Source organism: Acinetobacter sichuanensis (assembly GCF_003024515.2).
Classification (GTDB): domain Bacteria; phylum Pseudomonadota; class Gammaproteobacteria; order Pseudomonadales; family Moraxellaceae; genus Acinetobacter; species Acinetobacter sichuanensis.
Genome location: NZ_PYIX02000002.1, coordinates 1 through 115,343 on the forward strand (window position 1 = coordinate 1; position 115,343 = coordinate 115,343).

Below are 115,343 nucleotides of genomic sequence, written 5' to 3' on the forward strand. Positions count from 1 at the left end.
CAGACGCAACCCCTTTTTTTAAAGTTTTTTAATTTTATTTATCAAGTGATCTTTTTTTAGTCATTTTAAGTAAGTTTTTTACATTTTTTATCCAAATTTGATTTAATACATGTCAAGGAGCAACTGTTAGAATAAAATAAATGATGAAACTAGTTGTTGCCCCATAAACAATTTTGCTTTTATTGATTTCGTTAAGGACTTATATGCATCGTTTAAAATTTTTATGGCTAAGCATGCTAACCATAGGTTTGACCTCTCATGTATTTGCTGAACAAGATGTAGAGACTACGTCTACTAATGCTCTTGATCAAAATACTGAAGTCAGTCAAGTAGCTGCAATAAATGCTGAAGTTGAAGCTACAGGTGCTGAAAGTAAACACCCTCGTCTTGATGCTTTAAAAGAATTAAAAAATATTAAAGTTGAAAATTTGAAGGTAAATGCTAATGCTGCTCAAGCAGATGATGTAAAAGATCCTCTACAACCTTTGAATCGTGAAATTTTTGCATTTAATGATATGTTAGATCGTAACGTTGCTCGTCCTTTAGCTGTACAGTATGTAGCAAAAGTACCTGAAGATGTTCGAGGTTCTTATAGTTCATTTCGTAAAAATTTAAGTGAACCTTGGAATGCCGTAAATCAACTTGCACAAGGTCGTTTTAGTCGTGCAGCTAAAACTTTAGGGCGCTTTACCATTAATACAGTAACTTCTTTAGGTTTAGCAGATCCAGCAAAACGTTTAGGTCTACCTAATGAAGATGAAAGCTTAGGAACAACTTTGGGTTATTATGGTGTTCCAAGTGGTCCTTATTTAATGTTGCCACTTTTAGGACCTAGCACTTTACGTAATTCTTTAGATTATGTTGCTGAAAGTTATGCTAATCCTTTGACGTATCCAATGGATGATAATGATCAAACAAGTTTAATTTGGGGCAATCGTATGATGGGTGGTATTAATGCCCGTTCACGCTTGTTAGAGTTTGAAGGTGCTTTACAAGGTGATAGATATGCTGCGATTCGTGATATTTATTTACAACGTCAAGGTTATAACATCGCTCAGAAAAAAGGTTTAGGTGCTGAAGCAATTTCATTTGTAGATGATGAAAGTACTGAAGACCCTGATTCAACGCAATAATCGCAATATAATTGAAAATATTTTGTAAAACTTATTTTGTGTTGGCATTACTTTGTGGATGCCTACACTACTTGGCTATCTATTTTACATCGTCTAACATAGATTTAGCTTTATCATTTTAGTTTCAGGATCATTAATTAACTTTATGTATTTCATTCAGCCCACTCGCACAATACCGAATTTAGACCAAGTACTAAATAATCTTCCGAGTCTGCAAATGATCAACATTGAAGATATTAACCTGTATGATCCAACAATTATTGCAATTGCTGATGTACAAGACTATTTACAACATCAGTGGAATTTGCCTACTGTTGTGATAGCGTTTGAAAATGAAGGCACAGCATTATCACAAGCATGGGAATTAGGTGCTTTAGCGGGCTGGATCTGGACACGTCTACCTGCACATCCTGAACATTCATTATTAAAAATAGATGCACAATATAAACGTAATCAGGACAGTCGTGACTTACCTTCTGCTGCCGAATTACAAAAAAAATTACTTCCTAATCCTATTGAACTACAAAATTATAAAGTTGAAACATTATTTAAACCTTCAGCTTATTTATCTGGCGATTGGTATGATTATTGGAAAATAAGCGATAAAGAAATTATTTTTTATTTAGCTGATGTTTCAGGACATGGTGTGACAAGCTCTTTACTCACTTCATGGATGGCAGCATTTCATGGTCGCTCAAAAACCCCAAGAGAATTAATTAAAAAATTGAATGGGATGTTGGTTCAGGAAAATATTGAAAAACACATCACCATGATTGCAGGCGTTCTAAATTTAGAAACACATGTGCTGAAGTGGTCAAGTGCTGGGCATTATCCTCCTCCTATTATTTTTGAGCCGAACCAAGCACCTCGCGTTTTAAACACCAGTAGTTTTCCTTTAGGTTTAACAGAAGACCTCGAAGTTGAAGAGTTTCAATTTGTTCTCAATCGACATGCTCGGTTTATTATTTGTTCTGATGGTGCACTTGAACCTTATGATGGCGGATTAAACGAACAGTTCTCACAATTGGTCTATCATTTGCAAAATCAATCATTCCAAGCACCTAATCATGTTGCTGATGATATTGCCATTCTCAGTTTAAGAAGAATGAATTAATCTAATATTCATATACTTAGTTAAATATAGACTATTCTCTAACTCAAGAATACTTGAGTATAAAGTTGCGCTATGTGATAATTTTCCTATCCTTCTCTGCAAATGGCATTTATATGTCAACAGGTCATGTTGAATATGCAAGCTTGAATGGAACGCATATTTTCAAACTTATTGGTGAAGTACGCGCCCAGTCTTGCATAAGCTTAGACAAACTTTTGGCAAGGATCGAACAGCAAGAAAACGTCGTTGGCGCTATTGTTGATTTGACCCAAACCAGCTTTATAGACAGCACAGTTTTAGGTGTATTGGCGAAGTTGGGCTTAAAGCTCAAGCAAGTCCATCACATCCAAGCGGTCATGTTATCTACAAATCCTGATATCACCACTCTAGCCAATAGCATGGGCTTAGGGCAGGTTTTTGTCATCTTAAATTATTGTGGCGACCCAAATGTGTGCACACAAGCTTTGTTAGATGACAATATCAATCACAATACAATGCTACATACTGTTTTAGATGCACATAAAACATTAATGAAACTCAATGAAAATAATCAAAATATGTTTGAGCCATTAGTGAAGCAACTTGAGAAACAAAAAGACGATATGCAATGTGTGCTAAATTCTGAGCCTCAACATAACATCTAAGTTTTAAAATAAGTCTAATTAAGGAAAAACAATGACTTTACTTTCTGTTGTTCAAATGAATTCTCAAAATGACATTGAAGCAAATTTCAGTGTGATTGAGTCATTGATCCAACAAAGTAAAGCCAATGGTGCTTCTTTAATTGTATTTCCTGAAAACTTTGTTTGTTTTGCTGCGGGTAAACAGCGTGAAACAGCCGAACGCTTTGAAGAATTTCAACAGCGTTTAGAGCATCTTGCTGCTCAGTATCAAATCTGGATTGTTGCAGGCACATTGCCTTGCCCTTTCCGCCCTGACGGTTCGACGATTTCAGATGGTCGGGTTCGTACAGTAAGCCTGTGTATCAGCCCTGAACGGACTGAAGCACGTTATGACAAAATTCATTTGTTTGATGTGCAAGTCGGTGATTCGGTGGGGGGCTATCAAGAGTCAAAATTCTTTGAACCTGGTACAGATGTAGTTGTGGCGAAAACCCCTTTTGGCAATATCGGCTTGATGGTCTGTTATGACTTGCGTTTTCCTGAACTTGCTTTAAGCCTGAGATCTCAAGGTGCCAATATTTTGACTGCGCCTGCGGCTTTTACTTATACCACTGGCGAAATGCATTGGCAGTTATTGCTTCAAGCACGAGCAATGGACAGTCAATGTCAGGTTTTAGGTGCAGCGCAACAAGGTTGGCATGGTGAAAAACGTCAGACTTGGGGACATGCAGGTGCAAGCAATAGTCGTGGTCAAATTTTAGAAATCACCAATCAAGAAGGTGCACAGCTTTTGACTGTGCCTTTTGATTTAGCAGAACAGGAAGCCATTCGTGCGTCTATGCCTTTGATGCAACATCGTATTTTAGTGCAATACTAAACATCATTTTTGTATTGCATCTCACTTTTCAATCTCTGATAAATTTACAAAAATACTGCTTATTCTATCCTCACTTTCAGACAGGATAATGGTTCAAATAAAATACACAGGGATTTACCATGTCTTTAGAAAAAGTTGTTTATACCGCACATGCAAAAGCCACAGGCGGTCGTGATGGTCGTGCCACTTCCTCAGATAATATTTTAGATGTAAAACTTGCAGTACCTACAGAAATGGGCGGTGCAGGTGGTGGAACCAATCCTGAACAGCTTTTTGCTGCGGGTTATTCTGCATGTTTTTTAGGGGCAATGAAGTTTGTTGCCAACCGTGATCATTTAAAAATCACGCCTGATGCTTATATTGAGGGTGATGTTGGTATCGGTCCAATTCCAACAGGTTTTGGTATTCAGGTGACTTTAAATATTCATTTGAAAGGTTTGGAACAAGCAGAAGCGCAAAAACTGGTGGATGCTGCGCATATTGTTTGTCCTTATTCAAATGCAACACGTGGCAATATTGATGTGACGTTGAATGTGATTGTTTGATGGTTTGATGCCTATCTAGACATTTAATTTTAGATAGGTTTTATTTTAAATACTTATTTTTTATAGCATAATATCTTCAATAAAACTTTGAAAAATGTGCTTAGAATGAATCTTGAATCCAAAATCAACAATGAACTCATTGAAAGTGAATGTCTAGAAAATGATGAAACACTAGAATTACAAGAAAAAGATATAAGACAAATTATCTGGCAGCCCAAAGATTTCTCATTAAGAGAGTTTCTTTCAATGCAACAAGATAATGATTTAGATTTACAGCCAGAATATCAAAGAAAATTTGTTGCTTCGTTGAAAATTGCAAGTAGATTAATCGAATCTATATTAATGGATGTTCCTATTCCTGTTATTTATTTAGCAGAAGAAAAAGATGGAACATTTAGCGTCATTGATGGACAACAACGTCTGACATCTTTTTTAAGTTTTATTACAGGAAAATTTCCAAATGGTGATGTTTTCAAATTGACAGGATTAACTGTTTTTAAAGAACTCAATCGAAAAACTTTTGAGGATTTAGACAAAGCATTACAAACCAAAATTAAAACCACAACTATTCACACTATATTGATTAAAAAGGAATCAAATGAAGATGTGAAGTTTGAAATTTTTGAACGACTTAATACAGGATCAACCGCCTTAAATGAAGATGAAATTAGAAATAGTGTTTATCGTGGTGATTATATAAAACTACTAAGCGAACTTGAAAATAATAAAACTTTTGATCAACTCGTTAAAAAGGATAATTTTAAAAATCGTATGATCTATAGAGGTATGATTTTACGTTTTTTTGCGTTGACTGAAAAATCTTACTTAAACTATAAACCAAGTATGAAACAATTTTGCAATAAAGAACTTCGAGATAATCGCTTTATCACGCAAGAAAAACAAAAAGAGTATAAAGAGCGATTTAATCATTGTGTTGATTTAGTTAAAGTTGTGTTTGGTGAAACTGCTTTTAGAAGATACTTGGGAGCAGCTAATGAAACTCAACAAGGAACTTGGGCAACAACACGCATTAATATGGCATTATTTGATATCCAAATGTATGGCTTCAAAGACTATTCAAAAAATGATGTTTTAAGAAATGCTGACTATATTCGAGAAGCCATGATTGATTTGATGAATAACAACCATGAGTTCATTGATTCCATTTTAATACAAACCTCAAACAAGGAAATCCTTAGAAAAAGATTTAAAATTTGGACTGAAAAACTTGAAGAAATTATTTCAGATAAAAATTATGAATTAAGAATCTTTCCTTATGCCATCAAAAAACAATTGTTTGATCAAAATCCAGTGTGTTCAATATCAAAACAACGCATTTTAGCAATTGAAGACTCAGAAGTTGATCACATTATTCCATACTCAAAAGGTGGAAAAACTGATATTGAGAATGCACAATTAGTTTTACGATATTTTAATCGAGCAAAAAGCAATAAATAATAAATACCCCCATTTTTGACTGGTGAAGCAAACATTTTTCATGCTTGCTTTGCTACTCCTCTATCCATATCCTTTATACCACCACTAAAATATTAAATATATTCTTATACTTCAATACAATAAGAAAAAATACTTTCATCACTCTGCTGCTTCATTGGTGACACGTAAAACCTCTTCCATCGTGGTTTTACCTGCCAACACCTTACGCAAACCATCATCACGGATCGAACCTGCATCACGGCGCGCATATTCCTCAAGTTCATACTCAGCCGCATTGCCATGAATCAAACGACGCATTTGCTCATCGATAGGCACAATTTCATAAATTGCGGTACGACCTGTAAATCCTGTATGTGAACAATGATCACAGCCCTTTGGCACAGGCAGTTTTAAATCAATTGCATTAGAAACAGGCTTAAAAATGGCTTTCTCAAAATCATCTGCTTCACGCCATGTATGACATTGCGAACAGATTGTTCTCACTAAACGCTGCGCAATCACCCCAATCAAGGAACTCGATAATAAGAAAGGTTCAATCCCCATATCTTTTAAACGTGTCACTGCACCAATTGCGGTATTGGTATGCAGCGTAGATAAAACCAAGTGACCTGTTAATGAGGCTTGCACAGCAATTTCTGCGGTTTCAAGGTCACGAATCTCACCCACCATCACCACATCGGGGTCTTGACGAAGCATGGCTTTTAAAGCACGTGCAAACGTCATATCCACTTTGGTATTGACCTGCGTCTGTCCAATCCCTTCAAGCTGATACTCAATCGGATCTTCGGCAGTCAAAATATTTTTAGAACCATCATTTAAGTCAGAAAGCGCAGCATACAGCGTGGTGGTTTTACCCGAACCTGTTGGACCCGTGACCAAAATAATGCCATGTGGGCGATGTACCAAAGTCGTTAAACGCTCATAATCACTTGGCATTAAACCCAAATGCGTCATGTTTAAACGCCCTGCTTGCTTATCTAGCAAACGCATCACCACACGTTCACCATGTGAAGATGGTAAAGTTGAAACACGGACATCCACTTCACGTCCTGCAAGACGCAAAGAAATACGGCCATCCTGAGGAATACGCTTTTCGGCAATATCCAGTTTTGCCATGACTTTAATACGAGAAACCAAAAGTGGCGCAAGTTCACGCCGTGGTTGGACAATTTCACGTAACTGACCATCCACACGTAAACGCACAGAAAGTTTCTTTTCAAAGGCTTCAATATGAATATCAGATGCACCCACACGAATGGCTTCGGAGAGTAAGGCATTAATTAAACGAACAATCGGTGCATCATCTTCCTGATCCATTAAATCTTCTGTTTCAGGAACTTGATCTGCTAAACTAAGTAAATCAGGGTGATCTTCCAAACCTGCTGCAACTTGTTGTGACTCACCTGTTTCACCTGCATAACTTGAACTGAGTAAATGATTAAATTCTGTTTCATTACACAGTTGATGATGTGCAGAACGACCAAGGTAACGGCGTGCCTCTTGAATGGCAATCTGTGTAGTATTTTCACGACGGACAATAAAAACTTGATCGCCTTCGTAACGTAATAGCACTCCATGCCGTTTCGCAAAACTATAAGGTATTTGTAATTGTTTAAGGACTTGCATTACAACTTATATTAATGATTAAAATTGTTTTGAGTGTACTCTAAGCGCATGACAGCGTGAAGACTGTTTTTTAAAGAAATGATCAGAGGAATGAAGCCTTTTGTCCATAAAAAATGAACATCTAGAACCCGAACTTCCTGATCTGAAATGGTGGGGAGAGCAAAATTTTGAGCTAAATCAATCCAAAGCATGGCAATTTGGCTCAACAATGATGCGTTTAACACGCGGTCTACAAGAATGGCGTTTGGAATATTATCGTCCTCAATTTCAATATGACTATGAGCAACAATGGAGTTGTATCCACGATGTTCATTTTGCTTTTCCACAGCCTGTGCATGTTGAACGCTATATGTTTAGAGAAACGCATAATCACTTTCAACTGATGCCACGTTTAGCAGATCGTTCAGTGGTGATTCGCCCTGTAGATCCAATTTATATTCCTGCGGGACAACGTGGAACATTGTATATTAGTACACCGCTTTGGGTGGCAGGTTTTGTACAAGCACAAAAAGAACCGTTGTTTGATATTCCTGTAATTTTACCTAAAGACACATGGTTTGGTCCTGATCATCGCAATGGTGAAATGTGTTATGCAACGGCTGTAGATGGACGAACAGAGCTTAACCTTTTACGACCTCGTGCTTTTCGTGCCGTAACCCCGATTGTTTTTCATAATATTAGCAGTCATCAATTACGTTTTGATCGTATGAATGTACCTGTTCCTGCACTACCTTTATTTTATAGTGAAAGTACAGGACGACTTTGGACATCACAAATTAAAGTTATTTATGAAGGTGATGACCGCCCTGCTCGTGTCAAAATTGAAAGTCGTACGCCACCTTTAGCAGGTGAAGTGAGTTATGTTCATCCACCACGTTCGCCAGGTGGTGCGCTATTTAATATGTTTGATTCATTCTTCTAAGAGGTCAGCATGGCAGAAACCAATATCCCTAAAGACATTGCTGATAATCTAAAAGGTATTTTCACCAATATTAATACTGACCGACTCAGTGAAATTGTGGTTGCAATTGTGCTGTGTTTTGTGGGTTTTTTATTGGCACGAATCATTTCAAATACCTTTATTCGAACCATTGGTACCAAGTTTAATGCGCATCAACGCTTGGTATGGCGACGAGGGATTTTTTATTTTATTTTCATGATTTTTGTGATGGCGAGTTTAAAAGAAGCAGGCTTTAAACTCAGTGTCTTTTTAGGCGCAGCAGGGATTTTGACCGTTGCTTTGGGTTTTGCCTCACAAACTTCAGCCTCAAATTTAATTAGTGGTTTGTTCTTGATTGGTGAGGGTTCTTTTGAAATTGGCGATACCATTCAGATCACATTAATTCGTGGGCATACCATTGAAGGTGAAGTGATTTCCATTGATTTGCTTTCTGTCAAACTGCTGACTTGGGATAATGTTTATGTACGCTTACCCAATGAACAACTCATTCGTGCGCCTGTACATAATTTATCAAAGTTTCCGATACGACGAATTCTCATTACTTTAGCCATTAATTTTCATGAAGACATCAACAAAGTACGTGAAGTATTACTTGATCTTGCTGATGATTATCCTTTGATTTTAGCTGACCCTAAACCGCGTTTAAGCGTCACCTCTTTTGGTGAATCTTCAATTGAGTTGCATTATGCATTATGGTGTAAACAAAATAATTATATGCAAGTTAAAGATGAAATCCATGAACAAATTCGCAATCGTTTTGTTGAAAATCAGATTGAAATTCCTGTGCCTAAAATTGGTTTTGTAGATCGCCCATTTACCCAACATAGCGCATTAGCCAATGAAGATGTTGATGCCTATACAAATGCACAAGAATTAAAAATGCAAAAAAATCAAGATAAGTATTTATAAACACGCACAATTTTACTTAAAAAATGTAATCGGAAAAACCCTCTAAAATTTAGAGGGTTTTTATTTTTAATGATTTAATGCTTTTGTTTCAGGAATCGGTGCAATATAAGCAATGATAAGCATGACAAAACCTGCACCCAAGAAAGAAATAACACGTGTTAATGTACCAATATGTGAGAGGTCAAGTAAGACTAATTTTAAGGTCACAAGCATTAAAATACTTCCGCCTAAAATCCATAAAGAGCGCATATCTTTCTTTGTTGCATAGCTCATGGTAATAAAAGCCAAACTCACCCAAAGCAAAGTAAAACTCAATTGAATTGTCGAGTTTTGCCAAATCTCAAGCGTATTATATGGTGTAGACAAATAGACATGTAATGCTCGCAAAATCACATAACTACTCAACCAAAGTAAACTTAAAACCGATAACACAGCCACAATTCCACGATCCATCCCCTGTTTAAGTTGTAAGCTCAACATCCAAATAAAACCAAATAAAATCGCAATACTAATCAAGTCAAAAGGATTTAACACAGGAAGTAGATAAAACTGAAAAGGTTGTTGTGAAAATAATTGTGAACATACAATCCAGATGAGGATCAAAGCTAAACTACTTCGTGTTTGCCAAAACATCGTCCAATTCAAATTTTCTTTTTGGCTAAAACACCATGCACAGAATGCTAAAGGTAGGATCACCACACTGATATAAGGCAGAGCAGGCAAAATACTCAAACTCATCAAGCTTAAGCTCAACAAAGTTCCCAAACTCACCCATTCTTTTTCAAGTTTTAAACCAACAGAAGGACGCAGCCATAACCATGTCAACAATGCGCCACTAAAGAAAATGCCTGCTTGTTCAATCGTATTTAACCAAAGGATACTGCCGTTTTCACTACGATGAATGACGAAGAATAATGCAAAAATATAAAGTGGGATCACCCCAATCCATTTTGGAATCAGCCATGACCATGATGCTTTACGCCATAACATCACGCTATTTAAAATGACATATAAGCCACTCATCAATATTAAGGTGAAAATATACTGAGATGATCCTTCAAGATAATCCACCCATAAAAATAATTGCATAGCGGTTGCTGACAGCAACAACATACTCAAAAAAGTAATACTGCTATAGGTTAATTGTTGTTGAAACTTTTCATGTGCATTGGCAAGTAAAACTACAGCAAAATAGCTGATACTAAGCACCCAATACATCAAACTTGGAAAATGTGCAGATTCAAATAAATAATATAAGCTCGACAAGCCTGCAACCAGTAATAACGCACTTGCCAGATAACGACTCACTGTAGATTTTTGATATAAAGCAAATACAAAAATCAGTACACCTTCCACCGCCCACCCCATCACACTCCATTCATCTTGTAAAAGAAGTGGCGGAATTAATGTGATAAAAATCAACATTAAACTAAAATAACTTTGCGAAATAATTTTGACGGTTTGATTGCGCTTCGCCAATAGATACAGCACTGCAAATAACACCGCAAATGCTAGACTCAGACTGGCTTGCCATACTGTTTTTTCAAAATAAATCAAATATAAAAAAGTATAAGCAACCAATGGCGCACCAAAAATGAGGGCGATGTCTAAAGCAGGTTTTAACTGAAATTGTTGTACATCTTTTTGTGCGATCAGCTGACTAAAACGGAAACCTAACCAAATAAAAATGGCAGTATGTGCAAGCACCAAAAATGCCAAAGCATCATGTTGCTGCGTTTGCCCATGAATAAAGGCATAGCTTCCTGCAACAATGACAGTCATTAAAAATGCGATTTGATTGAGAATTTTCCACGGACGTAAAGTTGTTAAAATGGCAACACAGAAATTAATGACCCAATAATACGCAACAAATTCTACTGCTGTTGCCGCTCGTACAGGCAAAGTAAAAGGTGCTACAGCGGCAATGACCATTGCCATTAAAGCCAATTCAATACTCTGCTGTTTTAAACTTAAAGTCAGCGTGAGTGCCATGACCACAGCAAAACAGATACTCGCAACATAAATATTCGGAATGACATGATTGTAATAAGCAAAAAATAGCGTTAAAAATAGTCCTGCTAATCCAAGTCCTTCAAGTGCTAAAGCAAAACTTCTATTTTTATTCTGTAGAAAAACACCAATCCTTGTAAGCACGAAGCTTAGTATTGCAACAATTGCCAGTTTTAAAGATAAACTGACCTGCCAATGTTCCGTTGCAAAACGCAGTAATAAAATAATCCCAATGACCAATACAACAGTTGCGGCTTTTAAGACAGGATTGCCTTGAAAAATCCATTGTTTAATTTGCTGTATTAAACTCATTTCAGGATGAGTTTCAGATAACGGTTGGGTCGAATTTGAAATAACCGCAGTACTGTTTTCTGGTGTGATAGGTTGTTGCTGCACATGGTGCAGCTTTTCTTGTAATTGCTGTACAGAGCGCTCTAAACGTCTTAGCCACCTTAGAAAAAAGAAAATCCAACAGGTTAAACCCAAGCCTATCAGCCAACCCCATTGCAGGCTCATACCCACAACCGCAAGCAATGACGAAATATAAAGCGGTACTTTTGAGGTAAACTGTAAAGTCAGATGTTGTTGCGCTGAAATATCAATCAAAGGCTTTTGCAAAGCATCGACATAATGCATCACGCTCATCACAAATGCCAAACCGCAGACATAGGTCAATACTTCAATCTTTAAAAACCATGCTGAAACCGCAACAATCGTTAAGACCATTAACCAAATAATACGAATCTCACTCTGCCCTTTGAGCATATTTCTCTGTCTCTATCCTGAGTATTTGGATGATACAACAGTCAAACGCTGAGTTCTGATGAATTCATCAGATATTCGGTAACTATCGTTCTACATCATGATGCTATGCTCCTTTCCAAAATCACGTACAATACTGCTATTAATTGAATTAGGAATTTTGCAATGCCACCATTTGTTTTGGTCGATGGGTCATACTTTTTATTTCGTGCCTTTCATGCACTACCACCATTAACCACCTCAACAGGTTTACAAACCAATGCAATTCGTGGTGCTATTTCTGCAATTCAAAAGTTAATGCGCCGTGTTCAACCTACGCATATGGCAGTGATTTTCGATACACCTGAACCTACTTTTCGTCATCAACTTTCACCGATTTATAAAGGTGATCGTCCAAGTATGCCTGACGAACTTGCTCAACAAATTCCTTATTTACATGCTTTAATTCGTGCGCTAGGTATTCCACTTCACATGCTACCTGGTGCAGAAGCGGATGATATTATTGGTACTTTAGCCAAACGTGCTGAAGCTGCGGGTCATCAAGTCCTGATCTCAACAGGTGATAAAGACATGGCACAGTTGGTCACTGAAAAAGTGACGCTTGAAGACAGTTTTAAAGATAAACCTATGAATATTGAAGGGGTCATTGAAAAATTTGGTGTACGTCCAGATCAGATCATTGACTATTTAACCTTGATGGGCGATGCCTCAGACGGAATTAAAGGTGTCCCTGGTGTAGGTGCAAAAACAGCAGCCAAGCTTTTAAATGAATATGGCAATTTACAAAATATTATTGCCAATGCTGACAATATTAAAGGTAAAGTTGGTTTAAATATTAAAGAAAACCAAGACGGTATTAAGCTTGATCACCAACTTGCAAGTATTATTATCGACCTTGATATGGGCTTGACCTATGATGACTTGAAACTGACCGACCCAAATGTTGAAGAATTACGCAACCTTTATACTGAGTTAGAATTCCGTAATCAATTACAATCTTTAGATCATCCCAACAATCCAAACAGTACTGCGTATAAACAGACCTCAAAACAAATCGAAAAAACTGCACAAAATACTGAAAAAAATAATGATCAAGCCATTTCAAGTAGTGTTGATGATCAACTTGGACAAGCAACTTACCACACTATTTTAACTCAAGCGGATTGGGAGCAGTTTTTCAAGCGCTTAAGCACAGAAAAACGTTTTGCCATTGATACTGAAACCACCAGTTTAGATTATCGTGTTGCAGAAATAGTTGGTTTTTCAGTCGCTTTTGATGCGAAAGATGCCTATTACATTCCACTTGCACATGATTATGAAGGTGCGCCTGAACAACTAAATCGTGATGTAATTCTGCAACACATTAAACCTATTTTAGAAGATGTAACTGTTGAAAAAATTGGACATCATTTAAAATATGATGCGCATATTTTTGAAAATCATGGTATCCATTTGCAAGGTTGGTATTTTGATACCATGTTGGCATCTTATGTCCTAAACTCAGTGGCGACTCGTCACGGTATGGATGATGTTGCACGTGTTTATTTAAGCCACTTGACCACAAGCTTCGAACAAATTGCAGGCAAAGGCGTAAAGCAAAAAACCTTTAATCAAATTGAGCTTGAAACTGCGGCGCATTATGCTGCCGAAGATGCACATGTGACCTATCGTTTATACGAAGTACTCAATCGTAAGCTAAAAGAAATCCCTGAACTATCAGGTATTTTGCACAATATTGAAATGCCTGTTGCTCGCGTTCTCACGATAATGGAAGAAAATGGCATTGCATTAAATCTGGCATTTTTAGACCAACTCAGTGTAGATTTTGCTGAAACCATTCAAAACCTTGAAAACCAAATTATTGAAATCGCAGGCGAATCTTTTAATGTCGGCTCACCAAAGCAAGTGGGTGAAGTCTTATTTGAAAAATTAGGCTTAAAAGGTGGTAAGAAAACAGCTACAGGTCAATACAGTACGTCTGAAGCAATTTTAGAAAAAATTGATCATCCTATTACCTCATTAATTATTGAATATCGTGGTTTAACCAAACTCAAAAGTACTTATACCGAAGGTTTATCTAAACAAGCCAATAATGAAACGCATCGTGTACACACCAGTTATCATCAAGCATTAACGGCTACAGGTCGCTTATCTTCGACCGATCCAAACTTACAAAATATTCCTGTTCGTGAAGAGATTGGACGTCAAATTCGTAAAGCATTTATTGCGCCTCAAGGTCGCGTATTACTTGCAGCCGATTATTCACAAATTGAACTGCGTTTAATGGCACATTTTTCCCAAGATGAAGCTTTGGTTCATGCTTTTAATCATGGGCAAGATGTACACCGTCGTACGGCATCAGAAGTTTTGGGTGTTGCACTTGAAGATGTCACCAATGATCAACGTCGCCAAGCCAAAGCGGTTAACTTTGGTCTGCTTTATGGTATGTCTGAATTTGGTTTGATTCGTCAACTTGGCTTTACCCGTGAAGAATCACAAAACTATATCAAACAATATTTCCATCGCTATCCAGGCATTTATGAGTATATGCAACGTACTCGTCAAGTGGCTTCAGAACAAGGTTTTGTCGAAACCATTATGGGGCGTCGTCTTTACACACCTGATATTGATGCACGAAATATGATGGTGCGTAAAGCGGCTGAACGTGCAGCAATCAATGCGCCACTACAAGGTTCTGCCGCTGAAATCATTAAAATGGCAATGATTGAAGTTGATAAAATCTTACCGAAAGATCAAGCCAAACTTCTACTCCAAGTCCACGATGAATTGGTCTTTGAAGTCGATGAAGTGATTGCTGATGAATTAGCAAAACAGATTCAGGACGTCATGCAAAAAGTGTGTACCTTATCTGTGCCTTTGTTGGTTGAAGTCGGCAAAGGCAACAATTGGGATGAAGCGCATTAAACTTGAAATAAGTTCCCTCTCCTCTCAGGAGAGGGTTAGGGAGAGGTGAGCTGTAAAAATAAGAAGCTATGCCTAGTGAAGCCTCTTTTCCACTAGCCCCCAATGAAGTTCAATAGAACACCACATTTGAATACTTGAATAGTCATCATCCTCAATTCACTTCATAAATCTTCAGTAATAAAAAAGGACTCAATCGAGTCCTTTTTTATTTTCAATCAATAAATTACAAACCTGTTAATAAAACCTTTGCAACTTCATTCATTAAAATTTCAGCAATATACAACGCAAGAAATGCCAAAATCGGAGAAAGATCAATCATTCCCATATTTGGCATGATTTTACGAAATGGTGCTAATAATGGCTCAGCGAGTTCTTGGATCACTTCAATATAAGGTGAACGAGATTGGGTAAACATCACCACCCAACTTAAAATAATCGTTGCAAAAATTAAATAACGACAGAAGCGAATCAAATCCTGAATCATGGTGACAAAAGTCAAAATCAATAAATGTACTGGGCTATTTGGCATAGCACCTTGTAAATACATGATTCCAAAAATTTTCAATAAATACAGAACAATCAACAACGCTAAAGCTGCAGTATTGACTCGTCCTTTGGCAATTGTCGGGAAAATACGACTAAAAATATCAACAATTTTAGTCGCTTTTACTGTAGAAAGAACCACAGGATTATATGGACTCACCATTGCCAATTGCATTAAAAAACGAAAGAATACCAGCAAAATTGCGACGTTAATAATAATGCCAAAAATCTGCGCAGAATTTGCACCCATATTGGAATATTCCTAAATAAAATCAATAATTAAATCAATTATTTCGTACTATCACTTAATTCTTGTGCTAATTCTTGACTACGTTTTTGAGCAGCAGCAAGCGCAGTTTGAATATTTTGTGAAATTTGTGCACGATCAAAAACTTCTAATGCAGCCTGAGTTGTTCCATTCGGAGAAGTCACATTTTTGCGTAACTCCGAAGGACTATTTGCACTGGTAATTGCCATTTGTGCAGCACCCAAAGCTGTTTGTAATGTCAAAGCTGTTGCGACTTTTTCATCCAAGCCCATATTTTTTCCTGCACGAATCATACTTTCCATCATATAGAAAAAGTATGCAGGACCAGAGCCAGAAACAGCAGTAACAGCATCAATTTGTACTTCAGTATTGACCCAAATGGTTAAACCTGTCGCTGCTAAAACTTGACTGGCTAATTCACGATCTGCACGAGCAACATTGTCATTCGCAAACAAACCATGTGCGCCTGTTTGTACCAATGCAGGTGTATTTGGCATCACACGAACAATACGATCTGTTCCTGTTAAAAGCGCAATCGTCTCAATTTCAGCACCAGCGACAATTGAAACCACCAACTTATTGTCAAATAAACCATGCAATGGCTTTAATAAAGCACCTAAAACTTGAGGTTTTACAGCAAGAACAACGACATCTGCTGTTTCAATTGCTGCAACATTATCATCAGTTACATGTACATCTTTCTCTTGTAATAACTCACGGATTTTTTCTACGGGGTCAGAAACTGTAATCCGTGTTGCAGGCAGTCCACGGGTAATCAAGCCACCAATTAGGGCTTGAGCCATATTTCCACCACCAATGAAAGTAATATTACAATTTAAAGCTGCACTCATGAATTTCGCTCGACGTTTAACGCTTTCTCGCTAAGAAACTAAATTCGGTTGCCAACCATTGACTTCAACATAGTCAGATTGAGCCAACCAAAACCCATTCGGTGTAAAAACACCAAGCATAACATTATCTATGCTTAATATTTGAATTGTATGACGCATCCATGGAAAAATATGTGCATCTTGAATTGCTTTTTTTAATGCCCAAGTACCCACTCTGCCATAAAGATGGATTTTTTCTCCACCTCTACGATGATTCAGTTCTAATTTTTTTCTGAGTAAAGAATAGGATAACCCGACTTTTTGTACTTGAATCTGAAAATCTCCAGAAGCTACAGAAATTTTTTGCTCTAAATCACATTCTAAATTTTGTGCAACAAAAGGTTGTTCTTTTTTACTCTCTAAATATATTTCAGCATCTAAACGATATAAAAACTGTCGAAAGCGTACATAATAATATTCATTCCAATGTAAAGCAGCTTGAGCATCTGATTTAGATAAAATGACTTCTTGTTGTAAACGTTGCACCATTTCAAAGCTAGGACGATATGTATCTTGACCTTTCATCCACGCCGATAAAAGCTGCCTTTGTCGCGCAGAGGTTAATCCATTTAATTTTGCTAAATCGAGTCGATTTTCATGCGTACATACAGCCAAATCTTGCTGCAAAATATCGGTTAAAATTTCTTGTGCATCCTGCATCAAATAACTTGTACGTGCCAATGCTTGTTGCATTTTAGGATAGCGACTTTGCAAAATATTCCAAAGTTCATGTCTACACCATGCACGATCATAATGTGTATCCATATTCGTTGGGTCATCAACATAAGGTAAAGAGCTTTGCTCTGCCCATTGGCAAATTTGCTCACGAGAAATATCTAATAACGGGCGCCAAAGTGTTAAATTTTCTCGCTCATCAATCACTTTCATTGCACTTAAACCAGACACGCCAGCGCCTGACAACAAACGCAACATGACTGTTTCTGCCTGATCTTGCTGATGATGAGCAAGTACTAAAATATCATTTGGATGAAGATGTTTTTGATAAGCTTGATAACGTGCAGCACGAGCTTGATTTTCTAAGTTACCCTCAGCAACTTGTACATGTTCTACAATATAAGGAATATTTAACTGCTGACATTGTTCAGCAACAAAAATAGCCCAATCATCATTTGCAGCTTGTAATTGATGATTAATATAAATTGCTCGAATTTGCTGAGGACACAACACTGCCATTAAATAAAGCAACAGCATGGAATCCATGCCGCCGCTACACCCAATAAGAAATTGAGTATTTTTTGGAAATTGAAGGAGTTGTGTTAAGAAACGAGTCCTAAATTGTCGCTGCCAAACTTCATTAAACGCTGGTAACGTGCTTCGCATCGCTCTTCTGCACTCATTGCTTGTAATTCATCAAGCGATTGTTTTAACACATCTTTAAGCTTTTCCATAACATCTAATGGTTGTAAATGTGCCCCTTCGCCTTCGTCAACAACATATTCGACTATACCCATTTTTTGTAGCTTATCAGCAGTTAAGGCTAAAGCATCACTCGCCTGTTCTGCCTTTTCTGCTGTTTTCCATAAAATAGAAGCACAACCTTCTGGAGAAATAACCGAATAAATACTGTGAGAAAGCATAATCACACGATCAGCTACACCGATACCAAGTGCACCACCTGAACCACCTTCACCTAAAACAGTAGCAATAACAGGAACTTTCAAGCTGGAAAGCTGGGCTAAACTACTTGCAATCGCTTCTGCTTGACCACGTTCTTCTGCACCAACCCCAGGATATGCACCCATCGTATCGATAAAAGTAAAAACAGGTAAATTAAAACGTTCAGCCATATCAAGTAAACGTTGTGATTTACGGTAGCCCTCAGGATTACTCATCCCAAAATTGTGCTGTAACTTTTCACGGGTACTACGACCACGATGTTGACCTACGATCATGACAGCTTGACCGTTAAAACGCGCTAAGCCACCGACCATTGCACCATCATCACCATATAGACGATCACCATGCAAAGCATCAAATTCTGTAAAGATTTCGCCTACATAATCCAAAAATTGCGGACGCTCTGGATGACGTGCAATTTGAACCGTTTTCCAAGCTTTAGATTGAGCAGCTTTATTTTTCATAAGTCGAGTATTATCCCTAATTCGCCGATGACTCACACCGAGAAATTTGTGTTAATCGATAAACTGTTCCGACTGAATATTCAATTCAATGTCCCAATGCTTAAATTGCACTTGCTCATCATGCAAATCGGCAACGAGCAATGGCCATTGTTTGGCATCACCAGAAACGCAGAGTTGCCATTGTTGCTCATCTAGGACTGTTAATTCAATGGCAGGAAGCATCTCATCACTACGACTGTGATTCAGTAAAACTGCAAGACGAAGCAACAAACATAAGTAAATAAGTTTGTATCCACCTACTCTCATCACATCAATTTTACTGTCTGTACGCAATTTTCGACGATGATGAGCGACCAAATGTGACAAATGATTTTGATCGATTTGTGAAAAACCAGGAATATCTGAATGCTGTAACAAATACGCACTATGCTTATGATAACCGCTATGGCTAATTGCTAAACCAATTTCATGTAAATAAGCAGCTCGACGCAATAAATCACTATCATCATTATTTAAATTCAGTTTTGCAGCAACACTATCAAATAAATGCTGTGCAGTATCCACGACGCGTTGTGCTTGTTTTAAATCTGCATTATAACGACCAATCATCGCTTGTACGCTACGATCACGAATGTCTTCATGCTGAAAACGTCCGAGTAGGTCATACATTACACCTTCTCGTAATGCACCATCTGAATAGACTAATTTATCAATATTTAATATTTCAAAAATCGCATACAAAATAGCCAAACCTGCTGGCAATACTGCTCGGCGATCTTCTTTTAAGCCTTCAAACTCCATATCTGAAACATGTTTATATTTCAGCATTTTGTCTTTTAATTTTTCTAAACCTTCGCGTGTCAGATTTTCCTGATCATCACTCCAGCCCATATTTACTGTAATTTGGCGACACGCTTTAATCGTTCCACTTGAACCAACAACCGTATCCCAACCTTCTGCTTTATAAGTATTTGCAATAGAAGTCAGTTCTTTACGTGCAGCCACGACAGCTTTATCAAAATCTTTTGCACTAATTTCACCTTCTGGGAAATAAGCTTTGGTAAATGCAACACAACCCATTTGTAAAGACTCTGTATGGATTGGCTCAAACTCTTCACCAATAATAAGCTCTGTAGAACCACCACCAATATCAATGACTAGACGGCGTCCGCTATTTGCCATTGTGTGTGAAACACCTAGGTAAATTAAACGAGCCTCTTCACGACCTGCAATAATTTCAATCGGCTTAGGTAAAATTTCTGCCGCTTTTTGAATAAATTCTTGACCATTTTTTGCTTGACGCAAAGCATTGGTTGCGACAATACGCAAACGATTCGCCTGTACAGAGCTTAAACGCCCAACAAACCTTGCCAAACATGCCAAACCTCGTTGCTGTGCTGCCTCTGTTAAATTTTTATTTTCATCCAACCCTGCAGCAAGCTGAACTTTTTCTGACATTGATGCTACTTTTTTTACTTCACCATGATCAACACGGGCGATTGCCAAGTGAAAACTGTTCGACCCCATATCAATGGCAGCAAGTAATTCTTCATCAATTAAAAAATCAGACATTATTTATACAAACTCATTCAGAAGTGTGCCTAGATTAATTCACATACAAGCAATTTAAAAGCCATTTATGATGACAATTCACTGAGGCATTATTTTTTCTACATATGTGACAATTGTATGACAATTTAAAAACTCCGATTAGGCTTATCGTGAGCATCAATTAGACAAACTCACAATTAAGATCGAAAATTTAACCATTCCCCTACTTTGTTAAAGATGACTATGTAATACTTATAAATATAGGTTACATCTTTAAAATATTTCGGAGCATTATCCATGTCAGGCAATATCGTAAATACCACTGATGCCAACTTTGAGGCTGACGTTTTAAAATCTGAAACTCCTGTTCTTGTTGACTTCTGGGCAGGCTGGTGTGCGCCATGTAAAGCGATTGCACCTGTTTTAGAAGTACTTTCTGATGAATATGAAGGTAAAGTAAAAATCGTTAAAGTTGACGTAACTGCATGTGAAGCAACTGCGGTAAATTATAATATCCGTAATATTCCAGCATTATTGATGTTTAAAGATGGTGAAGTCGTAGCACAACAAATCGGTGCTGTGCCTAAATCTAAACTCACTGCCTTCATTGATGAAAATATCTAAACAGTATAGTTAATCGACAAAATACGCTATAAAAATATAGCGTATTTTTTCTCTTCTATTTGACAATTTTCACGTTCTCACTTATATTTCTACGACAAGAAACATTGGGGTTTTATTCCTGTTTCTTAAAACACAACACATAAGATCGCCGCTCGGCAAAAGAAATTGTTTTACACATTTCTCCTCGAAAGAACCAATTAGATTCTGAGTTTTGTTATTGTGCAAATACAATTACACTCACCTATTGTACCGCGGTCGACTTTTGCTTTCTTTCTTTTATCTCTGTGTACCACACATCCTTACATCAATCTGACCATCTATGAACTTAACTGAACTCAAGAAAAAACCGATTGGCGAACTCATTAAGATTGCTGAGTTTATGGGCCTTGAAGGAATGGCTCGTAACCGCAAACAAGACATTATTTTTGCCATCTTAAAACGCCATGCTATGAATGGCGAAGAAATTTTTGGTGATGGTGTTCTAGAAATTTTGTCTGATGGGTTTGGCTTCCTACGCTCGGCTGCTGGCTCTTATCTTGCAGGTCCTGACGATATTTATGTTAGCCCTTCTCAGATTCGTCGTTTTAACTTACGTACTGGTGATACCATCACAGGTACAATTCGCCCACCTAAAGAAGGTGAACGCTATTTTGCATTATTAAAAGTTAATCAAATTAACTACGACACACCTGAAAACTCACGTAACAAAATTCTTTTTGAAAACTTAACACCATTGTTCCCAACTGAACAACTTATAATGGAGTTAGGTAATGGTTCAACTGAAGATTTAACTGCTCGTGTTGTTGACCTTATTGCTCCAATTGGTAAAGGTCAACGTTCAATTATTGTGGCGCCACCTAAAGCAGGTAAAACCATGTTATTGCAAAACATCGCTCAGTCGATTGTTCGCAATAATCCTGAATGTTTCTTGATTGTACTTCTCATTGACGAACGTCCTGAGGAAGTAACCGAGATGGAACGAACTGTACGTGGTGAAGTCATTGCTTCTACTTTTGATGAATCACCAGCACGTCACGTACAAGTTGCTGAAATGGTCATTGAAAAAGCAAAACGTTTGGTTGAACACAAAAAAGATGTTGTTATCTTACTTGACTCAATTACACGTTTAGCACGTGCCTATAACACCGTAATTCCTTCATCAGGTAAAGTGTTAACAGGTGGTGTAGATGCACATGCTTTAGAACGCCCAAAACGTTTCTTTGGTGCTGCACGTAACATTGAAGAAGGTGGCTCACTCACGATTATTTCAACTGCACTAATCGAAACAGGCAGTAAAATGGATGAAGTGATCTACGAAGAATTCAAAGGTACAGGTAACCAAGAAATTACACTTGATCGCCGTATTGCTGAAAAACGCGTCTTCCCTGCAATGAATATCAAGAAATCAGGTACTCGTCGTGAAGAGCGCCTCATGAGTGAAGAAAATCTACGTAAAGTTTGGATTTTACGTAAATTGTTACATACTCAAGATGAGTTAGCTGCGATGGAATTCTTGCTAGATCGCATGAAAGAAACCAAAACCAATGATGACTTCTTTGACCAAATGAAACGTAAAGTAACGAATTAATTTTTAATTTTTCCTAAAAAGGCTATCTATAACGATAGCCTTTTTATTTGGTTGACTTTGCTTACATAAATTTACAGATGTGCTTATGCAATGTTAAATTAGATTGCAAATCATTGAATATTAATATTTTTAACAAAAAATCCTTATGTTTTTTAGACAGTTACCTAGCAACAAACCAATATAAAACTCAATATTAATTGTAAATATCTGTTAAAAAAGTGTCATTTTTTAACCTTTTTTCGCTTTTTTTTAATTTAGAGCAGTAGCAATTCTAAATGCGCAGTGATAGCATATTCGCATACCAGTTAGACTGCTTTCTGCATTGTTTACCTACACAATGGTTAGGCACAATAAAAGCATACAACAGGCTAATCTGGGTTTTTTTGTCTCAATTATTTTTATGAGAGTGATGCCATGTTATTCAAAAAAATCGCTATTGCTGCTGCAGTTGCTACTACTTTAGCTTTTGTTGGTTGTGCTAAAAAAACTGAAGAAGCTGCTGCTGATGCAAACGCTGCTGCATCTCAAGCTGTAGAAGCTGCTTCTGAAGCTACTGCTGCTGCTGACGCTGCTGCTGCTTCTGCTGCAACTGACGCTGCTTCTGCTGCAACTGACGCTGCTGCTACTGCTACTGCTGCTGCTTCTGAAGCTACTGCTGCTGCTTCAACTGCTGCTGCTCAATAATAATCAACTTAGATTATTATCAGAAAAAAGAGAACCTTGGGTTCTCTTTTTTTACATCTTAAATTTATGTAAAAATAAAAAAATCCCTAAAAATATAGATTTAGAAAAATATACTATTTAATTTATACAGACTGACTCGACTGACAACATGTCTTCACTATTAAGGAAAAATATAATTAAAACAAAGTGTATCCCAAATAATGAAGCCAGTTTAGAAAACCAACATTCAAAACTGTGCACTTAGCCGAAAAAACTTTCTGCACTACGTTGGTTCATTCCTATTTTTGATTCTACAGCTCAGTTGCTTTTGAAAAACAACATGAAGAATTTTGAAGCATTAAAAAATAACTTTGCTTATAGCATTCTGCCTACAGTACACCCATTCATCATTTCATCTAACAACTATAAATTTATGCAATAAAAAGCCCCGTAAAAATACAGGGCTTTTGCCGAAAATAGAGAAAATTAATCCTCTTGTTCTGTGCCTACACGTTGTCTAAATTTTTGTCCTGCACGGAATGTTACAACACGACGTGCTGAAATTGGAATCTCTTCCCCAGTTTTAGGATTACGTCCAGGACGTTGACGTTTGTCACGTAATTCAAAATTACCAAATCCTGAAAGTTTGACTTGTTCGCCAGCAATTAATGCTTGGCTAATTTCATCAAAGAATAACTCAACCATTTGTTTTGCTTCACGACGATTTAAACTCGTAAGCTCACTTAAATGATCAGCCATTTCTGCTTTTGTTAATGCTGTCATGAGGCCCTCAATGTCGCTTCATAAGTGTCTTGCAACACTTGTATAATATTGTCCATACCAGATTTAATTTCAGCATCTTCTAGTGTACGTGTTGGATGTTGCCATAATAATGCAAAAGCTAAAGAACGTTTGCCATCTTCAACACCTTGACCAGTATACACATCGAATAACCAAGATGAGTCTAAAAGCTCTCCACCTGTTTTTTCGATAAGTTGCTGAATTTCACTAACATTAATCTTATCATTAATTAAAAGCGCAATATCACGTCTAACCGATGGAAATCGTGATAATTCTGTAAAATTAGATACATAAGTTTGCAAAACAGCCAATTGATCGAGTTCTGCAACCCAAGTTGTGCTTAAATCCAACTCATTTTCCAATGAAGGATGTAAACGACCGAAATAACCGATTGATTTTCCATCGACTAAAATTTCAGCAGACTGACCAGGATGCAACCATTCACGCTCAGAACGTACATATTCAACCTGTACACGACCCGCAGCCAACAACTCTTCCACTTCACCTTTAAAGTCAAAGAAATCCATTGCCTGTGGTTTGGCATGCCATGATTCAACTTGTTTCGCACCTGTCGCAATCATCGCCAAGGTAGGAATCTGTTTAAGATCATCAATGCCTTGTGCATTTTGATAATCAAAACGTAAACCCAACTCAAAGAAGCGTACACGACTTTGTTGACGATTGACATTGTATTGTACACATGGAATCAAACTCGACAACAAAGTTGAACGCATCACCGCAAGATCGCTTGAAATTGGGTTCGCCAATGCCAATGGATTCACGTGTGAATTGAGTTGTTTTTCCAGTTTTAAATCTGCGAAACTAAAGCTGATCGCTTCCTGATAACCCAAAGTCACCAAGGTTTGACGTAATTGCGGTAATTCAAATTGGTCTTGATGTTTCGCTAATTTCACATCAATCACAGGTAGACTGATTTGGATATTGTCATATCCGTGGATACGCGCAACTTCTTCAATTAAGTCTTGGTAAATCGCCATATCATAACGATGTGATGGTGGCACAACAGTCCACTGTCCCTGAGCAACGACTGTCACTTCACAGCCTAAACGTTGTAAAGCATCGGTAATAAAGTCTGATTCAACTGCATAACCGAGCAATTGATCGACTTGCGCCTGATTCAACTCAATCGCATCACGTTTTGGCAATAATTCAGCTTGTTCAGCCACCGTAATTGGACCAAATTCACCGCCTGCAAGTTCTTGAATCAACTGTGATGCACGGTGCATGGCAATCATTGGCAATTCAAAGTCTACACCACGTTCATAACGTTGTGATGCATCGGTATGTAAACCGAAACTACGGGCACGACCTGCAATTGCAAGTGGTGCAAAGAATGCTGATTCTAAGAAAATTTCAGTAGTTTCATCCGTCACAGATGAAGATAAACCACCCATGATCCCTGCAATTGCCAATGCTTTGGCATCATCTGCAATGATCATTACATTTTCAGAAAGTTCAACTTCTTGTTCATTAAGTAAAATCAATTTTTCCTGAGCAGTTGCCTGACGTACATGCACAGAACCTTGTACTTTACCACCATCAAAAGCATGTAAAGGCTGACCAAGTTCCATCAAGACATAGTTGGTAATATCCACCAAAATACTGTGCTGACGAATACCTGAACGAGCCAGTGCTTGTTCCATCCATTCAGGTGTAAGCGCTTTGGTATTGACGTTTTTGATCACACGACCTAAATAACGTGGGCAACCTTCGGTTGTCACTACAACTTGTTTTTGATCTGCAATCGTTGCTGCAACTTCTTTAATTTCAGGTGCAGTCACAGGCAATTGATTGATTACACCAACTTCACGTGCGATCCCGCGGATACTGAAACAGTCACCACGGTTTGGCGTAATGCTGATATCAATGACATTGTCATCTAAATTTAAATATTCACGGATATTCACACCAACTGGTGCATCGTCTGGAAGCTCTAAAAGACCATCAATTTTATCTTCCAGATCAATTTCCGAAGCACCACACAACATCCCTTGTGACTCAATACCACGCAGTTTGCCTTTCTTAATTTTAAAATCGCCTGGAAGTACTGCGCCAATCGTTGCAACTGGTGCTTTCATGCCCGCACGTACATTGGGTGCGCCACATACGATTTGTAAAGGCTCACCTGAACCAATATTGACCGTAGTTACACGTAAACGGTCGGCATCAGGATGCTGCTCTACCGTTAAGACTTCGCCCACAACCACACCTGTAAATGCTTTTGCAGCAGGTGTTAAATCATCAATTTCAAGACCCAACATGGTGAGTTGGTCAGATAAAGCTTCGCTATCAATAGCAGGGTTTACCCACGTGCGTAGCCAATTTTCGCTAATTTTCATACATTCATTTCCTTAATCTCCCCTAGCCCCTCTTTACAAAGAGGGGAAATCACAAATCCACTTGCAGTGGAAAGTCCCCCTTTCTCAAAGGGGGATTTAGGGGGATTTCAATAATTTATAAATAACCGATTAAACCATTAAGCAAATTGGCGTAAGAAACGCACATCATTTTGGTAGAACATACGTAAGTCATTGATGCCATAACGTAACATCGCAAAACGCTCTACACCTAAACCAAAGGCAAATCCTTTATATTTTTCAGGGTCAATGCCAGCAGCTTGCAGTACATTTGGATGCACCATACCGCAACCCAATACTTCCAGCCATTTACCACGTTCATCCATAATATCCACTTCCGCACTTGGCTCTGTGAATGGGAAATAAGACGGACGGAAACGTACTTTCAAATCTTTTTCAAAGAATTCATTTAAAAGATTAATCAATAAACCTTTCAATTCAGCGAAACTGGTATTTTCAGCAACGTATAAACCTTCGATCTGATGGAACATAGGCGAATGCGTCTGGTCTGAGTCACAACGATAAACACGACCTGGACATACGATACGAATCGGCGGTTGGCTAGTTTCCATGGTACGAATTTGCACACCTGAAGTATGCGTACGCAGCAAATGATTAGCATCAAAATAGAAAGTATCGTGCATCGCACGTGCAGGATGGTGCCCTGGAATATTCAATGCTTCAAAGTTATGATAGTCATCTTCAACTTCTGGACCCGTTGCAACTGTAAAACCTGCTTTGGTAAAGAACTGGCAAATACGTTCTTGAACTTGGGTAACAGGGTGAATACTTCCTACTGTTTGTCCACAACCTGGCAAGGTAATATCAATCGTTTCACTTGCAAGCTTTTGTTCTAATGCAGCTTTTTGTAATTCCGCTTGACGTTCAGTCAAGGCAGCTGTAATGGCTTCACGTACAGCATGAATTTGCGCACCAAAGCTTTTACGCTCTTCGGGATCCATTTTACCAAGTGCCTTAGATTGTTCCGCGAGCTGGCTTTTTTTCCCTGTAAATTGCACCCGAACTTGATCGAGTGTAGCAAGGTCTTGAGCTGCTGCAATCGCAGCGAGCGCTTCAGTGGTCAGGGCTTCCAGTGACATAGTAACTCTCAAAGCAACAATTTAGAAAAATAATATAACTGGTTATTCTAACAGTTTTTATGCAGTTGAATGAAGTTCCTGCTAGACGAAAATTACGATTAGCATATGTTTCTCAACATTATTGTAATGCTTGATCATCGTAAATTTCAGTCAAAGGCTAGAACTCTGATTTATAATAAGTATAAAATGATCTTAATGTCACCGAGATTTATAAAAATGGCACTCGATCCAATCTGGAAACAACAACTCACTCTGGTTACTTATGGTAATGAATTTCTAAACCAAGAGCTCAGCTTTAATCGTTGGATCAGTCATGTCGTATTTAGTCAGCATACTTTTGCATTTCGAGATTTACTCAACCAACATTTACTCGCGCAACATTTTCAAATTTGGTTAGAAGGCTTAAAAAAACAAGGGGTTTATCGACTCAGCTTGCACAGTTCAAACCTACTCAATGATGAACAAAATCCCAATGCCAATGTAGAACTTCTGTCTATTCCTCATTTTATTGTCAGTCATGATAAGCAAAAGAAAACAGCATGGATTTTTGGGAAAGAATTGGCAGAATGGTATAGTGCAGATAATGACTATGAAGCTCCAACTTCACAACAAAGCCCTTTTCGCCATGAAACATTTTGGCTCTTTGAACTCAACTCAAAATATAACAAACGTCTTGAACAAGATCTTGCTCAGCCCAATTGGGATGATATTCAAATCTATACGGACAACGAGTTATTTGCGACCAAGTATGCTCAAGGCTTTCAAGAACCAAGCCATAAAGATCAGCCTTATTATGGTGGTATTCTCAGCAAAGACCCAAATCAATCAGGCTTACAACTTTCACTCATACCGACAGACTATCAAGCAGACTATGCGCATGAAACATTGCATCGTTTAGATGCTCTAGAAAAATTTATTGCTGCAAAAATTCAGCATCCTTATGATGAAAATCAACAAATTTTAAGTCCCGAAGAGCAAATGAATTTACGTCATTTCTCACAAAAGCTTGACGATTTGACTGCAAAATTTATCACCAAAGTTGCAAATCATTATCAATCTTCGCGCCTGACCCCAAAAGTGGTAGAGTCTCCTTTTGACCACAGCAAAACCGATGCTCAACATGTCTTACATAAAAAATCAAATGCTGAACAAAAATCTACTAAAACCAGTGTTTTCGCCTTGATCATCATTACCATTTTTATTTGTATTGCCGCTTATTATTTTGGTTTATAAATTTTGATGTACAAATCCAACTGATTTAAAGAAAGTAACCTTAGAATTGCTTTCTAACTTCCATCAAAGCGAAACCTAAAAGATTTAAACCTTTCCATTGCAATGGCTTTTCTGCTTTTTCATCCTCCGCAGACAAGCCAATTCCCCAGATTTTGTCTACAGGTGAAGCTTCAACCAATACACGCTCTCCTGTATTGAGTAAAAATTGTTTTAAATCTTCATTTTGAGAAAATTTAGCTAAATTTCCTTGTACGACAATATTAAAACGATGTTCTAGCCATACACTTTCTTGATAGCCTTTCACTAAGCGTCCTAAAACCTTAATCTCTTTAGGGTCAGCGGTTCGTAGTATCTTATTTAAAATTTCATCATCACCAAAGAGTTTAGCTTTTTGAGCCATCATATACTGTTCAGTATTTTTATATTGCACACCATCAACTTCAAATTTACTTGGAAACCACTGACTAAAACAACTCTTATCTATGACAGTTTTTTGCTTAGGTATATGCTCCCAAAAACATAAATATTTATGGCGTTGTCCTTTACGGACTTGCTCTTGCAATGCTGTTAAATATTGAAAATCACTCATCATTTCATCCTAGTTTCTTAACTTTTATCTCTTGATCAAAGTTGTTCTAAAAACTGTTTGATCTGTTTTTTCGACGTTAAATGAATAAATTGGAGATGTGCATAATCTGGATTTTGCATTCAATCTTGATATTTTTTTCGATTTTTTTGATGAGTTTTGATCATCCACAAAATAATTGAATCTTGACTGAGCATGCGTGAAAAGCTTTCCGTATTATTCGAATTTTTCCAAAAAGGCTGCTTTGAAATCGCACGACTCAAAGCACATTTTACAGACTGAAATAAATTCACAGCAAATGGTAGATCTAGCCAAATCACTGTATCAATTTTCTTCCAAGTCATCTGTGTCGTTCGACTATAATTACCATCAATCACATAACCTTGTTTATCTGGATTCTGTTCAGCTTGTGCAATCGCGTTTTCAATTTTTCGAAAAAACTCAGGATCAGGCGTTTCTTGCCAGTCATCCATCCACAATAAATCATCTAATTCAATGTATTCTAAACTTAATTTTTTCGCCAATTTTCTGGCAAATGTTGACTTTCCCGAAGCGGAAGTCCCTACTACATTAATTCTATTCATCATTATTTACAGATCTTATTTTCATAAAAAAAGTAGCAAAAAAGCTACTTTTAATGTTCTATTTTCAAAAATTAGTTAATTGGCTTCAATGCTATTGTAACTTTGTGCTCATCTGCATGTTGATTAATATAATGATTAATTGAAGCAACTTCGCCTTCAACTTCTGCATCTGCCCCATAAACTATTTTTAAATACTCACCTTCTCGTGGTAAGACATCTAATTTTACTTCTATTGCACCTTGATCTAAACCTTGAATTGTAACAAGCATGGGAAGCTCCTGATTTTATTATCTTTCTAATGTATGTAACTTGATGATAAACAACTAGGATATTCATGTTGATATTCTGTATATTTTCAGCAATTCAAATCGCTTTCGTCCTCATACTCAAGCTTATCTTCATCAATATTAACAAAGTCTGGTGAAGGCATTTCTTCAAACTGCACCGCTTGGATCGTTTTTTGATTCAATAATTGAGCTTTTGCCACTCGATGCATACCATCCATCACACATCCATCAGCACACAAAATAATGGGATAACTTAAATCTGCCTCTTGAATCAGTTGAATATGTTCAATAATTTGTTGTGTTGTTGGGTGTGTGTTTGGAAACCAATACGCTTCGTTGAGTTCTTGAATACGATTTAATTCAATATGTTGAACAGGAAAATTCTGACTCAGTCGAACCAAATGATGAACATCCCAAATCAGAGTATCTTCACCAACTTGACGAAAATGGTATTGTTTTCTCATTTTTTTTACGCATGCTATTTAATAAAGATGAAAAACAGATCATAACAGGAAAAGAAGAATGTATTTAGAAAGAGCTTATCGCCAAGTTGCTTTCGTCAGTTATGGAAATAAATACCTCAGTGGTTCAGTTGATTCAGAAATTTTAGATCGCCATCCCTTAATTTTCACGCACTTTCCAATATTACGTGATCTTGAATATGGCACATTATTAGCAGGTTCCGCCTCACATGTGCTTAATCACCTTAAAATACAAGGACTTGATAAAATAAGTTTGCATTTTTCTTGTGAGCTATTGCCACCACTGCTTGATTCTAAAATCTTTTATTTTAATGTAAGTGAATATAGTTTTTGTATCGTTTGCCATTTCCCAAATCAAATTTTTAAAGTGTTAATTCATGTTGACGAGAAACCACTTTGGCAAGAATATGATGAAAATAATTTTCCACTGCAATCAGACTATAACAATTATCATGAAAGTGTTGAAAATTATGTATTAATGGATATATCTCCTGAATTTACTGATAAAATTTTAGCTGATTTACACCCTATTTCATGGAAATCTTTTTATGATGATTATCAAAATAAAGTCTATAATTTTGAAATTTCCAAACGTTACGGAACCTTTCCTGTCCCACTAACAGAAAATAATTGTTATGAAGGTAATTTATACAAGAAAGAAGAACAGTTTCCATTATTACCATTTAGTTTAAAACGTAATTATGCCAGCAATTTAATCATCAATGCTGCCGCACTTACCCACGCTTTTAATGTTGAATCTCATAGTAAAAATGAATATGCAGCTTATTGGCATATGTCTGAAAATGAAAAAAAAGAGTTCTCAAAAGCAAATCAAACTCTAGATGAGTTATTTCCTATTTTGTTAAAGCATAGTGCTAACCATTATCAAGATTCTGCACTTCATACACAAAGACAACTACATACATCCTTTGCTACTCCATCAAAAATCATAGAAAATTCACTAGATGACTCAATTAATCATTCAAATATAAATGACACTGAGAATATACAATCTGATGAAAAAACGTCTGGTTTTAACTGGTTTGGACTGATCAAATTTTTATGGTTTATGCTGTGGTGTTACTGCGCTTTATGGGCATTGGCATATTTCACAGTACATTGGGGAAATATTTTTGTATTTGCAATCGCTTTTCTATATGCACTATATAAAATACTACCCAAATCAGATAAATCTATTTAATTTTCAATAAATCACAGAATGCGCTATTGGCTTAATTATAGAGTATTCTATTTTAAAACCACTCATTTAACTCTTACTTTCTGCTGCACACGTCCAAGTACCATTCGTTTTTTGCGTACATTGACAATCATTTTTTGCTTGTTTGCCTCTAATTTCTAAAATTTTTTTTGCGCTACTACACGCTTCTCCACGTGTATTTGCATCCCATGTCATGGTCTTTTTTGCAATAGCATCGTTTGATAAAAAAATCGTACAAAAGAGTAGCCCCCATACTTTCATTTTATTACTTCCTCTATAAATTTTTAGAATACATAAATGATTATAAAAATATTGATTTTGAATTTCTATTCCCTATTTAGGGATAACTTTTTCTTCAAAATCTATTTTAATCTTTTGATTTCATTATTTAAACATGAATGACCATTAATCTGAATCAAGTTTATAAATCATCATTTCTCTTTATTATAACAAAAAGCTAAAAATACTTTAATAAATCATAACAACAGAGAAACTTATGAAAGCAAGCTTCCCCCTTCCCTATCGTAAACCATTTTTCAATAAATACACTATTTTTGTGGTTTTCCTCTTATTTATCATTATTATCTTTGTTTTTCCATTTTCCTTATGGTTTGAAAAGCATGCTCAGCCATTCAATTTCTCTATTTTGGTTGAATATTTTAAATACAATCTAAATCATTTTCCAATTTCAGATAAACAACTGGATAGCTTCTTCTTCTTTTCTTTGTATATTGGGGTTTATATACTTATTGATCTGATTCATCAAGCCACTCGACTCATAATCAGCCCTGAGAAAATTTACTATTCATTTTTTAACATTCCTTTCAGAACAGCCATTGAACGTAAAAATATTGATTATTGTCAGTTTGGTCTTTTAAAAGTCACTCAAAATAAATTTACCTCTTTTCTACAACGTTCAATATTTAATACAAAAAAATTTCAGCCTGAAGAAAAATTGTATTTCTTTCCGCTTAAAACACTCCAACTTGATTTAGACATTTCTTCTTTACAAGAAGATAAAAAAATTGAGTTTATTCAATTACTCAAACAATATTATAACTTTCAAGAAGGGGTTCAAGAAATTAGCTTATCCGCAAAAGAAGCGAATGCCATCATACGTGAACAAATCAATATTAATATAAGTCCACGGATTGCCTATTTACTGATCGCGAGTGTTCCTATTGGTGGACTTGGCATATTTTTAGCAGCTCAAGCCCCTTTTTTATTTTTCACTGATTATCCTACTTTTCCTGTTTTTTGTAGTATTTTTCTACTGATCTTTATTCCAAGTTTTTTATGGATCCGTAAAGAGATTGAACAGCTTGCCTTTCTAGGTGCAATGATTTCAAGTTTCTTTATAACGATTGCCTTATATGCATTTTTATTGCCTATTGTGCATAGTTATTACACCACAAATTTTGGAACAGAAATAAACTATTCAGCAAAACTAATTGAAGTTTCAAGCAAGCAACAAGTGTGGCAAACGAGCAATGGTGATGATAAATTCTATATCAGTAAAAATTATCCTAAGTACAACCCTAATCTACAAGTTCAGCAAACTTATATGTTTCCAGCACGCTATCATTGGCATAATTACACACTGTCTGAAAATGTTTTTCTTGAAGCTCAAGCACAAAAAAAGACCGCAAAATAGCGGTCTTCTTTTAATCATCAATGATGATTATGCAGCTAATGCATCTTTAGCTTTTTCAGCTAAAGCAGCAAATGCAACTGAGTCATGCATAGCGATGTCAGCAAGTACGCGACGGTCGATGATCACTTGAGCTTTTTTCAAGCCATCGATCATACGGCTGTACGACAAACCATTTTGACGAGCACCAGCATTGATACGCGCAATCCATAAAGCACGGAATTGACGTTTCTTTTGACGACGGTCACGGTAAGCATATTGACCAGCTTTAATTACCGCTTGGAACGCTACACGATAAACACGTGAACGCGCACCATAGTAACCTTTAGCACGAGCAAGAATTTTTTTATGACGGCGATGAGCCTGTACACCACGTTTTACACGAGCCATTTATAATCTCCTTAGATGTATGGGCACATACGACGAACTGAATTCATGTCACTTACGTGAACCATGACACAACCGCGCAATTGACGAATACGTTTAGCAGATTTTTTGGTCAAAATGTGGCGTTTGAACGCTTGTTTACGCTTGAAACCGTTAGCAGTCGCTTTGAAACGCTTAGCTGCACCACGGCGAGTTTTTAACTTAGCCATAACAACCTCTTTAAACACCTGTTCGGTACGTTCGCACCATTGCGAGCACGACCTGCAGGTAAGGGAGGCAGTATTCTAAATCATCTGCGTACAAAACAAAAGCAATAACCTTTAAATTTTACATGAAAATATTTCTTTACTCATTTTCTTATTGAAAGTAATTTTTTAACTTATTGCTGTGGGTTGGATTAAAACCAAAGACTTATTTAAGGTAGATATTACTAAAGGACATAACGATTTAAATTAAATAATGTGTTTTTCAAATGAGTAAACCATCGAATATTTTACTCATTTGAATGTATATTTTTGATATATATTTTAAAAAAAGCCAATATAAAATAAGTAAATAAAAATATATCGTCCTGTTTTTGCTAAAGTAACGATAAATAAAAAGCGCCAAAACTGTTCTTTTAATAATCCCGCAATTAAAGTAATCGGGTCACCAATAATCGGCATCCAACTTAAAAATAATGACCAAAATCCATATTTTTGATAGATTTTTTCCGCTTTAATCATATTTGATTCAGATACAGGAAACCATTTTTTATGTTTAAACTGCTCTATTTTTAATCCCAAATACCAATTTATACATGAACCCAATATATTCCCTATAGATGCAATTATAATCAGTCCAAAAACTGAATATTTTTCTTGAGCTAATAGTCCAATCAAGACTGCTTCAGACTGTAAAGGAAGTAAAGTTGCTGCACCAAAAGCTGATAAAAATAGTAAAAAATATACCATATAACTAATTTAACAGGGTTTTAGTATGAATTTTTGCGTAAAAGAATGAAATAATAAAAGGAACTAAATAAGCTAGCCAAAAAGAATATGCTGAGTTTATTATTTTTTGCAAGAATGTAAACTTTAATTGCCATCCTAGAAATATATAATCATTTATTTGTACATGATAAAAATAATTTAATAACACCAAATAAATAGCAAGTATGCTCGTTAAAATAACAGTATTCTTTATATTCTGTTTTAATTTTTTCTGTAAAAATGCAAAAGTAATTGAAAATACCAAACCAACAATAGACATTAACGCAAAAACTAATATACCTACACGATCAACCGAATATTTATTTTGCAAATAAGCACAAATGATTGCAGTCAAAAACATACATAAACAACTTGTAAAAAAATGTTGTGCAATGGTGGCTTTCATACGATCTGCCTTAATCATGAGGGCTCTATTTTCGTTATAATTTAAGCTGTTTCTTAGTTTTAAAATATTGTAAGTTTGCCCAAATGACAGCCAAAATGATAACCGCCATACGTCCCCAATGATAACGCTGTGCAAGTGGATCAATGATTGCACGTACTACTGCTCGGTCTTGTGACTGAATACTTGAAAAAACAGTTTGAATATGAATAATTTCAGCAATATATAAAGCTAAACATAGCGCAACACCTATAATCACGCTCCAATAAATTTTTGGATTTTTTTCCAAAGCTAGAGTGAAATTTAAAAAAAATGCTTTCATTGTTGATATCCACAAATCCAAAACCACCGAAATCGGTGGTTTTGGATTTTAACATAACAATTTAGATTTTGATGGATAAAGCTTTTTGCACAGCAGGTCGAGCTGTCATGCGCTCCACATACTCTTTAACATATGGATAATCTTCAAGTTGAATTTGCTGCCATTCGTGACGTAATACCCAAGGCAAAATCGCCATATCAGCTATCGAATACTCTCCTGCAACAAATTTTTGCCCAATCAGTTGTTTGTTTAAAACTGAATATAAGCGTTTAGTTTCCGCCACAAAACGATCTGTGGCATAAGGGACTTTTTCTTTTGCAAACTGACTAAAATGATGGTTTTGCCCAAGCATAGGACCAAAGCCACCCATTTGCCACATTAACCATTGCTCTACATCTACACGATCTTGCTCATTGCTTGGATAATACAGACCCGTTTTTCGACCCAAATATTGTAAAATTGCGCCAGACTCAAATACTGAAATTGACTCACCATTTGGACCATTCTGGTCAACAATTGCAGGAATTTTATTGTTGGGAGAAATCCTTAAAAAATCAGGCTGAAACTGATCATTTTCTAAAATATTGATCGGAAATATTTGATATTCCAACCCCATTTCTTCAAGAGCAATGGTAATTTTATGTCCATTGGGTGTGCCCCAATAATACAAATCAATCATTTTCAATCCTTTCTATTTTCAGTTTTTTCAATGTTATAACAATCTTATTTAACTTTTATAGCACGTTTTTAAACATAAATGCACGTATGACCACTCAGCATCCTATGTAAATATTGATAAAAAGGATCACTATATTGCTACTGATAATGCATTGAGCAAAATTTTTTCAATAAAAAAGCACTGCATGAGCAGTGCTTTTTAGGATCAGGAGAATATTACTTTTTCTTTTTCGGTCCAAGTAACATACCCATTTGACGACCTTCCATTTTTGGTGCTTGTTCAACAACACCAAACTCAGCTACATCTGCTTCAATTTTTTGTAATTGAGCAAGACCAAGTTGTTGGTGAGCCATTTCACGACCACGGAAACGTAGAGTAATTTTGACTTTGTTGCCTTCTTCAAGAAACTTCAGAATAGCACGCAACTTAACGTTGTAATCACCAACATCTGTACCTGGGCGCAACTTGATTTCTTTGACTTGAACTTGATGCTGTTTCTTTTTAGCATCTTTTTGCTTTTGCTTCAGATCAAATAAATGTTTGTTGAAATCCATGATTTTACAAACAGGCGGTTCTGCATTTGCCACAATCTCAACAAGGTCAAGATCTGCGTCTTCAGCAGCACGTAACGCTTCTGCAAGCGTCACGATGCCTTTTTGTTCTCCATCTGCAGCGACGAGACGGACTTCTTTTGCCTTAATCTCATCGTTTAATGCAGGACGATTGCTTTTAGCACCTTGTTGTTGGTTACGGTCAGGCTGTTTAATCTTTCTTACTCCACAATATACCGGCCACGTTCGGCTACGGCTACTTTCACTAGGTCAACAAATGCATCGATTGACATAGTACCTAAATTTTTTCCTGAACGAGTACGGACATTGACTGTACCTTCCTCAACTTCTCGGTCCCCAAGTACCAATAGGTAAGGAATTCGTTCTAGAGTACGCTCACGAATCTTAAAGCCGATTTTCTCATTTCTCAAGTCTGAAATCGCGCGAATGCCATTTTCTTTGAGTTTTGCAACTACATTTTCACATGCTGCTGCTTGAGAATCGGTAATATTCATGACACATGCTTGGACGGGTGCCAACCATGGTGGCATAAAGCCTGCGTAATGTTCAATAAGTATACCAATAAAACGCTCAAAACTGCCAAGAATTGCACGGTGAAGCATCACAGGATGGTCACGATCGTTGTCTTCTGTGACATAAGAAGCGTCTAAACGTAATGGTAAGTTAAAGTCACACTGAATTGTACCGCACTGCCAGATACGACCTAAGCAGTCTTTCAATGAAAATTCAATCTTCGGACCATAGAATGCGCCTTCACCTGGTTGCTCTTCCCAGTCTAGACCCGCTTCATCTAAAGCATCTGCCAAAGATTTTTCTGCAACATCCCAAAGCTCATCTGCACCCACACGTTTTTCAGGGCGTGTAGACAGTTTCATTTGCACGTCTTCAAAGCCAAAGTCTTTATAAACATCCAAAGTCAGTTTAATAAAGTCTGCAACTTCTTTACCGATTTGTTCAGTAGTACAGAAAATGTGTGCATCATCTTGAGTAAAGCCACGTACACGCATGATTCCGTGCAGCGAACCCGATGGTTCGTTACGGTGACATGAACCAAACTCTGCCAAACGAATTGGCAAATCACGGTAAGATTTTAAACCTTGGTTAAAGACTTGCACGTGACATGGGCAGTTCATTGGTTTTACAGCATAGTTACGACTTTCTGAATGAGTCGTAAACATATTGTCTGCATAGTTCGCCGCATGACCTGATTTTTCCCACAATGTAAAATCTACAATTTGTGGTGTACGAATTTCTTCGTAGCCATTGTCCTGCTGAATTTTACGCATGTACTGTTCAAGTACTTGGTAAATCGTCCAGCCATTTGGATGCCAGAACACCATGCCTGGTGCTTCTTCTTGCATATGGAACAAGTCTAAAGCTTTACCAATTTTACGATGGTCACGCTTTTCTGCTTCTTCAATACGCTTGATGTATGCAGCAAGTTCTTTTTTATCAGCCCAAGCTGTACCGTAAATACGTTGTAGCTGTTCATTCTTCGCATCACCACGCCAGTAAGCACCAGAGATTTTAGTGAGTTTGAATGATTTTAAGAATTTAGTATTTGGTACGTGTGGACCACGGCACATATCTAAATAATCTTGATGATAGTACAAGCCCATTTGAGTTTCTTCAGGCATGTCTGCAATCAAGCGTAATTTATATTCTTCACCACGCGCAGTAAATTCAGCGATCACTTCGTCACGAGGCGTCATTTTTTTGATGACATCGTAGTCCTGATTGATGAGCTGTTTCATACGCTCTTCAATCGCAGCCATATCATCTAAAGTAAATGGGCGTGGCATCCAGATGTCATAGTAGAAACCTTCTTCAATGACAGGACCAATCACCATTTTTGCTTCTGGGAATAATTGTTTTACTGCATGACCCACCAAGTGCGCACATGAGTGACGAATGATTTCTACACCTTCTTGATTTTTAGGTGTAATAATTTCAAGCGTAGCATCTTCAGTAATTAAATCACTTGCATCAACTAAGCGACCATTCACTTTCCCTGCAACCGTATTTTTTGCAAGTCCAGGTCCAATACTCTGTGCAACTTCCATGACAGAAACAGCTTGGTCAAAACTTTTTTGATCGCCATTTGGCAATGTGATAATAGGCATATTTAAAAATCCTTAAGGAGTGATGCCCCGTACAATAGAGCATATCACCGCGAGATTATGATCGAGGAAGACCCTCAAGATAAAATCGGTGCAACATATTTAAAGTGTGAAAAATTTTACACCTTTCATGGTGATTAATAAACCTTTGTGAAGCATTTCATTCTGTTTTGACTCAATGAATTCAACATTTAAATTTTTTATCTATGATAAAAGTTACATAATATTTAAATTAAACTCAAACTGGCGCTATTTACCTTATTTTCAGTTGGATATAAAACAGCTTGAATATCTTAAAAATAGACTTCAGCGTTCACTTTACACCGATCTTCGTCATATTTTGTTATTGAAATAGAGATTAAAATTTGCTTATTCAACTTTCATTTTAATAAAAATCAGATATTTATAAAATATTTTTCAAAAATAAAAAAATTAAACTTTTCTCTACAATTCAAATTAGAATAAATACTCGACTAAAGCATAAATGCATTCAAGGCTTGATATGCATATCTTTTAAACATGGAAATTAAAACAAATACAGATGGAGCTAAACATGGTCAGTGCTTATGATGAATTACCGCGTACACCTGCCAACTTTGTAGCATTGTCACCGTTGCGTTATTTAGAGCGTGCTGCTTATATTTATCCACATCAGGATGCGATTGTACATGGTGCTCGTCATATCTCATGGCGTGAGACTTACACCCGTTGTCGTCAGTTTGCACATCAATTACAAAATCTAGGCATCAAAAAGAACGATACCGTTTCTGTATTGCTTCCAAATATTCCTGCGATGGTTGAAGCACATTTTGCAGTGCCTATGTCAGGTGCTGTACTCAACACCTTAAATACTCGTTTAGATGCAAAAACCATTGCTTTCATGCTTGAGCATGCCGAAACCAAAGTACTTTTGGTCGATCCTGAATTTGCTGCATTGGCGCAAGAAGCTATCGCGCTGATTGATCAGGAAATCTATATCATTGATGTGGCAGATGTAGAGTACGAAAATAACGAATCTACTCCACGCATTGGTCAGATCGAATATGAAGACTGGCTCAAAGGCGGAGATGAAAACTTTGAATGGCATTTACCGCAAGATGAATGGGATGCAATCAGTCTAAATTATACTTCAGGTACGACAGGTAACCCGAAAGGTGTGGTCTATCATCATCGTGGTGCCTATATCAATGCAGCAAGTAATATCATTGCCTGTGGCATGACCCCACGTTGTAAATATTTATGGACATTACCATTGTTTCACTGCAATGGTTGGTGTTTTGCGTGGACTGTGGCGGCAAATGGCGGTACCAATATTTGTTTACGTAAAATTGATCCTGAACTAATTTTTAAATTGATTGATCAATACAAAGTCGATTATTTCTGTGGTGCACCAATTGTCTTATCTATGCTGATCAATACACCAAAAGAGCAACAAATCAAATTTGACCATCATGTTGAAGTCATGGTGGCTGGTGCTGCACCACCTGCGGCAATTATTGAAGGCATGCATCATATTGGTGTACAGGTCAATCATGTTTATGGTTTAACTGAAACCTATGGTCCATCTGCACTGTGTGCCTCACAAGCAGGTTGGAGTGAACTTTCCATCAGCGAACAAGCACAGTTACATTCCCGTCAAGGCGTACCTTATCCATTACAAGATGGTATGCGTGTGCTTGATCCTGAAACTATGGAACCTGTGCCAAATGATGGAACCACCATGGGCGAAATCATGTTCCGTGGCAACATTGTCATGAAAGGTTATCTGAAAAATACTCAAGCGACCGAAGAAGCCTTTAAAGGTGGGTGGTTCCATACAGGTGACCTTGCGGTTTGCCAACCTGATGGTTATGCCAAAATTATGGATCGCTCGAAAGACATTATCATTTCTGGGGGAGAAAATATCTCTTCTCTTGAAGTTGAGGAAGTACTGTATACCCATCCAGCCATCATGACGGCGGCTGTGGTGGCAAAACCTGATCCACGTTGGCAGGAAGTACCTTGTGCCTTTATTGAGTTAAAACAAGGTGCGACAACCACACCTGAAGAGGTGATCGAGTTCTGCAAACAACACTTAGCGCGTTTTAAAGTCCCTAAAGATGTGGTTATTGGTGAAATTCCAAAAACCTCAACAGGTAAATTACAGAAGTTTATCTTAAGAGATTGGGCGAAAGAACGCTCCGTCGGTGAGTTCAGTTAATTCTTAAAACATTCCCTCTCCTTTTTTTAGGAGAGGACTTGGAAGAAGTGAAATAAACTCACAGACATGACAGATCAATTTATACAAAGATTTGCCTTATATATGGCATATTATTTGGTAAAAGTTATTAAACTCAAATTCTCGCTCATTTTAAGCAATAAATTTATATGATCATAAAAATGCATAAAATCACCCACACAATAAAAAACGACCCACAAAAGGTCGTTTTTACAATCAAATTCAAGTGAATAAAAATTACTTGGCTTTACCTTGCTCAGACAATAAAGCAACTTGCTGAACATAGTTTAAAAACTTCTGTTTAGACTCAGCCAACTCTTCTTCTGTCGCTTGCAATGAAATATCACGATGAATACGTAATACATGCTGACGCAAAGAATGACTTTCTGCTGCATTATAAGACTTACAAAACTCTTTAATCGCAGGATCTCGTTGTTCAATCATACGATCAACCCAACGATCTAATTGCGCTAGTTTTTTTATACCTTGCTTAGGTGTCAGATAAGACAAAATCACTGCCTCATCTTCATTGCGCAGTAATTTACCAATACGTTGAAACTGACGACGACGAGCCTCAAACGATGTAATCAACTGCACATCAAGCAATGCTTCAATCAAGCGCTCCTCAACAGGTAAAGCCTCAATTTGCTTTTTGGATAAGTCAGCAAGCTGCTCACCTAAAGCAGCCATACGTTGTACAGCTCTTTTCTGTTCTGATTTACTTGCACGTCCTTCTAAAGAATCAAAATCATCTTCAGTAAAACGTTGCGGACGACGTGCCACGATTATTCTGCCTCGTAAAATTTAGCTGCAAATAGTGCTTGAACTTCAGATAAAGCCTTTTCTTCATCTGCTCCGTCAATCACTAGGCGCAAAGTGGTTCCTTTACCTGCTCCAAGCATAAGTAAAGAAAGGATGTTCTTGGCATCGACTAATTTATCACCCTTACCAATTTGAATCGAAGAACGAAACTTGGTGGTGACTTCAATGAGTTTTCCAGATGCCCGCGCATGTAACCCTAATTTATTAATTACGTCAACAGTTGTGTCAATCATGACCAGTGCTTCATTTCTCTATGTAATACTTGAATCGTCCATTTCGACTGTAGTGCTGCTTTCAATCGATCTACGATATAAACTGAGCGATGTTGCCCACCCGTACAGCCAATCGACACGGTAATATAATGTCGATGACCTTCAGAAAATGCTGGCAACCATTTGTTTAAAAAATGATAAATATCATTGTACATATCATTGGCTTGTGGACTGTCTTCTAAGAATTTTTTTACAGGTGCATCTAAACCCGAAAATTTACGTAACTCTAAATCCCAATGTGGATTGGGTAGATGACGCACATCAAAGACAAAATCGGCATCTAAAGGAATACCATATTTATAGCCAAATGATTGTAAAATCAAGATGAGTTTATCTGACTGTCCGAGTTTGGACAATAAGATATCTTTTAAATCGTGTACACTTTTATCAGAAGTGTCGATATGTACTGTTGCACGTAATTGAATAGGTAGTAATAAGCTTTTTTCTGCCTGTATACACTCATTTAAACTTTTAAAACGCGCTGATAATGGATGTGGTCGGCGAGAAGCACTAAAACGAGAAATGAGCTCTTGGTCACGAGTTGTCAAATAAATAACATCAACTTCACCTTGCTTTTGCAAGAGCTGAAAGACGTGATCAAAACCTTGTAAATCTGCCTGTGTACTTCGTACATCTACGCCGAGTGCAAGTTGTTCTAAATTATTTTCTTTATCTAATTTTTCAACAATTTCGGGTAGCAATACCAAGGGTAAGTTATCAATACAGTAATAGCCCAAATCTTCTAAAACCTGCAAAGCAGATGATTTTCCTGACCCAGATTGTCCTGTCACGATAAGTATACGCTTCATGGCATGGCGACCCTAATTTTTATTTTTAAGTAGAATGTTTGACCTGTAAATTATCAATCAAACGTGTTTTTCCAAGTTTGGCTGCGATGAACAATACAACATCTTGATCAAATTGACTAATCTTTTGCAAAGAAGGACTACGCGCCTCAACATAATCCACAACAAAACCAGCATCAGTCAGTTGACTACGAATGTCAGCCAAGACTGAATTCAAGTCCTGTCCATTTTGCAATTGTTTTTCAGCTGCCTGTAAAGTTGCGTAAATCGTTGGTGCAGTTTGACGTTCTTGTTCAGACAAATAACCATTACGTGAACTTAATGCTAAACCATCTGTTGCACGTGCAATCGGCACACCAATCACTTCAATCGCCATATTCAGATCACGGACTAGCTGTTTAATGACTGCCAATTGTTGATAATCTTTTTGACCAAAAAAAGCAAAATTGGGTTGTACAATATTAAATAATTTCGTGACAACAACCGCAACGCCATCAAAATGCCCAGCACGTTGTAAGCCACATAAATCGTTGGTAATTTCACCTACACTAATATTGGTCAAGCGTGGTTGATTGCCATACATTTGCTCAACAGAGGGTGCAAAAACAATATCACATCCAACTTCTGCCAATAAATGACTGTCATGCTCCAATGTACGAGGATAATTATCAAAATCCTCATTTGGTCCAAACTGAATTGGATTTACAAAAATACTGACCACAACGACATCACACAATTTACGTGCTGCACGAACAAGGTTTAAATGCCCTTCATGAAGATTTCCCATCGTCGGGACAAAACCAATGATTTTTCGTGCCGATCGAGCAGGATTTAATGATGCCGATAATCCTTGAATAGTGGTTTCAGTTTTCATGTTTATAGCTCGACTTGAAAAGTATGTTCAATTGCAGGAAATGATTGATCTTGCACTGCGACATGATACGCCTTAAATGCATCCACAATAGCATTATCACCTGCCTGTTCTTTCATAAAGTTACGCACAAAGCGTGCCACTTTACCAAAAGTAAGTCCTAACATATCTTGTACGACCAGAACTTGACCATCCGTTTCTTTCCCTGCGCCAATACCAATAACAGGTACATCTGGGAATAATTCTGTAATTTCTTGACCTAATTGTGCTGGCACACATTCAAGTAATAAAACTGCTGCACCTGCTGCGACAACAGCTTTACAGTCATGAATAAGCTGATCTGCTGCTTCACGAGTTTTTGCTTGTAATTTATAACCGCCAAAGACATGCACAGATTGTGGTGTTAAACCTAAATGCACACAAACAGGAATACCATTACGAGTCAATGTTTGCACAGTTTCAGCTAGCCATTCTCCACCTTCGAGTTTGACCATTTGCGCACCTGCTTGCATGACTGTTTTAGCGTTTACTAAAGCGTCATTTAAGGTGGCATAACTCATAAATGGTAAATCACACAAAATAAATGAGTGCTGATTGCCACGGCGTACTGCGGTAGTATGATATGCCATATCAGCCACTGTGACAGGTAATGTTGAATCATGCCCTTGAATGGTCATTCCTAAGGAATCACCGATTAAGATACTATCAATTTCAGCAACTTGCATTGCTTTTGCCATACTTGCATCGTAACAAGTTAAGCATGAGAATTTACGTCCTTGCGTTTTAAACTTTCGTAAATCACTTAGACTAATCATGACGATTTTCCTCTATCATTGAGAGTTTCTTAGCCTTCAACAGGCTCAATATCTGCCCAGTGTGTATCAGCTAAAACTGTTAAAGTTGAATGTTGTACAAGTTCTAAGTTTTGTAAAGATTGACCATTAACTTCGAGTTTTGAGTCTAAGTCCAACAATGGAATCACTACAAAATCACGCTCTAAAATACCAATATGTGGCACATTGAGTCGCTCATTTATAATGTTTTTTTCAGCATAAAGCAAAAGATCTAAATCTAAAGTTCGCTCACCCCAACGACGCAAACGTACTCGACCTGACTCATTTTCAATACGTTGTAATTCATCTAATAAAGCCAATGGCGCTAAGTCTGTGACCAACTGCGCAACAGCATTATGATAATGAGGCTGATCTTGTGGTCCCATTGGAGGGCTATGATATAACTTTGAAACTTTTACAGCGCCTAATTGTCTAAGTTGATGCACAGCTTCTCGTAAAATCTGCTGTGAATCCCCTAAATTACTGCCTAAGCCGATATAAGTGATGACACTCATTGCGTTGGTCCAAAAACAACTTTGGCTAAGTCACGCTGCACACGTCTACGTTTTAAAATCGGATGATCAGGACTGATCTCTCCTGCTGTATGAGCAACGGTTTGTGGCACCGTTTTTTTCACTTCAGACTGTGTTTTACGTGAACGACGACTACGTGTTTCTGACTCTTTCACTAAAGGTTCAATTTGTGTAGAAACTTTAGCCTCTACACTTTCTTCAGTGGTTGTTTTACGACGGCTCTTCGCACGTTGACGATTATAGGTACTAATAGCACGCTCTTTTTCGTCTGTGGACATGTTTTGATAAGCATCCCACCATGCACCCATACCATTTGTTGAAGCATCACCAGACTTTTCTCTTAATAATAAAAAGTCAAAGCCTGCTCTAAAACGTGCATGCCCAGAAAGTGCTTCTATTTGCTGTGGTTTTGGGTTTAATAAACGATTTTGCATTTCCCAAACTTCACGAATAAACGTTTCTGCAAAACGTGGAATAATGGTTCGAGTCGCTTGACGTTTTAATACATCTAAACCTGCTTGTGCGCGTGCTTCAGCCGCAACCGTTCCTTTTGCATGGTAAAAACTACAACGTTGTAAATAATTTTCCCATAACAATACTGCGTAGAAAAATGCAGGATTGATGGTTTTACCGATTTGAATACGTTGATCTGTATTTGATGCAGCACGTTCAATAAATGGCGTGATTTCTGTTTTTAGATCAGCAAATAATTGTTGCCAAATTCCAAACTTAATCAACATTGGCATCACACGATGCAAATGCCCCATCGTAAATAACTTTTGTGATTCATCATATAAACGATGTGGTGAAACATCACGTAAAAGCTTCGTCATTTCAGGTGTAAAGATGTCTAAAATCGCAGCATCAATATTAAAATTCAGTTTTGCAGCAAAACGTAAAGTCCGTAACATACGTACAGGATCTTCTTCAAAACGTAATGCAGGATCACCTAATAAACGTAAAGTTTTTGTTTTGATATCATCAACTGCGTTACAAAAATCGAGCACAATACCTTTACGTGGTTGATAATACAAAGCATTAATAGAAAAGTCACGACGAGCAAAATCTTGCTCGATTGTTCCCCAATTATTATCACGTAAAATCATACCTGCAGATGAGGTAATGGCTTTTTTAGGAGGTGCTCGAAAAGTTGCAACCTCAATCAGTTCACGCCCCGAATAAACATGTGCTAATTCGAAACGACGACCAATAATTCGGCAACGACGACCAAAAACCTCTTTGATTTGAGAGGGTGTCGCATTGGTAACAGCATCGTAATCTTTAGGACTTTGTCCCAACATTAGGTCACGAACACCGCCACCCACGATATAAGCCTCATAGCCTGCTTTTGTTAAAGAATCAATAACATCTAAAATGGAAGAAGGTAATTGAGCGGTGGTTAACCCACACTTTGACGCGTGCAAAGTTTGCAAAAGACGCTGTCTCCTACGTCAGGACGTGAAAATTGTAATTATGCTAATGATATCTCTAACACAATCAAAGGGCAATTTGATTCTCTCGATCTTGTTTTAAATATTCAATCATCATGTACGGAATTTATCATTTTAACGATCTCAAAATCACCTAAAAACTCATCATTGCACGGTTTTTTTCCACCATTTTAGGACCAATTCCTTTCACATTTTGCAAATCATCTAAACTTTTAAACTTTCCATTTTGTTGACGATAATCTAAAATAGCTTGTGCTTTTTTCGCACCTATGCCATTCAACTGCTGCAATTGTTCCAAAGTTGCTGTATTAATATTGATTTTTGAACCCACCGACGTTGTGAGATTTTGGCTATTTCTGCTATTTGTCACATTTGGCTTTGCCAGATAATAATTTGCATCATTACCTTTCAAGCGTGTATCTTGCGCTTGTTGTTTTTCTTTCCATTTCACATAATTATCATCAAATTTTTCAGCATGACTCAGCATAGTTGAGAGCATACTGAAAAATAAAATCATCGAAAAACGTACTATTTTTTTTGAAAAATTAATCGATTGGTTTAGGTTGTTGTTCATATAAAGCCTGTTGTTTTAAATATTGTTTGGCTTGCTCCCATAGTTGATCTAATTCTTCTAAATTCATCTGTTCTAATTTTTTATCTTGTTGTAATACTTGATCTTCTATAAAAGCAAAGCGCTTTTTAAATTTGTGAATCGTACTGAGTAGTGCCATTTCACTTGAAATGCCTAGTTTACGCCCAACATTGATCAATGAGAATAAACAATCACCAAATTCATCTACCATTTCATCGGATTTCCCAGCATTTACAGCAATTTCAAACTCAGCTAACTCTTCTTTTACTTTGCTATAGGCTTGTTCTGCATCTGGAAAATCAAAACCAATTTTTGCAACATTTTTTTGAATATTTTCAGCTTGAACTAGTGCTGGTGCATGTTTCACTTCATCTAAGCGCGATTGAGCCTTGCCTTGCTTTTCTTGCTGCTTAATTTTTTGCCAAAGTTGTGAAACATCATCAGGTGTTAATTGATCAAATTTATCTTTTTCAAAAACATGAGGATGACGACGAATCAGTTTTTGACAAATCGCTTCAACCACATCATTAAAATCAAAAGCACCTTGCTCGCTATACATTTGTGACTGAAAAACAACCTGCAACAGTAAGTCTCCTAATTCATCACGAATATCAGTCACATTACCCATTCGTACGGCTGCCTCAACCTCATACGCTTCTTCAATCGCATAACGTGTTAAAGATTCTGGCGTTTGTTCACGATCCCAAGGACATTCCTGACGTAATTGCTGCATGATCGCTAATAACTTTTCCATAAAAATGTCCTGTATTTACAAAATATCGAAGAATGGTGCTAAAAACTTGTCACCGAAAAGTATTTTATGTTCAACTGGGACATGATTCATATATTTAAAATAAAAAGGATGTTGTGATGCGTCGAAGTATTTTTATTAGTGGAGCAGCACAAGGTATTGGTGCTGCAATCGCTCGAACTTTTTATCAGCAAGGCTATAAGGTAGGCATTTATGATATCAATGAAGCTTCAGCACAGCATCTTGCAGCACAACTCGGTAATCATGCCAAAGCAGGAAAGCTTGATGTCAGTGATTATGCACAATGGCAAAATGCCCTAGAAGAATTTAGTGCTTGGGCAGGTCAGCTCAATGTTTTGGTCAATAATGCAGGAATTTTATACTCTGGTGCTTTTGAAAAAACGGATATTCAAGCACATCAACGCACAATTAATGTCAACGTCAATGGCGTTTTAAATGGCTGTCATGCTGCACTGCCTTTTTTAAAACAGGCATCTTTTGCACGCGTCATTAATGTTTCTTCTGCTTCTGCGATTTATGGGCAACCCGATCTTATCTCATATTCTGCCAGTAAATTTGCAGTACGTGGTATCACAGAAGGCTTAGATGTAGAATGGCAAAAATATGGAATTCGTGTTTTAGATGTGATGCCGCTCTTTGTACAAACAGCAATGGTGACTAACATGGATGCAGCTTCAATTCAGAATATTGGTGTCGATTTAAAACCACAAGATATTGCTGAACAAGTCTTAAAACTCGTACAAAGTAAAGGAACGCTTTTTACCCAAACCCACCATCCTATCGGCTTAAAAACCAAAATCATGTATCAACTTTCAAGTATCAGCCCACAAATCATTAACCGTTTAGGCAATATATTTTTAAGTCGAAAATAAAAATTGATGCAATATCAGCAAATAAAAAAACCTGCATTACGCAGGTTTTTTTTATCAGCAATGGATTAATTGCCTTGTACTAATCGTCTTGCACTAATAATGCCTGGTTGTTGTTCTAAACGTGCCAACAAACGAGAAAGTTGCGCCAAGCCCTTCACTTCAATCAATAATTTCATATTGGCAATACCATCTGATTCAGAAATGGTATTGACCTGACGAATATTGATCTGATCTGAAAAAATCACTTGAGTTAAGTCTTTCAGTAAACCACGTCGATCATAAGCCTCAACAACGATTTGCACACTTTGCCCACGTGTAGGCTGCATTTCCCAATCTGCCTCTACAGCACGATCAGGTTCATTCTTGATCATACGAAGGTAATCTAAGCATGCAACCTTATGAATACTTACACCACGGTTTAACGTGATATATCCAGCAATCGACTCACCATGTACAGGCTGACAGCATTGTGCGACATGGAGTTCAACATTATCCAAGCCATCAATTAAAATACCATGTGCCGATAAAGTATGACTTGCGCGTGGATTAAGTGTTGGTTTAAGAACAAGTTCTGGTTCATCTTGATCTAAATGCATATGACGATTAACTTGGTTAATCAATGCATGTAAGCTAATATCACCACTCACCAATGAAACTAAAATGTCATCGCCAGATTTGACATTAAAGTGGTTACAATAATCACTTAAATCAATACTTTTTGGATGAATCGCTAAACGTGAAAGCTCCTTATTGAGAATTTCACGTCCAACTTCTAAATTCTTACTACGGTCTTGTTGTCTAAACCAGTGACGCAGCTTGTCACGCGCACGTGCTGTCTTGATATAACCTAAAGAATTTACTAACCAATCTCGGTTAGGCTCACGATCTTTTTTGGTTAAAATCTCAACTTGTTCACCTGTTTTCAAGGTATAAGTGAGTGGCACATAACGCTGATTCACACGTGCTGCATAACACTTATTACCCACTTCTGTATGCACATGATAAGCAAAGTCTAATACGGTTGAACCACGTGGTAACTCTTTGATATCACCATCACGACTGAAGACATAAATCTTTTCAAAACCTTCAAAGTCTTGAATATGTTCAAAATCTTCACTCTCATCTTCATTTGGATGCACATTGGTTTCATTACGTTCTTGATAATGCTCTAGCACAGAGCGCAATGAATGCAAACGATGATTAAATGAATAATCTGTGGTTTTAGAGCCTTCTTTATAATTAAAATGAGAACAAACACCTAACTCAGCTTCTTCATGCATTTCTACAGTACGAATCTGAATTTCAAGCGATTTATTTTCAGCAATCACCGCTGTATGCAATGAGCGATAACCGTTTGCTTTAGGGTTGGTAATATAATCATCAAATTGATGTGGAATATGACGCCAAATCTGATGAACGATTCCCAAAGCGTGATAACACTCAGGAACCGATTTGACCAATACACGTACTGCACGAATATCATAAAGCTGATCGAAGCTCAGATTTTTACTCTTCATCTTGCGATAAATTGAATAAATATGCTTCACTCGACCTGAAATTTCAGCATAAATTTCATGCGCTGCCAATTCACCTTTGAGTTTGTCCACTACAAATTGAATATAGTGTTCACGCTCAAGACGCTTTTCATTGAGTAATGATGCAATTTCTTTATAGCGTTCAGGTGCCAAATAACGAAAGGCTAAATCCTCTAGCTCCCATTTTAATTGAGCAATGCCTAAACGATGCGCTAAAGGTGAATAAATTGTTAAAATTTCTCGTGCAACACGTTCTTGACGCTCTCTTGGTGATTTTGCCAATTCACGCAATGCATAAGTACGTTCCGCCAATTTAATTAAAACAACACGCACATCCTCAGTCACAGAAATCAGCATTTTATAAATGCCTGACAAATGTTCACGTTGATTATTATTAAAGTGGTCTTCTAAACGTTTATTTTTTTCAATCAGTTCAGAGAGTTTTCCCATTGCCAAAGTGCCTTTGACAAGGTTAAAAACATGCTCTCCAAACTTTGTTTGAATTTCTTCAAGCGTGGTAATACCTTCACGTACACTACGATATAAAACAGCAGCAGATAAGGTATCTTCATCAACATGTAAATGCGCCAAAATATCTGCCATACCAATTCCTGTTGCAAAGGTATTGGTACGGTTATTCACCATGGTCGCTAATTCTTTTTGTAAAACTAATTGAGCTACTTCTTGAAGCTGATGCAGCTCTGCACCGTCTAAAATTCCACGTACACGATCTAGCCAAGTCGCTAAAGCCTGTTGCGCTTCTACGGCATGTTCTACAGTCGCTTCCTCAGACAACTCATTTAGCTGTTCTGGAAGTTGTTCACGTACTGTGACCATACCTTTCTCCTGTGAATCTACAGTTCATTATAAATCGTTTATCTCAACATTTTTTTCAAATAAGGCAATGGATTCAACATGACCTGTATGTGTAAACATATCCATCACACCTGCCTTTTTCAGCTGATACCCATGTTGCACTAAAATTCCTGCATCCCTTGCGAGTGTTGCAGGGTCACAGGATACATAAACGATTTTTTTTGCACCAAACTTAGGTACATAATGCATAATTTGCTCCGCCCCTGCACGAGGTGGGTCTATTAATAATGCATCAAATCCTTGATTTGCCCAAGAATTTTGAGAAAAATCTTTTGTTAAATCTTGTGAGTAAAACGTAACATTAGTTATGCAATTTTTCAGTGCGTTTTCTGTACCGCGTTTAACCATTTCTGCACTGCCTTCAACGGCAATAACACAGCCTGTTTGCCCTACTTTTTTAGCGAGTGGTAAAGAAAAATTACCCAGACCGCAAAAAAGATCAAGCACACGCTCACCTTGTTGTAAATCAAGCAAATCACATGCCAATTTTACCATTTGTGGATTTACAGTAGGATTAACCTGTGTAAAGTCAGTCGGTTTAAATGCAAAATTAATTGCAAAATCATTCAAACTATAATGTAAATGCATCGCAGCTTGAGGATCATCTACACGATGTAAACTCTCATTTCCCGCAGGTTGAAAATACAGTTGCCACTGTTTCTCTAACGCAAATTGTTTTAATAGGTTGACATCTTTTGTCGATAAATCTGCTGTATGGCGAATTAACAACGCAATTTCTTGATCGCCTTTTGCTAATTCTATATGACCAATGTCTGCTTTGCCTGTTAGACTTTCGAGTAATACACGCAGTTCAGGTAAAGCCTTATCTAATTGTTGATCTAAAATTTTACACGTTTGGATATTAATCAATTGATTACTTTGCGACTCACGAAAGCCCATCAGCAGTTTTTTCGTTTTTGCAATATAGCGCACACCAATGCGTGCTTTATGACGATAATCAACTTTTAATGAACGAATAGGCGTTAACCACGTTAAAGGTGTTAAACCTGCAAAATGATTCAAATGTGATTTTAATACATCTTGTTTAAAACGAATTTGTTCATCAGGATGTAAATGCTGCAAGTTACAACCACCACATCGACCAAAATGCGGACAGATTGGAGCAATACGTTGCGGATGTGGCTCACCCAATAACTCAATACAATCCGCTTCTTCAAGTTTAGAAACTTGACGTGTGATTTGCACTTTAACGGTTTCATTGGGTAATGCAAAACGGATAAAAACACTTTTACCCTGTTTCTCTAGTGGATGGTTTGGATCATTTCCATAACGCGCTATCCCTCGCCCCTCATGTGAAAGCCTCTCAACATTAAAAATATACTGTGGTTGTTGAGATGGTCGAGGTTTAGCTCTATGTTTCAAAGGAATAACCTAATCTGTAGTGGAAGGAAAATCTGATGCGCTAAATGCAGTTTTTTGTGAAGTTTCACGCCAAATCTGCACAAACTCATTTTGTTGCGGTTGACCTTGTAAATAATGAATGGTTGCCTGAATCCATAACTGATGATCTGATAAAGAAATTTGTCCTTTTAACAGATTCCAACGCAAGAAAATCAACCATGTATTTAATACATCACCCTCACAATAACTGGTCAACTTGAGCCATTGTTTGGTTTTGACATATTCAGGAATAAAATAACCTTTAATACCACGCTTACCAGGAAAACCAAGTAAATGTGCAATATCATCTAATTTTTGAAAATGCCGACCATTAAACATTGCCATCACATCCATCAAGTCGACATGACGATGATGATAACGATTTTGGTAGTTATTATAACGTTTTTGCGTATCAATCTCACCTTGATCAAATAAACTCGGTGCCGATAAACCATGATACATTGCACGGAATAAAATCACAGGTAAATCAAACTGTGAACCATTCCAACTCACTAAAGTTGGATGACGTTTATCAAAAATAGATAAAAATTTCTTTAAAATTTCAGCTTCAGAAAAATGTTCTTGGCTAAATGAAAAGAGTTTCATTGTACCATTTTCATCAAGCCAAAAACCTGAGATACACACAATTTCATGTAAGGGTAAACGTTGAAAATCCATACCTGATTCTTGGCGACGGATTTTCATCAAAGCCTGTTCAAGATCTTCTTCAGGCAAATCCAACCCGTACAAATGTGCACCTGAACGATGGTCAGTCAACGTTTCTATATCAAAAACTAGTACGGGTAAACGCATAACTAAAGCATTCTCATCATGACTTAAATTATTTTACACATTAACCCGAGTTTCAACAAAGAAACAATGCACCGCGATAAAATAACAGGTCAACTTGAGTCAAATATTGGTTTTAGTCTTCAACTGAAAATAAACCTGTAGACAAATAACGATCACCACGATCACACACAATACAGACAATCACAGCATTTGGATTTTCTTCAGCAATTTTCACTGATGCCCACACGGCTCCACCTGATGAAGTGCCTGCACTAATCCCTTCTTTACGTGCTAAAGCGCGTGCTGTTTTTTCAGCTTCGATTTGTGGAATATCCATAATGCGATCGACACGCTTTGGATCAAAAATAGTCGGCAAATATTCCTGAGGCCAACGACGAATACCCGCAATATTTGAACCTTCAGATGGCTGTAAACCCACAATTTGAATCTCTGGATTTTGCTCTTTCAAATATTTTGAAATCCCCATAATCGTGCCTGTTGTCCCCATAGAACTCACGAAATGGGTAATTTTACCTTCAGTTTGTTGCCAAATTTCTGGACCAGTCGTTAAGTAATGTGCTTCAACATTATCTGGATTACCAAACTGATTTAAAACCAGACCTTGTCCTTCTTGTTCCATTTGCAAAGCCAGATCACGCGCTTCTTCCATGCTTGCAGCTTCAATTAACTCTGCACCATAAGCACGCATTGCATCTTTACGCTCTTGACTTGAGGCAGCTGGCATAATCAAACGCATTTTGTAGCCACGCATTGCAGCAACCATTGCTAAAGCAATACCTGTATTTCCACTCGTCGCCTCAATCAAGGTATCACCTGGCTGAATTTGCCCACGTTTTTCAGCTTGCATAATCATGTTATATGCTGGACGGTCTTTCACTGAACCTGCTGGATTATTTCCTTCAAGTTTCGCCAACACCGTTGCTTGAGTATGATTTGCGAGACGTTGTAAACGCACCAATGGCGTCTTACCGACATAATGGTCTAATAAAAAATCGTCTGCTAAGAAATCAACTTGTGTATTACTCATGGTATGTACCTAGATCGAGGTGCGCGTATTGTATGAAAAAATAAAACACCCTGCACTGCTTTCCATTAAATTCTGATGAGAATGATCAAACTCAGCACATAAAACTTGGGTGTACTTCAATGACTTAAAAGTATTTTTTCAAATAAAATGAATAATATAAAATAATTTCAAAGCAACTTAGAATTAGAAATGATAAGTTTATCTTTAAAACAGCATAAACAATATTTAAGCAAGATGTTTTTTCATGATCTTTATCATAATTTCATGTAGGACGATTAAAGCATGTTAATATTCTCATTACGGGGAAGGTCTTGGCTTGATGCATGTCGAATTTCAATAAAAAATTATTTAAACGTCTCAAACTTAATCACGCATATGGACAGTTAATTGCGTTGATTTTTGTACCTATTATGGTCTTAGCCTGCGTCGGCGCACTTTTGGTCATGAAAGAAACGTCTAATGCTGCTAAAACCAATCAACGTTATGCCGCTATTGCAATTTTAAGTCGCTATCAAGCAACCGCAGAACAACTCGTTCGTCTAATACAAGCAAATCCCAAATATAGACCACAAGCTGAAAATATTCTCCAACATATTTTTAATGAAAAATATCTTATTCGTGCAGCGATTGTTTTACCTAATCAACAAACTTTACTCAATGTCGGTTATCAAAATAGAAAAGCATGGCCCAAACTTCCGCAACAAGGAAGCTTTGTAGGACCATTATCCAACCAACACAATAATATTTATGCGATTCGCCTTCAAACTGAAGACGCTCATGCACCCATTTGGTTAAGCATTGAACTGGATAATCAACCTTTAGAAATAGCGCATTATCGTGTGATGATCGTGCTCATTACCACAGCATTATTTACATTACTTTTATTATTACTCTGTCTAAATTTCTATTCTCGTCGTTGGATCGCACCAATGTACGAAATTCGCATGCAATTACAACGTTTAAATGCCGATACGCTTGACCAACATATGGTGATTAACAGTACAGGTGAGTTACGTTTATTACAGCGAGATATTGCTAACGTTGTGAAACGCTTACATTTTAGTTTTCTAGAGCTAAAAGAACATACTGAGCAAACCGAAGATGATTTAAGACGTACTTTAGACACCTTAGAAGTACAGAACATTACTTACAAACAAGCACGTGACCAAGCGATTTCATCAAACCAAGCCAAGTCAGTATTTTTAGCCAATATCAGCCATGAACTACGTACACCTCTGAACAGTATTGATGGTTTTATTCATCTGTTATTAAGACAAGATAATCTTAGTAATGATCAAAACTTGTACTTACAAACGATTCGAAAATCTTCTGCTCATTTATTGGCGCTGATTAACGATGTACTCGACTTTTCTAAAATTGATGCTGGAAAATTAGAACTCGAAACTGCACCTTTTGACCTTGAAGAAGCAATTTTCGATGTTATGGATATGTTGTCGCCGTTGGCTGCACAAAAACAAATAGAAATGGCATTTTACTATGATGATACCGTTCCTAAGCATGTCAATGGTGATGTTTTACGCTTTAAGCAAATTTTGACCAATCTTATTTCCAATGCCATTAAATTTACCCCTGATGGTGAAATCATTGTTCGTGTTCGTATGGAACATGATGATATTGGACAGTGTTTATTGCATTTTAGTGTGCAAGATAGCGGTATTGGTCTCAGTGGCACAGATCGTAAGAAATTATTTGAATCATTCTCTCAAGGCGATGCATCTGTAACCCGTCAATTTGGCGGAACAGGTTTAGGTTTAGCAATTTCAAAACAATTGGTTCACTTAATGCAAGGTCAAATTGGCTTTGAAGATAACCAAGAACGTGCACCTACAGAAAAAGGCTCAACATTCTGGTTTACCGCAATGTTCCAAGTGGATGAAAATGAAGAAATTATTCATCCAGTGTTTAAAGATATGCATGTATTGTCATTCTTAGCACATCCTGCAACAGCAAATGTTTTACGTCATTATTTAGAAGACTATCAAGTCGTTCATACTGAAGCACAGTCAATTTTAGATTTATTTAGCCGTTTAAATGGCTTATCTAAACTGCCTGAAAACACTTGGCTGATTGTAGATCATAGCGGCGATACTGAAGCTTTATTACGCGAAATTCGTGGGCGTTATCAAGGTAATTTAGCTGTTTATGGCTATCAAATGACCTTAGAGCCAAATATGTTACATGAATATCGTGCACGTCCACTTTATCAACCTTTAAGTCGTTCAGGAGTGATTCAACTTTTAAGCAATCAACCTATATTTAGTCCTGAAGAGCACAAAGATTTTAAAGAGCGTAATTTACATATTTTAGCAGTGGATGATCATTTACCGAATTTGATTGTACTTGAAGCATTACTCGCTGAACTCAATGTTAAAACAACCAAAGTACAAAGTGGACAAGAAGCTCTAAGCACCATTCAGCAACGTATTGAACAAGGTTTAAAACCATATGACTTGGTTTTCATGGACATTCAAATGCCTGTTATGTCTGGAATTGATACAACACGTGCGATTCGCTCATTAGAATCTACGCTCGATGGTATGCGTATGCCAATCATTGCACTTACAGCACATGCTTTAGCCGATGAAAAGCAAAAACTTCTAAAAGTCGGCATGGACGACTATGTAACCAAACCAATTCAAGTCGAACAATTAATTCAAATTTTAACTGAATGGACATCTGATCAATTTGCTCAACCACAGCAAACCAACGAAAATAACGTTTACGTTGAAGCGCTTGATCCTGACATTTTAGATTGGAAAAAAAGCTTAGCCTTAGCCGCAAATAAAGAAGATTTGGCACAAGATTTACTTAAAATGCTAGTCGATAGCTTTCCAACGGAACTCGATGAAATCTCTCAGTTGATTGAATTAGAGGATTTTCCACAGCTTGAGCATGTGCTTCATCGTTTATATGGTGCAACTCGTTATGTCGGCACACCAAAATTACAACGTATTACAGGCGAGTTTGAACAGTTTATTTCAACACTCAGAAAAGAACGTCGTAAAGCAGATGAAATATTCATTCAAGATACCTTACAACGATTAGATCATTTGCAATTGGTCATACACGAAGTAGAAGCTGCCGCACAGCAAATTTTGAATCATTCAAATTAATTTTTTCTGTGACTGCACTGTCACGATGTAAAAGCTCACTCCATGCTATGCTGCGTTACAAGGCAATAAGAGTAAAAACGATGTCATTATTACGAATTGAAAAAAAAGATGGAATCGCAACGGTTTACCTAAACCGTCCAGATAAACGTAACGCAATGAGCTTTGCTTTACTGCGCGAGTTAGTGAGCACTGCTCAAAAAATCAAAAAAGATCGCAGCATTCGTTGTGTCATTTTAACTGGTGAAGCGCAAGTCTTTAGTGCAGGCATTGACCTTGCCGATTTAAACAATCCTAAAAATACAGCTTATGCTGCTTGGGAACTTATCAAACCTGGACAAAGTTTATTTCAAAAAGCTTTTTTGATTTGGCAAGAATTACCTGTTCCTGTTATTGCTGCACTTGAAGGTTTTTGCTTTGGTGCAGGTATGCAATTGGCATTAGCTGCAGATATTCGTATCAGCCATCCTGATACTAAAATGTCTATCATGGAAAGTCGTTGGGGCTTAGTACCAGATATGGGTTTATCGCGTTCAATTAAAGGGGTTATTGGTATAGATTTAGCCAAAGAACTGACCTTAACTGCGCGTATTTTTGATGGTCATTATGCTAAAGAAATTGGCTTAGTCACACATGTTGACGCTGCACCATTAGAAAAAGCACAACAAATTGCAAAAGAGATGCTACAACATTCACCTGATGCTTTAATGGCAGCTAAACGCGTATTAGATGCGATGGAACATGCACCTAAAAAAGCATTACGTTTAGAAAAAATTTGGCAATTAAAGCTACTTTTAGGTAAAAATAGTCAATTGGCACGTAAAAAGGATAAAAATCCAGAAGTACAATTTTTACCACGCCAATTTAAATAATTTACAAGGAACCGTTTTGAGATTGGTACTATGAGTTTTGATCAACAGCACAAAATTGCTTTTTTAGGTATGGGCTTAATGGGTAGTCGTATGGCAACTCGTCTAGTTCAAGCAGGCTTTCATGTTGCAGTATGGAATCGTACTGCAAGTGCATGTGAACCCTTGATTGACATTGGCGCACATGCTCTACAGCTTGAGAATATTGCACAATACCCAATCATTCTTAGCTGTCTTGCTGATGATCAAGCTGTAGAAGCCGTCTTTAATCAAATTAAGCCTCATCTCCAAGCCAAACAAGTGATTGTCGATTTTTCTAGTCTATCTGTAGATCAAACGATTCATCTTGCAAATCAAGCAAATCAGCATCATGTTATTTGGATTGACTCCCCTGTTTCGGGTGGGACGGCTGGTGCTGAAAATGGTACTTTAGTTATTTTTGCAGGCGGTAATGCACAAACTATTCAAAGCCTTACACTTATTTATAATGTACTTTCACAACGTGTCACTCGTATGGGAGAAACAGGTACGGGACAAGCCACTAAAATTTGTAATCAATTGATCGTTGCCGCGAATAGCACCCTAATTGCTGAGGCAGTCGCACTTGCAGAACAGGCAGGTGTTGATACAACTTTATTAGCACCTGCTCTTGCAGGTGGTTTTGCTGACTCTAAACCTTTTCAAATTTTAACACCACGTATGGCAACACATCATTTCGAGCCTGTGCAGTGGAAAGTGCAAACTTTATCTAAAGACTTAAATAATGCTGTGAGTTTAGCTAAAAAGTTTAATTTAGAAATTCCTATTGCTAAAAAAGCCTTGTCGCAATTGCAAGCACACCAAAAGAATGGTTATGCTGATGCAGATTTAGCAACTGTGATTAAGCATGTTGAAATTCAAAAATAAAATTGACGTTATCGTTCAGCCTATACGTAATTTGCATGGAGCAAAATGATGAGCAAACTCGCAGTAAATCTTTCTATGATTTTTACTGAAGTTCCCCTAATAGAACGTTTTGCCTTAGCACATCAACATGGTTTTAAACATGTCGAAATTCAGTTTCCTTATGAACTCAGTATTCAAGATATTCAGACACAATTAGAGCATCATCAACTTACGCTTTGCCTCATTAATGTACCTGCAGGTGATTTAATGCAAGGTGGCAATGGTCTAGCGGGCATACCTGGAAAAGAACTTGAGTTTCATCACGCATTATTAAAAGCGATTGAATATGCAACGTCATTGCAAGTCAGTAGTATCAATATCCTAGCAGGAAAACAACCTCTAGATGCAGACCTGCTCCCATGCTTAAACACACTCTCTAGCAATTTAAAACTGGCTTGTCATCTTTGCACTGAGCATAATATTCAACCTGTATTTGAAATGATTAACGGCACAGATATGCCGCGATTTTTAGTGCAAAATATTGCTCAAGCTCAAGAGATGCTTGAAGCTGTCCAACATCCTGCATTAAAAATGCAATATGATTGTTATCATATGGCAATGATGGGCGAAAATATTTTAGCTGCACTACAAGAAAATCTGGAGTGGATTGGACATATTCAATTTGCAGACTGTCCTGGGCGACATGAGCCAGATACAGCACAAATTAACTATGCAGAAATTTTCCAATGGTTAGCACAAAGTCCATATACAGGTTATATCGCAGCTGAATACAAACCACAAGTTGACTCTAATCAATCATTTGCATGGAAAAACAAATACTTTACTGATCACTCACAAATATAAACGCTTAAAAAATATCCACAATATTTATAGGTATAAATTTGAATTTTTTTAGTAAAGGCGGTATATTAGACGATGAGTTATTGTCTGGAAAATATACCTTATATGAATTTAGAACCATCACCCAGCGCTTCTAATTCTCTCGAACTTGCAATGAATTCTCACAAACAAGATGTGCAAACTTGTTTAAAAGTTGTACACGAAGCTCTACTCGATGTAAAAGCCAAAGATATTCTTGAACTTGATGTTAGCAAAATCAGTAATGTCGCAGATGCGATTGTGATTGCAAGCGGTACATCAACACGTCATGTTAAAGCACTTGCTGACAACGTTGCAGAAGAAGCACGTAAAGCAGGTTTTCGCCCGATTGGTGTTGAAGGCGAACGTGATGCTGAATGGATCCTAATCGATTTAGATTTGATCGTTGTTCATGTCATGCTACCTACTGCACGTAAATTTTACGATCTTGAAAGTTTATGGCGTACAACACCTGAACATGTTGCCTAAACATAAAAAACGGAAAAGCGACCCTCATGGTCGCTTTTTTATTCTTATTTTTTTATTCGGTATTCATTAAATTTGGATGCAAAGCAATTCGCTTAAAAATAACGTACATCAAACCAAAACCTAAGAAAAAAGTAAATAAAATCCCAAACATCTGATATTTCCAACTCACTTCTACAATAGAGTTGTCAAATTGATTCATGATCACAGCTAAGGTTCCCCATACACCACACAAGCCATGAATCACGACCACATCAGCAACACTTCTAATTCGAATCCAACGCTTGAGTAATTTAGGCAATAAACACGTCATTAAAGCTGCAACAAAGCCAATAATAAAAGCAATACTCATACTCACTAAGCCACAACTTGCGGTAATCGCCACTAAACCACCAAAAAGCGCTTTAATCAGAGTGGCACGTTTAAACTTTTGAGGTTTTAAAATTAAATAGCCCAAGGTAGCAACACATACTCCAAAAACAACAGAAATAATATTAATTAATACAGTAATAATATCTATGGTCATTCCTGTAATAAATGCAACGTTTAAACACGACCAAGCCAACCACAAAACAAAACCTGCCAGTGAAAAAATCAACATTTTTTGATCTTGAAATATATAATGTGTTTCCTTTGGATAATCTTGATGATATTGATTAAAAACCACATAACCCGCTAAAACGATCCATGCAGCAAATGAGTGAATGACTGTTGCTCCTGCATAATCAATAAAACCCAAATCTTTTAACCAATGCCAATTAAAAAGAATATCCCCCCAAGCTGAAACACTTAATATTGGAAAAATGACACCTGAAACAAGTAAGCCCACAATCCAATATACTTTAGACGACATATTGATTGGAATAATTCGACCTACGATTGTGGTGATGGTGGATGACATTAAAATATAGAAAATAAAAATTTGCCATTGCCACCAGTACATTTGAATATGATTGCTTTGATTTTCTGTTTGCCATATGCCAAAAAACACCAATAGAAAACAAAAAATAATATATAAAGTATTACCTAAAATAGCAGATAAATAACTGATCCCTAGATTATAAATTGCTCTTGAATTTTTTACATAGCCTCCTTCGATCACAGCAAAACCTGCTTGCATTAATAATACAAACAATGTTCCTAAAACAATCAGTGTAATATCAGAAAATGTATTGATTGCATTAAATTGTGCAGGTGAGACCGTTGTTAAGCTATATGTTTGTGATGAGCTAAATAATAGTACCAAATAGAGATATAATTGCTTCATCTGTTATTTTAACCCTATCCATACTCTCTAAATTACCATTCTAATTTTAGAATGCCCCTTAAGCCTTAATTTAAACTCGCTTGGTTAAAACAATTATTCCCCATATTTTTTAAATTACATTTTCATTTTTTATTTAAGTGGAATTTTTCATATTTTACCAAATGGTCATTCTCATATAAATAGTTTACATAAAATTTATCTTTTTAAGATCTTGATCACACTTCTTTTATATCAAAAAAATTATTGTCGTGATATCTAGTTTTCTTTGATTAAGACTAAAAATAATATCAATAAAAAAACCACCCGAAGGTGGTTTTAGATCTTCCCAAATCCCATTTTAGAAAAGAGGGATTTTGAAGTATAAATTAGTGACCGCCGCCATTAATCGCTTTCGTCATATCTTCAACAACTTTCTTCGCATCACCAAAGATCATCATGGTTTTTTCGTTATAGAACAAGTCATTATCTAGACCAGCATAACCAGTCGCCATAGAACGCTTGATCACCATGATTGTACGTGCTTTATGTGCTTCAAGAATCGGCATACCATAAATCGGTGATGTTGGGTCATCTTTTGCAGCAGGGTTAACAACGTCATTCGCACCAATCACAAGTACAACATCTGTTGCAGGGAAGTCTGAGTTAATCTCATCCATTTCCAAGATGTCTTCATAAGCTACGTCTGCTTCAGCAAGAAGGACGTTCATGTGACCAGGCATACGACCAGCAACAGGGTGAATTGCAAAACGAACAGTTACACCTTGTTCTTTAAGTAATTCACATAATTCTTTTACTGCATTTTGAGCACGACCTTGTGCCATACCATAACCAGGCACGATCACAACGCTGTCTGCATTTGACATCAAGAAGCCAGCATCGTCCGCAGAACCTGAACGGTAGTTACGTTGAACTTGTTCACCTTTATCAGCAGAAGCAACCGCAGCACCACCCATCGCACCACCAAACAATACGTTGATGATTGAACGGTTCATCGCTTTACACATGATGTAAGACAGAATTGCGCCTGAAGAACCAACTAGCGAACCCGCAACGATCAGCATGTTGTTTTCAAGTGTAAAACCAATACCTGCAGCAGCCCAACCTGAGAATGAGTTAAGAAGTGAAACCACCACTGGCATATCACCGCCACCTACTGGTGCAATCCAAACCCAACCAAATACCAGTGCAAGTGCAGTCATTGCCCAGAATGCTTGCATATTGCCTGTCGTGAAGAAGTAAACACCGCACGCCAACATTGCAAGGAATATAACCGCTTGAACAGGTTTAACCCATCCACCAGAAATCGTTTTTGCCCATTTCTTCGCAGCCAATTTACCATAAGCAAATACTGAAGCTGTGAATGTAATCGCACCAACGAAACAGCCAACAAATAATTCAAATAAATGAACTTTGCTCATATGCGCATGTTGAACACCCGCAGCAGTTAAAGCAGATTCATTTTCAGCAAATAACACTGTAAGTTGGTTGTTATGTAGGATCGCAGCAATTGCGATCAATACCGCAGCCAAACCGACCAATGAGTGCATTAAAGCCACAGTTTCAGGCATTTGTGTCATTGGCACTGTACGTGCACGAGCAATACCAACAACCGCACCAAGCACCATTGCCCCACCAATCATCCAAATCACAGGATGGTCAGCAACAAAGAAAGTTGTGATGACAGCGATTGCCATTGCAACCATACCGTAACGGTTACCTTGAATCGCAGTTTTAGGACCTGAAAGACCACGTAAAGTTAAGATAAAAAGGACAGCACCAATCAGGTAAAACCAATCTGCATATTCTTTAATGAATTCCATGGATTAGCCCTCTTTTTTCTTTTGTTTTGGCTTAAACATTTCAAGCATACGCGCAGTCACTGCGAAACCACCAAAAATATTAATACTTGCCAAGAACACAGCAACTGCACCAAGCACACTTACAACATTGATATCTTGAAATTGTACGTTGGCATCAACAACGCCAGGAATACCTACGGTTTGAATCATTGCACCCACAATAATAATAGATGACAATGCATTGGTTACCGCCATTAACGGTGTATGCAATGCAGGTGTTACACCCCAAACCACGTAGTAACCAACAAAAATGGCTAAGACGAAAATAGTAATAGTTTCAACCATGATGACTCTCCTTAACCACGTTTGAGCAGTACTTGACCGCCATGTGTTACTAGAAGTGCTTTTTGAATTTCGTCTTCTTGATTCAATTTAAAGTTTTTATCTTGATCAAATAAAGTTTCTACGAAATTAAACACGTTACGTGCATACAACGCCGAAGCTTCTGTCGAAACAGTTGCAGGAATATTTGGGATACCCAAAATAGTCACGCCATTATCTGTTACAACATTTTCACCACATTTCGAGCCTTCAACGTTACCACCTGTTTCAACCGCCATATCAAGGATGATTGAACCTGGTTTCATTTTGGCAACAGTTTCGGCTTTAATTAAACGTGGTGCATCGCGACCTGGTAATAAAGCAGTTGTAATCACGATATCAGCATTTGAAACAGCTTTATCTACGATGATGGCTTGGTCTTTGATGTATTGCTCACCTGGCATCCATCCATAACCATTTTTAGCAGCATCAGCAGCTTTTTGCTTTTCTTCATCTGACATTGGCACGTCTAACCACTTACCACCAAGTGATTCGACTTGATCACGAGCTGTTGGGCGTAAGTCAGTTGCTTCTACCACAGCACCCAAACGTTTCGCCGTTGCAATCGCTTGTAAACCTGCGACACCAACACCCATAATAACAATACGTGCAGGCTTTACTGTACCCGCCGCAGTCATTAGCATTGGGAACATACGTTGATATTCCGCAGCAGCTAAAAGTACCGACTTATAACCCGCTAAGTTTGCTTGAGATGACAGTACATCCATATTTTGCGCACGAGATAATGTTCGTGGTAAAAGCTCTAACGCAAATGCAGATACTTGTTGTGAAGCAAACTGGTCAAGGTCAGGGTTACGATACGGATCAAACATTGCAATAATGGTTGTATTAGGTGCAAGTTTTTGAATTTCATTGCCTTGTGGAGCACGAACCTTCAAAACAAGCTGACTACCTGTATAGGCATCATCCGTAATTTTTGCACCGACCTGTTCGTAAGCACTATCAATATAAGCAGCTTTTTTACCTGCTCCACGTTCAATGACTACGTTATGACCAGCACTGATCAACTTTTTTACTGTTTCTGGTGTAGCAGCTACACGACTTTCACCGAGAACAGTTTCGGTTGGGATTCCGATCTGCATGAGCGTCCCTCAAGCTAATTTTTCTTCAAGTAAACATCGTGGTTACGATGTTTCCCCCTAGATGCATTTTGTTCTGAATTTTTGGATTCTAATTGAACTTTTTTAAAATACTACCCAATATTTATTTAATAAATACCCATATTTTGAACTCATGATTCACTTTTATCATTTTATGACATACCCAACATTTATTTAAGTTAATACCATTTTGGATTTTTTGCTTATTTTTTTATCAAAAGTGAAATTTTTAAATGAAATTTCCCATTTTTATTTTGAGCATTTTTCCTGTTGCAACAAAATCATCAAACTTCAATTGGCTCTAACTACATTTAGCGTTATAAAATTGAACTTAATAAGTTTTAGATATTTATTTAGAAAACAAGCTTTTTATAAACCATTTTTTATAAATTAGCTTTTTTGACAATTTTACCGTGATTGATGGGTGATTTTATTGACTTATTTTTACTCAAAAACTGTCAATTATGTAAACAACTTATCATTACTTTTTTTAATTTAATTAATAAATAAAAGTACTTGTGTGAAATCATTATATTTTTAGATTGGAGCAATAATTTAAACAACAAAAAAAAATTATTTTTTTTATTTGCCATTTTGCCAGATGATGACTAATCGGCGTTCCTGAAACACTTTGGCATAACATGCACATTTTTAGTGCATTATTATTTACATCCAAATCTGTGCTTTTTTAAATCGTTATTTATAGTTTGCAGCATCTTGAAAAAAATATTGTGTACATACATCAATTTCCTATTCCTTATTTTGATGGGATTAATTCTTTTTTTGCATTTCATCTCTAAATTGAGACTCTTTATACTAAAGTGATGGCATCTTTGATGCATTCTTTTGGATCATAATCATCATATGAAAATCTCATTATCGAGTGTGCAATTAGGATCTTTATTTGCTTTAGGTGCTGCATTTTTATTTAGTACCAAAGCAATTTTCATTAAACAAGCTTATGCCCTCTCTCCTCTAGTGGATGGAACGGTATTAATGGCTTTACGCATGGCAAGTGCATTACCTTTTTTCTTACTGATTTGCTGGCTAAATCGGCATCATAGTCGTGATTTATCTGCCAAAGACTGGGGCTTATTAGTTTTCGCGGGTTTACTGGGTTATTATTTTTCAAGCTGGTTAGATTTTTCAGGATTAATGTATATTAGTGCGTCATTAGAACGTATTATTTTATTTTTATATCCAACATTAACAGTGCTTGCTTCTTGTGCGATTTATAAGAAAAAGTTAAATTTTAAAAGTATTTTTGCCATTACACTAAGTTATGGCGGTACTGTGATTGTAATGCTTCAAGAACAAAGCACGGTTGCACATGAAGGTAATTTTTGGCTCGGTGTAAGTTTAGTTTTTGCGAGTGCTGTAAGCTTTGCAGCCTATTTATTATTAACACCACGCTTAATTTTACGTTTTGGTTCTTGGAATTATACAGGGCTAGCTTTAAGTGTTGCGTGTATTGGGACTTTGACTCATTTTCTTGTTGTCACACCACAACCTTTTGTATTATTAGCTCAACTGCCTAGTCAAATTGTTTGGTATGGCATCGCGCTTGGGCTTTTGGTCACCGTTTTACCGACTATTTTAATCGCACAGAGTATTTCTCGTTTAGGTGCAGCACAGTCTGCAATGATTGGTTCAATTGGTCCTATTTTAACTATTATTCTTGCTGTTGCATTATTAGGCGAACATATGAATGGGATTCAATGGTTAGGTTGCATCTTGAATATCATTGGTGTCATGATGATTACCCTGTCTAAGAAGAAACTCGCACAATAATCTGGGTAAATTATGCATTTTCAAATTGTTGCGCCAAGTGCGTGTGTAGAAGCTGATAAAATTGAGCTTGCACAAAATCAATTAGAGCGTTTAGGGCATCAAGTGAGTTTAGCTGAGCATGTTTTTGCACAGCATCGTTATCTTGCTGGCACTGTGGAACAACGTATTCAAGATTTAAAAACAGCATGTACAGATCCAAACATTGATGCGATTTGGTGCGCACGTGGTGGAACAGGCGCAGCGATGCTTTTGCCATATTTAGGAAGTTGGATCATGAATAAACCGATTATTGGTTATTCAGATAGTACTGTTTTATTAAATTATATTGCTATGCATGACGGAGCAGCAATTCATGCACCTGTATTTCAGGAAATTGCCTGTAAAAATTTGCACAATACACTTTTATCTACAGATGCACTAAAAACCATTGCCTTATTACATCACGATACGGTTAATCATTATCCTTTAATTGCACTCAATTCATTTGCTCAGCATTTTGAAATAGAAAACTTAAAAGTTTTAGGTGGAAATCTCACTGTACTCAGTACTTTACAAGGCACACCTGACAGCTTAAAGCTCAACCAAGCCTCTATTTTGATGCTTGAAGATGTTGGTGAGCCTTATTATCGAATTGAACGCTCTTTTGTACAACTTTTACAAAGTATAGATATTTCATTATTAAAAGCAGTTGTTTTAGGTGACTTTTATCATTGCCCACAAAAAAATGTCCCGCATAGCCTCATAGAAATTTTTAATGAGCATTTAGAAGCACTACAAATCCCGCTCTATCAGTGTGATTGGTTTGGGCATGGTGAGCATAATCGCCCGTTTTGGCTGGGTAAAAAAGGCATGATTCACCATTCACAATTGATTATCTGAGAGCTCATGTTCAGAACTTTCTTTTTCCAATAAAGTCATTAATACATGTGCAAAGTGTGCCCCAGCTGATTGTTTTGCGAGTTGATCATCAGGATTACGGAGGGGACACTGTTGTAAAGATAAACAACCGCAACCAATGCATTTATCTAATTGATTGCGTAATTGTAAAAGTGAGATAATTTTTTCATCAAGCTGCTGCTGCCAAGTGCTCGACATTTTTGCCCAATCTTTTTTGCTAGCAATTTGTTGTTTAGGTAAAACTGAAAATGCCTCATGCACTTGCTGTAAGCTGATACCCACTTGTTGCGCGACCTTAATAATAGCAATACGGCGTAACATAGCTCTTAGATAACGCCGCTGATTACCTTGTGTGCGTGTACTCCAAATCAGTTGTTTTTCTTCATAAAATCTTATTGTTGCAACACTAACACCACTTCTTTCTGCCAACTCACCAATACTTAACCATGTATTTAAATCTTGTTTTTCCATTTTTTGCTTGACCTCAAGTTAACTTGAGCTTTGATACTAGCAAAACTTTAAAATGAACCAAAGACTTATAATCATGCACTCAAAATCCTCACTTTCTCGTATTCAAGCCTTTACTTTAATTAATCCAAATACACTTTATAACCCACGCGCATTTGCGTATAGTCACATCGCTGAAGTGAAGCATTTTTTGCGTATTCTTCATATTTCAGGACAAGGTGGTGAAAACCAACAAGGACAATTGTCTCGAGACTTTGCTGAACAAACCCATCAAGCATTTCTCAACTTACAACATGCTTTAGAACACGTTGATGCTCATATTTTGGATATCGCGATGTTACGTATTTTAGTGGTTGATCATAGCCCTAAAAAGCATCAGTTTTTAATTCAGGAAATGCAGCTTTTGTGGAAAGATCATCCTTTTCCAGCTTGCACATTAATTCCTGTTCCGTGTCTTGCACTACCTAGCATGCTGATAGAAATTGAAGCAACTGCTTATTGTCTATGAACCCGTTATGTGGAGTTCTTTATGAATCCTGAACTCGATATTAGCCAAAATAAATCTTTATTATGGCTAATGGCGATGGCCTGCGGTTTATGCGCAGGGGCAAATTATTATTGCCAACCTCTTGTACATTCAATTCAACAATATTTTGATGTACCTCAGTCTCAAGTCGCACTGACTGTGACCTTTGCACAAGTATCTTATGCTTTAGGACTTTTATTGATTGTTCCTGTGGGCGATATTGTCAATAAAACAAAATTTATTCCCTTACTAATGTTCTTTGCTGCCATTGGCTTAATGCTCTGTGCCTTTGCTGTCAATCTACCGATGTTATGGATCGGTACAATTATTACTGGGTTATTTTCTGTTGCAGCACAGGTTTTAATTCCATTAGCAACCATGGCAGTTAAACCTGAAAAAACAGGTGAAATCGTTGGTTTTTTAATGAGTGGCTTATTGGTTGGTTTATTACTATCAACAAGTTTAGCAGGCTTATTATCCAATCTATTTAACTGGAAAGTGATCTATGCTGTCAGCTCAATCTTAATGCTGATATTAGCATTTTTACTGAAAAGCCGTTTACCCACAGTACCCACCTTTAAAATGAGTTATGGCAAAATTTTCCAGTCTATGGCAAAACTTTTGCTTGAAGAGAAACGTTTAGTCTATCGTGCTTTAATTGGTGGTTGTGCTTTTGCAGCAATGAGTATTTTATTTTCAACGATTGCAATGCTCTTAACCTCTCAGCCTTTTGAATTACCTGATGTGATGGTTGGTGTTGCAACTTTAATTGGTGTTTTCGGTGCTTTAGGTACAGCCAAAATAGGAAAAATCGCAGATCGTGGTTATACCAATGCGCTCACTTTAATTGGCGTCATTATTTTAGCCATCAGTTGGGGATTTTTATATCTAGGTGGCACGTCTCTCATCAGTTATATTTTAGGTTATGGGATTGTCAGTTTAGGTCTAGCTATTGTGCATACAAGTAACCAAAACATCATTTTCCGCTTACGCCCCGATGCAAAATCTCGTATTAACTCCATTTATATGACTGCTTATTTTACTGGAGGCGCGTGTGGTTCAGCTTTAGGTGTATATGCATGGCACCATGGTGGTTGGATGCTGACATGTATGGTCGGTTTTGGTTTGGTTTTAGCTGCTGCCTTTTTTGCTCTCTTAGATCGTTTATATTTAAATAAACAACAAGTGAGTATTTAATTGTCATGAAAAAAAGAATCTCTTTAAACAGAGATTCTTTTTAAGATACTTGCACCACTGGATAAAAAGGTTTTCCTAAATCTAAAATCTTTTCATTTTCCAATAAAACATGCATAAATATAGGCAATAATGCTGTCAAAATATTTGAAGAATCTTGTAATTGGCTACGGTTTATTGAACTTTTATAAGTAGAACCACCATGCATAATTTGGTTTCTTAAAGTATATAAACGATTAAAAATAATATAGAGCACTTCAACACTATCTTTTTGTTGCAAAGCACGGTGAACTTTAATTTTGTCTTGTTCAAAACTCATTTTCCAATCTTGTTGGCTTATTTTTTGATTTTGAAAATCCCAAAATGGCTGAAAAGTATAATGATTATCTAACAAAATCCGAATTGCATGACTGTACTTCGTCCAAATCAAATGATAAATTTTATGTTCAGTATCTGCTTGACATATATCAGATAAAAACTTTCTAAACTGTTGTCGGTCTTTCAATTCATGTAGATCTTTCGCATAAATTGCATTAAATGAAATCCACAAGCTGATAAATTTTAAATCTAAAGCATCATCCAATAATACAGCTTGCTTAAGCCAACTCAAACCACGATGTATTCTTAAATTAAATGAGTCAGAAAACTGAGCTTTCTTACTTTTATAGGTCTCTTCTAATACCAACATTTCTCAGCCCTCATCATTGTATTTATATAAAATTACCATACTCAACTTTAAAAGATGGCTCAAGCATAAAGACTAAAAATCCATTAAAAATGACTTTATTTTCAATATTTTCCTGTTCGATCAACTTAAAAATCCTCTTTTCATTTGCTTTGATTTTTATTTCAATCTCGCGGCTTAGTATCAAATGTATCGCTTTTGAGTTTTATGTTAATATTGCACAGGGTTAGTTATTGCTTGGTTTAACGCGATGACGATACCTTCTTATTTCTGCCTTTGCTTTTATCTTCCTCAAGTTTCTTTAAGCATCAGATTGCAACCTATAGATGTAAATAGGCTCCACAAACACTGATTAAGAGTATGATTTTTAATGACTATTCACAAAACCATTGAAACCAGCAATTCACCACGAATCAGTGTTGCGCCGATGATGGATTGGACAACAAAAGATTATCGTTTCTTTGCTCGCTTGTTTAATCCAAATGTCATTCTTTATACAGAAATGGTCACGACTGGTGCAATTATCTATGGTGGCGCAAACCGTCATTTAGACTATAACAACGAAGAGCATCCTATTGTTTTGCAACTTGGTGGTTCTAACCCTAAAGAACTTGCAACTTGTACCAAAATGGCACAAGACTGGGGTTATGATGAAGTTAATTTAAATGTAGGCTGCCCAAGTGATCGGGTTCAAAACAATAAAATTGGTGCTTGCTTAATGGCTGAACCAAACCTTGTTGCTGAATGTATTACAGAAATGCGTAATGCGGTTGATATTCCTGTCACAGTTAAACATCGTATTGGGATTGATGACATGCAATCTTATGAAGAGATGTTGCATTTTGTTGATACAGTTGCCAAAACAGGCTGTAATAATTTTATTGTACATGCTCGAATTGCTTTGCTAAAAGGATTATCGCCAAAAGAAAATCGTGATGTTCCACCATTACGTTATGAAGATGTTTATCGTTTAAAACAAGAACGCCCTCATCTTCTGATTGAAATTAATGGTGGCATCAAAAGCTTTGCAGAAACACAAGAACATTTAAAACATGTTGATGGTGTGATGATCGGTCGAGAAGCTTATCATAATCCCTATTTATTGGCTGAATTGGGTCAATTGTGGAATTTAAGCCTTCCTGACCGCTTTGAGATTATGGATCAAATGCTGCCATATGTTGCAAAGCGTATGCAAGAAGGCGCACCTCTTTCGATCCTTACGCGTCATATTTTAGGTTTATTTCAAAATCTTCCGGGTGCACGAAAATGGCGTCAAGCTTTAAGTGGTGGTAATGCAAAAACGTTCTCTGACCTTGAAAATGCAATGGTCAATATCAAAGAAGCAATGAAGCGAACTGAAGATTATTTATTAGAAAAACAAGTTTAAAATCAGAAGCTCCCAATCGGGAGCTTTTTTCATTGATCTTATTTTTTTTCTAAAAAGTGATAAGCCAAAGATGCTCTACGCCAATTCGTCAACACACAGCCTAAATTTAAAATAATCAAAGCAATCAACATTACATAATCATGCTGCCAAAAGTACTGCTCAAATGCAGTGGCAATACATGCAAAAGTCAGTAATGCCATACGATGTTGTTTAGCCATAGGTCCTGTAAAATTTGCAGGTGCGCCAATCGACACTGCTAAAGTACGAATATAGGCTGTGAGCACTGCTAAAAGTGCGCCACACCAACCTAAAATATCACCGTAAGTGACACTCACGATAGAATAGCCCGCAGCAATAATAATCAAAGGATCTGATATTCGGTCAGGAATATCATTAAATAACTCACCAGAAGCAGTCGACTTTCCACCTTCAATTGCGACCAAGCCATCAAATAAATTACATAATAATCGACCTTGAATCAGCAAGGCCGCCAACACATATAATACAACCTTCTGCCCTCCACCATATTGCGGCACGATCAGCAAACAGATCGCTACAAATAGAGCAAAAACAATACTCAGCAAAGAAATGTGATTTGGTGTAATTGATTTTTGACTCAACCAACATGCAAATTGATTGACCAAACCCACACCACGAACTTTTAAGGGACGACGATTTTCAGGTGTACTTTGTTCATCAGTCATATCAATAGTCTCACCATCAATTTATTAAAAATTAAAGTTGTTTATAGAGTTTAAAATTCGTAAAAAAGGCAAAAAGTAATGCCACAGTTAAAGCAGGTGTAACTGTTTTTAAAATTGCAGGCGTCTGAATCAGATGATGTACTGTCAGCAAAAGACTTCCTGTCAAAAAAATTGTACAAATAGGAGGAAGTATCAGTTTAAACCACTTATTTTGATAAAAATTAAACTGCTTTTCCACTAAATGAGTAATAAATAATGTAATGACAAAACTACAAATACCTTGCGCTAAGCCTGAAATAATTCCTGATCTTAAATCACTTTGATTCAAATTGACATAAAATGACCATGATCCCCACAATAAAAAAGCAAAAAAAGCTGATAAAAAATTATAACGCTGCGTATTTTTAATTTTATTATTCATTAAAATCATCAGTCAATTGATTAAAAAATTACCTTAACTCTATTAGATTGCTCCTATGGATTCAATATGACTTATTAAGGTTTTTTGCTGTCTTTTATAGATGAAACATCATCATTATTTCTTTTACTTATTTTGGCAGTGGCTCTATACCTAGTGTATGAGAGCCATTTTATTCATGATTTTTTTGTTATTCTACTATGTCTGCCGCAGCTACAGCTTCAGAAGCTGCGGACTGTGGATCTTCTTCTGAATAATATTCTGCATCATCAGCCACAGCATCTGTATCGGCTTCGGGTTTAGAGTAAGAAAGATGATCTTCTGCCTCAAGTTGAATGCTTTGTAATTTTGCATCTAACTCTTTTTGATATTTTTCTAACTCAATATTACGAACAAAATTGAAATTTTCGGCTGGAATTTCCCAAATATAACGCTCCCCATCCATCAAAATATTCACTGCTATACGATGCGTTTGCCCTTCATACTCAACCTCAGCCAAACCTTTATATTGATTACCTGCTTGTTTAACAACAGTTAAATTTAAAACCTTAAAATGATAATCTTTAAACTGTGCTTGAGTATCAAATTCATTTTGGATTTGGGTTTTGACATCTTGAGCAATCTGATCGGTAGAAACAAAATAATTGCACCCTACTGCAAAAACAATAAACAAAGCTAAAAAAAATTGACGCATTTCCCCTCCAAATACGAAGCTTTTCAACTCGCAGTATGTCACGATTTAAATAGAAAATAGAATGCATAAAACCTGACGCTTGAGTAAATTCTCAGGCTTTATTTTTCTATTCGATATAAAGTCTATTTATTCTTTGCTGCTAATTTATCTAGTCTTTTTAAGACTTCAGCCACAGCAACCATCGCAAAACTAGATGTGACCACGACAGCCGAACCATAGCCACCACAGCGCAAACCTGCACTTGCACAGACATCTGCGCTAGAAAATGGATTATCAATCGAATAAACACAAGTAATACCAAACTTATCTTTTGGTTTTTTACAAATGCCCATGCCACGTAATTGTGTACGCAATTTTGCTAACATCGGATCTTGTTCAGTTTTCGATAAATCAGCGACTCGAATTTTCAATGGATCTAGTTTTCCACCTGCGCCACCCGACACAATCAATGGAATTTTATTGAAACGACAATGTAACATCAATGCCAGTTTAGCTTTGACATCGTCAATACAATCTAAAATAAGATCGGGTTTCTCAAGCAAAATTTCTTTAATATTTTCAGGAGTTAAATAGTCATCCACTAAATTTATTTTAATATGCGGATTAATTTGACGACAACGCTCTGCCATCACTTCAATTTTTTCATGACCCAAAGTCGAAGTCATCGCAGGAAGTTGGCGATTAATATTTGAAGCAGCAATCGAATCCATATCAACAAGTGTCAACTCACCAATCCCTGTACGTGCTAAAGCCTCTACTGCCCAAGAACCTACTCCACCAATTCCGATCACCATCACATGACTTTTTTCATAATATTGAAATTCTTCATCACCATAAATTTTGGCAACGCCTGCAAAACGGCGGTCATATTCATCATTTTGAAGTACATCTGTCATGGCTAAAATCTAAAATTTATAAAATCCTGCCCATTTTAACAAACTCAGCTTTAAGAAAGCTAATCCCATGCTTTAGGAAGCAGAATTGCATCCTGACGATTGTCTTTTAACACATAGTTTTTATGCTCACGAATCGGTTTTGTTCCCGTATCAGAAGCTGGAGAAAAATCGGCTTGATAATCATATTTTATTTGCCATGTATAAGGTTTTATGTACGCAATTTGAGTATCCAAACTATATTCATCATGGCATTTACCCTGACTTTCCTTATATTGCTGTTCAGAAAAACAAGCACGAATCATACGATACATTGACAATGGAATATTCTGGAAAACTTGTTGATATTGCCCATTATTTTTTAGCTGTAAGAAGTCAACGACTTCTTCTTGTAATCCACCACCTGAATAACCTTCTGACCATGTTTGAACAATTCCTAGAGCATAATCCTGTTCATTAATAGGAAATAACTTAGGAAAAATATACAGATGTTGATCTTCATTTTTTAGTGTGGAATCAGAAACTGCCCAACGTGCAGTTTGACTTTTTGGCTGATAAGTTGAAAAATCCCAACGTTTTTCGATGTGTAATTTGTTATTTACAAAGCCAAGTTGATAAAATTTTAAATGATCAATTAAATAATAGCGTTGCTGTGCGGTTTTATATAGGCTCCAAACAGGTTTATCACGACATTGTTGTGGCAGAAGGTAACATAACTGTTCCATCTGTTGTGTACTGATATTTTGCTTTTTGAGCACAATGTCTTGTGGTTTGGCAAAGCCAATATTTGGAGTCAACAATAGAACTAAAATGAAATGATGTAGTTTGCTCATTTACATACCTTTTATTATTTTTGGACTGAAATTAAATAAAAAAGCCCTACATTCAGCAGGGCTTAGAAAACTGACTTTTTTATGAAGCAATCAAATTGCGCAACACATAATGCAAAATACCCCCTGCTTTAAAGTATTCAACTTCATTTAAAGTATCAATACGACATAACACTTTAAATTGTTCAATTGAACCATCTACACGCTTTAATTCAACATCTAAACTTTGATGAGGTTGCAATCCATCCGACAAAGCTGTGATCGACAATTGTTCATGTCCTGTCAAATTTAAACTCTGCCGTGTTTGCCCATTAATAAACTGTAAAGGTAATACCCCCATTCCAACCAAATTCGAACGATGGATACGCTCAAAGCTTTCCGCAATGACAGCTTTGATCCCAAGTAAATTTGTGCCTTTAGCAGCCCAATCCCGTGATGAGCCTGTACCATATTCTTTACCTGCAATAATAATTAAAGGCGTATTTGTCGCTTGGTATTTCATTGCAGCATCATAGATTGCAAGTTTTTCTCCTGTTGGAATATAAAGTGTATTGCCTCCCTCTTCTCCACCGAGCATCTCGTTTTTGATACGAATATTGGCAAATGTTCCACGCATCATGACTTCATGATTACCACGTCGTGAACCATAAGAGTTAAAGTCTCGCGGTTCAACACCTTGCTCTTGTAAATAACGTCCTGCTGGGCTGTCTTTTTTGATATTTCCCGCAGGTGAAATATGGTCTGTTGTAACTGAGTCACCAAGTACAGCTAAAATATTTGCCGCAACAATATTTTCAATTGATTTTGCAGGCTGATCAATTCCTTCAAAAAATGGTGGATGACGGATATATGTCGATTTTTCATCCCATTCATACGTTTGGCTATCTGGAATTTGAATCGCTTGCCATTTTTCATCACCATCAAATACTTGGGCATATTCTTTATGATACATCTCAGTATTGAGTTGTTTTAAAACATCATCAATTTCTGCTTGGCTCGGCCAGATATCTTTTAAATAGATATGTTGACCTTGTGGGTCTATACCTAAAGGCTCTTGGGTAATATCTTTGCGAATTGTGCCCATTAAACCAAATGCGATCACCAAAGGTGGCGATGCTAACCAATTGGTTTTTACTAATGGATGTACACGTCCTTCAAAGTTTCGGTTGCCCGAAAGTACCGAAGCTACATTTAAGTCATAACATTGGATTGCATCTTCAATTGGTTTAGGCAGAGGACCAGAATTACCAATACATGTTGTACATCCATAGCCGACCAAGTTATAACCCAACTGATCTAAATAGGGTGTTAATCCCGCCGCAGCTAAATAGTCTGTTACGACTTTTGAGCCAGGCGCAAGTGAACTTTTCACCCAAGGTTTTCGCTGTAAACCTTTTTCAACTGCTTTTTTTGCCAAAAGTCCCGCAGCCAACATCACACTTGGATTTGAAGTATTGGTACATGAAGTGATGGCAGATATGACGACATCACCATCGACTAATGGATAACGTTTACCATCAATCACACAATGCGGTTCATCATTTTGTAAAGCAGACTGTTTCGCATCAACTGCTCCGCCTGCTCCGCCTTCATTCATCAGACGTTCTCTGTCTTCTTTAGCTGGCTTTAAATCAAGTGCAATCAAGGCATCAAATACTTGCGGAATATCAGCCAAAACCACCCGATCTTGTGGGCGCTTTGGTCCTGCAACACTAGCTTGTACCGTTCCCATGTCCAAACTGAGTACATCAGTAAAAATAGGTTCATCACCTGTATTGCGCCACAATCCTTGTTCTTTACAATAAGCCTCGACGAGTGCTATTCGGTCATCTTTACGCCCTGTGAGTTTTAAATAATCTAATGTAATTTCATCAACAGGAAAAAAACCACACGTTGCACCATATTCAGGTGCCATATTGGCAATAGTTGCACGGTCAGCCAAAGCTAAATCGGCAAGACCATCTCCATAGAACTCAACAAATTTTCCAACAACACCTTTTTTACGTAACATTTGCGTAATGGTTAAAACCAAATCTGTTGCCGTAATTCCTTCGCGTAATTTTCCTGTTAATTTAAAACCAATAACTTCAGGAATCAGCATCGAAATGGGTTGCCCTAACATGGCTGCTTCAGCTTCAATTCCCCCTACTCCCCAGCCAAGTACGCCCAAACCATTGATCATGGTGGTATGTGAATCTGTTCCTACTAAGGTATCTGGAAAAGCAAAACTCACGCCTTCACTTTCCCCTAACCAGACCGTTTGTGCTAAATATTCTAAATTGACCTGGTGACAAATTCCTGTTCCTGGCGGTACAACACTAAAGTTATCAAAAGCAGACTGCCCCCAACGTAGAAATTGATAACGCTCACCATTACGCTGCATCTCAATTTCCACATTTTCTTCAAAGGCTTGTGCTGTTGCAAAATGATCAACCATCACAGAATGGTCAATCACCAAGTCGACAGGAGATAAAGGATTAATTTTTTCAGGGTCAGCACCTGCTTTAGCCACAGCTGCTCGCATCGCTGCCAAATCAACAACAGCAGGTACACCTGTAAAATCTTGCATCAAAACTCGTGCTGGTCGATATTGAATTTCTTGATCCGATTTTTGGGTTTTCTGCCAATTGACCAGCGCTAAAATATGTTCAGTTTTAACTGTAATATCATCTTCAAATCTAAGTAGATTTTCCAATAAAACTTTAAGTGATTTTGGGAGCTGTGAAAAATCATCTAGCTGCTTTTGTGCCTCTTGCAGACTAAAAATCTGGTATTGTGCTGAACCGATATTTAAATTTTTCAATGCTTGGAAACTGTTTTTTTGACTATATTTGACCATAGGTCACTCCTTCGGCTAAACATATTTTTATTGCAGGGCAAGAAGTTATTATTCTAATGTAAGCCAATTCGGGCAAAGACGTGTTATTGATTGGTTAATTTTCTACCAATTTAAAATTTCTAAGCTGACAAATGTAAAGCTTGTAAGGAGTTTTCCCAAACGATTGGAGCAATCTGCTCAGGTGTACGGTTCAATGTTGCCGCCAAACCTTGCAGTACAAAAGTTAAGTTTGCAGGTGTATTGCGTGTGCGATGTTGCTGCAAACTTTGGCAGCATAATGGCGTCATATCAGGACAGTCTGTTTCTAATACTAAATACTCAACGCCTACAGCTTGCACAACGGCATGTAATTTTTTGGCATTAGGGTTGGTAATTTGCCCCGTAATTCCGAGTTTAAAACCCATTTTTATGAAGGCTTTGGCTTCTTCTATTCCACCGCTAAAAGCATGAGCAATCCCACCTTGTTTAAAGTGATGGTGTTTTAAAATCTGTAATACATCAGCATGAGACTTACGAATATGTAAAAGAATCGGTTTGTTAAATTGTTGTGCAAGTTCAATTTGTGCTACAAAAAAATCTTTTTGTTTTTGTAATAACTCAGGTTGTTTGTGTTGTTTTAAAAAAGTATCTAAACCTATTTCACCAATCGCAATACATTGCTCATTTTTTAATATCTGTTCTAAATTTAATAAATCAGAATCTTGATGTTGTTCAATATAAAATGGGTGTAAACCTGGTGCTAAATAGCTTTGTGGTGTATGGATCAGTCGATTTAAATAATGATGCGTATCAATTAAATTGGCAAAACGTTCTTGTACAAATCCAATTAAAATAAGACGCTCCACTCCCACAGCCTTTGCCTGATACGCAAGATGTTCTCGATCTATATCAAAATCTTCCACATCAAAATGTGTATGCGTATCAAACAAAGCCAATGGAGTCATTATTTTTTCGCTACAGGTAAAGCTGCTGATGCAGGTTGATCCACCAGTAATTCAGCAGGTAAATATTCTTTCTTTAAGACCGTTTTGAGTTGCTCATATGGAATTTCTAAACGTGGTAATCCTACGACATAAGGACCAATTTCATATTCAGCATATTGTAAAATTAAGCCTTGTTTACCTAAATAGAAATTATTTGAGAGCTTAAATTTCCAAACTTGCTCATATTCTTCTAGGCTATTGGCGAGTTTATTTATACTCACCCATGTTTTAAAAGTTTCATACGCCAATTTTTCGAGTTGTGCTTTCTGCCCTGACTCAATTAAATCATCTAAATTTACTTGTTTTTGATGTTTCAAATCAAAATTAAAATAAGTTTGGGCTGATGCACCATGTGCGCCACCTAAGTAACTACTGGTATTAAGCACAACTGTTGCTAAAGGCTCTTTGGAGTTTAAGATTTTAGGGCTTACAGAAACACTGATTTTACTACTTGCACCTAGACTTTCTAACTCCTGTTGCAACGCAGTAAAGGTTTTAACATAAGGTTTTAGTTGCTCTGCCATAGATTGCACAGGTGTTTTTGCTGCATTGGCTGCAATGACGCTGCTTGAGGCTTGTTGTTCTTGCTGTTCCTGCTGCTGCTCGGTTTTTTCTTTTTCAGCTTGTACAGTTTTACTTTGATGCGCAATATCCAAAATTTGTTCTAAATTTTTTAAAATCGCTTGGTCAATAATACTATCAACGACAAATTGATTGGTATGTAAGCGCTCTACTGAAAACTCAGGGCAACTATTTCCATTACATTCAGGTAGTTCAACAGCAATTTTTTCTGTTTCACCCTGTAAAGTCAGTGTTGTATCTTCAACTTCTGAGCTACTTTTTTGCTCAATCTTCTGTTCTTGCTCTTTTTTTTCAACTTTAGGCTGACAAGCAGATAATGCAAAAGTAACCATCAGTATGGACAAAGCAAGGGTGTGTTTCTGATTTAACATCTCATAAAACCTTCAACAAAATTGAATAAAGAAGCATGCTATTAGCTTATGCTTCCTCAGTACGCTGCTCAATCTTTATTTGTATCAATCCTTAGAACATTTGTTGAAAAATATCCGATTTTAAAACATCTTGCGTTTGCTGCTTTGAAAAATAAATATCAAGCTGCTTCGCATCTTTTTCAATTTCACCAGAACGATAATGCAAACCGATCCCCTCACCATCAAAAAACCAATCTGACTGTCCCCAATAAAGTTTTTTAGGCACGACTTTTTGCACTTCATGGTCTTGATCTTTTAACCATATTAGGTATTTTTCTTGTACCCAACTGTTCAGTTTATTTTGCTGATTTGGCTGAATAACATCTAAAATACTTAAACTTTTCTGAGTTTTACGATCAGCTACAAAAAAATATTGACGTTCTTTAACCGCAATTTCTGCCTGTTGAGTATTGACTGAAATTTGCAATAAAACATACTGATTTCGCTGCGATGCCATTCGTGTGCTTAAATGCAATTCATAGGCTTTATTTTTAGAAAATTCATCTTGCCATGCATCTGACTTTTTGACATAAGCATTAACCGCTTGTTGCAAAGTCATATTCTGTTTTAAACCAATCTGATCTTGGATGACATTTGCTTGATGCTGAGCAATCCACTGATTAAGCCATTGATCTTGAGTTTTAATGGTTTTTATTTCAATTTCAATACAATTTTTCTTTTCACAAAAAGGCACAGCATAGTCGGCTTTTGCCTCCTGAATATTTAAATAGGGTAAAACTTCTGCTTTTTCTACAGGCTTTTCTGGTGAAGTTTTTCCTTCAGCTTTTTTTTGTTCTTGTTCATGTTTATTATTTGAATCACATGCTGACAAAAATACACTGAGGCAAAGCATCAGCATAAATTTTTTTTGAATGTGCATTGCATTCCTCATGGTTGTCCTTCATTCAAATATATTTTGATCTAAAAAAAACAGCTTCACAAGGAAGCTGCTTTGATTAAATTTAGTTTTATTTCACAATCGAAAAATTAATGTTCACGTGTCGCACGGAATTCGATGTCAGGATAACGCTCTTGCATCAATTGTAAATTAACACGGCTTGGTGCTAAATACGTTAAATGACCGCCACCATCTACTGACAATTGATCATGTGCTTTTTTCTTGAATTCATTAAATTTCTTATCATCGCTACAAGACACCCAACGTACTGTATTGATACTCACAGGCTCATAAATACAGTCAACTTTGTACTCTTCTTTTAAGCGATATGCGACAACTTCAAACTGAAGCACACCAACAGCCCCAACAATCAAATCATTACTGTTTTGTGGCATAAAGACCTGAGTTGCGCCTTCTTCTGAAAGCTCCTTCAAACCTTTTTGTAATTGCTTAGATTTTAATGGGTCTTTTAAACGTACACGACGGAACATTTCGGGTGCAAAATGTGGAATACCCGTAAATTGTAATTTTTCACCTGAAGTAAAAGTATCACCAATCTGGATCGTTCCATGATTATGCAAACCAATAATATCGCCCGGCCATGCTTCTTCTAAATGCTGACGATCGCCTGCTAAGAAAGTTAAAGCATCACTAATTCGAATGTCCTTATCAATACGAACATGTTTCATTTTCAAGCCTTTTTCATATTTGCCTGAACAAATACGCATAAACGCAATACGGTCACGATGTTTTGGATCCATATTTGCTTGAATTTTAAAAACAAATCCTGAAAAACCTTCTTCCGTCGATTCAACCATACGTGCTTCAGTTGGATGCGCTTTTGGTGGTGGTGCATAATTACTAAATGCATCTAACACATGGTCAACACCAAAATTACCTAATGCTGTACCAAATAATACAGGTGTTTGACGCCCAGCAAGAAATTCTTCTCGATCCAAAGGCTCATTTGCCATTTGCACCAACTCTAAAGACTCTTCAAAAGCAGCCCATGCCAACTCACCTACTTTTTCACGTAAGTCAGCATGATTATAGCCATCACGTATTTCTATGTCGGTAATCGTTGAGCCAAAACCTGCTTTATAAACGTAAAATTTTTCTTCAATTAAATTAAATACACCTGCAAAATCACGTCCTGTACCTAACGGCCATGTCAACGGTACACATTTAATTTTGAGGACATTTTCAATTTCATCAAGAAGTTCTAATGGCTCACGAATCTCGCGGTCCATTTTATTTACAAATGAAATAATCGGTGTGTCACGCATACGACACACTTCCATCAGTTTGATGGTACGATCCTCGACACCTTTTGCCCCATCAATCACCATCAACGCTGAGTCAACCGCAGTTAAAGTACGATACGTATCTTCAGAGAAGTCTTCATGCCCCGGGGTGTCGAGCAGGTTAATCATTTTGTCTTTGAATGGAAATTGCATGACAGAAGTCGTGATCGAAATCCCACGCTCTTTTTCCATTTCCATCCAGTCAGATGTCGCACCACGATCTGACTTACGGCTTTTTACCATACCTGCAACTTGAATGGCTTGCCCCCACAACAACAGTTTTTCTGTCATGGTGGTTTTACCAGCATCGGGGTGGGAAATGATGGCAAAGGTTCGACGCGCCGCAACTTCTTTTGCTAATTGATCTTTAAACATACATTAAATCTTAAATTGATACACACAATTGCACTCAGCGTAAAATGACTGAGTTTGTGTGAAAGAAAATGAATTGAAAATTGGCGTAATTGTATATGAATACCAATCTGTCTGCTAATAAATTAGACGTCTTTCCTTGATCTCTGCTTATTTCTGTTATTTTAATGAACTTAGCTCAGCCCATATCAAGTTTTCAATAAGGCTCGAAAAAAACCAATAAATATAATAAAAAACCGTTATGAAACAAAATGATGTTGTTCTAAATTTTCAATAGGCAATGGCATACCTAATAAATAACCTTGTAGTTGTTGGCAACCTAATCGTTTTAAAATTTGTGCTTGTTGTTCTGTTTCTACACCTTCAGCAGTGACAATTAAGCCCAGTCGTACTGCTAAATGGATAATACTTTCTAAAATAATTTCATCTTTTGAACCATCAGATAAATTACGAATAAATTCACGATCAATTTTCAACTCATCTACAGGTAAATTCTTCAGATATAAAAAGCTTGAATGTCCTGTACCAAAGTCATCAATTGCCAATAAAATTCCTAAAGCTCTTAGATGTTCAAATGTTTGAATACTACTTTCAATATGATGCATGGCTGTAGATTCTGTAATTTCTACAATCAACTCTTTGGCTTGAATTTGATACTTTTGCATTAAATTATCTAAAGTTGTAATTAAATGCTTATGTTCAAACTGCATCGCTGACAAATTCACTGCAATTGGACAAAATGGCATTCCGCGTTGATGCCATGATTGCAACTGAATACATGCCTGTTCTAATGCCCAATATCCCATACGAATAATTAGACCCGTTTGTTCAGCCGCTTCAATAAATTTATTCGGTGCTAATAAACCTAAAGTCGGATGTTGCCAACGGATTAAAGCTTCTACACCACAAACATGATAGTCTGCGGTAAATTTAGGCTGATAATATAAAATAAACTGTTGTTCATCGACTGCCGCATATAAATCGTTGATCAATTTTGACTGATGGCGATGTTTAAAATAATGATCTGTATTTTGATTATAAATACAAAAAGTATTACGTCCCTGCTCTTTTGCTAACATTTTTGCAGTATCTGCATGGATCAATAAATCTTGTAAAGATTGCCCATGATCAGGATATAACACAATACCTAAACTGGCTGAAATATTGATTTGCTTTTCATCAATTAAAAAGCGTTGTTGAATCTTTTCTAAAATTTTTTCTGCAAGCGCTTCAAGTTTAACTTCTTTAATTTGTGGGACAATGACTAAAAACTCATCGCCGCCTAAACGCAATAAAGTTTGGCTATCATCTAAAACTGTTTGTAACCGTGTGGTCAATGCCACTAACAAATCATCACCAACCTGATGACCAAAATTATCATTTACCGCTTTAAAAAAATCTAAATCTAAATAGATCAAAGCAAATTTTTGATGACTTAACTTATAACGTTGAAAGAGTTTTTCAATATGATCTTCTAAAAATAGACGATTGGGTAATTTAGTCAAATTATCTTGAAATGTCAGATTTTCCAACTGTCGATTGGCGTTTAAAAGCTGCAAACTACGTTCTTCTAAGCGCCAATCTAAAATGGCAACGGCTAAAATTGAAGCAAAAATTAAAAAGCTAATAAATATAATCACAAATAAAGGAATACCTGAGCCTGTATGAAGATTATGAGCAAAACCTGATGAGCTTTCATCAAGATCATGTAAAGTAGCCGCACTTAAGCCAATAATATGCGTACTCACAATATTTAAGGCAATAATTGTAGAAATTGTTGTTTTATAAATTCTTTGATATTTGACGGTATGTTTATAGGTTGATGCCAACCAAAAAGAAAAACAACATCCCACAATTGGTGTCATGACAGATAAAAACACAAGAATCAAATCATAATGAATTTCATAATGAGGAATAATCAGCCCAAACATTCCCACATAATGCATGCCTGCAACCCCACATCCCATCACAATTGCCCCTAAAATAAGGCGAATAAAAGACGGTGTTGGTCGAGATGTTAACCAAATTGCAAAAAGACTTGATGCCGTAGCAATAAAATAAGAAAGTGCTAAAAATGCAAAATTAAAAGAATACTGAACAGGCAAGCTATAAGCAAAAATGACAACCAAATGCATAGACCAAATGCATAGACCAAATAGCATCCCGCTTAATATAAAAAGCATCAGCTGTTGATAACTATGTTTCAGTTTCAATACGATATGTTCTAGTGAAAAAGCAATATAACAAATCGCGGTGATAGCACAAGCTCCCCCTACGATTAAACTGCCATCATACCCAAAATAATTCATAAAAAATTATCTTCCATTCATGAACCTATTATTGTTATAAAAACTCTATAATGATTACAACGCAAAACAGTGTGAAGGTTCACCTTTTAAAGAATGTAAAATATATGGTTAAAATAGCATTATCTTATTGAAGGTCAAGTTATTCTTAACTTTTTAGACAAGAAAAAAGCATATCGTAATATGCTTTTAATATTTGATTAACATAGTGTTTAGACAAATTTACTTCTGCAAGCTTGCCAAGTCAATTAACACATTTGCCGCCTCAGTCACAAAAGTTTCTTCTTCAGGTAAAGCAGGTCTCTTATTCGCTTTCATTTTTGCACGTGACTCAGCCAGTGCATCTAAAGAAGCCTGATAACTTTCCCAATTTGGATATGCTTTTAAGCCTGTTTCAGCACGTCGTTTATTTTCCGCAGCCAATGTTTTTAACTCAAGAGTGTTAAGTTCTGCTTTACGTTTCTCAATATCTAAAACAACTTGTTTTTGATCTTTCGTTTGTTGAGCAATCGCTTTTCTTTCCGTTAAATACTGAAATTGTGGGTCTAAAGACACACGTGTTTGCGATTTTTCAGTTAATTGTGGCAAATATGGTTTAATCGAGCCTTCACGTTTAAATGGTGCTGTTGGAATCGTATCCCATTTCAAAGCATTTTTTGCTTTACGCTCACCAAATTCTTCATCATAAATATCAACCAGTTTAATATCTGGAATAACGCCTTTATTTTGCGTACTTCCACCTGTGATACGATAAAATTTACGTTGCGTCAGTGTTGCTTGACCATATGCCAAACTATCTAGTTGCACTTGTGCTGTGCCTTTACCCGTCGTTGTACTTCCTAAAACTACACCACGGTCATAATCTTGGATTGCTGCTGAATAAATTTCACTTGCCGAAGCTGAAGCAAGATTGACCAACACAGCCAACGGTCCTGCATAGGTTTGCGCACCACCATCGGTATCATCAAAGACGCTAACATTACCATTGCCATCACGAATTTGTACCACAGGTCCTTCTTTGACGACCTGTCCGATCATTTTCGCCACTTCTTCTAAAGAACCACCTGGATTATTACGTAAATCAATAATAATCCCTTCTACTTTATCATTGGCTAATGACTGTAAAGCTTTGTTGGTATCTTCAGCAACAGAACGATATTCATTACCAGCACGGCGAGCACGATAGTTCAGATAAAAAGATGGAATTTCGATCACACCAAATTTATGTTTAGCTCCATCACGGGTAACTTCTACAGTACGTGAGCGTACACCTGCATCTTCTTCCTGAATCACATCACGTGTCAAAGTCACAGTACGTGCCTGATTCATAGATGCACCTGCACCTAAAAGCTTAATCGTAACATTTGTACCACGCTTACCACGAATCAAACCAACGATTTCAGAACTTGGCCAACCAATGACATCAATCATTTTTTCGCCATCTTGTGCAACCCCAACAATACGGTCACCAGATTTGACTTGCCCTGATTTACTTGCTGGACCACCTTCTACAATGGTTTCAATTTTAGTGTAATCCTCATTACCACGCTCAGGACGAATAGACACCCCGATCCCTTCTAGCTGTAAGGTGGTTTGACGATTGAGTTCCATCGCATCTAGAGGTGGGAAATAATTACTATGCGGATCATAAGTCAACGTCATTGAGTTTAAGATTTTTTCTAAAACATCATCACTTTTGATCCGCCCAATACGCTCTAGCTGACGTGTATAACGCTTGGTCAATGTTTGAACAGGTGTTAAATCTTCAGATGCTGTTAGATCTTGCCCATTTGCTAATGAAGGATCATCTTTTAAGGCTTTCTGTTTCGCTTGCTCTTCTTGTTTCGTAATCGTCAAATTAATGAGCTGAGACACTAACATTTTATTCCAATATTGCTCTTGTTCAGCTTTACTGTTAAAAAATGGTGCTTTTTCACGATCCGTTTCAATATAAACATCTGGCTGATTTAAGTTTTGCGTCTTTTTCAGCTCAGCCAACATATAAGTATAAAATTCTTTTAAACGTGTACGATATTGTGCATGAATTGCATAAGCACCCGTCAAATCACCTGCTTTTAATGAAGCACCAAGCGTTGCACCGTACTGTTTTTTATATTGCTCAATTTCATTGGCTAAAAATAACGAATGGTCTGCGTCCAAACTGTCAATATACATATCTAAAATACGTGCTGATGTACTTGCATCTAAACGCATATTTAAATAATGCTGACGGTCAACCAAAGTCGCCAATTGACGAGTGACTAAAGCCTGATCTTGTGAAGGTTGAATGGAAGCTGAAACAGAAGCTGGTTCAGTTGCTGCAATAGCTTCTGTTATAGCATGGTTAAAAAATAAACCACCTGTTGCGATAGCAACTGCACATGCGATTGTTTGAAGTTTCATAAATTGTTTGTACTTCCTTGGATTTACCAATTTCAGCGCTGTTTTTTTGAAATGAATTCATGAGATTCAAAATCTTAAACAACTTTATCTGTTTATGTCGTGTAGTTTTATCATAATCTGTACTGACAAAATGTAGCAAATCATTGCAAAATTCGGTTATTGTTTCTTTTTTTAAATAAATACAATTTCGGATTTCCTATGATCGGCGCATTGATGCTTGACGTTGCAGGCACAGAACTTACTCAAGAAGATATTGAACTATTACGCGCTCCGCAAGTCGGTGGCATGATTTTATTTTCCAGAAATATCCAATCTCCTGCCCAAGTACGTCAACTCACTGACCATATGCGTCAAATTCGACCAGATATTCTCATCGCAGTTGATCAAGAAGGTGGACGTGTACAACGCTTAAAACAAGGCTTTACACTATTGCCAGCGATGGGTCATTTTGGTGAACTTTACTTAAATGCACCTGAAAAAGCACTCGACCTTGCAGAAAAATGTGGTTGGCTTATGGCAACTGAAGTTCTTGCTGTGGGTATTGATTTTAGCTTTGCACCTGTTTTAGATATAAATGCCATTAGCGATGTCATTGGTGATCGAGCTTTTGCACGAAATGTACAAGACATTGTCCCACTTGCAAGTGCTTTTATGAAAGGTATGCAACGCGCAGGCATGGCGACAACAGGTAAACATTTCCCTGGACATGGTTCTGTTAAGGCGGACTCACATGTCGCAGCAGCAATTGATTCACGTTCTTATGAAGAAATTTACCAAAATGACATGCAAAGTTTTATTCACTTACAGCCACAACTTGATGCACTGATGCCTGCACATGTCATTTATGAACATATTGATCCAAATCCAGCAGGTTTTTCACCATATTGGATACAAAAAGTTTTACGACAAGAACTCAAGTTTGATGGTGTACTTTTTTCAGATGACTTAAGTATGCAAGCAGCTTGTGTTGCAGGTGGTGCAGATGCACGTATTCAAGCAGCCTTAAATGCAGGCTGTGATATGGGCTTAGTGTGTAATAATCGTGAGTCTGCCTGTGTGGCTTTGGCTGGAATTGAAGATTTACCATTACCGAACCAAGAACGCTTAGAACGTATGCGTGGCAAAATTCCAAATATTCAAATCGGTGAACAATTAGATTTGGGTGAAGAATGGCAAACTGTCAGAAAAGTCATTGAAGAATTTAAAAATTCACTTTAAAACTAGAGGGGCATTTTTTATGTCCCTTTTTTTGATTTGAAATAGTCAAAATAACAACAATAAAGTTAAGGATAACCATGACTCAACAACTTTCTAAACATCGCCATATTTCATTTACAGCGCATTATACAGGGTATATTTGGTATCAAATGGGGATTTCTCACCCATTACTTGCAACATCAAAAGGAAAGTCACTCGCTTTTATTGCCAATCCTATTGAAACATGGGCAGAAAAGTATGTTGGGGGTAGCATGCGTACCACCTTAAAAGAACGTCACACTATGCTTGATGACACACTAAAACAATTAATTCATCAGTGTCCTGATCTACAAGTTTTAGAAATTGCTGCTGGGCTTTCACCACGCGGTTGGTGGTTTAGAAAACACTTTTCACATATTGATTATCGTGAACTCGATTTGCCTGACATGGCAAAGACAAAGCAAACAGCTTTACAACAAATTGATCCATCTAGCCCTCAAGTTTTATCCGTTGACTTATTTACTGAAGACTTTAAAAATGCATTTGCTGTCTTTGATCCACAGCGCCCTTTAGTGATTATTAGTGAGGGACTAATTAATTATTTTGAAAAAGATTTACTACAACAACTCCTAAAATCTATTGTGCATTATGGGCAAAATTTTAAAGCCTTACACTACTTGACCGACATTTATCCTGAACCTGTAAAAAATAAACTCGCAAGTGTGATTTGGAACAGCAGTAAATTACTAAAAGTGATTTCGCGCAGTGCTTTTAGTTTCCACTTTCAAAAACCTCAAGAAATCCAAGATTTTTTTAAAATAGCAGGTTTTACACAGGTCGAAGTGCTGCAACCACATGTTTATTTTCAACCACAACAATCTGCACAAATGAACTCAGAAGAACATTTAGGTGATTTAGTATGGATGATTCACGCTAAAACATAAAACTGTTTCCACTCAAAAAACCAGTCATTAAGACTGGTTTTTAAAAAAATTATTCAATTTCTTGTATAGGTGTTTGTAAGTTTAGCTTTTCTGCTGCAATAAACTTCAATAAACGATCAGCATTTTCAAAACTACCATGTTTGAATAAAGCGCGAATATTATTTTCATTTCTTTCAAAAATTAAACACTCAATCGCAAAATCACCTTGCTCATCATTTAAAATTAAAGCTAAATCACGTGTATTTTGTTCAGCAAATGCAGCATCTTCTGCACTCAGCATCATAGATAAGCCAAAATAATTTAAATCATTCACCACAACAGCAGCTTCATGCTGTAAATGACGATGAATGAGCTTACGAACAGGTTGCCCAATTTGGATGCGGTCTTCCCCACGGCGCTCCATATTTTGCATATCTTCACGGGTTAAGTTAATAATGCCGTCTAAACCATGAATCGATTCACCTTTTAAGTAGGTGGTAAATAAAGTCATGGTTTCTTTACGTCGTTGTAACTGAGGCACATGATCTGCATTAGCAATCATTGCAAACTGCATATCAGGACATTGCAACGCAAAATTCGCATTTTCATGAGGAAGTGTGAAACTATCATATTGCCCACATGCAACTAAGCTATTACATTTGGGTACAGGAACATTAGAAAGTCTTAACAGACGATAGCAATTGATTTCGTAACGCTCTTGTTCAGTCGCAGAAAACTCAGCCATTTGTTTAAAAAACAAACGCTTCGCTGTAGGTGACATGCGTGTTTTATCAAGCTTGGCATGATTGACTAAATATAAAATTACAGCTTGCCCAAACTCATCCATACGTTGCTCTTTCATGAGCATTAAGGATTCTTCAAGCAACATACGCCAACTTTTACGGGTCTTTTGCATTACTCCCATTAAAATCATTTTTTCAACTAGCTCAGGACGTTGCTCAACAAAAAAAGAAGCAATGACTGAACCAAGGGAAATACCGACAACATTGACCTTTGAAATACCAACAATATCAAACCACTGTCCCAACATCAGAGATAAGTCAGGAAGCTCTAAAGTACCTGCGGATAAACCTGTATCGACATTTGTAATTTGTTGATTTGCTCCCATAGATGGGAGATCGATTAAAATGACTGGACCGCTTTCAAAAAACTGCTCAACACAATATTTATATGAGTTAAAATTTTGAAAAGCTCCTCCGATAATTACAATAGGCGTATTATGTACTGTCCGAGGATCAGCAATTGCCATATATTCAATTTTCCAGCCGTCAATCCAAGTTGTACGTGCAGGTTGCTTGAAACTATTTTTATTGTAAATATCAAAAAAACCAAAACCCTTAAAGTTTTGATTTGATTCTGAGTCCATTTGGATAATGGAATTCATATCCTTCCTCCATCCTTGCTTTATTCTTTTAGTCTGCAAGATTTTTATTGCTCGCGTTGTTTTATCAAATCGTGATACCGACTTACTTTTGTATCATTTCAATGTCCTTATGGTTTCATTCTATACAAATATGTGAATTCTATGCAATTGCTCAAATGACCGCTTATCTTTTTTAAATGCTAAAAACATTGCAAAATATTTAAAAACGTTCATTTTACTTGCATTTTATTTTTTTATTTTCTCATCAGTCTTCCTTGCATTTGTATTGACTGCTACTATCAAAGAGAAATTTCTAGGTGGTCAATTAAAACGCTATGCAAGATTCTATTGAACAGTATATGCAAACTGTAGGGAAACAAGCCCGCCAAGCCTCACGCTTTTTGGCAGGTGCTTCTACACTTCAAAAAAATAATGCGTTATCTGCTATTTATACAGCTTTACAAAATAGCCAACCGCAAATTTTAGCTGCAAATAAAGTGGATATGGACAAAGGTCATGCCAACAATTTGGACAGCGCACTGCTTGATCGCCTAGAACTCAACCCCAAACGCTTTGTCGCAATGCTTGATGGCTTAAAAGACGTCATTGGTTTAATTGATCCGATTGGTGAGATTACAGATTTAGCTTATCGCCCGACAGGCATTCAAATTGGGAAAATGCGTGTGCCTTTAGGTGTGGTTGGCATGATTTATGAATCACGTCCAAACGTTACACTTGAAGCAGCGTCTTTAGCATTAAAGTCAGGCAACGCGATTATTTTACGTGGTGGCTCAGAGGCTATTCATTCCAACCAAGCAATCGCTGAAGCGATTCAACATGGTTTAAAAGCAGCTGGTTTACCTGAAACTTGTGTACAAGTCATTAATACAACAGACCGTGCCGCAGTAGGGCAATTGATTACATTAGCAGAATATGTCGATGTGATTGTTCCTCGTGGTGGCAAAGGTTTGGTTGAACTGATTACCAACGAAGCAACGATTCCTGTGATTAAACATCTAGATGGAAATTGCCATGTTTTTGTTGAAGCACAAGCAGACTTACATAAAGCTCTTCCAATTGCTTTAAATGCAAAAACACATCGTTATGGTGTTTGTAATGCCATGGAAACTTTATTGGTTGATGAAAAAATTGCCGAAGAGTTTTTACCACTGATTGCAGAACTGTATGCTGAAAAGCAAGTTGAACTCCGTGGTGATGCGGAAACTCGCCGTATTTTAGGTACTTCAGTAAAGACTGCAACTGAAGAAGACTGGTATGAAGAATATCTTGGTCCAATTTTAGCTGTTAAAGTTGTATCTGGTTTAGATGAAGCGATTGAGCATATTAATAAATATGGTTCACATCATACAGATTCAATCATCACTGAAAACTTCAGTTTGGCACGTCAGTTCTTAACACGTGTCGACTCAAGCTCTGTGATGGTAAATGCCTCTACTCGTTTTGCTGATGGTTTTGAATATGGTTTAGGTGCTGAAATTGGCATTTCAACCGATAAAATTCATGCACGTGGTCCAGTGGGTTTAGAAGGCTTAACCTCTCAAAAATGGATTGTTTTAGGCGATGGTCAAATTCGTCAATAAGTCAGTACATTGAAGTAAAACCGTTCATTTTTTAAAATTGGACGGTTTTTTATTTTTATGGCATTAAAAAATTACATTGCAACATAAAATTTTTCCTACAATAAAAATATAAACATAAAAAAGGAAAAAATTATGTTTTACGCCTTAATCATCATTACATTTTTCTTGGCATTACTGGTTTCGTTTATGGTCATGCGCATTTTTTCAGGCTCTATTAATGCCATTTTAGCGCGTATTATCAATGATCCAATCCATACAGCTTGGGCAAAATACACCAAATTTGCAGGTATGGTGGTGGGTACATCTTCAGGTATTCGTATTTATGATATGGAAAAATATATTAGCCCAATCACCTATACCAACGAGAAAGCACCAATCATTTTAAAACTCACCCAAGAACGTTGGTTTTTAGAGGTTTATCGAACCATTATTGAGACATTGCAAGGTTTGGCATGGATGATGCTCGTGTTTTTTATGGTGGCTTTAATTGCTTATGTAATTGTACGTTGGTCTGAAATTAAATATAAAAACTCATGAGACATACAAAATTTTTAACATAAAACTCAGCTAAAATGTATAAAAATCATGCTATGTTTAAAATAGATCATACTTTTGTACTGTACTATTTTATTTATAAATGAAATCTATCAACTGATAAATTCTAATTATAATTCTTAAAGTGGTCGATAGTGCTTAAGTCTAATCACCTAAAGTCTATCTAGGACAGAAAAACAACACATGGTACAACATCACTACTGATCTAAATTGCACCAATAAAAAGCGTAATCAGATCAATCAGGACGACCATATCAAATTACAATTTCGGGTAATAAAACGTGTCTACATCAGTATTAGTAATTAACTGCGGATCTTCATCAATTAAATATGCTTTGGTTTCAGAGCACCGCAAAGATCGAATCTTTGGTTTAGCAGAAAACTTAGGTTCTGCTGATGCACGTATTAAAGGTATTACCACTGGTGGTGCCGAACTTGAGCTTTCCATTCCTCATGCAGATCATGAGAAAGCCCTTGAAACCATTCTTGAGCGTTTAGCACATCATAATCCACAAGCGATTGGTCATCGTGTTGTACATGGCGGTACATTGACCAAAGCAGAATTATTAACACCTGAAATTATTGAACGTATTCGTACTGCAACACCACTTGCACCGTTACATAATCCCGCGCATTTAGTCGGTATTGAAGCAACGATGCGTTTATTCCCACATTTACCACAAGTTGCAGTTTTTGATACTGCGTTCCATCAAACGATGCCTTCACATGCTTATCGTTACGCATTACCAAAATTTTTATATACAGAACATAATGTCCGTCGCTATGGCTTCCACGGTACAAGTCATGCATACGTTTCTGAACGTGGTTCAGAACTTGCGGGTAGCTTTAAAAAAGGTGGATGGCTCACAGCGCATTTAGGTAATGGTAGCTCGACTTGTGCTATCTGGAATGGTCAATCCGTCGATACTTCAATGGGTTTAACACCACTTGAAGGTGTGGTAATGGGTACACGTAGTGGTGATGTAGACCCAAGTATTCATAGTTTCTTAGCTTCAAACTTGGGTTGGGACATTTATAAAATCGACAAAATGCTCAATAGCCAATCTGGTTTACTGGGTTTGTCTGACCTTTCAAATGATATGCGTACGCTCATTGAAGCATCTGAACAAGGCAATGAAGATGCAGCACTTGCGATTGAAGTTTTTTGCTACCGTTTAGCAAAATCATTGGCAGGTTTAAGCTGTGGTCTACCACGTATTGATGGCTTATTCTTCACAGGCGGTATTGGTGAAAACTCAGCTTATATTCGTGAAAAAACAGTCGCTTATTTACCACATTTTGGCTTTAACTTGAGTCAAGAACAAAATAATAGTTTAAAACGTGGTACTGAAGGTCGTATTGATGCTGGTACAGGTCCACAAATCTGGGTTGTACCAACAGACGAAGAAGGTCGTATTGCAAAAGAAACTGAGCATGTTGTACTAGAACAGGTGAATACTTCTGCAAAAAAGTCTGATATTGAAACTGTGATGGCTTAATTAGCCATCACCAGCTTTCATTTTAAAATTTATTTTGATTTATCTTTTTAAGAATAGCGTATGAAAACAATTTTATTGGTTCCTACAGGTGAAGGCGTAGGTCTTACCTCTGCATGTCTCGGACTTATTTATGCTCTGGATTGTCAGGGGGTAAAAGCTGGATTTTTAAAACCATTTTCACAAGATGAAAAAGCCGAGTCTGATCGTACAACTGCACTCTATCGTCATGTTTCTAAAACTGAAACGGTTGAACCAATTCCATATGCAAAATTAAATTATTTACTCAACACAGGTGAAACTGACGAGCTACTTGAAGAAGCTGTTCGTTTACATCGTGAAGTTGCCCGTACACATGACATTATTATTGTTGAAGGTTTAGTCCCGAGCGCACGTGACGCTTTTGCCAGTGAAATTAATGCTTCACTTGCTCAAGCACTTGATGCAAAAGTTATTTTTGTCAGCAATGCCAATATTGCCAAGCCTGAACAGACTGCTGAAAAAGTTGAAGCACAATTACGCTATTTTGGTGGTGCGGCATCAGCACGTAATGTTGGTGTATTGTTTATGCGTACACGTGGTTTATCTGAAGATTCAGCACAAATTCCTGTGACATTTGCTCCAGATTTGCGTTTAGTTGAAGAAACAGAAAAATTTACACAAGCCATTCAACGTACACATGCGCATATTGGCACTGAACATTTACCTGTGATTGGTTTAGTTCCATTCAGCGATACTTTAAGTGTACCGCGTGTTTCAGACCTTGCTACACATATCCAAGCAAGTTGGATTAATGAAGGTAAATCAACTGTACGTCGTGTTTTACACAGCAGTTTAATTGCTTCTAATATTGAACATGAATTACAAAAATTTATTGCTGGTGAATTAATCATCTCCGCTTCAGATCGTATTGATGTGTTACTTGCAGCAAGTCTTGCAACCAGTAATGGTATTCCACTTGCAGGTTTGGTTTTAGCAGAACATCATCAACCTAATCCTGCTGCATTGGCATTCTGTCAGACAGCAATTAAAAATGGTTTACCTATTTTACATACACCATTAAGTACATTTGAAACAACTCAATTGCTTTCAAATCTAAGCAATGAAATTCCAGTCGATGATACTGAGCGCGCTGAACAAGTCACACGTTTTGTTTCGAGCCATATCAATATGGACTGGTTAGTCTTGTTATTAAACGGTGATTATCAACCTCGTCTATCCCCTTCTGCTTTCCGCCATGAATTGGTACAAAAATCAATTGCTGCGAAAAAGCGTATTGTACTGCCTGAAGGTGATGAACATCGTACCATTCAAGCTGCTGCAATTTGTCAGGCTCGTGGAATTGCACACTGTATATTATTGGCAAAACCTGAAGCTGTCGTTGAAGTCGCACGTGCACGCAATATTGAATTGCCTCATGATTTAGAAATTATTGATCCAGATTTGATTCGTGAACAGTATGTCGAAAAAATGGTGGAATTGCGTAAAGGCAAACTCAATGATTTACAAGCACGTGATCAGCTACAAGACACTGTTGTACTTGGCACAATGATGCTTGCACTTGGTCAAGTTGATGGCTTAGTATCTGGCGCGGTGCATACCACAGCAAATACTGTACGCCCTGCTTTCCAATTGATTAAAACTGCGCCTGACTATTCATTGGTATCTTCAGTATTCTTCATGTTATTACCTGATGAAGTCTATGTTTATGGTGATTGTGCAATCAACCCAGACCCAGATGCAGAACAATTGGCTGAAATTGCCATCCAGTCTGCGGACTCTGCAAAAGCCTTTGGGATCGATCCACGTATTGCCATGATTTCATATTCTACAGGTACATCAGGAATGGGTGCAGATGTAGAAAAAGTAGCAAAAGCCACTGAAATTGCAAAACAGCGTCGTCCTGACTTACTCATTGATGGTCCATTACAGTACGATGCGGCTTCTGTTGAAAGTGTAGGACGCTCTAAAGCACCAGATTCAAAAGTTGCTGGTCGTGCCAATGTGTTTATTTTCCCTGACCTAAATACAGGAAATACCACGTATAAAGCGGTTCAACGCTCTGCCAATGTGGTCAGTGTTGGTCCAATGTTGCAAGGTTTGAATAAGCCTGTAAATGACCTGTCACGCGGTGCTTTGGTCGATGATATTGTCTTTACAATTGCTTTAACTGCGATTCAAGCAGAACAACAAGCTGCTCAATAATCTAAACTCATGCAAGATTGTTAAGGTTTGATACTCAAACCACCCAATTTACGGATTGGGTGGTCTTTTTTTATTACAGTTTTGATCAATTATCATTCTGCTGTGTCATGGATTTAAATAAGTTGGAAACTGATAAAGCTACGAATTTTTCAGCCCTACATAGATATTGGGGTAATGACGAAGTTAATCAGCATCCAGATTTATTTTTTGATCATAAAATTTTAAACAATTAATTTTTAAATCATAAATATTTTTTGATAGGTTTTTTATACTTACTTAGCTTTTGAAATAAAACTCAAGCATAAAAAAAAGAAGATAAAGCTTATGCCTGATCTTCTTTCTGTCCATACACCCAAGTTGCAGCAATATAAATACTAAAACCTACAACCATCAGGATACTTGAAATCGTCATATTTCATTTCTCTGTTTTAATATTTGTATTATGTGAAATATTTATGACAAATTTATGACAAACACTGTCATATTTTAAAATGTTAAAAAAAGTAAAATACAAACAATCGTTTAGAAAATCTAAAAATATTTTTAAAACAGATATTTTTATAACATAGAGTAAAATTTTATTCTGCTACAAAACTTTGCTGATTTGACTCAATATCTCTTAACCCTGCAAATTCAACATTAAACTTTAGCCAAAATTCAAGCAAGTCATCCACAAAAGCTGCTTTATCACGTATAATTTAGCCCGCTAGCTATCAGCCCGCTCAAGAGATTTTCGATATGACAACTATTATCAAGCAAGATGACTTGATCACATCGGTCAAGGATGCGCTTCAGTTCATTTCTTACTATCATCCACAAGACTTCATCCAAGCGATGAGCCGTGCTTATGACCGTGAAGAGAACAAAGCTGCCAAGGATGCAATTGCACAAATCTTAATCAACTCACGTATGTGTGCAGAAGGTCATCGTCCAATCTGTCAAGATACTGGTATTGTTAACGTATTTGTTGACGTGGGCTTAGACGTTAAATTTGATTTAACCATGAGCTTAGATGACGCAATCAATGAAGGTGTACGTCAAGGCTATCTTGAAAATAGCAACGTTCTTCGTGCATCTGTACTTGCTGACCCTGCTTTTGGTCGTAAAAATACCAAAGACAACACTCCTGCTGTGATTCACTACAAACTTGTTCCGGGTAACAAAGTAGACATCACTGTTGCTGCAAAAGGTGGTGGTTCGGAAAATAAATCTAAACTTGCGATGTTAAACCCTTCTGATTCAATCGTTGATTGGGTACTTAAAACTGTTCCTACGATGGGTGCAGGTTGGTGTCCACCGGGTATGCTCGGTATCGGGATTGGTGGTACTGCTGAAAAAGCCATGATGCTTGCAAAAGAATCACTCATGGAAGAAATCAACATGGACGAATTACTTCGTCGTGGACCACAAAACAAAATCGAAGAACTTCGTATCGAAATCTTTGAAAAAGTAAATGCTTTAGGTATCGGTGCACAAGGTCTTGGTGGTTTAACTACAGTTCTTGATATTAAAATTAAAGATTATCCTTGCCACGCTGCGGGTAAACCAGTCGGTATGATTCCAAACTGTGCTGCAACTCGTCATGCGCACTTCCAATTAGATGGTTCAGGTATTGCACATATTCAAGCACCTAAACTTTCTGACTATCCTGAAGTGACTTGGGATTCTTCATCTTCTAAACGTGTTGACCTAGACAACATTACTCAAGAAGAAATGAACTCTTGGCAACCGGGCGACACGCTATTACTCAACGGTACAATCTATACAGGTCGTGATGCTGCGCACAAACGCATGTGCGAAATGCTCGACAAAGGCGAAGAGCTTCCTGTAGACCTTAAAGGTAAATTTATTTACTACGTGGGTCCAGTTGATCCTGTAGGTGATGAAGTGGTTGGTCCTGCAGGTCCTACGACTGCAACACGTATGGATAAATTCACTCGCCAAGTGTTAGAAGCAACTGGCTTGTTTGGTATGATTGGTAAAGCAGACCGTGGTCCTACTGCAATCGAAGCAATCAAAGACAATAAAGCAACTTATTTGATGGCAGTCGGTGGTGCAGCGTATCTTGTTTCTAAAGCTGTACGCCAAGCTGAAGTGGTTGCATTTGCTGACTTAGGTATGGAAGCAATCTACAAATTTGTGGTTGAAGATATGCCTGTATCTGTTGCAGTTGATGTAAACGGTACATCAATCCATGCAACAGCACCAAAAATCTGGCAAGCAAAAATTGGGAAAATCCCAGTGGTTGATGCAGCAGCGAACTAAGTCTTTATTCAACGCTAAATAGATTTATTGCTTGAATGTTGATGAAAAAGCACTCTATGATTAGGGTGCTTTTTTATTTATGAGAATCTAATGACAATAAAACCCTACCTGTATTCTTTATTTATATTGAGTTTTAGTTTTCATACCTTTGCAGCCTCTGCGACACAACAACAGATTGATCAACTCATTAAAATTGAACATTGGGATCAATTTAAACCTGCTTTGCTCAAACAAAGTATGCCGAATATGAAAAGTGCAACTGAAGAATTGATGTTTGATCAATTACAATACAAACAAGCGCTTTCAGCTGAACAACAAGCTTTAATCATACAAATATCAGACATCATGATTAACGACATGATCGAACAAGTTGATGAAAAAGTTTTTCTGACTAACATTCGCGCGGCTTATCAAACACTTAGCCAAGAACAAGCTCAAGCCTTAATCAACGTTTACCAACAAACCAATATGCAAAATGCAGGGCAAAATGTTCCCATTATGATCGCAAAAATTGTTGATACCTCAAGTAATGATTTTAATAAAATTATCAACTTAGAAGATATTCAAAACATTATTCGTGAGAACCAAAAATGATCAAGACAATAATGTTTAGCCTCAGCCTTTGCCTACTGCACACAGGTTTATATGCAGCACCAGCAAGCACAGAAAGTACAGAACAACTGCTGAATGTCATTAACATCAATCAAGCGATCAAAGACCTCTCAACGCGTGAAACTTTTCAACAACTAACACAGCAGATCATTGAGTATCACTCTCTTCCCCAAACGAAAGAAAATCAAACGCGTATTTATAATGCAATTCAAAATTATTATTTAAGTGATGCGTATAAACATGAGTTTAGACAAAGCTTATTTAATATTTACAACCAAAATATGACTGAAGAAGAAACACAGCAATGGATTAAATTTTATAAAACAGCAATAGGACAATCTATTTTAAATAATAAAAACTTTGAACAGAAAATTATTGAAACTGTTGAACAAATTTTCCCTGAAAATGCTGAACCTTCAGCTCAAGCACAAGCTAAACTTACACAAGCCATGGAGAAATTTTTCTCTCAATAGATTTTCTATTCATCATATTTTAAGGACAGTCAGATGAAAAAATTTAAAACTTTATTACTCAGCGGTTTAATACTGATTACACCTTACGCTTTTGCTGCTCCTGCAAGTGATCAGCAAGTACAAAAGCTGATAGAAGTGATGAAAATCAATCAACTTTTACAACAAACCATACAACAAATTCGTCCACAACTTGATCAGCAAGCTTATACTGTTGTACAAAATATCGTACAGCATGAAAAACTGAATCCACAAGAGCAAATCGTTGCCAATGAATTAGCAGATCAATTATACGAGCAAAACAAGAAAAGTATTTCTTGGGATAAAATGCAGCCGATTTATCAAAAAATTTACAAAGATATTTACACTGCTGAAGAAGTACAAGCACAAATTGATTTTTACTCAAGCCAAGTTGGACAATCTATCTTAGCCAAAAGTCCAGTTGTTGCCCAAGAATCAATGAAAATCATCAATACTCAGCTTATGTCGACCATTCAAGCGGCTGAAAAAGACTTTGCTCAAGTGAATAAAAAACTAGACGCACTCAAAAAAGCCGCAGAAAACAAATAATACTATTTATTTCTATAAAAAAGAGGCAATTGCCTCTTTTTTTAAATGGGTGATGCCAGTCACTAACTCACCATGTTAAAGGATTCCAAATCTTAAATGGCGTACTCAAATGCACATCATCACTGGCTTGATAATCTCCACTATCAATTTTTTCCTGAGGTTTAATCAGCTTTCCATCTGCGGTCATTTCACCAACGAAGTTTAAACCAGGCGATTTTAATTGTGTCATGGCAATTTCTTTTAAGGCTTGACGCGTCGGCATTTGCATCAATGGACCCACTTTCAACAATTCACCACCACCGTTTGGACCACCACGGAATTTTTCTTCTTCATATTTTACAAAATATTGCTGACCTGCTTGCACATGAAAATAAGCAACTTTAGGTTTTTGAAAATGCACCACTGCCAAAGGTCGACTTAAACTAAGTTTATAATCACCTTCAGCCAACTCAATCCAATAATAATGATTACTGATGAGGCTAGGCACGCGCTTCCCATTTAAATAGAAGCTCTGCGCAATAATTTCTTGGCGATTCCATTTACTATCAGGACGATAAAAATAAATCACAGCGGCATTCGGATTTTGGGGTTTGACCAATTTAAAATACTGCCCAGGCTCTTGATTGACCCATGAACCTACAGAAAACTTACCGAGTTTATATTGATCTAGTTTCTCATAGACAAAAGAATTTTCTTTTTCAAAATTCACAGCATCTAAAGTAGATACCGCTTGACCTACAGTCGGTTGTTGTACAGTTTGATGACTTTGACAGGCAGCCAACCCACAACTGGTTAAAATAATTAGACCAAAGTAACGCATGATTATCCCTCACCACGTATTTTTTATTTTCATTTTTGAATGAAGATGATTTTCTCAATATCAGCTTAACATTTCATTGGCGATTTAAAAATAAAAAACGTGTAAAAAGTCCAGCTTCTTACACGTTTCAGATGAGTTGCAGATCACAACTCAATCATTTTAAGCAGATTTACTATCAATTACTTTTAAATCAACTTTTTCTTCAACAGCTTGTTCTTGCTTCGGTTGACGTTCTGCTTGATAAACAGGTTCTGCTTGATGATTAATCACATCAGCATTAATGATGACTGTGCCAATATCTTCACGACTTGGTAAATCATACATGGTTTCAAGTAAAACATTTTCTAAAATAGAACGTAGACCACGTGCGCCTGTATTGCGTTCAAGCGCTTTTTTTGCCACAGCACGTAATGCTGAGTCTTCAAAAATTAGATCTACATCTTCCATTTCAAACAAGTACTGATACTGACGTGTTAATGCATTTTTTGGTTCAGTCAAAATTTGCATTAATGCTTCTTCATCGAGCTCTTCAAGCGTCGCAATGACAGGCAAACGACCAATAAACTCTGGAATTAAACCAAATTTTACTAAGTCTGTTGCTTCAACTTGACGGAATAAGTCAGATAATTTTTTAGTATCATCTTTATTTTTCACATCAGCGGTAAATCCAATACCACCTTTTTCTTGACGTTGTTGTACCACTTTCTCAAGCCCAGAAAATGCACCACCACAAATAAATAAAATATTTGAAGTGTCAATTTGAATGAACTCTTGTTGTGGATGCTTACGTCCGCCCTGAGGTGGAATAGATGCAACTGTGCCTTCAATCATTTTCAGAAGTGCTTGTTGTACGCCTTCACCTGATACATCACGGGTAATGGATGGATTTTCAGATTTACGCGTAATCTTATCAATCTCATCAATATAGATAATGCCTTTTTGGGCTTTTTCTACATCATAATCCGCTTTTTGTAATAGCTTTTGTACAATGTTTTCAACATCTTCACCCACATAACCTGCTTCGGTTAAAGTGGTTGCATCAGCCATCGCAAAAGGTACATCAAGTAAACGTGCAAGTGTTTGCGCCAATAATGTTTTACCCGAACCTGTTGGTCCAATCAGTAAAATATTACTTTTTGCTAACTCAATCGTATCTTTGGTTTTTTGCGTAGATTGCGTTACTTTCAAGCGTTTATAGTGGTTATACACAGCCACAGATAAAGTTTTCTTTGCAGTGTCTTGACCAATCACATACTGGTCAAGTGCTGCACGAATTTCATGAGGTTTAGGCAATGGACGTGTTGCCCAATCCCCAGTTTCAACTTGTTGACTGGTTTGAACTAAATCTAAGCAGACATCCACACATTCATTACAAATGTACGCGTCCTCACCAGCGATCAGTTTTCCAACTTCAGACTGTGTTTTTCCACAAAATGAACAATGTTTTTGTCCTTGAGGATTATCGGACATTTTCACTCCAAATCTTAAATCTGTACATTAAAGCTTAGTTTTGAGGGCGTTTTGATAACACTTGATCGACTAAACCATATTCTTTCGCTTGTTGTGCAGTCATAAAATTATCACGGTCTGTGTCTTTTGCCACACGCTCATAATCTTGACCGCTATGTTCTGCCATTAAACGATTTAAACGTTCTTTAATAAATAAAATTTCACGCGCATGGATTTCAATATCTGATGCCTGACCACGGAAACCACCCAATGGTTGGTGAATCATAACTCGTGCATTTTCAAGGCAATAACGTTTACCTTTAGCACCCGCATTCAATAAGAATGCGCCCATAGATGCTGCTTGACCCATACAATAAGTCACGACATCGGGTTTAATAAACTGCATAGTATCGTAAATCGCCATACCCGCAGTTACTGAACCACCCGGTGAGTTAATATATAAGTGAATATCTTTATCTGGATTTTCAGCTTCTAAAAATAACATTTGCGCGACAATCAGGTTCGCCATGTTATCTTCAACTTCACCTGTTAGAAAAATAACACGCTCACGTAAAAGTCGTGAAAAAATATCAAAAGAACGTTCACCACGAGATGACTGTTCTACAACCATAGGGACTAAAGCATTTTCAATAGATGGAACATACATATGTTATTTATTCCTGAATTTTTTGTTACTCAGCTCATATTTGACAATATGAGGGATAATGATTGAAATTGCAAAATATTCCCAATTAAATATCAAATTTTTTTTGAATAAGCATTGTGAATTTGGGACAATTACAAATTTGATACAGCATAAAAAAAGGCGCCCGAAAGCGCCTTTTAGTGAAAAACAACTTAGCCTTGTTGACGCGCTTGTTGTTCTTTCAATAAATCTTGATAGCTTACTTCAGTATCAGATACTTTAGCAGCAGCTAAAATATAATCTACTACTTGATCTTCTAAAACAACAGCTTCAATTTGAGCACGTTGTTTTTCATCATTTTTGAAGTATTCAATCACTTCAGTTGGGTCTTCGTAAGAAGTCGCCATATCTTCGATGTATGCTTCAACACGAGCAGCATCTACTTCAAGTTGAGCATCAGCTAATACTTTGCTCACTAACACGCCTAATTTTACTGATTTTTCAGCTTGTTCTTTGAACAAGTCATCAGGAAGCATACTGCTGTCAAATGCTTGCGCACCTTGAGCACCGAACTGTTGAGTGAACTGTTGAATCATTTGTTGACGTTGACGGTCAATTTCTTGAGCAACCATTGCTGAAGGAAGTTCAACTTCATTTGCAGCAACTAATGCATCAAATGTAGCAGATTTAACTTGGTTACGAAGACCATTTTTCACTTCACGTTCCATGTTTTTGCGAACGTCAGCTTTTAATTTTTCAACGCCTTCTTCTTCAGTAATGTTGAAGATTTTTAAGAATTCAGCATCAATTTCAGGAAGTTTTGGTTTTTCAACCAATTTCACAGTGATTTTGAATTGAGCAGCTTTACCAGCAAGGTTTTCAGCTTGGTAATCTTCAGGGAAAGTAACGTCAATGACTTTCTCTTCGCCTTTCTTCATACCGATGATGCCATCTTCGAAGCCAGGAATCATACGACCAGAACCTAAAACAAGTTTAAAGTCTTGCGCAGCACCGCCTTCAAATTTTTCACCATCAACAGTACCTTCAAAGTCGAAAGTTACTTGCATGTCTTTTTTCGCCATACCTTTGGTTTCAGCCCAAGTTTGACGTTGTTTTTGCAAGTTTTCGAGCATAGTGTCGACATCTTTGTCATTCACTGAAGTCGATTTACGTTCAACTTCTAATGCATCAAGTGCATTTACTGAAACTTCTGGATAAACTTCTACAGTTGCTTCAAAAACCAAAGCATCATCTTTGTTTTCAACTTTATCAATGTTTGGCATACCAACAGCATTGATTTTCTCTTGTTGAATTGCTTCAAATACTGAGTCACGGATAATGTCATTTACCACTTCTTGGTAAATACTTGCACCGTATTCACGACGAACAACGTTTACAGGCACTTTGCCTGGACGGAAGCCGTTAATCTTCACAGTTTTGGCAGCGCGTTTTAAACGAGCTTCGAATTGCTCATTTACACGGCTCGTCGGTACAGATACATTTAAACGACGGGCAACGCCCGAAACCGCTTCAGAAGTTACTTGCATGGCTTCCTCTATATAATAGTAGTTACAATTTAAAAAAGTGCCACATTATATGACAACTTTATAGATATACAAAATTTCGGCTATTTTAACCATCAAAATAAAAAATTCTCCATCTTTCTTTTTCTCATTTTTGATTTTTTTCATTTTTATATTAAAAAAATTGATCTTTATTGCAAATAATAATATTTCTCACTATTATTCAACCTCAATATTTTTGATGTTTTTCATATATTTATTTTTCTCGTCCAACACTGGAATTCTTTTATGAGTAAATTCAACCTTCACCCTCTAACGCTTGCACTTTGTACGTTTAGCGCCTCTGTGACTTATGCGCAAACAACGACGACTTCAGAAGAAGATACGATTCAACAGCTCGATACAGTTGTATTTACAGCTTCGGGTTTCGAACAAAAATTAAAAAATGCACCTGCAAGTATTAGTGTGGTGTCAAAAGAAGACATTGAGAAAAAAAATGCAACGTCTATCGCTGACTTATTGGTTGATGTTCCTGGACTAGATTTACGTGATGGTGTCGGTAAGACATCTGGTTTAAATATTAAAATGCGTGGTTTAGACGCACCTTATACGCTCATTTTGATTGATGGTAGACGCCAATCAACGTCTAACGATGTCACACCTAATGGTTTTGGTGAAACATCAAGTGGTTATTTGCCTCCTCTGTCTTCAATTGAACGTATTGAAGTGATTCGTGGACCAATGGCAACACGTTATGGTTCAGAAGCAATGGGCGGTGTGATTAACATTATTACAAAAAAAATTAGCAATGAATGGCGTGGCAATATTACTGTTGGCGGTAATATTATGGAACATAAAGGCGAAGCAGATTCGTGGAAGTCAAGCTTTGTGGTAAATGGTCCTATTATTCAAGACCGTTTAGGTTTACAACTTCGTGGTAGTTATTTAGATCGTCAAAAATCAGAGCGTATTCCTGGTACAGCAGGACGAGATCCGCGTCCAAGTGAAAGCGACAACTTCGATTTTGGCACAAAATTAAATCTCAAACTCAATGAACAAAATAGTCTTTGGTTCGATGCGTTTCATTCTTCTCAAAACTATCAAAATGACGATAACCGTTTAGGTACTCAAGATACTGCGAAAAAAGCCAATGGTTATCAAGATGAATTAGAGTTTAATCGTACTCAATTTTCTGTGGGTCATGATGGCGATTATGCACTTGGAACATGGAAATCATACGCTAGCCACACCACAACTGAAACGATTGGACGTACAATTCCAAATAATACTTTTCCAAATAATATCGCTTCTGGTGCTGATCGTACTTTAGAAAATACCGATTTGGTTATAGATACTCATTTTATTGCTCCTATTGCCAACCATAAAGTTACCGTTGGTGCTGAATATAAAGAAGCCACTGTTGCCGATGGTATTGCTGGCGTTGGTTCTGAGTTTAAAAAGGACTCTTGGTCTTTATACGCTGAAAATGAATGGAAGATGTTAGATAATCTTCGTATGACTTTAGGCGGTCGTTTTGAAGAACATAGTGGTTTTGGTGGGCACTTTAGTCCACGTGCATATTTAGTTTGGAATGCAACAAATGCGATCACCTTAAAAGGTGGAGTAAGTACAGGTTATAAAGCCCCTTCTGCAAAAGACTTACATAATGGAATCATTAGTGTCAGTGGACAAGGCACCAGTTTTGGTATTGGTTCACCGAACTTAAAGCCTGAAGAGTCAACGAACTATGAACTTGGTTTTTACTTTAACCAAGGTGATTTAGACTTTTCAACAACAATCTTCCATACCAAAATCAAAGATCGTTTTACCACTGGACCTGAAATTTTAAACTGTAATTATACAGTAAATGGTCAGCAGCCTAATTTAAATAATCCAAGTTGTATCAGCTTTGGTGCACATATCACTGACCAAAAATCATTTTCACAAAAAACCAATGCAGATGAAGCAAAGTCTGAAGGTGTAGAAGTGAGTTTAAAATATAACATTCTGCCTGAATGGGATATAAAAACTGCCTATACCTATATGGAAACAGAAATTACTAAAGGCAAAGACAAAGGAAATGCTTTAAGTAATGTGCCTAAAAATGCTTTTAATACAACATCAACATGGCATATCAACGATCAATTTGACCTTTGGTTACAACACGAATATAAGTCAAGCCGTACACGTTATGACACGGAACAAACCGCAGGAACTGATGCCGCAATTATTTATGAATTAACAAATAATAAATTAAAGGGTTATAACCTCTTTAACTTAGGTGCAAGTTATAGCGTAAATGATCAATTACGATTTAATGGTGCAATTAACAATTTGTTAGATAAAGACTTTGCTGGGAACCAAAGCTATATAAATTCTAAAGGTGAATTAGCCACTGCTTACGATTATATGTCCATTGGTTCAGGTATGGATGGAACCTACTTACCTGGACGAAACTTCTGGTTATCTGTCTCTTATGACTTTTAATCAGTAAAAACAATAAAAAACCCTCTTACGAGAGGGTTTTTAAATTTACAATACAAATCAAAAACTTAATAAAAAATTACACTTTTCTTCATTTTTTTTACTTATTGATATAATTTCACCTATTGTTAAAACCAATTACAAAAAATAGTGATAAAGAATAAGAATTATTATTATTCGCATACAAATTTGCATTACTCTCTAGTGAGTCTCCATGTCATTTATCAAATCACGTAAAAAGGTTGTTGTTTCGGCTCTTGCATCCTCTTTATCTGTTATGGCAACAACTGCCATTGCCCAAGAAGAAGTGCAACAACTACCTACTATTCATGCTCAAGCTCACGCAACAAAACAACAAAGCTTAAAAGTCGATGAATCTGCTAACTCCAAATTTGTAGCACCACTTTTAGACACACCAAAATCAGTTTCTGTTATTTCAAAAAAATTGATCGAAGATACACAAGTAACAACACTTGCAGATGCACTGCGCACAGTACCAGGGATTACTTTAGGTGCAGGTGAAGGCGGCAACCCAAATGGTGACCGCCCTATTATTCGTGGTTATAACTCTGAAAGTTCAATGTATGTCGATGGTGTGCGTAATGCCACTTCACAAAACCGTGATATGTTTGCTGTTGAACAAGTTGAAATCACGAAAGGCTCTTCATCTTCTCTAGGTGGTGCAGGCTCTGTTGGTGGTAGTGTAAACATGATTTCTAAAGTCGCTAAAAAAGGCGATTCTTTAGAAGGTTCTGTAGCTGGCGGTACAGACAATTACCAACGTATTACCCTTGATGGTAATAAAGACTTTGGTAATGGTATTGCTGCTCGTGTTGCTGTGATGGGACACCATAATGAAAAAGCTGGTCAAGCCGATGGTGCTGAATACAAACGTGTCGGGATTGCACCAAGTATTACTTTTGGTTTAGATACTCCAACACGTACTACAGCTAGCTACTATTATTTAAAATCTGATGATACGCCTGATTCTGGTGTGCCATATCAGTATGATAAAGATAAAAAAGCCACTGCAGGTAAACCTGTCAATGTAAAACAAGGCATTTACTATGGTTTACTTGATCGTGATTTCCAAAAGCAAGAAAATCATATTGCAACATTAAAAGTTGAACATGATTTAACAGATAATTTAACGCTTTCAAATACTGCTATTTATAGTAAATCTAAAAATGATTATTTATGGACACAGCCTGATGACTCAAAAGGTAATGTTCTAAATGATAAAGTATGGCGTCGTATCAACTCACGTATTACAGATACAGATATCTTCACAGATCAACTTTCTTTAACAGGTAAATTCAACACAGGTACAATTAAACATCGCTTTAATTTGGGTGCTGAATATTCTGACCAAGAATCTGATAAAGGAAGTTATTCAACAACTTATCCAGGTTATAAAGATTCAACTACGGGTGGTTTTAACAGCAACTGTGCAAATAATGACGCATGGTGTACTTCGCTCACCAATCCAAACCCTCATGACCCATGGTTAGGAACAGCGACAGCGAATCGTAATACCACTACGACCACAACAAAAAATACATCTGTTTATTTCTTAGACAATATTGAGTTTACTCCACAATGGTTGCTTGATTTAGGTGTACGTTGGGATAAATTTGATACTGAACAAGTAACAAATGCGACAGGTGAAAAAATCGAAAATGATAAAGATTTCTTCACTTATCAAGCGGGTTTAACCTTTAAACCTGTTGAAAATGGTTCAATTTATGCGAGCTACGCAACATCTGCTAACCCTGTAGGTGTCGATGCTGGTGATGGTTCTGAAAGCATTGGTAAAGCTTATATGGACTTAAAACCAGAAGAAGCTCGTACCATTGAATTGGGTACAAAATGGGATTTATTTAATGATAAACTCAATTTAACCGCAGCAGTTTTCCGTACAGAAAAGCAAAATACACGTATTCAACTTGATGCAGGCACATATACCAACGGTGGTGAAAGCAAAGTTGATGGTGTTGAGTTAACTGCAAATGGTAAAATCACAGATAAATGGGATATCACTGCGGGTTATTCTTATTTAGACAGTGAAATGACAAATCCTGGTCCATCTTGTAACCGTCAAGGTGTTTGTACTGCTGATAATCCAGCAAAAGGCAAACAACTTCCAAATGTACCAGAACATAGTGCAACACTTTGGACAACATACAAAGTCTTACCTCAATTCACTGTAGGTGCAGGTGCATTCTATGCTGATCAAGTATTTGGCGACGCAGCAAATACTAAATGGGTTGCAGGTTATGTTCGCTACGATGCCATGGCACGTTATAACGTAAACAAAAATGTTGATTTACAACTCAATGTAAATAACCTTTCAGACAAACGCTACTTCACAAAAGCTTATGCTTCTCACTATGCAACAGAAGCAGATGGTCGTAATGCAGTACTTTCTGTGAACTTTAAATACTAAGTTCAACGAATAACGTTTTTTTAAATAGCCTCTTTAAGAGGCTATTTTTTTGTTGATTTTAAAGTTTTTGTTATACGTTTTTTAAATCAAAAACCCTTCCTCCATTTATTATCATTATTTTATTTTTCTTATAATTTCATTTATTTACCAATCGTTTAAATAGATATATTCAACCTAAATGAGCATTTTTTCCTGAGCTTTTTTTGTGAAATTCTACTTAATGGCTATTGTTATCAATAATCATTATCAATATTATTCGCGGTAAATAGTTACATGCTTTAACAATAGCTACACTTTTACTGCACATTTCCTCTTTTAGGCATCTATGCAGATCAAAACTGGACTTCGACTTTTGTAGGAATTTTCAAATGGCACGTATTCAAAGCCGTAAACACAAAACAACAACACCTCTTGTTGCTTTAGCTGCATCATTGCCTTTTTTAGCTCAAGCTGAAACTTTTAATGAAAACTCGGTCGTACAGTTACCCCAAATTGAAGCAACTGCTCAAGCCAATAAAAGTTCAGAAAACTATAAAGCCAATGAAGTAAGCTCGCCTAAATACACACAACCTATCATTGATACACCACAAACGATTTCAATCATTAAAAAAGAGTTATTACAAGAACAAGGTGCGAGTTCTTTGGTTGAAGCACTCAGAAATACGCCTGGTATTACCTTACAAATGGGTGAAAATGGCAATACAAGTGCTGGTGATACCTTTCAAATGCGCGGTTTTTCTACACAAACCTCAACATATATTGATGGTATTCGTGACCTAGGCGCTATTAGCCGCGATATTTTTAACCTTGATCAAATTGAAGTTGTAAAAGGTCCTTCAGGTGCAGAAGCTGGTCGTGGTGCGGCTTCGGGTTATATCAACTTAGTTTCAAAACTACCAACGCTAAAAAATGATCGTCAAGTAAGTGCAAGTTTTAACACTGCTGAACATGGTCGTTTAGCGGCTGATCTCAATCAAGCCATCAATGAAAACACCGCTGTACGTCTTAATGTGATGGGGCAACAAGGTGGAATCGAAGGTCGTGATTATATTGAAAACAATAGTTATGCCATTGCTCCATCGATTGCTTTTGGTTTAGACACAGACACACGTTTTTATTTATATTCACAACATGTACAGCAACGTAATATTCCTGATGGTGGTATTCCAACAATTGGCATGCAAGGTTTTTATTACAACAATACAGATGAAAAACTTCCAAGTGCATTTAGAGATGCATTAAATAAAGCCGTGAATGCTGCCTCTCCTGTAGATCGTGAAAATTTTTATGGTCATGTCGATGATCATGAAGATGTTAATGCCAACATGATTACTGCAAAAATAGAGAGTGATTTAGCAGATAATTTAAAACTGACCAATATTTCACGTTTTGGCAAAACTGAAATGAAGCGTGTTTTAACAGGTATCAATAGTTTAGTGATCACCGATTTAACCAAAGCAGAAGATCCAAATAGTTGGTTAATCACACGTTCTCGTCAAGGTGTTGATCAGGAAAATAAAATTTTAGCAAATACCACAACCTTAAATTTTAACACTCAAACAGGCATCATTGAGCACAATTTCGTTGCAGGCTTAGAACTCTTACAAGAGCAACAAAATGCTAAGACAATGTCAGCGCAAATTCCGGGGCAAGCCAACCCTGTGATTACTGCCAACATGTACAATCCTGACCGCAATCAAGTCTTAGCCAATCCACTTTACAATGGTGGATATAGTCACGGTGAAACCAATACCGCCGCTGCTTATTTATTTGACACACTTAAATTTTTAGAAGGTCGTCTACAGTTAAATGGCGGTGTTCGCATTGACTATTATGATACCGACTTTGACTCGCTTACTGTTTCAACTGACGCTAAAACTTTAGCCGTCACCAAAAAACCAACATTATTAGGTGCACATGACACTTTAATCAGTTGGAAACTCGGTGGGTTATTTAAGCCAACTGAAAAAAGCAGTATCTATGCGTCTTATGCCAAATCATTAACGCCACCAGGTAGTGCAAACTTTACTTTGTCTGATGAAGGGATCAATAGCTCTGCTGCAAAACCACAAGAAACACATCATTATGAAGTTGGTACAAAATGGGATTTACTCAATGATAAATTAGCAGTCAGTGCTGCTGCCTACTACACAGAAAATGAAAATCAATTTACTCAAGATGCAGTCACACTTGAGTCCATTCAAGAAGGTAAAACCACAGTAAAAGGTATTGAATTAAGTGCTGTAGGCAAAATCACTGATGCATGGAACATTTCTGCGGGTGTTGCCCACATGAAAACAGAACAAGAAAATCAACTCAGTGTTAATGCAACAACAGGTGCGATTACAAAAACCAATTTGGTACGTTGGTCACCTGAATGGACTGCATCACTTTGGACAACTTATGACTATGCAGGCTTCAAAGTTGGTCTAGGTGCTCGTTATGTAGATGAACAAAAGCGTGTCATTACTGACAGTACTGTACCTGCTACAATGCCAAGTATTCCTGACTATATTGTCTTTGATGCGCTGGCTGGTTATACCTTTAACAAACACGCTTCTGTAAACTTAAATATTTATAATCTTGCTGATAAAGAATATATCAGCACCTTAAATAATGGCGGTAGTCGTATGGTTTTAGGTCAACCTCGCTCTGCAACTTTAAGTTTAAACTATAAGTTTTAATTCCTCTTTCTTTTGAGCAACAAATGTCGTGTATGCTAGTCATGCACGACTTTTTATTTTTTAAAGGATGTCTTAGAACCCATGTTGTTGCATATTCCTCAAGTTTTGAATGCTGCCCAAGTCGCAGAAATCCGCCAGTATTTAGACAGTACAGAACACTGGAAAAATGGTCGTCATAGCGCAGGTGCACAAGCCCAAAAAATAAAAAATAATCTACAACTTGATGTGAATACTGAGCAATACCGAGATATTTCAAATGCCATTTTACAGGCATTAAAACAACAATTATTAATTCAATCCGCAGCACTGCCTAAACATATTTTAAGACCTTTAATTAACTGCTACCAAGACGCAGGCAATTATGGCAATCATGTTGATAACGCGATCCAAACATGTTCAGACACAGGGCAACTTATTCGTACAGATGTATCTCTTACTTTATTTTTATCAAATCCTGAAGAGTATGAAGGCGGTGAATTAGTCATTGAAGATCATTATGGAACACACGAAGTTAAACTGGATGCAGGCGATGCTATTCTCTACCCTGCAACAAGTTTACACCGTGTCGAACCTGTGACTTCAGGAAAAAGATTAGCTGCATTTACATGGATGCAAAGCATGATCAAAGATGATTGGCAACGTAATACGATGTTTAACCTAGATATGACCATCATTAAACTACGCCAACAGCTTGGTGATTCAGAAGAAGTGTTAAGTTTAACCAACCATTATCATAACCTATTACGTCAATGGGGCGAGTTATGATCAACAAACCACCATTAACAGCGCTCACACAAATTCCTCCTCATTTGCAAACCATTGCAGATTATGAACAACAGGCTGAATTACATTTGCCTGAAAATACTTGGCACTACTTACAAGGTGGTGCCATGGATGAAAAAAGTGTCCGCAACAATTTAAGTCAGTTTGATGAAATTCAACTCGTACCAAGATTGCTTAATGATCTGACTCAAGGTTCAACTCAAGTTGAAATTTTAGGGCAAACATTTCCACATCCGATTTTTCTAGCACCGATTGGGCACCAACAACAATTCCATCCTGAAGCAGAAGCAGCAACTGCACTTGCTGCTGAAGTTCTAGGCAGTAACATATTACTCAGTACCTTTACCAATACCGACATGCGTCAGTTAAAAAAAGAAAATCCATTGAAATGGTTTCAGTTATATTGGCAAGGTGATCGTGAAAAATCATTGGCTTTGGTACGTCTTGCAGAACAACACAACTTTAAAGCGATTGTGATTACAGTAGATTCACCACATACAGGCATTCGCGACCGTGAACGTCGTGTACATTTTCAACTGCCTGAAGGTATGCAACATCCACATACACCAACGCATATTCCCCTACCTGAACTCAGAGCAGATCAACATCCTGTTTTTGAAGGTTTAATGCAGATTGCACCGAAATGGGCAGATATCGAATTTGTTATTGCCAACACTGATTTACCTGTGATTTTAAAAGGTGTGTTACATCCATTGGATGCAAAAAAAGCAGTGGAAATAGGTGTCAAAGGGTTAATTATTTCCAATCATGGCGGACGGGTTTTAGATACCACCATTTGCCCCTTGCATGCTTTACAAAACATTAAAGCGATTGTGCCAAATGAATTTCCACTGTTACTTGATGGTGGCATTCGGCGTGGTACAGATGTATTTAAGGCTTTAGCAATGGGTGCATCTGCAATACTCATTGGACGCCCCTATATTTATGGTTTGGCTGTAGCAGGGGCTTTAGGTGTAGCGCATGTCATTAAAATTTTAAAGGAAGAATTTGAGATTACGATGGCTTTAATGGGAACATCTACCATCCCTGAGATTAATAAAGATTATATTTCTCAAAAATAGATGTTTTTATGAAAATATTTTTCTTATTGTTATAAATTGATGCAAATTAAGGAAAATATTTCCAGAAGCTCTGTTTTAGAATTAGTCTTAAGTTAATCCATTTAC

99 protein-coding genes and 3 pseudogenes are annotated in these 115,343 nt (G+C 37.0%); 42 read left to right on the top strand and 60 right to left on the bottom strand.

From position 1 onward, the window contains the following. The first annotated feature begins 203 nt into the window (after positions 1 to 203). The 6 genes from C9E89_RS01420 to C9E89_RS01445 all read left to right on the top strand — a co-directional run bounded on the left by C9E89_RS01420 (position 204) and on the right by C9E89_RS01445 (position 5,750). Positions 204 to 1,133: an MlaA family lipoprotein gene (locus tag C9E89_RS01420; RefSeq protein WP_107006664.1), complete on the top strand. Its 930-nt coding sequence runs from the start codon at positions 204 to 206 to the stop codon at positions 1,131 to 1,133. 145 nt (positions 1,134 to 1,278) lie between these two features. Beyond that, positions 1,279 to 2,247, top strand: a complete 969-nt coding sequence (gigA, locus tag C9E89_RS01425) for an RsbU family protein phosphatase GigA (RefSeq protein WP_107006665.1) — start codon at positions 1,279 to 1,281, stop codon at positions 2,245 to 2,247. A 113-nt stretch (positions 2,248 to 2,360) separates the two neighbouring features. Next, positions 2,361 to 2,891: an anti-anti-sigma factor GigB gene (gene gigB, locus C9E89_RS01430; RefSeq protein ID WP_107006666.1), complete on the top strand. Its 531-nt coding sequence runs from the start codon at positions 2,361 to 2,363 to the stop codon at positions 2,889 to 2,891. Between the two features lie 31 nt (positions 2,892 to 2,922). Further along, positions 2,923 to 3,747, top strand: coding sequence for a carbon-nitrogen hydrolase family protein (locus tag C9E89_RS01435; protein WP_107006667.1), 825 nt, complete (start codon positions 2,923 to 2,925; stop codon positions 3,745 to 3,747). Positions 3,748 to 3,866: 119 nt separating this feature from the next. Continuing rightward, complete coding sequence (locus C9E89_RS01440) at positions 3,867 to 4,292, top strand: organic hydroperoxide resistance protein (protein WP_107006668.1); 426 nt, start codon at positions 3,867 to 3,869, stop codon at positions 4,290 to 4,292. 105 nt (positions 4,293 to 4,397) lie between these two features. Continuing rightward, the gene (locus C9E89_RS01445) at positions 4,398 to 5,750 is read left to right on the top strand and encodes a GmrSD restriction endonuclease domain-containing protein (RefSeq protein WP_107006669.1); all 1,353 of its coding nucleotides are present in this window, start codon (positions 4,398 to 4,400) and stop codon (positions 5,748 to 5,750) included. Between the two features lie 138 nt (positions 5,751 to 5,888). On the opposite strand, the gene gspE is transcribed toward C9E89_RS01445, so the two are convergent. After that, positions 5,889 to 7,376, bottom strand: coding sequence for a type II secretion system ATPase GspE (gene gspE / locus C9E89_RS01450; RefSeq protein ID WP_107006670.1), 1,488 nt, complete (start codon positions 7,374 to 7,376; stop codon positions 5,889 to 5,891). Positions 7,377 to 7,476: 100 nt separating this feature from the next. On the opposite strand from gspE, the gene C9E89_RS01455 reads away from it, so the two are divergent. Continuing rightward, positions 7,477 to 8,298, top strand: a complete 822-nt coding sequence (locus tag C9E89_RS01455; protein WP_107006671.1) for a hypothetical protein — start codon at positions 7,477 to 7,479, stop codon at positions 8,296 to 8,298. Positions 8,299 to 8,307: 9 nt separating this feature from the next. Further along, positions 8,308 to 9,246: a mechanosensitive ion channel family protein gene (locus tag C9E89_RS01460; protein ID WP_107006672.1), complete on the top strand. Its 939-nt coding sequence runs from the start codon at positions 8,308 to 8,310 to the stop codon at positions 9,244 to 9,246. A 66-nt stretch (positions 9,247 to 9,312) separates the two neighbouring features. On the opposite strand, the gene C9E89_RS01465 is transcribed toward C9E89_RS01460, so the two are convergent. Further along, a complete protein-coding gene (locus C9E89_RS01465; RefSeq protein ID WP_107006673.1) occupies positions 9,313 to 12,021 on the bottom strand; it encodes a DUF2339 domain-containing protein in 2,709 nt (902 codons plus the stop codon). A 162-nt stretch (positions 12,022 to 12,183) separates the two neighbouring features. On the opposite strand from C9E89_RS01465, the gene polA reads away from it, so the two are divergent. Beyond that, entirely contained in the window at positions 12,184 to 14,943 is a 2,760-nt protein-coding gene (gene polA, locus C9E89_RS01470) for a DNA polymerase I (RefSeq protein ID WP_107006674.1), read from the top strand. 223 nt (positions 14,944 to 15,166) lie between these two features. On the opposite strand, the gene C9E89_RS01475 is transcribed toward polA, so the two are convergent. Genes C9E89_RS01475 through ppx form a run of 5 tightly spaced genes read right to left on the bottom strand, consistent with a single transcriptional unit; the run spans position 15,167 to position 20,318 of the window. Continuing rightward, a complete protein-coding gene (locus tag C9E89_RS01475) occupies positions 15,167 to 15,736 on the bottom strand; it encodes a YggT family protein (protein WP_107006675.1) in 570 nt (189 codons plus the stop codon). Positions 15,737 to 15,774: 38 nt separating this feature from the next. Continuing rightward, positions 15,775 to 16,605 (bottom strand): pyrroline-5-carboxylate reductase, encoded by an 831-nt coding sequence (proC, locus tag C9E89_RS01480; RefSeq protein WP_107006676.1) that lies wholly within the window; start codon positions 16,603 to 16,605, stop codon positions 15,775 to 15,777. 30 nt (positions 16,606 to 16,635) lie between these two features. Then, positions 16,636 to 17,865, bottom strand: a complete 1,230-nt coding sequence (gene tilS / locus C9E89_RS01485) for a tRNA lysidine(34) synthetase TilS (RefSeq protein ID WP_378227123.1) — start codon at positions 17,863 to 17,865, stop codon at positions 16,636 to 16,638. Between the two features lie 56 nt (positions 17,866 to 17,921). Continuing rightward, positions 17,922 to 18,746 (bottom strand): acetyl-CoA carboxylase carboxyltransferase subunit alpha, encoded by an 825-nt coding sequence (locus C9E89_RS01490; RefSeq protein ID WP_107006678.1) that lies wholly within the window; start codon positions 18,744 to 18,746, stop codon positions 17,922 to 17,924. 51 nt (positions 18,747 to 18,797) lie between these two features. Beyond that, positions 18,798 to 20,318 carry an exopolyphosphatase gene (gene ppx / locus C9E89_RS01495; RefSeq protein ID WP_107006679.1) on the bottom strand — a complete coding sequence of 507 codons (1,521 nt, stop codon included), beginning with the start codon at positions 20,316 to 20,318 and terminating at the stop codon, positions 18,798 to 18,800. A 276-nt stretch (positions 20,319 to 20,594) separates the two neighbouring features. Between ppx and trxA the strand changes: the two genes are divergently transcribed. The 3 genes from trxA (at position 20,595) to C9E89_RS01510 (ending at position 23,193) form a co-directional block, all read left to right on the top strand. Continuing rightward, positions 20,595 to 20,921 carry a thioredoxin gene (gene trxA / locus C9E89_RS01500; RefSeq protein ID WP_107006680.1) on the top strand — a complete coding sequence of 109 codons (327 nt, stop codon included), beginning with the start codon at positions 20,595 to 20,597 and terminating at the stop codon, positions 20,919 to 20,921. 319 nt (positions 20,922 to 21,240) lie between these two features. Beyond that, positions 21,241 to 22,509 (top strand): transcription termination factor Rho, encoded by a 1,269-nt coding sequence (rho, locus tag C9E89_RS01505; RefSeq protein ID WP_107006681.1) that lies wholly within the window; start codon positions 21,241 to 21,243, stop codon positions 22,507 to 22,509. A gap of 414 nt (positions 22,510 to 22,923) precedes the next feature. After that, entirely contained in the window at positions 22,924 to 23,193 is a 270-nt protein-coding gene (locus tag C9E89_RS01510) for a hypothetical protein (RefSeq protein ID WP_107006682.1), read from the top strand. 465 nt (positions 23,194 to 23,658) lie between these two features. Here C9E89_RS01510 and C9E89_RS01515 read toward each other — a convergent pair whose 3' ends face one another. The 3 genes from C9E89_RS01515 to pheS form a co-directional block, all read right to left on the bottom strand. Further along, positions 23,659 to 23,955 (bottom strand): integration host factor subunit alpha, encoded by a 297-nt coding sequence (locus C9E89_RS01515; protein WP_004723042.1) that lies wholly within the window; start codon positions 23,953 to 23,955, stop codon positions 23,659 to 23,661. Beyond that, positions 23,952 to 26,333 carry a phenylalanine--tRNA ligase subunit beta gene (gene pheT, locus C9E89_RS01520; protein WP_107006683.1) on the bottom strand — a complete coding sequence of 794 codons (2,382 nt, stop codon included), beginning with the start codon at positions 26,331 to 26,333 and terminating at the stop codon, positions 23,952 to 23,954. The genes C9E89_RS01515 and pheT overlap by 4 nt, the downstream gene beginning before the upstream one ends. 137 nt (positions 26,334 to 26,470) lie before the next feature. After that, positions 26,471 to 27,451 carry a phenylalanine--tRNA ligase subunit alpha gene (gene pheS, locus C9E89_RS01525; protein ID WP_107006684.1) on the bottom strand — a complete coding sequence of 327 codons (981 nt, stop codon included), beginning with the start codon at positions 27,449 to 27,451 and terminating at the stop codon, positions 26,471 to 26,473. Positions 27,452 to 27,667: 216 nt separating this feature from the next. On the opposite strand from pheS, the gene C9E89_RS01530 reads away from it, so the two are divergent. Further along, positions 27,668 to 28,684, top strand: a complete 1,017-nt coding sequence (locus C9E89_RS01530) for a hypothetical protein (protein ID WP_107006685.1) — start codon at positions 27,668 to 27,670, stop codon at positions 28,682 to 28,684. A gap of 40 nt (positions 28,685 to 28,724) precedes the next feature. Here the strand turns inward: C9E89_RS01530 and C9E89_RS01535 are convergent, their stop codons facing one another. The 4 genes and pseudogenes from C9E89_RS01535 to C9E89_RS01550 form a co-directional block, all read right to left on the bottom strand. Next, positions 28,725 to 29,273 (bottom strand): NADAR family protein, encoded by a 549-nt coding sequence (locus C9E89_RS01535; RefSeq protein ID WP_107006686.1) that lies wholly within the window; start codon positions 29,271 to 29,273, stop codon positions 28,725 to 28,727. Between the two features lie 35 nt (positions 29,274 to 29,308). Then, positions 29,309 to 29,854: pseudogene (locus tag C9E89_RS01540) on the bottom strand (AAA family ATPase). Positions 29,855 to 29,925: 71 nt separating this feature from the next. Continuing rightward, complete coding sequence (locus C9E89_RS01545; protein ID WP_107006687.1) at positions 29,926 to 30,123, bottom strand: hypothetical protein; 198 nt, start codon at positions 30,121 to 30,123, stop codon at positions 29,926 to 29,928. An 86-nt stretch (positions 30,124 to 30,209) separates the two neighbouring features. Continuing rightward, positions 30,210 to 30,605, bottom strand: coding sequence for a ParB N-terminal domain-containing protein (locus C9E89_RS01550; protein ID WP_107006688.1), 396 nt, complete (start codon positions 30,603 to 30,605; stop codon positions 30,210 to 30,212). 58 nt (positions 30,606 to 30,663) lie between these two features. Between C9E89_RS01550 and C9E89_RS01555 the strand changes: the two genes are divergently transcribed. Beyond that, positions 30,664 to 31,824, top strand: coding sequence for a hypothetical protein (locus C9E89_RS01555; protein WP_107006689.1), 1,161 nt, complete (start codon positions 30,664 to 30,666; stop codon positions 31,822 to 31,824). Positions 31,825 to 31,890: 66 nt separating this feature from the next. Here the strand turns inward: C9E89_RS01555 and C9E89_RS01560 are convergent, their stop codons facing one another. Beyond that, positions 31,891 to 32,103 (bottom strand): hypothetical protein, encoded by a 213-nt coding sequence (locus C9E89_RS01560; protein WP_107006690.1) that lies wholly within the window; start codon positions 32,101 to 32,103, stop codon positions 31,891 to 31,893. A 235-nt stretch (positions 32,104 to 32,338) separates the two neighbouring features. On the opposite strand from C9E89_RS01560, the gene C9E89_RS01565 reads away from it, so the two are divergent. Further along, positions 32,339 to 33,496 (top strand): hypothetical protein, encoded by a 1,158-nt coding sequence (locus C9E89_RS01565; RefSeq protein WP_107006691.1) that lies wholly within the window; start codon positions 32,339 to 32,341, stop codon positions 33,494 to 33,496. Between the two features lie 27 nt (positions 33,497 to 33,523). On the opposite strand, the gene rplT is transcribed toward C9E89_RS01565, so the two are convergent. The 8 genes from rplT to thrS all read right to left on the bottom strand — a co-directional run bounded on the left by rplT (position 33,524) and on the right by thrS (position 38,950). After that, entirely contained in the window at positions 33,524 to 33,883 is a 360-nt protein-coding gene (rplT, locus tag C9E89_RS01570; protein ID WP_107006692.1) for a 50S ribosomal protein L20, read from the bottom strand. A gap of 11 nt (positions 33,884 to 33,894) precedes the next feature. After that, on the bottom strand, positions 33,895 to 34,089 hold the full coding sequence (gene rpmI / locus C9E89_RS01575; protein WP_002054552.1) for a 50S ribosomal protein L35: 195 nt from the start codon (positions 34,087 to 34,089) through the stop codon (positions 33,895 to 33,897). Positions 34,090 to 34,407: 318 nt separating this feature from the next. Then, entirely contained in the window at positions 34,408 to 34,833 is a 426-nt protein-coding gene (locus tag C9E89_RS01580) for a YqaA family protein (RefSeq protein WP_107006693.1), read from the bottom strand. Positions 34,834 to 34,837: 4 nt separating this feature from the next. Next, entirely contained in the window at positions 34,838 to 35,275 is a 438-nt protein-coding gene (locus tag C9E89_RS01585) for a hypothetical protein (protein ID WP_107006694.1), read from the bottom strand. Between the two features lie 16 nt (positions 35,276 to 35,291). Beyond that, complete coding sequence (locus tag C9E89_RS01590; protein WP_107006695.1) at positions 35,292 to 35,576, bottom strand: hypothetical protein; 285 nt, start codon at positions 35,574 to 35,576, stop codon at positions 35,292 to 35,294. A gap of 61 nt (positions 35,577 to 35,637) precedes the next feature. Continuing rightward, positions 35,638 to 36,255, bottom strand: coding sequence for a glutathione S-transferase N-terminal domain-containing protein (locus tag C9E89_RS01595; protein WP_107006696.1), 618 nt, complete (start codon positions 36,253 to 36,255; stop codon positions 35,638 to 35,640). A 215-nt stretch (positions 36,256 to 36,470) separates the two neighbouring features. Then, positions 36,471 to 37,022: a translation initiation factor IF-3 gene (gene infC, locus C9E89_RS01600; RefSeq protein ID WP_107006697.1), complete on the bottom strand. Its 552-nt coding sequence runs from the start codon at positions 37,020 to 37,022 to the stop codon at positions 36,471 to 36,473. A gap of 5 nt (positions 37,023 to 37,027) precedes the next feature. Then, positions 37,028 to 38,950, bottom strand: a complete 1,923-nt coding sequence (gene thrS, locus C9E89_RS01605; RefSeq protein WP_107006698.1) for a threonine--tRNA ligase — start codon at positions 38,948 to 38,950, stop codon at positions 37,028 to 37,030. 550 nt (positions 38,951 to 39,500) lie between these two features. On the opposite strand from thrS, the gene C9E89_RS01610 reads away from it, so the two are divergent. Beyond that, a complete protein-coding gene (locus C9E89_RS01610) occupies positions 39,501 to 41,147 on the top strand; it encodes an acyl-CoA synthetase (RefSeq protein ID WP_107006699.1) in 1,647 nt (548 codons plus the stop codon). Between the two features lie 255 nt (positions 41,148 to 41,402). Here C9E89_RS01610 and yjgA read toward each other — a convergent pair whose 3' ends face one another. The 9 genes from yjgA to mazG form a co-directional block, all read right to left on the bottom strand. Continuing rightward, positions 41,403 to 41,948 (bottom strand): ribosome biogenesis factor YjgA, encoded by a 546-nt coding sequence (gene yjgA / locus C9E89_RS01615; RefSeq protein ID WP_107006700.1) that lies wholly within the window; start codon positions 41,946 to 41,948, stop codon positions 41,403 to 41,405. A 2-nt stretch (positions 41,949 to 41,950) separates the two neighbouring features. Then, positions 41,951 to 42,220, bottom strand: coding sequence for an HPr family phosphocarrier protein (locus tag C9E89_RS01620; protein ID WP_065994388.1), 270 nt, complete (start codon positions 42,218 to 42,220; stop codon positions 41,951 to 41,953). Further along, entirely contained in the window at positions 42,217 to 43,068 is an 852-nt protein-coding gene (rapZ, locus tag C9E89_RS01625; RefSeq protein WP_107006701.1) for an RNase adapter RapZ, read from the bottom strand. Before rapZ ends, C9E89_RS01620 begins: the two co-directional genes overlap by 4 nt. A gap of 25 nt (positions 43,069 to 43,093) precedes the next feature. Beyond that, a complete protein-coding gene (gene panC, locus C9E89_RS01630; RefSeq protein WP_107006702.1) occupies positions 43,094 to 43,939 on the bottom strand; it encodes a pantoate--beta-alanine ligase in 846 nt (281 codons plus the stop codon). 2 nt (positions 43,940 to 43,941) lie between these two features. Further along, complete coding sequence (gene panB, locus C9E89_RS01635; RefSeq protein WP_107006703.1) at positions 43,942 to 44,751, bottom strand: 3-methyl-2-oxobutanoate hydroxymethyltransferase; 810 nt, start codon at positions 44,749 to 44,751, stop codon at positions 43,942 to 43,944. Positions 44,752 to 44,780: 29 nt separating this feature from the next. After that, a complete protein-coding gene (folK, locus tag C9E89_RS01640) occupies positions 44,781 to 45,284 on the bottom strand; it encodes a 2-amino-4-hydroxy-6-hydroxymethyldihydropteridine diphosphokinase (RefSeq protein WP_107006704.1) in 504 nt (167 codons plus the stop codon). After that, positions 45,281 to 46,735 carry a polynucleotide adenylyltransferase PcnB gene (gene pcnB / locus C9E89_RS01645; RefSeq protein WP_107006705.1) on the bottom strand — a complete coding sequence of 485 codons (1,455 nt, stop codon included), beginning with the start codon at positions 46,733 to 46,735 and terminating at the stop codon, positions 45,281 to 45,283. Before pcnB ends, folK begins: the two co-directional genes overlap by 4 nt. Before the next feature lie 151 nt (positions 46,736 to 46,886). After that, complete coding sequence (locus C9E89_RS01650; RefSeq protein WP_228198963.1) at positions 46,887 to 47,270, bottom strand: ComEA family DNA-binding protein; 384 nt, start codon at positions 47,268 to 47,270, stop codon at positions 46,887 to 46,889. A gap of 28 nt (positions 47,271 to 47,298) precedes the next feature. Next, the gene (mazG, locus tag C9E89_RS01655; protein ID WP_107006707.1) at positions 47,299 to 48,099 is read right to left on the bottom strand and encodes a nucleoside triphosphate pyrophosphohydrolase; all 801 of its coding nucleotides are present in this window, start codon (positions 48,097 to 48,099) and stop codon (positions 47,299 to 47,301) included. A gap of 116 nt (positions 48,100 to 48,215) precedes the next feature. On the opposite strand from mazG, the gene C9E89_RS01660 reads away from it, so the two are divergent. Next, a complete protein-coding gene (locus tag C9E89_RS01660; protein ID WP_107006708.1) occupies positions 48,216 to 48,989 on the top strand; it encodes an SDR family oxidoreductase in 774 nt (257 codons plus the stop codon). 65 nt (positions 48,990 to 49,054) lie between these two features. Here the strand turns inward: C9E89_RS01660 and C9E89_RS01665 are convergent, their stop codons facing one another. The 4 genes from C9E89_RS01665 to cysM form a co-directional block, all read right to left on the bottom strand. Further along, positions 49,055 to 51,361, bottom strand: coding sequence for a RelA/SpoT family protein (locus tag C9E89_RS01665; protein WP_107006709.1), 2,307 nt, complete (start codon positions 51,359 to 51,361; stop codon positions 49,055 to 49,057). 27 nt (positions 51,362 to 51,388) lie between these two features. Then, a complete protein-coding gene (gene rlmD, locus C9E89_RS01670) occupies positions 51,389 to 52,783 on the bottom strand; it encodes a 23S rRNA (uracil(1939)-C(5))-methyltransferase RlmD (protein WP_107006710.1) in 1,395 nt (464 codons plus the stop codon). Positions 52,784 to 52,792: 9 nt separating this feature from the next. Next, positions 52,793 to 53,614, bottom strand: coding sequence for a 3'-5' exonuclease (locus C9E89_RS01675; RefSeq protein ID WP_107006711.1), 822 nt, complete (start codon positions 53,612 to 53,614; stop codon positions 52,793 to 52,795). 112 nt (positions 53,615 to 53,726) lie between these two features. After that, the gene (gene cysM / locus C9E89_RS01680) at positions 53,727 to 54,641 is read right to left on the bottom strand and encodes a cysteine synthase CysM (protein ID WP_107006712.1); all 915 of its coding nucleotides are present in this window, start codon (positions 54,639 to 54,641) and stop codon (positions 53,727 to 53,729) included. A 323-nt stretch (positions 54,642 to 54,964) separates the two neighbouring features. Here cysM and C9E89_RS01685 point away from each other — a divergent pair, with 323 nt between their 5' ends. From C9E89_RS01685 to rsfS, 5 genes are all read left to right on the top strand, one after another. Continuing rightward, complete coding sequence (locus tag C9E89_RS01685; RefSeq protein ID WP_107006713.1) at positions 54,965 to 57,775, top strand: GacS-like sensor histidine kinase; 2,811 nt, start codon at positions 54,965 to 54,967, stop codon at positions 57,773 to 57,775. Positions 57,776 to 57,855: 80 nt separating this feature from the next. Continuing rightward, on the top strand, positions 57,856 to 58,644 hold the full coding sequence (locus C9E89_RS01690; RefSeq protein ID WP_107006714.1) for a crotonase/enoyl-CoA hydratase family protein: 789 nt from the start codon (positions 57,856 to 57,858) through the stop codon (positions 58,642 to 58,644). Between the two features lie 30 nt (positions 58,645 to 58,674). Next, complete coding sequence (locus tag C9E89_RS01695; protein ID WP_107006715.1) at positions 58,675 to 59,547, top strand: NAD(P)-dependent oxidoreductase; 873 nt, start codon at positions 58,675 to 58,677, stop codon at positions 59,545 to 59,547. Between the two features lie 48 nt (positions 59,548 to 59,595). After that, complete coding sequence (locus C9E89_RS01700; RefSeq protein WP_107006716.1) at positions 59,596 to 60,390, top strand: hydroxypyruvate isomerase family protein; 795 nt, start codon at positions 59,596 to 59,598, stop codon at positions 60,388 to 60,390. Between the two features lie 102 nt (positions 60,391 to 60,492). Beyond that, complete coding sequence (gene rsfS, locus C9E89_RS01705) at positions 60,493 to 60,894, top strand: ribosome silencing factor (protein WP_107006717.1); 402 nt, start codon at positions 60,493 to 60,495, stop codon at positions 60,892 to 60,894. A 52-nt stretch (positions 60,895 to 60,946) separates the two neighbouring features. Here the strand turns inward: rsfS and C9E89_RS01710 are convergent, their stop codons facing one another. The 4 genes from C9E89_RS01710 to C9E89_RS01725 form a co-directional block, all read right to left on the bottom strand. Further along, on the bottom strand, positions 60,947 to 62,158 hold the full coding sequence (locus tag C9E89_RS01710) for an ammonium transporter (RefSeq protein ID WP_107006718.1): 1,212 nt from the start codon (positions 62,156 to 62,158) through the stop codon (positions 60,947 to 60,949). Between the two features lie 365 nt (positions 62,159 to 62,523). Beyond that, positions 62,524 to 63,978: an NAD(P)(+) transhydrogenase (Re/Si-specific) subunit beta gene (locus C9E89_RS01715; protein ID WP_107006719.1), complete on the bottom strand. Its 1,455-nt coding sequence runs from the start codon at positions 63,976 to 63,978 to the stop codon at positions 62,524 to 62,526. A 3-nt stretch (positions 63,979 to 63,981) separates the two neighbouring features. After that, positions 63,982 to 64,302: a proton-translocating transhydrogenase family protein gene (locus C9E89_RS01720; RefSeq protein WP_068973100.1), complete on the bottom strand. Its 321-nt coding sequence runs from the start codon at positions 64,300 to 64,302 to the stop codon at positions 63,982 to 63,984. Positions 64,303 to 64,313: 11 nt separating this feature from the next. Beyond that, entirely contained in the window at positions 64,314 to 65,441 is a 1,128-nt protein-coding gene (locus tag C9E89_RS01725; RefSeq protein WP_107006720.1) for a Re/Si-specific NAD(P)(+) transhydrogenase subunit alpha, read from the bottom strand. An 882-nt stretch (positions 65,442 to 66,323) separates the two neighbouring features. Between C9E89_RS01725 and C9E89_RS01730 the strand changes: the two genes are divergently transcribed. Then, the gene (locus tag C9E89_RS01730; RefSeq protein WP_107006721.1) at positions 66,324 to 67,250 is read left to right on the top strand and encodes a DMT family transporter; all 927 of its coding nucleotides are present in this window, start codon (positions 66,324 to 66,326) and stop codon (positions 67,248 to 67,250) included. Positions 67,251 to 67,262: 12 nt separating this feature from the next. Further along, complete coding sequence (locus C9E89_RS01735) at positions 67,263 to 68,129, top strand: LD-carboxypeptidase (RefSeq protein ID WP_107006722.1); 867 nt, start codon at positions 67,263 to 67,265, stop codon at positions 68,127 to 68,129. Here the strand turns inward: C9E89_RS01735 and soxR are convergent. After that, a complete protein-coding gene (gene soxR / locus C9E89_RS01740; protein ID WP_107006723.1) occupies positions 68,112 to 68,618 on the bottom strand; it encodes a redox-sensitive transcriptional activator SoxR in 507 nt (168 codons plus the stop codon). The genes C9E89_RS01735 and soxR overlap by 18 nt on opposite strands. A 73-nt stretch (positions 68,619 to 68,691) precedes the next feature. On the opposite strand from soxR, the gene C9E89_RS01745 reads away from it, so the two are divergent. After that, the gene (locus C9E89_RS01745; RefSeq protein ID WP_107006724.1) at positions 68,692 to 69,123 is read left to right on the top strand and encodes a RidA family protein; all 432 of its coding nucleotides are present in this window, start codon (positions 68,692 to 68,694) and stop codon (positions 69,121 to 69,123) included. Between the two features lie 21 nt (positions 69,124 to 69,144). Next, positions 69,145 to 70,338 carry an MFS transporter gene (locus C9E89_RS01750; protein ID WP_107006725.1) on the top strand — a complete coding sequence of 398 codons (1,194 nt, stop codon included), beginning with the start codon at positions 69,145 to 69,147 and terminating at the stop codon, positions 70,336 to 70,338. A gap of 40 nt (positions 70,339 to 70,378) precedes the next feature. On the opposite strand, the gene C9E89_RS01755 is transcribed toward C9E89_RS01750, so the two are convergent. Continuing rightward, positions 70,379 to 71,023 (bottom strand): HEPN domain-containing protein, encoded by a 645-nt coding sequence (locus tag C9E89_RS01755; protein WP_107006726.1) that lies wholly within the window; start codon positions 71,021 to 71,023, stop codon positions 70,379 to 70,381. Positions 71,024 to 71,390: 367 nt separating this feature from the next. On the opposite strand from C9E89_RS01755, the gene dusA reads away from it, so the two are divergent. Then, positions 71,391 to 72,407, top strand: a complete 1,017-nt coding sequence (gene dusA, locus C9E89_RS01760; protein ID WP_107006727.1) for a tRNA dihydrouridine(20/20a) synthase DusA — start codon at positions 71,391 to 71,393, stop codon at positions 72,405 to 72,407. A gap of 38 nt (positions 72,408 to 72,445) precedes the next feature. Here the strand turns inward: dusA and C9E89_RS01765 are convergent, their stop codons facing one another. The 12 genes from C9E89_RS01765 to C9E89_RS01820 form a co-directional block, all read right to left on the bottom strand. Continuing rightward, on the bottom strand, positions 72,446 to 73,111 hold the full coding sequence (locus tag C9E89_RS01765; protein ID WP_107006728.1) for a CDP-alcohol phosphatidyltransferase family protein: 666 nt from the start codon (positions 73,109 to 73,111) through the stop codon (positions 72,446 to 72,448). Between the two features lie 31 nt (positions 73,112 to 73,142). Next, the gene (locus tag C9E89_RS01770; RefSeq protein WP_107006930.1) at positions 73,143 to 73,532 is read right to left on the bottom strand and encodes a hypothetical protein; all 390 of its coding nucleotides are present in this window, start codon (positions 73,530 to 73,532) and stop codon (positions 73,143 to 73,145) included. Positions 73,533 to 73,719: 187 nt separating this feature from the next. Further along, on the bottom strand, positions 73,720 to 74,223 hold the full coding sequence (locus tag C9E89_RS01775) for a hypothetical protein (protein ID WP_107006729.1): 504 nt from the start codon (positions 74,221 to 74,223) through the stop codon (positions 73,720 to 73,722). A 122-nt stretch (positions 74,224 to 74,345) separates the two neighbouring features. Further along, the gene (locus C9E89_RS01780) at positions 74,346 to 75,119 is read right to left on the bottom strand and encodes a tRNA threonylcarbamoyladenosine dehydratase (protein WP_107006730.1); all 774 of its coding nucleotides are present in this window, start codon (positions 75,117 to 75,119) and stop codon (positions 74,346 to 74,348) included. 59 nt (positions 75,120 to 75,178) lie between these two features. Then, on the bottom strand, positions 75,179 to 75,949 hold the full coding sequence (locus C9E89_RS01785) for a hypothetical protein (RefSeq protein WP_107006731.1): 771 nt from the start codon (positions 75,947 to 75,949) through the stop codon (positions 75,179 to 75,181). A gap of 79 nt (positions 75,950 to 76,028) precedes the next feature. Beyond that, on the bottom strand, positions 76,029 to 78,785 hold the full coding sequence (gene acnA, locus C9E89_RS01790; protein ID WP_107006732.1) for an aconitate hydratase AcnA: 2,757 nt from the start codon (positions 78,783 to 78,785) through the stop codon (positions 76,029 to 76,031). A 119-nt stretch (positions 78,786 to 78,904) separates the two neighbouring features. Next, positions 78,905 to 79,729: a TatD family hydrolase gene (locus tag C9E89_RS01795; protein WP_107006733.1), complete on the bottom strand. Its 825-nt coding sequence runs from the start codon at positions 79,727 to 79,729 to the stop codon at positions 78,905 to 78,907. Continuing rightward, positions 79,729 to 80,721, bottom strand: a complete 993-nt coding sequence (locus C9E89_RS01800) for an RsiV family protein (RefSeq protein WP_107006734.1) — start codon at positions 80,719 to 80,721, stop codon at positions 79,729 to 79,731. Before C9E89_RS01800 ends, C9E89_RS01795 begins: the two co-directional genes overlap by 1 nt. Positions 80,722 to 80,812: 91 nt before the next feature. Continuing rightward, on the bottom strand, positions 80,813 to 81,640 hold the full coding sequence (locus C9E89_RS01805; protein ID WP_107006735.1) for a hypothetical protein: 828 nt from the start codon (positions 81,638 to 81,640) through the stop codon (positions 80,813 to 80,815). Positions 81,641 to 81,747: 107 nt separating this feature from the next. Next, positions 81,748 to 83,337: a peptide chain release factor 3 gene (locus C9E89_RS01810; protein ID WP_107006736.1), complete on the bottom strand. Its 1,590-nt coding sequence runs from the start codon at positions 83,335 to 83,337 to the stop codon at positions 81,748 to 81,750. 236 nt (positions 83,338 to 83,573) lie between these two features. Continuing rightward, positions 83,574 to 85,643, bottom strand: a complete 2,070-nt coding sequence (locus tag C9E89_RS01815) for a bifunctional diguanylate cyclase/phosphodiesterase (RefSeq protein ID WP_107006737.1) — start codon at positions 85,641 to 85,643, stop codon at positions 83,574 to 83,576. A gap of 219 nt (positions 85,644 to 85,862) precedes the next feature. Then, positions 85,863 to 88,043: a carboxy terminal-processing peptidase gene (locus tag C9E89_RS01820; RefSeq protein WP_107006738.1), complete on the bottom strand. Its 2,181-nt coding sequence runs from the start codon at positions 88,041 to 88,043 to the stop codon at positions 85,863 to 85,865. Between the two features lie 198 nt (positions 88,044 to 88,241). Here C9E89_RS01820 and nagZ point away from each other — a divergent pair, with 198 nt between their 5' ends. Both nagZ and C9E89_RS01830 read left to right on the top strand, forming a co-directional pair. Beyond that, positions 88,242 to 89,261, top strand: coding sequence for a beta-N-acetylhexosaminidase (gene nagZ / locus C9E89_RS01825; RefSeq protein WP_107006739.1), 1,020 nt, complete (start codon positions 88,242 to 88,244; stop codon positions 89,259 to 89,261). 77 nt (positions 89,262 to 89,338) lie between these two features. Next, a complete protein-coding gene (locus C9E89_RS01830; protein WP_107006740.1) occupies positions 89,339 to 90,184 on the top strand; it encodes a class I SAM-dependent methyltransferase in 846 nt (281 codons plus the stop codon). A 49-nt stretch (positions 90,185 to 90,233) separates the two neighbouring features. Here the strand turns inward: C9E89_RS01830 and C9E89_RS24130 are convergent. Together C9E89_RS24130 and C9E89_RS01835 are read right to left on the bottom strand one after the other, a co-directional pair. Next, positions 90,234 to 90,425: pseudogene (locus C9E89_RS24130) on the bottom strand (alpha/beta fold hydrolase); the annotation flags it as partial. A 98-nt stretch (positions 90,426 to 90,523) separates the two neighbouring features. Further along, positions 90,524 to 91,568 (bottom strand): annotated as a pseudogene (locus C9E89_RS01835) (alpha/beta fold hydrolase); the annotation flags it as partial. Positions 91,569 to 91,882: 314 nt separating this feature from the next. Here C9E89_RS01835 and C9E89_RS01840 point away from each other — a divergent pair. The 8 genes from C9E89_RS01840 (at position 91,883) to C9E89_RS01875 (ending at position 101,321) form a co-directional block, all read left to right on the top strand. Next, on the top strand, positions 91,883 to 93,148 hold the full coding sequence (locus tag C9E89_RS01840) for a glutamate-5-semialdehyde dehydrogenase (protein WP_107006742.1): 1,266 nt from the start codon (positions 91,883 to 91,885) through the stop codon (positions 93,146 to 93,148). 132 nt (positions 93,149 to 93,280) lie between these two features. Next, positions 93,281 to 93,685, top strand: coding sequence for a hypothetical protein (locus tag C9E89_RS01845; protein WP_107006743.1), 405 nt, complete (start codon positions 93,281 to 93,283; stop codon positions 93,683 to 93,685). Between the two features lie 299 nt (positions 93,686 to 93,984). Next, positions 93,985 to 95,202, top strand: coding sequence for an acetate/propionate family kinase (locus C9E89_RS01850; RefSeq protein ID WP_107006744.1), 1,218 nt, complete (start codon positions 93,985 to 93,987; stop codon positions 95,200 to 95,202). 60 nt (positions 95,203 to 95,262) lie between these two features. Next, positions 95,263 to 97,404 (top strand): phosphate acetyltransferase, encoded by a 2,142-nt coding sequence (gene pta, locus C9E89_RS01855; RefSeq protein WP_107006745.1) that lies wholly within the window; start codon positions 95,263 to 95,265, stop codon positions 97,402 to 97,404. 738 nt (positions 97,405 to 98,142) lie between these two features. Next, a complete protein-coding gene (locus tag C9E89_RS01860) occupies positions 98,143 to 99,669 on the top strand; it encodes a fumarate hydratase (RefSeq protein WP_107006746.1) in 1,527 nt (508 codons plus the stop codon). Between the two features lie 90 nt (positions 99,670 to 99,759). Next, the gene (locus tag C9E89_RS01865) at positions 99,760 to 100,263 is read left to right on the top strand and encodes a hypothetical protein (RefSeq protein ID WP_107006747.1); all 504 of its coding nucleotides are present in this window, start codon (positions 99,760 to 99,762) and stop codon (positions 100,261 to 100,263) included. Then, entirely contained in the window at positions 100,260 to 100,754 is a 495-nt protein-coding gene (locus tag C9E89_RS01870) for a DUF2059 domain-containing protein (protein WP_107006748.1), read from the top strand. Before C9E89_RS01865 ends, C9E89_RS01870 begins: the two co-directional genes overlap by 4 nt. A 33-nt stretch (positions 100,755 to 100,787) precedes the next feature. Continuing rightward, complete coding sequence (locus tag C9E89_RS01875; protein ID WP_107006749.1) at positions 100,788 to 101,321, top strand: DUF2059 domain-containing protein; 534 nt, start codon at positions 100,788 to 100,790, stop codon at positions 101,319 to 101,321. Between the two features lie 67 nt (positions 101,322 to 101,388). On the opposite strand, the gene C9E89_RS01880 is transcribed toward C9E89_RS01875, so the two are convergent. From C9E89_RS01880 to tig, 4 genes are all read right to left on the bottom strand, one after another. Then, on the bottom strand, positions 101,389 to 102,141 hold the full coding sequence (locus tag C9E89_RS01880; RefSeq protein WP_107006750.1) for a DUF2846 domain-containing protein: 753 nt from the start codon (positions 102,139 to 102,141) through the stop codon (positions 101,389 to 101,391). Positions 102,142 to 102,300: 159 nt separating this feature from the next. Next, positions 102,301 to 103,611: an ATP-dependent protease ATP-binding subunit ClpX gene (gene clpX / locus C9E89_RS01885; protein ID WP_107006751.1), complete on the bottom strand. Its 1,311-nt coding sequence runs from the start codon at positions 103,609 to 103,611 to the stop codon at positions 102,301 to 102,303. Between the two features lie 34 nt (positions 103,612 to 103,645). Continuing rightward, positions 103,646 to 104,257, bottom strand: coding sequence for an ATP-dependent Clp endopeptidase proteolytic subunit ClpP (clpP, locus tag C9E89_RS01890; protein WP_107006752.1), 612 nt, complete (start codon positions 104,255 to 104,257; stop codon positions 103,646 to 103,648). A gap of 191 nt (positions 104,258 to 104,448) precedes the next feature. Continuing rightward, positions 104,449 to 105,783 carry a trigger factor gene (gene tig, locus C9E89_RS01895; RefSeq protein WP_107006753.1) on the bottom strand — a complete coding sequence of 445 codons (1,335 nt, stop codon included), beginning with the start codon at positions 105,781 to 105,783 and terminating at the stop codon, positions 104,449 to 104,451. A 264-nt stretch (positions 105,784 to 106,047) separates the two neighbouring features. Here tig and C9E89_RS01900 point away from each other — a divergent pair, with 264 nt between their 5' ends. The 5 genes from C9E89_RS01900 (at position 106,048) to C9E89_RS01920 (ending at position 115,238) form a co-directional block, all read left to right on the top strand. Continuing rightward, entirely contained in the window at positions 106,048 to 108,246 is a 2,199-nt protein-coding gene (locus tag C9E89_RS01900; RefSeq protein ID WP_107006754.1) for a TonB-dependent receptor domain-containing protein, read from the top strand. Between the two features lie 211 nt (positions 108,247 to 108,457). Next, entirely contained in the window at positions 108,458 to 110,689 is a 2,232-nt protein-coding gene (locus C9E89_RS01905) for a TonB-dependent receptor (RefSeq protein ID WP_107006755.1), read from the top strand. Positions 110,690 to 111,057: 368 nt separating this feature from the next. Beyond that, complete coding sequence (locus C9E89_RS01910; RefSeq protein ID WP_107006756.1) at positions 111,058 to 113,373, top strand: catecholate siderophore receptor Fiu; 2,316 nt, start codon at positions 111,058 to 111,060, stop codon at positions 113,371 to 113,373. A gap of 81 nt (positions 113,374 to 113,454) precedes the next feature. Continuing rightward, positions 113,455 to 114,138 (top strand): Fe2+-dependent dioxygenase, encoded by a 684-nt coding sequence (locus C9E89_RS01915; RefSeq protein ID WP_107006757.1) that lies wholly within the window; start codon positions 113,455 to 113,457, stop codon positions 114,136 to 114,138. After that, complete coding sequence (locus C9E89_RS01920) at positions 114,135 to 115,238, top strand: alpha-hydroxy acid oxidase (RefSeq protein ID WP_107006758.1); 1,104 nt, start codon at positions 114,135 to 114,137, stop codon at positions 115,236 to 115,238. The genes C9E89_RS01915 and C9E89_RS01920 overlap by 4 nt, the downstream gene beginning before the upstream one ends. Positions 115,239 to 115,343: the final 105 nt, after the last annotated feature.

Excerpts from the sequence above, each read along its gene's own strand:
- polA (WP_107006674.1), top strand. The coding sequence starts at position 12,184 with ATGCCACCATTTGTTTTGGTCGATGGGTCATACTTTTTATTTCGTGCC.
- C9E89_RS01780 (WP_107006730.1), bottom strand. The coding sequence starts at position 75,119 with ATGACAGATGTACTTCAAAATGATGAATATGACCGCCGTTTTGCAGGC.
- C9E89_RS01695 (WP_107006715.1), top strand. The coding sequence starts at position 58,675 with ATGAGTTTTGATCAACAGCACAAAATTGCTTTTTTAGGTATGGGCTTA.
- C9E89_RS01745 (WP_107006724.1), top strand. The coding sequence starts at position 68,692 with ATGCACTCAAAATCCTCACTTTCTCGTATTCAAGCCTTTACTTTAATT.
- C9E89_RS01750 (WP_107006725.1), top strand. The coding sequence starts at position 69,145 with ATGAATCCTGAACTCGATATTAGCCAAAATAAATCTTTATTATGGCTA.
- dusA (WP_107006727.1), top strand. The coding sequence starts at position 71,391 with ATGACTATTCACAAAACCATTGAAACCAGCAATTCACCACGAATCAGT.
- panC (WP_107006702.1), bottom strand. The coding sequence starts at position 43,939 with ATGAAAACTGAAACCACTATTCAAGGATTATCGGCATCATTAAATCCT.
- soxR (WP_107006723.1), bottom strand. The coding sequence starts at position 68,618 with ATGGAAAAACAAGATTTAAATACATGGTTAAGTATTGGTGAGTTGGCA.
- C9E89_RS01650 (WP_228198963.1), bottom strand. The coding sequence starts at position 47,270 with ATGATTTTATTTTTCAGTATGCTCTCAACTATGCTGAGTCATGCTGAA.
- C9E89_RS01715 (WP_107006719.1), bottom strand. The coding sequence starts at position 63,978 with ATGGAATTCATTAAAGAATATGCAGATTGGTTTTACCTGATTGGTGCT.
- C9E89_RS01545 (WP_107006687.1), bottom strand. The coding sequence starts at position 30,123 with ATGCTTGTTACAATTCAAGGTTTAGATCAAGGTGCAATAGAAGTAAAA.
- C9E89_RS01815 (WP_107006737.1), bottom strand. The coding sequence starts at position 85,643 with ATGAATTATTTTGGGTATGATGGCAGTTTAATCGTAGGGGGAGCTTGT.
- pheT (WP_107006683.1), bottom strand. The coding sequence starts at position 26,333 with ATGAAAATTAGCGAAAATTGGCTACGCACGTGGGTAAACCCTGCTATT.
- panB (WP_107006703.1), bottom strand. The coding sequence starts at position 44,751 with ATGATTAGTCTAAGTGATTTACGAAAGTTTAAAACGCAAGGACGTAAA.
- C9E89_RS01460 (WP_107006672.1), top strand. The coding sequence starts at position 8,308 with ATGGCAGAAACCAATATCCCTAAAGACATTGCTGATAATCTAAAAGGT.
- C9E89_RS01795 (WP_107006733.1), bottom strand. The coding sequence starts at position 79,729 with ATGACTCCATTGGCTTTGTTTGATACGCATACACATTTTGATGTGGAA.
- C9E89_RS01870 (WP_107006748.1), top strand. The coding sequence starts at position 100,260 with ATGATCAAGACAATAATGTTTAGCCTCAGCCTTTGCCTACTGCACACA.
- gspE (WP_107006670.1), bottom strand. The coding sequence starts at position 7,376 with ATGCAAGTCCTTAAACAATTACAAATACCTTATAGTTTTGCGAAACGG.
- C9E89_RS01675 (WP_107006711.1), bottom strand. The coding sequence starts at position 53,614 with ATGCGTTTACCCGTACTAGTTTTTGATATAGAAACGTTGACTGACCAT.
- C9E89_RS01765 (WP_107006728.1), bottom strand. The coding sequence starts at position 73,111 with ATGACTGATGAACAAAGTACACCTGAAAATCGTCGTCCCTTAAAAGTT.
- rapZ (WP_107006701.1), bottom strand. The coding sequence starts at position 43,068 with ATGAAGCGTATACTTATCGTGACAGGACAATCTGGGTCAGGAAAATCA.
- C9E89_RS01875 (WP_107006749.1), top strand. The coding sequence starts at position 100,788 with ATGAAAAAATTTAAAACTTTATTACTCAGCGGTTTAATACTGATTACA.
- folK (WP_107006704.1), bottom strand. The coding sequence starts at position 45,284 with ATGAGTGTCATCACTTATATCGGCTTAGGCAGTAATTTAGGGGATTCA.
- rsfS (WP_107006717.1), top strand. The coding sequence starts at position 60,493 with ATGAATTTAGAACCATCACCCAGCGCTTCTAATTCTCTCGAACTTGCA.
- C9E89_RS01565 (WP_107006691.1), top strand. The coding sequence starts at position 32,339 with ATGAAAGCAAGCTTCCCCCTTCCCTATCGTAAACCATTTTTCAATAAA.
- clpP (WP_107006752.1), bottom strand. The coding sequence starts at position 104,257 with ATGTATGTTCCATCTATTGAAAATGCTTTAGTCCCTATGGTTGTAGAA.
- C9E89_RS01420 (WP_107006664.1), top strand. The coding sequence starts at position 204 with ATGCATCGTTTAAAATTTTTATGGCTAAGCATGCTAACCATAGGTTTG.
- C9E89_RS01475 (WP_107006675.1), bottom strand. The coding sequence starts at position 15,736 with ATGGGTGCAAATTCTGCGCAGATTTTTGGCATTATTATTAACGTCGCA.
- C9E89_RS01905 (WP_107006755.1), top strand. The coding sequence starts at position 108,458 with ATGTCATTTATCAAATCACGTAAAAAGGTTGTTGTTTCGGCTCTTGCA.
- C9E89_RS01550 (WP_107006688.1), bottom strand. The coding sequence starts at position 30,605 with ATGAGAAAACAATACCATTTTCGTCAAGTTGGTGAAGATACTCTGATT.
- C9E89_RS01920 (WP_107006758.1), top strand. The coding sequence starts at position 114,135 with ATGATCAACAAACCACCATTAACAGCGCTCACACAAATTCCTCCTCAT.
- pta (WP_107006745.1), top strand. The coding sequence starts at position 95,263 with ATGAAAACAATTTTATTGGTTCCTACAGGTGAAGGCGTAGGTCTTACC.
- C9E89_RS01685 (WP_107006713.1), top strand. The coding sequence starts at position 54,965 with ATGTCGAATTTCAATAAAAAATTATTTAAACGTCTCAAACTTAATCAC.
- C9E89_RS01775 (WP_107006729.1), bottom strand. The coding sequence starts at position 74,223 with ATGCGTCAATTTTTTTTAGCTTTGTTTATTGTTTTTGCAGTAGGGTGC.
- C9E89_RS01465 (WP_107006673.1), bottom strand. The coding sequence starts at position 12,021 with ATGCTCAAAGGGCAGAGTGAGATTCGTATTATTTGGTTAATGGTCTTA.
- C9E89_RS01530 (WP_107006685.1), top strand. The coding sequence starts at position 27,668 with ATGGCACTCGATCCAATCTGGAAACAACAACTCACTCTGGTTACTTAT.
- C9E89_RS01755 (WP_107006726.1), bottom strand. The coding sequence starts at position 71,023 with ATGTTGGTATTAGAAGAGACCTATAAAAGTAAGAAAGCTCAGTTTTCT.
- C9E89_RS01535 (WP_107006686.1), bottom strand. The coding sequence starts at position 29,273 with ATGAGTGATTTTCAATATTTAACAGCATTGCAAGAGCAAGTCCGTAAA.
- C9E89_RS01830 (WP_107006740.1), top strand. The coding sequence starts at position 89,339 with ATGACTCAACAACTTTCTAAACATCGCCATATTTCATTTACAGCGCAT.
- C9E89_RS01665 (WP_107006709.1), bottom strand. The coding sequence starts at position 51,361 with ATGGTCACAGTACGTGAACAACTTCCAGAACAGCTAAATGAGTTGTCT.
- C9E89_RS01515 (WP_004723042.1), bottom strand. The coding sequence starts at position 23,955 with ATGACAGCATTAACAAAAGCAGAAATGGCTGATCATTTAAGTGAGCTT.
- C9E89_RS01710 (WP_107006718.1), bottom strand. The coding sequence starts at position 62,158 with ATGAAGCAATTATATCTCTATTTGGTACTATTATTTAGCTCATCACAA.
- C9E89_RS01725 (WP_107006720.1), bottom strand. The coding sequence starts at position 65,441 with ATGCAGATCGGAATCCCAACCGAAACTGTTCTCGGTGAAAGTCGTGTA.
- C9E89_RS01800 (WP_107006734.1), bottom strand. The coding sequence starts at position 80,721 with ATGTTAAATCAGAAACACACCCTTGCTTTGTCCATACTGATGGTTACT.
- C9E89_RS01900 (WP_107006754.1), top strand. The coding sequence starts at position 106,048 with ATGAGTAAATTCAACCTTCACCCTCTAACGCTTGCACTTTGTACGTTT.
- gigA (WP_107006665.1), top strand. The coding sequence starts at position 1,279 with ATGTATTTCATTCAGCCCACTCGCACAATACCGAATTTAGACCAAGTA.
- C9E89_RS01915 (WP_107006757.1), top strand. The coding sequence starts at position 113,455 with ATGTTGTTGCATATTCCTCAAGTTTTGAATGCTGCCCAAGTCGCAGAA.
- C9E89_RS01555 (WP_107006689.1), top strand. The coding sequence starts at position 30,664 with ATGTATTTAGAAAGAGCTTATCGCCAAGTTGCTTTCGTCAGTTATGGA.
- C9E89_RS01720 (WP_068973100.1), bottom strand. The coding sequence starts at position 64,302 with ATGGTTGAAACTATTACTATTTTCGTCTTAGCCATTTTTGTTGGTTAC.
- C9E89_RS01785 (WP_107006731.1), bottom strand. The coding sequence starts at position 75,949 with ATGAGCAAACTACATCATTTCATTTTAGTTCTATTGTTGACTCCAAAT.
- C9E89_RS01805 (WP_107006735.1), bottom strand. The coding sequence starts at position 81,640 with ATGCACATTCAAAAAAAATTTATGCTGATGCTTTGCCTCAGTGTATTT.
- C9E89_RS01490 (WP_107006678.1), bottom strand. The coding sequence starts at position 18,746 with ATGAAAAATAAAGCTGCTCAATCTAAAGCTTGGAAAACGGTTCAAATT.
- C9E89_RS01595 (WP_107006696.1), bottom strand. The coding sequence starts at position 36,255 with ATGATTGATTTGTATTATTGGGGCACACCCAATGGACATAAAATTACC.
- thrS (WP_107006698.1), bottom strand. The coding sequence starts at position 38,950 with ATGCCTATTATCACATTGCCAAATGGCGATCAAAAAAGTTTTGACCAA.
- C9E89_RS01590 (WP_107006695.1), bottom strand. The coding sequence starts at position 35,576 with ATGAAAGCATTTTTTTTAAATTTCACTCTAGCTTTGGAAAAAAATCCA.
- rplT (WP_107006692.1), bottom strand. The coding sequence starts at position 33,883 with ATGGCTCGTGTAAAACGTGGTGTACAGGCTCATCGCCGTCATAAAAAA.
- C9E89_RS01770 (WP_107006930.1), bottom strand. The coding sequence starts at position 73,532 with ATGAATAATAAAATTAAAAATACGCAGCGTTATAATTTTTTATCAGCT.
- C9E89_RS01510 (WP_107006682.1), top strand. The coding sequence starts at position 22,924 with ATGTTATTCAAAAAAATCGCTATTGCTGCTGCAGTTGCTACTACTTTA.
- gigB (WP_107006666.1), top strand. The coding sequence starts at position 2,361 with ATGTCAACAGGTCATGTTGAATATGCAAGCTTGAATGGAACGCATATT.
- C9E89_RS01840 (WP_107006742.1), top strand. The coding sequence starts at position 91,883 with ATGCAAGATTCTATTGAACAGTATATGCAAACTGTAGGGAAACAAGCC.
- tilS (WP_378227123.1), bottom strand. The coding sequence starts at position 17,865 with ATGGATTCCATGCTGTTGCTTTATTTAATGGCAGTGTTGTGTCCTCAG.
- C9E89_RS01560 (WP_107006690.1), bottom strand. The coding sequence starts at position 32,103 with ATGAAAGTATGGGGGCTACTCTTTTGTACGATTTTTTTATCAAACGAT.
- trxA (WP_107006680.1), top strand. The coding sequence starts at position 20,595 with ATGTCAGGCAATATCGTAAATACCACTGATGCCAACTTTGAGGCTGAC.
- C9E89_RS01810 (WP_107006736.1), bottom strand. The coding sequence starts at position 83,337 with ATGTTTAAAGATCAATTAGCAAAAGAAGTTGCGGCGCGTCGAACCTTT.
- C9E89_RS01735 (WP_107006722.1), top strand. The coding sequence starts at position 67,263 with ATGCATTTTCAAATTGTTGCGCCAAGTGCGTGTGTAGAAGCTGATAAA.
- C9E89_RS01660 (WP_107006708.1), top strand. The coding sequence starts at position 48,216 with ATGCGTCGAAGTATTTTTATTAGTGGAGCAGCACAAGGTATTGGTGCT.
- C9E89_RS01820 (WP_107006738.1), bottom strand. The coding sequence starts at position 88,043 with ATGAAACTTCAAACAATCGCATGTGCAGTTGCTATCGCAACAGGTGGT.
- C9E89_RS01690 (WP_107006714.1), top strand. The coding sequence starts at position 57,856 with ATGTCATTATTACGAATTGAAAAAAAAGATGGAATCGCAACGGTTTAC.
- C9E89_RS01845 (WP_107006743.1), top strand. The coding sequence starts at position 93,281 with ATGTTTTACGCCTTAATCATCATTACATTTTTCTTGGCATTACTGGTT.
- C9E89_RS01910 (WP_107006756.1), top strand. The coding sequence starts at position 111,058 with ATGGCACGTATTCAAAGCCGTAAACACAAAACAACAACACCTCTTGTT.
- C9E89_RS01440 (WP_107006668.1), top strand. The coding sequence starts at position 3,867 with ATGTCTTTAGAAAAAGTTGTTTATACCGCACATGCAAAAGCCACAGGC.
- nagZ (WP_107006739.1), top strand. The coding sequence starts at position 88,242 with ATGATCGGCGCATTGATGCTTGACGTTGCAGGCACAGAACTTACTCAA.
- C9E89_RS01620 (WP_065994388.1), bottom strand. The coding sequence starts at position 42,220 with ATGATTGACACAACTGTTGACGTAATTAATAAATTAGGGTTACATGCG.
- mazG (WP_107006707.1), bottom strand. The coding sequence starts at position 48,099 with ATGGAAAAGTTATTAGCGATCATGCAGCAATTACGTCAGGAATGTCCT.
- C9E89_RS01700 (WP_107006716.1), top strand. The coding sequence starts at position 59,596 with ATGAGCAAACTCGCAGTAAATCTTTCTATGATTTTTACTGAAGTTCCC.
- C9E89_RS01880 (WP_107006750.1), bottom strand. The coding sequence starts at position 102,141 with ATGCGTTACTTTGGTCTAATTATTTTAACCAGTTGTGGGTTGGCTGCC.
- C9E89_RS01580 (WP_107006693.1), bottom strand. The coding sequence starts at position 34,833 with ATGGTATATTTTTTACTATTTTTATCAGCTTTTGGTGCAGCAACTTTA.
- C9E89_RS01610 (WP_107006699.1), top strand. The coding sequence starts at position 39,501 with ATGGTCAGTGCTTATGATGAATTACCGCGTACACCTGCCAACTTTGTA.
- pheS (WP_107006684.1), bottom strand. The coding sequence starts at position 27,451 with ATGTCACTGGAAGCCCTGACCACTGAAGCGCTCGCTGCGATTGCAGCA.
- C9E89_RS01865 (WP_107006747.1), top strand. The coding sequence starts at position 99,760 with ATGACAATAAAACCCTACCTGTATTCTTTATTTATATTGAGTTTTAGT.
- rpmI (WP_002054552.1), bottom strand. The coding sequence starts at position 34,089 with ATGGCTAAGTTAAAAACTCGCCGTGGTGCAGCTAAGCGTTTCAAAGCG.
- C9E89_RS01435 (WP_107006667.1), top strand. The coding sequence starts at position 2,923 with ATGACTTTACTTTCTGTTGTTCAAATGAATTCTCAAAATGACATTGAA.
- ppx (WP_107006679.1), bottom strand. The coding sequence starts at position 20,318 with ATGTCTGATTTTTTAATTGATGAAGAATTACTTGCTGCCATTGATATG.
- cysM (WP_107006712.1), bottom strand. The coding sequence starts at position 54,641 with ATGAGTAATACACAAGTTGATTTCTTAGCAGACGATTTTTTATTAGAC.
- C9E89_RS01585 (WP_107006694.1), bottom strand. The coding sequence starts at position 35,275 with ATGATTAAGGCAGATCGTATGAAAGCCACCATTGCACAACATTTTTTT.
- acnA (WP_107006732.1), bottom strand. The coding sequence starts at position 78,785 with ATGGTCAAATATAGTCAAAAAAACAGTTTCCAAGCATTGAAAAATTTA.
- C9E89_RS01860 (WP_107006746.1), top strand. The coding sequence starts at position 98,143 with ATGACAACTATTATCAAGCAAGATGACTTGATCACATCGGTCAAGGAT.
- tig (WP_107006753.1), bottom strand. The coding sequence starts at position 105,783 with ATGCAAGTAACTTCTGAAGCGGTTTCGGGCGTTGCCCGTCGTTTAAAT.
- clpX (WP_107006751.1), bottom strand. The coding sequence starts at position 103,611 with ATGTCCGATAATCCTCAAGGACAAAAACATTGTTCATTTTGTGGAAAA.
- proC (WP_107006676.1), bottom strand. The coding sequence starts at position 16,605 with ATGAGTGCAGCTTTAAATTGTAATATTACTTTCATTGGTGGTGGAAAT.
- rho (WP_107006681.1), top strand. The coding sequence starts at position 21,241 with ATGAACTTAACTGAACTCAAGAAAAAACCGATTGGCGAACTCATTAAG.
- C9E89_RS01445 (WP_107006669.1), top strand. The coding sequence starts at position 4,398 with ATGAATCTTGAATCCAAAATCAACAATGAACTCATTGAAAGTGAATGT.
- C9E89_RS01730 (WP_107006721.1), top strand. The coding sequence starts at position 66,324 with ATGAAAATCTCATTATCGAGTGTGCAATTAGGATCTTTATTTGCTTTA.